The 112,913-nt window shown below is 71.5% G+C and carries 99 protein-coding genes, 3 tRNA genes and 1 pseudogene (1 of these 103 running past the window's edge); 53 read left to right on the top strand and 50 right to left on the bottom strand.

Features of this window, described 5'->3' with window-relative positions:
* A protein-coding gene (locus tag VM685_RS14535) for an SDR family oxidoreductase (protein WP_325460887.1) crosses the window boundary here: on the bottom strand, positions 1-289 show its 5' end (the start). It extends 473 nt beyond the left edge of the window; the window shows 289 of its 762 coding nt (coding positions 1-289); its start codon is at positions 287-289; its stop codon lies beyond the left edge, outside the window.
* A gap of 61 nt (positions 290-350) precedes the next feature.
* Between VM685_RS14535 and VM685_RS14530 the strand changes: the two genes are divergently transcribed.
* Together VM685_RS14530 and VM685_RS14525 are read left to right on the top strand one after the other, a co-directional pair.
* A complete protein-coding gene (locus tag VM685_RS14530; protein ID WP_325460886.1) occupies positions 351-1,742 on the top strand; it encodes a family 43 glycosylhydrolase in 1,392 nt (463 codons plus the stop codon).
* Between the two features lie 12 nt (positions 1,743-1,754).
* Positions 1,755-3,758, top strand: a complete 2,004-nt coding sequence (locus VM685_RS14525) for a TonB-dependent receptor (protein ID WP_325460885.1) — start codon at positions 1,755-1,757, stop codon at positions 3,756-3,758.
* Here VM685_RS14525 and VM685_RS14520 read toward each other — a convergent pair.
* The 3 genes from VM685_RS14520 to VM685_RS14510 all read right to left on the bottom strand — a co-directional run bounded on the left by VM685_RS14520 (position 3,755) and on the right by VM685_RS14510 (position 6,927).
* Positions 3,755-4,570, bottom strand: a complete 816-nt coding sequence (locus tag VM685_RS14520; protein ID WP_325460884.1) for an arylamine N-acetyltransferase family protein — start codon at positions 4,568-4,570, stop codon at positions 3,755-3,757. The two genes, VM685_RS14525 and VM685_RS14520, sit on opposite strands and share 4 nt — an antisense overlap.
* A 2-nt stretch (positions 4,571-4,572) precedes the next feature.
* Positions 4,573-5,784, bottom strand: coding sequence for an LLM class flavin-dependent oxidoreductase (locus VM685_RS14515; RefSeq protein ID WP_325460883.1), 1,212 nt, complete (start codon positions 5,782-5,784; stop codon positions 4,573-4,575).
* A 75-nt stretch (positions 5,785-5,859) separates the two neighbouring features.
* Complete coding sequence (locus VM685_RS14510; protein WP_414693399.1) at positions 5,860-6,927, bottom strand: DNA topoisomerase IB; 1,068 nt, start codon at positions 6,925-6,927, stop codon at positions 5,860-5,862.
* Between the two features lie 90 nt (positions 6,928-7,017).
* Between VM685_RS14510 and rlmJ the strand changes: the two genes are divergently transcribed.
* From rlmJ to VM685_RS14480, 6 genes are all read left to right on the top strand, one after another.
* Positions 7,018-7,845, top strand: a complete 828-nt coding sequence (gene rlmJ, locus VM685_RS14505) for a 23S rRNA (adenine(2030)-N(6))-methyltransferase RlmJ (protein WP_325460881.1) — start codon at positions 7,018-7,020, stop codon at positions 7,843-7,845.
* 70 nt (positions 7,846-7,915) lie between these two features.
* Entirely contained in the window at positions 7,916-8,428 is a 513-nt protein-coding gene (locus tag VM685_RS14500; RefSeq protein WP_325460880.1) for a hypothetical protein, read from the top strand.
* A 37-nt stretch (positions 8,429-8,465) separates the two neighbouring features.
* On the top strand, positions 8,466-9,026 hold the full coding sequence (locus tag VM685_RS14495; RefSeq protein WP_325460879.1) for a sugar transferase: 561 nt from the start codon (positions 8,466-8,468) through the stop codon (positions 9,024-9,026).
* Positions 9,027-9,096: 70 nt separating this feature from the next.
* Positions 9,097-11,241, top strand: coding sequence for an AsmA family protein (locus VM685_RS14490; RefSeq protein ID WP_325460878.1), 2,145 nt, complete (start codon positions 9,097-9,099; stop codon positions 11,239-11,241).
* 79 nt (positions 11,242-11,320) lie between these two features.
* Positions 11,321-11,830, top strand: a complete 510-nt coding sequence (locus VM685_RS14485) for a cytochrome c (RefSeq protein WP_325460877.1) — start codon at positions 11,321-11,323, stop codon at positions 11,828-11,830.
* A gap of 4 nt (positions 11,831-11,834) precedes the next feature.
* Entirely contained in the window at positions 11,835-12,515 is a 681-nt protein-coding gene (locus VM685_RS14480) for a cytochrome b/b6 domain-containing protein (protein ID WP_325460876.1), read from the top strand.
* Between the two features lie 6 nt (positions 12,516-12,521).
* Here the strand turns inward: VM685_RS14480 and VM685_RS14475 are convergent, their stop codons facing one another.
* A complete protein-coding gene (locus VM685_RS14475; RefSeq protein ID WP_325460875.1) occupies positions 12,522-12,854 on the bottom strand; it encodes a hypothetical protein in 333 nt (110 codons plus the stop codon).
* Positions 12,855-13,033: 179 nt separating this feature from the next.
* Here VM685_RS14475 and VM685_RS14470 point away from each other — a divergent pair, with 179 nt between their 5' ends.
* A complete protein-coding gene (locus tag VM685_RS14470) occupies positions 13,034-13,792 on the top strand; it encodes a hypothetical protein (protein ID WP_325460874.1) in 759 nt (252 codons plus the stop codon).
* A gap of 43 nt (positions 13,793-13,835) precedes the next feature.
* Positions 13,836-14,987 (top strand): L-lactate dehydrogenase, encoded by a 1,152-nt coding sequence (locus tag VM685_RS14465; RefSeq protein WP_325460873.1) that lies wholly within the window; start codon positions 13,836-13,838, stop codon positions 14,985-14,987.
* Here VM685_RS14465 and VM685_RS14460 read toward each other — a convergent pair.
* Positions 14,923-16,023, bottom strand: coding sequence for an acyltransferase (locus VM685_RS14460; RefSeq protein ID WP_325460872.1), 1,101 nt, complete (start codon positions 16,021-16,023; stop codon positions 14,923-14,925). The genes VM685_RS14465 and VM685_RS14460 overlap by 65 nt on opposite strands.
* Positions 16,024-16,137: 114 nt before the next feature.
* On the opposite strand from VM685_RS14460, the gene VM685_RS14455 reads away from it, so the two are divergent.
* The 3 genes from VM685_RS14455 to VM685_RS14445 all read left to right on the top strand — a co-directional run bounded on the left by VM685_RS14455 (position 16,138) and on the right by VM685_RS14445 (position 19,765).
* Positions 16,138-17,319: a glycosyltransferase gene (locus tag VM685_RS14455; protein WP_325460871.1), complete on the top strand. Its 1,182-nt coding sequence runs from the start codon at positions 16,138-16,140 to the stop codon at positions 17,317-17,319.
* 218 nt (positions 17,320-17,537) lie between these two features.
* A complete protein-coding gene (locus VM685_RS14450; protein WP_325460870.1) occupies positions 17,538-18,788 on the top strand; it encodes a glycosyltransferase family 2 protein in 1,251 nt (416 codons plus the stop codon).
* Positions 18,788-19,765 carry a glycosyltransferase family 2 protein gene (locus VM685_RS14445; RefSeq protein WP_325460869.1) on the top strand — a complete coding sequence of 326 codons (978 nt, stop codon included), beginning with the start codon at positions 18,788-18,790 and terminating at the stop codon, positions 19,763-19,765. The genes VM685_RS14450 and VM685_RS14445 overlap by 1 nt, the downstream gene beginning before the upstream one ends.
* Positions 19,766-19,769: 4 nt before the next feature.
* Here the strand turns inward: VM685_RS14445 and VM685_RS14440 are convergent, their stop codons facing one another.
* From VM685_RS14440 to VM685_RS14410, 7 genes are all read right to left on the bottom strand, one after another.
* Positions 19,770-21,299 (bottom strand): oligosaccharide flippase family protein, encoded by a 1,530-nt coding sequence (locus VM685_RS14440; RefSeq protein WP_325460868.1) that lies wholly within the window; start codon positions 21,297-21,299, stop codon positions 19,770-19,772.
* The gene (locus VM685_RS14435; protein WP_325460867.1) at positions 21,296-22,816 is read right to left on the bottom strand and encodes an O-antigen ligase; all 1,521 of its coding nucleotides are present in this window, start codon (positions 22,814-22,816) and stop codon (positions 21,296-21,298) included. Before VM685_RS14435 ends, VM685_RS14440 begins: the two co-directional genes overlap by 4 nt.
* Positions 22,813-23,769 carry a glycoside hydrolase family 16 protein gene (locus VM685_RS14430; protein ID WP_325460866.1) on the bottom strand — a complete coding sequence of 319 codons (957 nt, stop codon included), beginning with the start codon at positions 23,767-23,769 and terminating at the stop codon, positions 22,813-22,815. The genes VM685_RS14435 and VM685_RS14430 overlap by 4 nt, the downstream gene beginning before the upstream one ends.
* Positions 23,770-23,785: 16 nt before the next feature.
* Positions 23,786-25,993 carry a GumC family protein gene (locus tag VM685_RS14425; protein ID WP_325460865.1) on the bottom strand — a complete coding sequence of 736 codons (2,208 nt, stop codon included), beginning with the start codon at positions 25,991-25,993 and terminating at the stop codon, positions 23,786-23,788.
* 240 nt (positions 25,994-26,233) lie between these two features.
* Positions 26,234-26,914 carry a polysaccharide biosynthesis/export family protein gene (locus VM685_RS14420; protein ID WP_325460864.1) on the bottom strand — a complete coding sequence of 227 codons (681 nt, stop codon included), beginning with the start codon at positions 26,912-26,914 and terminating at the stop codon, positions 26,234-26,236.
* Between the two features lie 112 nt (positions 26,915-27,026).
* Complete coding sequence (locus VM685_RS14415) at positions 27,027-27,917, bottom strand: glycosyltransferase family A protein (protein ID WP_325460863.1); 891 nt, start codon at positions 27,915-27,917, stop codon at positions 27,027-27,029.
* 60 nt (positions 27,918-27,977) lie between these two features.
* Positions 27,978-30,680, bottom strand: a complete 2,703-nt coding sequence (locus VM685_RS14410; protein ID WP_325460862.1) for a family 16 glycosylhydrolase — start codon at positions 30,678-30,680, stop codon at positions 27,978-27,980.
* Positions 30,681-30,848: 168 nt separating this feature from the next.
* Between VM685_RS14410 and VM685_RS14405 the strand changes: the two genes are divergently transcribed.
* The 3 genes from VM685_RS14405 (at position 30,849) to VM685_RS14395 (ending at position 32,731) form a co-directional block, all read left to right on the top strand.
* The gene (locus VM685_RS14405; protein ID WP_325460861.1) at positions 30,849-31,040 is read left to right on the top strand and encodes a hypothetical protein; all 192 of its coding nucleotides are present in this window, start codon (positions 30,849-30,851) and stop codon (positions 31,038-31,040) included.
* 266 nt (positions 31,041-31,306) lie between these two features.
* Positions 31,307-31,984 (top strand): sugar transferase, encoded by a 678-nt coding sequence (locus VM685_RS14400; RefSeq protein ID WP_325460860.1) that lies wholly within the window; start codon positions 31,307-31,309, stop codon positions 31,982-31,984.
* A gap of 12 nt (positions 31,985-31,996) precedes the next feature.
* Positions 31,997-32,731, top strand: coding sequence for a phosphatase PAP2 family protein (locus VM685_RS14395; protein ID WP_325460859.1), 735 nt, complete (start codon positions 31,997-31,999; stop codon positions 32,729-32,731).
* Here VM685_RS14395 and VM685_RS14390 read toward each other — a convergent pair.
* Positions 32,728-33,372 carry an arylesterase gene (locus VM685_RS14390; protein WP_325460858.1) on the bottom strand — a complete coding sequence of 215 codons (645 nt, stop codon included), beginning with the start codon at positions 33,370-33,372 and terminating at the stop codon, positions 32,728-32,730. The genes VM685_RS14395 and VM685_RS14390 overlap by 4 nt on opposite strands.
* A gap of 56 nt (positions 33,373-33,428) precedes the next feature.
* Between VM685_RS14390 and VM685_RS14385 the strand changes: the two genes are divergently transcribed.
* On the top strand, positions 33,429-34,112 hold the full coding sequence (locus VM685_RS14385; RefSeq protein WP_325460857.1) for an ABC transporter ATP-binding protein: 684 nt from the start codon (positions 33,429-33,431) through the stop codon (positions 34,110-34,112).
* Positions 34,109-36,628: an ABC transporter permease gene (locus tag VM685_RS14380; RefSeq protein WP_325460856.1), complete on the top strand. Its 2,520-nt coding sequence runs from the start codon at positions 34,109-34,111 to the stop codon at positions 36,626-36,628. Before VM685_RS14385 ends, VM685_RS14380 begins: the two co-directional genes overlap by 4 nt.
* A 3-nt stretch (positions 36,629-36,631) precedes the next feature.
* Here the strand turns inward: VM685_RS14380 and VM685_RS14375 are convergent, their stop codons facing one another.
* Positions 36,632-37,909, bottom strand: a complete 1,278-nt coding sequence (locus VM685_RS14375) for an amidase (protein WP_325460855.1) — start codon at positions 37,907-37,909, stop codon at positions 36,632-36,634.
* A gap of 93 nt (positions 37,910-38,002) precedes the next feature.
* On the opposite strand from VM685_RS14375, the gene ppc reads away from it, so the two are divergent.
* Together ppc and VM685_RS14365 are read left to right on the top strand one after the other, a co-directional pair.
* Entirely contained in the window at positions 38,003-40,696 is a 2,694-nt protein-coding gene (ppc, locus tag VM685_RS14370; protein WP_325460854.1) for a phosphoenolpyruvate carboxylase, read from the top strand.
* Between the two features lie 34 nt (positions 40,697-40,730).
* Positions 40,731-42,140: a malonyl-CoA synthase gene (locus VM685_RS14365; RefSeq protein ID WP_325460853.1), complete on the top strand. Its 1,410-nt coding sequence runs from the start codon at positions 40,731-40,733 to the stop codon at positions 42,138-42,140.
* On the opposite strand, the gene VM685_RS14360 is transcribed toward VM685_RS14365, so the two are convergent.
* Positions 42,113-42,379, bottom strand: coding sequence for a hypothetical protein (locus VM685_RS14360; protein WP_325460852.1), 267 nt, complete (start codon positions 42,377-42,379; stop codon positions 42,113-42,115). The genes VM685_RS14365 and VM685_RS14360 overlap by 28 nt on opposite strands.
* A 69-nt stretch (positions 42,380-42,448) precedes the next feature.
* Entirely contained in the window at positions 42,449-43,216 is a 768-nt protein-coding gene (locus VM685_RS14355) for a Crp/Fnr family transcriptional regulator (RefSeq protein WP_325460851.1), read from the bottom strand.
* Between the two features lie 316 nt (positions 43,217-43,532).
* Between VM685_RS14355 and VM685_RS14350 the strand changes: the two genes are divergently transcribed.
* Positions 43,533-43,724, top strand: a complete 192-nt coding sequence (locus VM685_RS14350) for a hypothetical protein (protein ID WP_325460850.1) — start codon at positions 43,533-43,535, stop codon at positions 43,722-43,724.
* Here VM685_RS14350 and VM685_RS14345 read toward each other — a convergent pair.
* From VM685_RS14345 to VM685_RS14335, 3 genes are read right to left on the bottom strand one after another with little or no spacing between them, the layout of a single operon-like run.
* Positions 43,721-44,518 (bottom strand): substrate-binding domain-containing protein, encoded by a 798-nt coding sequence (locus VM685_RS14345; RefSeq protein ID WP_325460849.1) that lies wholly within the window; start codon positions 44,516-44,518, stop codon positions 43,721-43,723. The genes VM685_RS14350 and VM685_RS14345 overlap by 4 nt on opposite strands.
* Positions 44,515-45,483, bottom strand: a complete 969-nt coding sequence (locus tag VM685_RS14340; RefSeq protein ID WP_325460848.1) for a PQQ-dependent catabolism-associated beta-propeller protein — start codon at positions 45,481-45,483, stop codon at positions 44,515-44,517. The genes VM685_RS14345 and VM685_RS14340 overlap by 4 nt, the downstream gene beginning before the upstream one ends.
* Positions 45,480-47,288, bottom strand: coding sequence for a methanol/ethanol family PQQ-dependent dehydrogenase (locus tag VM685_RS14335; protein WP_325460847.1), 1,809 nt, complete (start codon positions 47,286-47,288; stop codon positions 45,480-45,482). Before VM685_RS14335 ends, VM685_RS14340 begins: the two co-directional genes overlap by 4 nt.
* A gap of 182 nt (positions 47,289-47,470) precedes the next feature.
* Here VM685_RS14335 and VM685_RS14330 point away from each other — a divergent pair, with 182 nt between their 5' ends.
* Positions 47,471-48,241, top strand: a complete 771-nt coding sequence (locus tag VM685_RS14330; RefSeq protein ID WP_325460846.1) for an SDR family NAD(P)-dependent oxidoreductase — start codon at positions 47,471-47,473, stop codon at positions 48,239-48,241.
* Positions 48,242-48,275: 34 nt separating this feature from the next.
* Complete coding sequence (locus VM685_RS14325) at positions 48,276-49,361, top strand: YeiH family protein (RefSeq protein ID WP_325460845.1); 1,086 nt, start codon at positions 48,276-48,278, stop codon at positions 49,359-49,361.
* On the opposite strand, the gene VM685_RS14320 is transcribed toward VM685_RS14325, so the two are convergent.
* Together VM685_RS14320 and VM685_RS14315 are read right to left on the bottom strand one after the other, a co-directional pair.
* Positions 49,358-50,347, bottom strand: coding sequence for a Tim44 domain-containing protein (locus VM685_RS14320; protein ID WP_325460844.1), 990 nt, complete (start codon positions 50,345-50,347; stop codon positions 49,358-49,360). The two genes, VM685_RS14325 and VM685_RS14320, sit on opposite strands and share 4 nt — an antisense overlap.
* Positions 50,348-50,427: 80 nt before the next feature.
* On the bottom strand, positions 50,428-51,288 hold the full coding sequence (locus tag VM685_RS14315) for a pirin family protein (RefSeq protein ID WP_325460843.1): 861 nt from the start codon (positions 51,286-51,288) through the stop codon (positions 50,428-50,430).
* Between the two features lie 83 nt (positions 51,289-51,371).
* Between VM685_RS14315 and VM685_RS14310 the strand changes: the two genes are divergently transcribed.
* Complete coding sequence (locus VM685_RS14310; protein WP_325460842.1) at positions 51,372-52,190, top strand: acyl-CoA thioesterase; 819 nt, start codon at positions 51,372-51,374, stop codon at positions 52,188-52,190.
* A gap of 19 nt (positions 52,191-52,209) precedes the next feature.
* Here VM685_RS14310 and VM685_RS14305 read toward each other — a convergent pair whose 3' ends face one another.
* From VM685_RS14305 to VM685_RS14295, 3 genes are all read right to left on the bottom strand, one after another.
* On the bottom strand, positions 52,210-52,644 hold the full coding sequence (locus VM685_RS14305; RefSeq protein ID WP_325460841.1) for a hypothetical protein: 435 nt from the start codon (positions 52,642-52,644) through the stop codon (positions 52,210-52,212).
* Between the two features lie 32 nt (positions 52,645-52,676).
* Positions 52,677-53,936, bottom strand: a complete 1,260-nt coding sequence (locus VM685_RS14300) for a cytochrome P450 (protein ID WP_325460840.1) — start codon at positions 53,934-53,936, stop codon at positions 52,677-52,679.
* Between the two features lie 67 nt (positions 53,937-54,003).
* A complete protein-coding gene (locus VM685_RS14295; protein ID WP_325460839.1) occupies positions 54,004-54,954 on the bottom strand; it encodes a methyltransferase in 951 nt (316 codons plus the stop codon).
* A 95-nt stretch (positions 54,955-55,049) separates the two neighbouring features.
* Between VM685_RS14295 and VM685_RS14290 the strand changes: the two genes are divergently transcribed.
* From VM685_RS14290 to VM685_RS14265, 6 genes are all read left to right on the top strand, one after another.
* A complete protein-coding gene (locus tag VM685_RS14290) occupies positions 55,050-55,814 on the top strand; it encodes a histidine phosphatase family protein (protein WP_325460838.1) in 765 nt (254 codons plus the stop codon).
* Entirely contained in the window at positions 55,811-56,698 is an 888-nt protein-coding gene (locus VM685_RS14285) for an NAD(P)H-hydrate dehydratase (protein ID WP_325460837.1), read from the top strand. The genes VM685_RS14290 and VM685_RS14285 overlap by 4 nt, the downstream gene beginning before the upstream one ends.
* An 87-nt stretch (positions 56,699-56,785) precedes the next feature.
* Complete coding sequence (locus VM685_RS14280) at positions 56,786-58,903, top strand: M13 family metallopeptidase (protein WP_325460836.1); 2,118 nt, start codon at positions 56,786-56,788, stop codon at positions 58,901-58,903.
* Between the two features lie 53 nt (positions 58,904-58,956).
* Positions 58,957-59,709 carry an RNA methyltransferase gene (locus VM685_RS14275; RefSeq protein WP_325460835.1) on the top strand — a complete coding sequence of 251 codons (753 nt, stop codon included), beginning with the start codon at positions 58,957-58,959 and terminating at the stop codon, positions 59,707-59,709.
* A gap of 147 nt (positions 59,710-59,856) precedes the next feature.
* Positions 59,857-62,178, top strand: a complete 2,322-nt coding sequence (locus VM685_RS14270) for an ATP-binding protein (RefSeq protein WP_325460834.1) — start codon at positions 59,857-59,859, stop codon at positions 62,176-62,178.
* A 42-nt stretch (positions 62,179-62,220) separates the two neighbouring features.
* On the top strand, positions 62,221-63,198 hold the full coding sequence (locus VM685_RS14265; protein ID WP_325460833.1) for an amidohydrolase family protein: 978 nt from the start codon (positions 62,221-62,223) through the stop codon (positions 63,196-63,198).
* Between the two features lie 71 nt (positions 63,199-63,269).
* Here the strand turns inward: VM685_RS14265 and VM685_RS14260 are convergent, their stop codons facing one another.
* Together VM685_RS14260 and VM685_RS14255 are read right to left on the bottom strand one after the other, a co-directional pair.
* Positions 63,270-64,079 (bottom strand): class III extradiol ring-cleavage dioxygenase, encoded by an 810-nt coding sequence (locus VM685_RS14260; protein ID WP_325460832.1) that lies wholly within the window; start codon positions 64,077-64,079, stop codon positions 63,270-63,272.
* A gap of 24 nt (positions 64,080-64,103) precedes the next feature.
* Positions 64,104-64,688, bottom strand: a complete 585-nt coding sequence (locus tag VM685_RS14255; protein WP_325460831.1) for an NAD(P)H-dependent oxidoreductase — start codon at positions 64,686-64,688, stop codon at positions 64,104-64,106.
* Between the two features lie 104 nt (positions 64,689-64,792).
* Here VM685_RS14255 and VM685_RS14250 point away from each other — a divergent pair, with 104 nt between their 5' ends.
* Entirely contained in the window at positions 64,793-65,743 is a 951-nt protein-coding gene (locus tag VM685_RS14250; RefSeq protein WP_325460830.1) for a LysR family transcriptional regulator, read from the top strand.
* On the opposite strand, the gene VM685_RS14245 is transcribed toward VM685_RS14250, so the two are convergent.
* Positions 65,740-67,005 carry a serine hydrolase domain-containing protein gene (locus tag VM685_RS14245; RefSeq protein WP_325460829.1) on the bottom strand — a complete coding sequence of 422 codons (1,266 nt, stop codon included), beginning with the start codon at positions 67,003-67,005 and terminating at the stop codon, positions 65,740-65,742. The genes VM685_RS14250 and VM685_RS14245 overlap by 4 nt on opposite strands.
* A gap of 163 nt (positions 67,006-67,168) precedes the next feature.
* Between VM685_RS14245 and VM685_RS14240 the strand changes: the two genes are divergently transcribed.
* A complete protein-coding gene (locus VM685_RS14240) occupies positions 67,169-68,302 on the top strand; it encodes a ferritin-like domain-containing protein (protein WP_325460828.1) in 1,134 nt (377 codons plus the stop codon).
* On the opposite strand, the gene VM685_RS14235 is transcribed toward VM685_RS14240, so the two are convergent.
* Both VM685_RS14235 and VM685_RS14230 read right to left on the bottom strand, forming a co-directional pair.
* Positions 68,303-68,830, bottom strand: coding sequence for a CinA family protein (locus tag VM685_RS14235; protein ID WP_325460827.1), 528 nt, complete (start codon positions 68,828-68,830; stop codon positions 68,303-68,305). It lies immediately after the preceding gene.
* Positions 68,831-68,836: 6 nt separating this feature from the next.
* On the bottom strand, positions 68,837-69,424 hold the full coding sequence (locus VM685_RS14230; RefSeq protein ID WP_325460826.1) for a hemerythrin domain-containing protein: 588 nt from the start codon (positions 69,422-69,424) through the stop codon (positions 68,837-68,839).
* 107 nt (positions 69,425-69,531) lie between these two features.
* On the opposite strand from VM685_RS14230, the gene VM685_RS14225 reads away from it, so the two are divergent.
* Positions 69,532-70,563, top strand: coding sequence for an FAD-dependent oxidoreductase (locus VM685_RS14225; protein ID WP_325460825.1), 1,032 nt, complete (start codon positions 69,532-69,534; stop codon positions 70,561-70,563).
* On the top strand, positions 70,560-71,729 hold the full coding sequence (locus VM685_RS14220; protein WP_325460824.1) for an acyl-CoA dehydrogenase family protein: 1,170 nt from the start codon (positions 70,560-70,562) through the stop codon (positions 71,727-71,729). Before VM685_RS14225 ends, VM685_RS14220 begins: the two co-directional genes overlap by 4 nt.
* Here the strand turns inward: VM685_RS14220 and VM685_RS14215 are convergent.
* Entirely contained in the window at positions 71,726-72,415 is a 690-nt protein-coding gene (locus tag VM685_RS14215; protein ID WP_325460823.1) for a TonB family protein, read from the bottom strand. The genes VM685_RS14220 and VM685_RS14215 overlap by 4 nt on opposite strands.
* 140 nt (positions 72,416-72,555) lie before the next feature.
* On the opposite strand from VM685_RS14215, the gene VM685_RS14210 reads away from it, so the two are divergent.
* A complete protein-coding gene (locus VM685_RS14210; protein ID WP_325460822.1) occupies positions 72,556-73,383 on the top strand; it encodes a transglycosylase SLT domain-containing protein in 828 nt (275 codons plus the stop codon).
* On the opposite strand, the gene VM685_RS14205 is transcribed toward VM685_RS14210, so the two are convergent.
* The gene (locus tag VM685_RS14205) at positions 73,380-74,582 is read right to left on the bottom strand and encodes a CoA transferase (protein ID WP_325460821.1); all 1,203 of its coding nucleotides are present in this window, start codon (positions 74,580-74,582) and stop codon (positions 73,380-73,382) included. The two genes, VM685_RS14210 and VM685_RS14205, sit on opposite strands and share 4 nt — an antisense overlap.
* Before the next feature lie 53 nt (positions 74,583-74,635).
* Positions 74,636-76,417: an ATP-binding protein gene (locus tag VM685_RS14200; RefSeq protein WP_325460820.1), complete on the bottom strand. Its 1,782-nt coding sequence runs from the start codon at positions 76,415-76,417 to the stop codon at positions 74,636-74,638.
* 166 nt (positions 76,418-76,583) lie between these two features.
* On the opposite strand from VM685_RS14200, the gene VM685_RS14195 reads away from it, so the two are divergent.
* Both VM685_RS14195 and VM685_RS14190 read left to right on the top strand, forming a co-directional pair.
* Positions 76,584-77,729 carry a DUF2336 domain-containing protein gene (locus VM685_RS14195; RefSeq protein WP_325460819.1) on the top strand — a complete coding sequence of 382 codons (1,146 nt, stop codon included), beginning with the start codon at positions 76,584-76,586 and terminating at the stop codon, positions 77,727-77,729.
* A 64-nt stretch (positions 77,730-77,793) separates the two neighbouring features.
* Entirely contained in the window at positions 77,794-78,576 is a 783-nt protein-coding gene (locus VM685_RS14190) for an NUDIX hydrolase (RefSeq protein ID WP_325460818.1), read from the top strand.
* A 7-nt stretch (positions 78,577-78,583) separates the two neighbouring features.
* On the opposite strand, the gene VM685_RS14185 is transcribed toward VM685_RS14190, so the two are convergent.
* From VM685_RS14185 to VM685_RS14175, 3 genes are all read right to left on the bottom strand, one after another.
* Positions 78,584-79,045, bottom strand: a complete 462-nt coding sequence (locus VM685_RS14185) for an Hpt domain-containing protein (protein WP_414693398.1) — start codon at positions 79,043-79,045, stop codon at positions 78,584-78,586.
* 104 nt (positions 79,046-79,149) lie between these two features.
* On the bottom strand, positions 79,150-79,932 hold the full coding sequence (locus VM685_RS14180) for an NAD kinase (RefSeq protein ID WP_325460816.1): 783 nt from the start codon (positions 79,930-79,932) through the stop codon (positions 79,150-79,152).
* Between the two features lie 42 nt (positions 79,933-79,974).
* Positions 79,975-81,099, bottom strand: coding sequence for a DUF2336 domain-containing protein (locus VM685_RS14175; protein WP_325460815.1), 1,125 nt, complete (start codon positions 81,097-81,099; stop codon positions 79,975-79,977).
* A gap of 114 nt (positions 81,100-81,213) precedes the next feature.
* Here VM685_RS14175 and glpK point away from each other — a divergent pair, with 114 nt between their 5' ends.
* The 4 genes from glpK (at position 81,214) to VM685_RS14155 (ending at position 88,195) form a co-directional block, all read left to right on the top strand.
* Positions 81,214-82,707, top strand: a complete 1,494-nt coding sequence (gene glpK, locus VM685_RS14170) for a glycerol kinase GlpK (protein WP_325460814.1) — start codon at positions 81,214-81,216, stop codon at positions 82,705-82,707.
* Positions 82,708-82,771: 64 nt separating this feature from the next.
* Positions 82,772-83,542 carry a class II aldolase/adducin family protein gene (locus VM685_RS14165; RefSeq protein WP_325460813.1) on the top strand — a complete coding sequence of 257 codons (771 nt, stop codon included), beginning with the start codon at positions 82,772-82,774 and terminating at the stop codon, positions 83,540-83,542.
* Between the two features lie 190 nt (positions 83,543-83,732).
* Positions 83,733-84,959 carry an efflux RND transporter periplasmic adaptor subunit gene (locus VM685_RS14160; RefSeq protein ID WP_325460812.1) on the top strand — a complete coding sequence of 409 codons (1,227 nt, stop codon included), beginning with the start codon at positions 83,733-83,735 and terminating at the stop codon, positions 84,957-84,959.
* Positions 84,959-88,195 carry an efflux RND transporter permease subunit gene (locus VM685_RS14155; RefSeq protein ID WP_325462030.1) on the top strand — a complete coding sequence of 1,079 codons (3,237 nt, stop codon included), beginning with the start codon at positions 84,959-84,961 and terminating at the stop codon, positions 88,193-88,195. The genes VM685_RS14160 and VM685_RS14155 overlap by 1 nt, the downstream gene beginning before the upstream one ends.
* Positions 88,196-88,437: 242 nt before the next feature.
* Here the strand turns inward: VM685_RS14155 and VM685_RS14150 are convergent, their stop codons facing one another.
* The 3 genes from VM685_RS14150 to VM685_RS14140 all read right to left on the bottom strand — a co-directional run bounded on the left by VM685_RS14150 (position 88,438) and on the right by VM685_RS14140 (position 90,264).
* The gene (locus tag VM685_RS14150; RefSeq protein WP_325460811.1) at positions 88,438-88,965 is read right to left on the bottom strand and encodes a cytochrome c family protein; all 528 of its coding nucleotides are present in this window, start codon (positions 88,963-88,965) and stop codon (positions 88,438-88,440) included.
* 68 nt (positions 88,966-89,033) lie between these two features.
* Complete coding sequence (locus VM685_RS14145) at positions 89,034-89,486, bottom strand: YaiI/YqxD family protein (RefSeq protein WP_325460810.1); 453 nt, start codon at positions 89,484-89,486, stop codon at positions 89,034-89,036.
* Between the two features lie 10 nt (positions 89,487-89,496).
* Positions 89,497-90,264, bottom strand: coding sequence for a glucose 1-dehydrogenase (locus VM685_RS14140; RefSeq protein ID WP_325460809.1), 768 nt, complete (start codon positions 90,262-90,264; stop codon positions 89,497-89,499).
* 110 nt (positions 90,265-90,374) lie between these two features.
* On the opposite strand from VM685_RS14140, the gene VM685_RS14135 reads away from it, so the two are divergent.
* The gene (locus VM685_RS14135; protein ID WP_325460808.1) at positions 90,375-92,885 is read left to right on the top strand and encodes a cation-translocating P-type ATPase; all 2,511 of its coding nucleotides are present in this window, start codon (positions 90,375-90,377) and stop codon (positions 92,883-92,885) included.
* 28 nt (positions 92,886-92,913) lie between these two features.
* Here the strand turns inward: VM685_RS14135 and VM685_RS14130 are convergent.
* Both VM685_RS14130 and VM685_RS21040 read right to left on the bottom strand, forming a co-directional pair.
* Positions 92,914-92,989: transfer RNA gene (locus VM685_RS14130), tRNA-Thr, on the bottom strand.
* A 1,297-nt stretch (positions 92,990-94,286) separates the two neighbouring features.
* Positions 94,287-94,529: pseudogene (locus VM685_RS21040) on the bottom strand (Arm DNA-binding domain-containing protein); the annotation flags it as partial.
* Between the two features lie 347 nt (positions 94,530-94,876).
* Here VM685_RS21040 and VM685_RS14125 point away from each other — a divergent pair.
* Both VM685_RS14125 and VM685_RS14120 read left to right on the top strand, forming a co-directional pair.
* Positions 94,877-95,284 carry a hypothetical protein gene (locus VM685_RS14125; protein ID WP_325460807.1) on the top strand — a complete coding sequence of 136 codons (408 nt, stop codon included), beginning with the start codon at positions 94,877-94,879 and terminating at the stop codon, positions 95,282-95,284.
* Positions 95,285-95,351: 67 nt separating this feature from the next.
* Entirely contained in the window at positions 95,352-96,755 is a 1,404-nt protein-coding gene (locus tag VM685_RS14120; protein ID WP_325460806.1) for an amidase, read from the top strand.
* Here the strand turns inward: VM685_RS14120 and VM685_RS14115 are convergent.
* From VM685_RS14115 to VM685_RS14100, 4 genes are read right to left on the bottom strand one after another with little or no spacing between them, the layout of a single operon-like run.
* The gene (locus tag VM685_RS14115; RefSeq protein ID WP_325460805.1) at positions 96,752-97,531 is read right to left on the bottom strand and encodes an ABC transporter permease; all 780 of its coding nucleotides are present in this window, start codon (positions 97,529-97,531) and stop codon (positions 96,752-96,754) included. The genes VM685_RS14120 and VM685_RS14115 overlap by 4 nt on opposite strands.
* Entirely contained in the window at positions 97,528-98,412 is an 885-nt protein-coding gene (locus VM685_RS14110) for an ABC transporter permease subunit (protein WP_325460804.1), read from the bottom strand. The genes VM685_RS14115 and VM685_RS14110 overlap by 4 nt, the downstream gene beginning before the upstream one ends.
* Positions 98,409-99,569: an ABC transporter ATP-binding protein gene (locus tag VM685_RS14105; RefSeq protein WP_325460803.1), complete on the bottom strand. Its 1,161-nt coding sequence runs from the start codon at positions 99,567-99,569 to the stop codon at positions 98,409-98,411. Before VM685_RS14105 ends, VM685_RS14110 begins: the two co-directional genes overlap by 4 nt.
* Positions 99,566-100,666 carry a polyamine ABC transporter substrate-binding protein gene (locus VM685_RS14100; RefSeq protein WP_325460802.1) on the bottom strand — a complete coding sequence of 367 codons (1,101 nt, stop codon included), beginning with the start codon at positions 100,664-100,666 and terminating at the stop codon, positions 99,566-99,568. The genes VM685_RS14105 and VM685_RS14100 overlap by 4 nt, the downstream gene beginning before the upstream one ends.
* 119 nt (positions 100,667-100,785) lie before the next feature.
* Between VM685_RS14100 and VM685_RS14095 the strand changes: the two genes are divergently transcribed.
* Complete coding sequence (locus VM685_RS14095; protein ID WP_325462029.1) at positions 100,786-101,103, top strand: DMT family protein; 318 nt, start codon at positions 100,786-100,788, stop codon at positions 101,101-101,103.
* Here VM685_RS14095 and VM685_RS14090 read toward each other — a convergent pair.
* Positions 101,100-102,281, bottom strand: coding sequence for a glycosyltransferase family 4 protein (locus VM685_RS14090; protein ID WP_325460801.1), 1,182 nt, complete (start codon positions 102,279-102,281; stop codon positions 101,100-101,102). The genes VM685_RS14095 and VM685_RS14090 overlap by 4 nt on opposite strands.
* An 89-nt stretch (positions 102,282-102,370) precedes the next feature.
* Here VM685_RS14090 and VM685_RS14085 point away from each other — a divergent pair, with 89 nt between their 5' ends.
* From VM685_RS14085 to VM685_RS14070, 4 genes are all read left to right on the top strand, one after another.
* Complete coding sequence (locus tag VM685_RS14085) at positions 102,371-103,036, top strand: class I SAM-dependent methyltransferase (RefSeq protein WP_325460800.1); 666 nt, start codon at positions 102,371-102,373, stop codon at positions 103,034-103,036.
* Positions 103,033-104,097: a tetratricopeptide repeat protein gene (locus tag VM685_RS14080; RefSeq protein WP_325460799.1), complete on the top strand. Its 1,065-nt coding sequence runs from the start codon at positions 103,033-103,035 to the stop codon at positions 104,095-104,097. Before VM685_RS14085 ends, VM685_RS14080 begins: the two co-directional genes overlap by 4 nt.
* Before the next feature lie 59 nt (positions 104,098-104,156).
* Positions 104,157-104,528, top strand: coding sequence for a hypothetical protein (locus VM685_RS14075; protein WP_325460798.1), 372 nt, complete (start codon positions 104,157-104,159; stop codon positions 104,526-104,528).
* A gap of 215 nt (positions 104,529-104,743) precedes the next feature.
* Positions 104,744-105,535, top strand: a complete 792-nt coding sequence (locus VM685_RS14070) for a hypothetical protein (protein ID WP_325460797.1) — start codon at positions 104,744-104,746, stop codon at positions 105,533-105,535.
* Between the two features lie 130 nt (positions 105,536-105,665).
* Here the strand turns inward: VM685_RS14070 and VM685_RS14065 are convergent, their stop codons facing one another.
* Together VM685_RS14065 and VM685_RS14060 are read right to left on the bottom strand one after the other, a co-directional pair.
* Positions 105,666-106,445 (bottom strand): hypothetical protein, encoded by a 780-nt coding sequence (locus VM685_RS14065; RefSeq protein ID WP_325460796.1) that lies wholly within the window; start codon positions 106,443-106,445, stop codon positions 105,666-105,668.
* A gap of 771 nt (positions 106,446-107,216) precedes the next feature.
* Complete coding sequence (locus tag VM685_RS14060; RefSeq protein ID WP_325460795.1) at positions 107,217-108,191, bottom strand: hypothetical protein; 975 nt, start codon at positions 108,189-108,191, stop codon at positions 107,217-107,219.
* A 544-nt stretch (positions 108,192-108,735) separates the two neighbouring features.
* Between VM685_RS14060 and metG the strand changes: the two genes are divergently transcribed.
* Positions 108,736-110,547, top strand: coding sequence for a methionine--tRNA ligase (gene metG / locus VM685_RS14055; protein WP_325460794.1), 1,812 nt, complete (start codon positions 108,736-108,738; stop codon positions 110,545-110,547).
* A gap of 154 nt (positions 110,548-110,701) precedes the next feature.
* Here the strand turns inward: metG and VM685_RS14050 are convergent, their stop codons facing one another.
* Together VM685_RS14050 and rlmB are read right to left on the bottom strand one after the other, a co-directional pair.
* Positions 110,702-111,436 carry a TerC family protein gene (locus VM685_RS14050; protein WP_325460793.1) on the bottom strand — a complete coding sequence of 245 codons (735 nt, stop codon included), beginning with the start codon at positions 111,434-111,436 and terminating at the stop codon, positions 110,702-110,704.
* A 39-nt stretch (positions 111,437-111,475) separates the two neighbouring features.
* A complete protein-coding gene (gene rlmB, locus VM685_RS14045) occupies positions 111,476-112,273 on the bottom strand; it encodes a 23S rRNA (guanosine(2251)-2'-O)-methyltransferase RlmB (RefSeq protein WP_414693376.1) in 798 nt (265 codons plus the stop codon).
* Between the two features lie 133 nt (positions 112,274-112,406).
* Here rlmB and VM685_RS14040 point away from each other — a divergent pair.
* The 3 genes from VM685_RS14040 to VM685_RS14030 form a co-directional block, all read left to right on the top strand.
* Positions 112,407-112,492 (top strand) — tRNA-Tyr (locus VM685_RS14040).
* 47 nt (positions 112,493-112,539) lie between these two features.
* Positions 112,540-112,613: transfer RNA gene (locus VM685_RS14035), tRNA-Gly, on the top strand.
* 39 nt (positions 112,614-112,652) lie between these two features.
* Positions 112,653-112,913 (top strand): GTP-binding protein (locus VM685_RS14030; protein WP_325458072.1); only part of this gene is annotated, 261 nt, incomplete at its 3' end.

Raw genomic sequence — 112,913 nt, 5'->3', positions numbered from 1 at the left:
GCGGCGCGCCGGTTCCTGCGTTGTTGAACAGCAGGTCGAGCCGACCGAAGCGGGCGCGGGTGGCCTGGAAGAGGCGTTCGACCGAGGCGGGGTCGGCGACGTCGGCGGCGACGGGCATCGCCCAGTCGGCGGCTTCGCCGGCCTGGGCCACGGTCTCGTCCAGCGCCTCGGCGCGGCGGCCGGCGAGGGACACGGACCAGCCCTCGCGCAGGAGGGCGAGCGCGACCGCCCGGCCGATGCCGGAGCCCGCGCCCGTGACGATGGCGACCTTGCCGCTGCCTGAGGCCATGCGCCTCGATAGCGGCGATCCGGGGCGACGGCTAGAGAAGCGGGTGACGAGGAGTGACGGCGTGGCGTTCCAGATCGAGGTGAGCGAACCGGAGGGCGAGGGCGGGGCCCGCATCCTGCAGGTGCGCCGCGACGGCGGGCCGCCGCGCGAGTACGAGCTCGCCGGGGCCACCCAGACCGCCTACCAGGACCTCTTCGCCCGCTTCGCCGCCGACTACGGCTGCCGCATGCCGCTGAGCCGCCGGCCGGTGGCCGCGGCGCCCGCCGATCCGCGCCTCCAGCCCCTGCTGACCGAGAACCTGACGCCGGACATCCTCTACGGCTACGGCGACCCCTCGGTGCTGCGGGACGGCGACCGCTGGTGGCTGACGGTGACGTCCAACGACGCGCCGCAGAGCTTCCCGATCCTGTCCTCCCGCGATCTCGTCGCCTGGGAGCCGGCCGGCTTCGTCTTCCCCGCGGGCGCCAAGCCCGCGTGGGCCATGGACGGGCCGGGCAGCGACTTCTGGGCGCCCGAGACGCACCGGATCGGCGACGAGTACTGGCTCTGCTTCACGGCCCGCGAGCACGGCGGTCAGCTCGCCATCGGCCTGGCGAAGGCGGCCGCGCCGGGCGGGCCGTACGCGCCGCCCGAGCGCCCGCTGCTCTCCGGCGACGTCATCGACGCCCACATCCTCCCCGATCCGGAAGGCCCGATCCTCTACTGGAAGGAGGACAGCAACGGGCACTGGCCGGGGCCGCTCGGCCAGCTGCTCTATGAACGGGAGGACCTTCTCCCCAAGCTGCTGCCGGACGCCGAGGACCAGGTGACCGGCGAGATCGCCCGGGCCCTGCACGTCTGGGCGGAGACGCTGGGGCCGATGGAGCGGTTCTGTCTGCGCCAGCTCCTTATCGAGGCGGTGACCGAGGACTTCGCCGCCTTCCGCACCCGGCTGAAGGCGCTGCGGGAGGAGATCGGCCCGCTGGCCGACGTGGTGCTGGAGGCGCTGACGACGACCGTCTACGCCCAGCGCCTGGCGCCGGACGGCTCGGGCCTGGCGGGCGAGCGCGTGGCGGTGCTGTGCAACGACCTGCCGTGGGAGGCGCACCTCATCGAGGGCATGTGGATCACCCGGGCCGGCGGCCGCTTCTGGATGTTCTACTCGGGCAACGACTTCTCCACCGCCCAGTACGGGATCGGGGTGGCGGTGGCGGACAGCCCGTTCGGGCCGTTCCGCAAGCAGCCGGAGCCCTTCCTGCGCTCCACCGCAGACTGGTGGGGCCCCGGCCACGCCGCGGTGGGCGTGGGGCCGGAGGGGGAGCCCCGGCTCTTCCTGCACGCCTTCCGGCCGGGCGAGATGGGCTACAAGGTGTTCCGGGCGCTGCTCACCGCCCCGATCGCCTTCGAGGACGGGACGGTGCGGCTGGTCGATCGGCCCATTCGCGGGGTTGCCGGGGGGATTACGGGCCGCTAGCCCTAGCGCCCCATGGCTGACCTCCCCCCACCCCCGCCCGCCAACGTCGAAGTCGTCGTCGTCTATCCGCCGAGACTGGCCCCGCTCGGGGGCGAGGCCGCCTTCAGCGCGGTGCGGATCGGGCCGGAGATCCTCCAGACCACGCCACGACTCGACGAGGCCCTGAAGCGGGTCCCCGGCGTCTCGCTGTTCCGCCGGACGGGCAGCGCGGCGGCCAATCCGACGACCCAGGGCCTGTCCCTGCGCGCCATCGCGCCCTCGGGCGCCGGCCGGGCGCTGGTGACCCTGGACGGCGCGCCGCAGAACGATCCGTTCGGCGGCTGGGTGATCTGGAGCGCCCTGCCGCCCGAGGGGCTGGACGGCGCCACCGTCGTGCGCGGCGCGGGCGCCGGGCCCTACGGCGCAGGCGCGCTGACCGGGGTCGTGGCCCTGCAGGAGCGCGGCGCCACCGGCGGCCTGGGCGCCCTCGACGTCTCCGCGGGCGAGCGCGAGAGCTACCGCGCCGCCATCTCCGGCGGCGGGGAGGGCGTGCTCGTCACCGCCAGCGCCGAGACCACCAACGGCTACACCCCCGTGCGCGGCGCGAGGACCGGCGCCGCGGACCGGCCGCTCGACATGGAGAACGGCTCCTTCGCCTTCCGCGTGCAGCGGGAGATCGCCGGCGTGCAGGCCGCCGCCCGGCTCGGCGTCTTCGAGGAGCATCGCGGCTCGGGCCTCGTGGGGACGCGGGCCATCGCCTCCGGCGGCTCCGCGGCGTTCACCTTCGCCCAGGCTCCGGCCGAGGGCGTCGGCGGCTGGCGGCTGCAGGCCTGGGTCCGCACCAGCGACCTCAAGAACAGCTCGGCGGCGGTGGCCGCCGGCCGGACCGGCACGACCCCGGCCAACGACCAGTACGCCACGCCGGCCACGGGCTACGGCCTCAACGCCGCCCTGCAGGGGCTGTGGGGCGACGTCGCCTGGGAGGCCGGCGCCGACGTGCGGATGACCGAGGGCGAGGCCCGCGAGCGCTTCCGCTTCATGAACGGGGCCTTCACCCGCGGCCGCCTGGCCGGGGGCGAGACCCTGGTGGGCGGGGCCTATCTGGAGGGCGCGCTGGACCGCGAGGCCTGGCTGGTCACCGGCGGCGTCCGGGTGGACGGCTGGAAATCCTCCAACGGGGTCCGCCGCGAGTGGGACCTGGCGACCAACGCCGTGCTGCTGCACCAGACCTCGGATGGCGCCTCGGGCACGACGCCGACGGCCCGGCTCGGGCTGCGCTATGAGGCGGCGCCGGGTCTCTTCGTGCGCGGCGCGGCCTATGCCGGCTTCCGGCCGCCCACGCTGAACGAGCTGCACCGGCCGTTCCGGGTCGGCAACGACATCACCGAGGCCAACCCCAACCTCGAGCCGGAGACCCTGCAGGGCGCCGAGCTCGGCCTGGGCGGCGAGGGCGCGGTGAACTGGGGCCTGACCGGCTTCTACAACCGCCTGAAGGACCCGATCACCAACGTCACCATCGGCTTCGGGCCCGGCAACTTCCCGACCGCCGGCTTCGTGCCGGCCGGCGGGGTGCTGCGCCAGCGGCAGAACGCGGGCGAGATCGAGGCGTGGGGGATCGAGGGCGACGCCTTCGGCGGCCTCTCGCAGGCGCTCGCCTGGCGGGCGGCCTTCTCGGCGACCAAGGCCGAGGTGGACGGCGGATCCGCGGTCCCGCAGCTCACCGGCAAGCGGCCCGCCCAGACGCCCAAGCTGACGGTCACCGCCGGCCTCGACTGGAGCCCGATGGCGCGGCTGAACCTCACCGGCGACGTCCGCTACGAGAGCATGCGCTGGGAGGACGACCTCAACACCCGCAAGCTGGGCGCCGGCGTCCAGCTCGACCTGCGCGCCGCCTGGCGCATGGACGCGCGCAGCGAGGTCTACGTCGCCGCCGAGAACCTGCTCGACGAGGAGCTGGAGGTGGGCGAGACGGCCGACGGGGTGGAGAGCTTCTCGGCCCCGCGCACCGTCCGCATCGGCTTTGCCTACAGGCGCTAGACGGGCTCTTCGGCGCCGAACAGCGCCTCGTGCCGCGCGCAGATGCGCGGCCACAGCGTGGCGGCCTCGGGCAGGTCGAGGTCGAAGTCGCGGGCCAGCACCGCCACGTACTCGTCGGCCGAGCCGATCAGCCGCTGCTCCACCTGGCCCGGCCGGACATGGCGCAGGGTGCGGCCGCGAAGCTGCAGTAGGCCGTCGGGCCGCCAGCGCTGGGCCACGGCGTTGAGCACGAAGTTGGACTCCGGCGCGGTCTGCAGCCAGTCGCAGCGGGCGGCCAGCACCTCCGGCGCGGCGGGCTCCAGGGTGAAGTCGAAGGATTTAGCGCCGCCGTGCTCGTGGTTGTGGAAGCGCCACCAGGCGTCGTCGAGCGCCTCCAGCCGGAACTCGAAGCCTTCGGTGGAGAAGCCGCCGGGCTCGAGCGGGAAGGGCTCCAGGGTCCCGTCGCCGAAGCCCACGTCGGCGATCCACGGCCGGTCGAGGTCCACCCGCAGGACGAGGTGGTTGCCCACCTGCACGTCGCCCAGCACGTCACGCATCACCGCGCCGGCGAGGCGGGTGACGCGGAAGCCGATCGCCTCCAGCGCCAGGCCGAAGAGGCCGTTCATCTCGTAGCACCAGCCGCCGCGGCGGCGGCCGACGATCTTCTCGAAAGCCGCGTGCGGATCCGGCGTCAGCGGCCGGCCGAGCTGGACGTCCAGGCTCTCGTAGGGGATCGCCATGAGGTGCGCCCGGTGCAGGGCGGCCAGCGTCGCGAGGTCCGGCCGCGCCTCGCCCGTGAAGCCGATGCGGTCGAAATAGGCCTTCAGGTCCACGGCTACTCCTTGGGAGCCGCCCCGCCGCCGGTGATCAGCTCCACGATCTCGGGCCGGATGTTCTCGGCGCCCTTCTCCATCATGTGCTGGACGATACGGGCGCCGACGGCGTTACGCACCTCCTGCGTGAATTCCGCCTTGTTCTCGCCAACCCAGGCCATGGAGGCCTCGCGGTTGACGTTGAGCTGCTGGAACTCCGGCATGACGTAGCGCGCGACCAATTCGTAGGAGCGCTTCTTCGCCTCCCAGGGCGCCCAGTTGTGGTCCATGAACAGGAAGGCGCCGAAGCCGCCGCTCTCCTCCACCAGCTGGCGGATGCGCCGGGCCGCGTCGTCGGGCGTGCCGATGACGGCCAGGCCCGTGTCGATCATCGCCTGCACGGGGTCGTCCCCCTCGGGCACGATCGGCAGGTTGGCGATCTCCCGGAAGTAGTAGATCCACTTGTCGAGGCCGAAGCGGACGTCCGCCATGGCCTGTTCGCGCGTCTCGGCCACATGCATCGGGCCCACCAGGCGCCAGGCGTTGCGGTCCATGGTCTGGCCGTGCTCGGCGGCCTGGTCCGTGGCGATCGCCCAGTTGGAGGCGAGCGCATTGAAGCCCGCCGTCGAGGTGGCGCCCAGCGAGAGCAGCCCCAGCCCGTGCCGGCCCGCCGCCCGCGCCCCGGTGGGCGAGACCTGGCTGGCCACCGCCATCTCCACGGAGGGCCGCGAGTAGGGGGTCATCTGCAGGCGGGCGTTCCTGAGCTCGAACCAGTCCGACTGGTGGGTGACCTCCTCGCCGCGCATCAGGCGCACCAGCACGTCCAGCGCCTCGTCCATGCGGTCGCGCTGCTTCTGGACCGGGATGCCCATCATGAAGGCGTCGGAGACGAGCGCGCCGGGGCCGACGCCGAACATCACCCGGCCGCGGGTCATGTGGTCGAGCTGGTTGATCCGGTCGGCGAGCATCATCGGGTGGTGGTAGGGCAGGGAGGCCACGCCGGTGCCCAGCCGGATGTGCTTCGTGCGTTCGGCCGCGGCGGCGATGAACACCTCCGGGCTGGCGATCAGTTCGTAGCCGGCCGAGTGGTGCTCGCCGATCCAGGCCTCGTCGTAGGCCAGCCGGTCCAGGTGCTCGACCAGCTCCAGGTCGCGCTGGAGGGCGAGGGTGGGGTTCTCGTCGACGGGGTGGAATGGCGCGATGAACGCGCCGAAACGCAGGCGTTGCGGCAGCACGGCTTCTGTCCTCCCAGGACGCGGTTGCCCCCCGCGCCAGTTGGCTGGACGATACCGGCGTTCCGTCAGGGAAGACTAGCCGCGGGCCTGCTCGCGGATCTCCTCCTTCACCTCGTCGCGGGCGGCTTCCAGGAAGCGCAGCACCTCCAGCTCGAAGGCCCGCTCGTCCCTGGCCGGCTTCAGCGGCAGGGCGCCCTTCTCATAGGACTCCAGAACGACCGGATGGATGTAGGCGCTGCGGCACACCGCGGCGGTGTTGCCGAGCACGCCCGCCACCGCCTTCACGCAGGTGTTGATGTTGCGCTTGCACTCCGCGGCGGTGGCGCACTGCGGCTGCAGGATCAGCGCGCGGGCCGCCGACAGGGTGCCGGCCCAGGTGCGGAAGTCCTTGGCCGAGAAGTCCTCGCCCAGGGCCTCGCGCAGGTAGGCGTTGACGTCGGCGGACTCCACCACCTTCTGCTCGCCGCTCTCGTCGATGTACTGGAAGAGCCGCTGGCCAGGCAGGTCCTGGCAGGCCTTCACCACGCGCGCCAGACGCCGGTCGCTGAAGCCGGTCCTGTGCACCTTGCCGCTCTTGCCGCGGAACTCGAAGACCGCGGTGCTGGCGCCGATCTTGGCGTGCCGGTCGCGAAGGGTGGTCAGGCCGAAGCTCTTGTTCTGCTTGGCGTATTCCTCGTTGCCCACGCGGATGAGGGTCATCTCCATGACCCGGATCACCGCCGCCAGCACCTTCTCCCGGGGCAGGCCGCGCAGGGAGAGGTCGGCGTCGACCTTCCTGCGCAGCTTCGGCAGCGCGCGGCCGAAGGCGATGACGCGGTCGTACTTGTGGCTGTCGCGCACCTCGCGCCAGCGGTCGTGATAGCGGTACTGCTTGCGGCCCTTCTGGTCGCGGCCCACCGCCTGGATGTGGCCGTGGGGCCTGGGGCAGATCCAGACGTCGGTCCAGGCCGGCGGGATGGCCAGCTTGCGGATGCGGTCCAGCGTCCTCTCGTCGGTCACCGGCGAGCCGTCGGCCTTGCGGTAGTTGAAGCCGCTTCCCGCCTTGCGGCGGGTGATCCCCGGATCGCTGTCGCTGACGTAGACGAGGCCCGCGGCCTCCACGTCCTCAAGCACCGGCGCCGATGGCGCGAGGTCGTCGGGCATGTCCCTGGCCATCTGTTCCGCACACTCCTCCGGCCCGGCCGCAACGTGGTATGCGCGAGGCCGGTTCCTGCCGAGAGCCCCGGAGCGCCCTTGAACTACCGCCACGCCTTCCACGCCGGGAACTTCGCCGACCTGGTGAAGCACGCCGCCCTGCTGCAGCTCCTGCGGCGGCTGGACGACGAGCCCGCGCCGCTGACGGTGATCGACACCCATGCGGGCCGCGGCCTCTACGACCTGGCCGGCGCCGAGGCGAGGAAGTCGGGCGAGGCCGAGGCCGGGATCGTCGGGCTGATGGCGGCGAAGGACGCGCCGGGCGCCTTCGTCCCCCTGACCGGGGAGGTAGCGCGGCTGAACGGGGCAGGGGCCGTCCGCCGCTATCCGGGCTCCCCCTGGCTGATCGCCGAGGCGCTGCGGCCCAAGGACGACTACCTGGCCTGCGAACTGCGGCCCGACGAGCACGGCGCGCTGAAGGCCCTGATGAAGGGGCGAGCCCATCTCCGCACGCTCTGCGCCGACGGATTCGCGGCGGCGGTGGAGAACACGCCGGCGACGGGCCGGGTGCTCGTCCTGATCGACCCGCCGTTCGAGCGGGCCGACGACTACGCCCGCATCGTCGAGACCCTGCGCGGGGTGCGCCGGCGCAACCGCGCGGCCCTGGCGCTGGTCTGGCTGCCGCTCAAGGACCTGGAGACCTTCGACGCCTTCCTGCGCGACCTGGAGGACGGCGTGCGCGCGCCGCTGCTGGTCGCCGAGACGCGCATGCGGCCGCTCACCGATCCCATGAAGATGAACGGCTGCGCCCTCGTCCTGATGGGCGCGCCGGCGGACCTGGCGCCCGACCTGGAGGCGATCTGCGGCTGGACCGCCAAGACCCTGGGCGACGGCGGGTCGGCGCGGGTCTACACGCTATCGTCATAGCAATTTCGCACTTGCGAGAGTGCGGGTCGTGTTATGCTGCGTCGCACAATCCTGACGCAGGAGGCGACCCATGTCCGACACGCGTGAGCTTTCCCCCCAACCCCTGGCGCCGGCCTTCATCGGCCTGGCTTCGCCGCTGTGGGGCTACTTCGCCGGCATGGCGGCCGGCGGCGTCGCCTTCTGGTGGATGACCCGCTGGACCCAGCCGCAGAACCTCGAGGCGCTGTTCGCCCGCCGGTTCGCCGGCCTCTCCCCCGAACTCGCCCCGGCGGTCGCCGACGGCGCCGACCCGCAGGCCGCTCCCGATCCCGAGACGGCGGTCGCGATGATGGCCCTCGAGCCGGTGATCGCCGCGGTCGAGGCGGCGGAAGAGCCGTTCGTCGAACTCGCCGCCGAGACCGAGCGGGCGCTCGAATCAGCGGTGGAAGCCGCGCCCGAACCGGCGCCGGCCGCGCCGGAGCCCGCGAGCTTCGCGCCCGCGGCGGACGCCTTGCCGGAGCCGGAACCCGCGCCCGTGGCCTCGGCTGCGCCGCGGAAATCCAGGCCCGCCGCGCCGCCGCCCGCCGAGCCGCCGGCGGAGTGACTTGGCGGCCGGCGCCCGGGCGTCCTAGAACGCCCGGGTGAAGCGGCTGCTGGATATCGCGGGGGCGCTGGCGGGGCTGGTGGTGCTCTGGCCGGTGCTGCTCGCCGTGGCGCTGGCCGTAAGGCTCGACAGCCCGGGGCCGGCGCTGCACTGGTCGCGACGGGTCGGGCGCGGCAACCGCATCTTCGCCATGCCCAAGTTCCGCACCATGCGCACCGACACGCCGGACGTGGCCACCCACCTGCTGGCCGATCCCGACCAGTGGATCACGCCGCTCGGCCGCTTCCTGCGCCGCACGAGCCTCGACGAGTTGCCGCAGCTCTGGAGCGTGCTCACCGGCGACATGAGCCTCGTGGGGCCCAGGCCCGCCCTGTTCAACCAGGACGACCTCGTGGCGCTCCGGACCGAGGCCGGCGTCCACCGCCTGCGGCCCGGTCTGACGGGGTGGGCGCAGATCAACGGGCGCGACGAGTTGCCCATTCCGGAGAAGGTGCGGCTCGACCGGGAATACCTGGAGCGCCGGTCGCTGGCTTTCGACCTGCGGATCCTCGCAGGCACGGCGCTCGCCGCCTTCTCGGGACGAGGGGTGAGCCACTAGGCTTTCCGGGGGAACTGGAACGTGTCCCCTGCGCGTTTCCACACCTGGGCCGTCCCCAGGAGCCAGTCCCTTGAGCAACGAAGCCTTCCAGAATCCGGAGCCGGGTCCGCGCCGGAAGCCCGGCAAGGCGCCCCGCACGGGCGAGGCCGGCGCCCGCCGGCCGCTGCAGCGCGCCGGGACCTGGACGCGCGAGCACCTTGAGGCCGCGCGCGAGCGGCTCGCCCGCACGCGCCTGAAGAAGCCGAGCCGCAAGGCGCTCTACATCTCGGGCGGCGTGGTCGCGACCCTGGCGCTCGCCATCGCCATCCTGATCGCCGTCTGGGACTGGAACTGGTTCCGCGGGCCGATCGCCCGCTACGCCTCGGCGAAGATGCACCGCGAGGTGACCATCGCCGGGGACCTCAACGTCCATCTCTGGTCCCGGCAGCCCAGCGCCACGGTGGACGGCATCCGCATCGCCAATCCCGCCTGGGCGCCCGACCGCGGCAACATGGCGGAGATCGAGCGCCTGGCGGTGAAGATCCGCCTCCTGCCGCTCTTCAAGGGGGACGTCGACCTGCGGCTCCTGCGCTTCGACCGGCCGAACGTGCGGCTCTATCGCGACGGTCAGGGACGGGCGACCTGGGACTTCTCGGACGGCCGGGAGAAGGGCGCGCCCATGCGGCTGCCGCCGATCCGCACCTTCATCATCAACGACGGCAAGCTGCGCTACAACGACGTGCAGCGGAAGCTCACCTTCACCGGCGCCATCAACGCCACCGAGCGGATGGGCGCCGACAACCGCGGCTTCGAGATGCGCGGGAACGGCTCCCTGAACCGCAATCCGTTCATGATGCGTGTCACCGGCGGGCCGCTGCTGAACATCGACAAGGACGTGCCCTATCCGTTCGACGCCTACATCCGGGCGGGCGAGACGGTGGTCACCGCGCGGGGCGCGGTGCCGGAGCCGTTCGACCTCGGCCGGTTCCACATGAACACCACGGCCCGCGGGCCGGACCTCGCCGACCTCTACGGCCTGACGGGCATCGCGCTCCCCAACACCCCGCCCTATACGCTGCGCGGCCGGCTCTCGCGCGACGACCGGGTGTTCCGGATCGACGGCCTGAACGGCCGGGTGGGGGACTCCGACCTCGCCGGCGACGTGTCCGTGGACGCCGGGCGGGAGCGGCCGTTCCTGAAGGCCGACCTCACCACCCGCAGCCTCGACTTCGACGACCTCGGCGCCCTGTTCGGCGGCTCGCCCTCGACGGCGCCGGGCGAGACGGCCTCGGCCGACCAGAAGGCGGTGGCGCAGAACCTCAACGCCCAGCAGCGGATCTTCCCGGACTCGACCCTGGCGGTGGAGCGGATCCGGGCCATCGACGCCGACGCGAGCTGGAAGATCGCCTCCATCCGCGACGCGCCGGTTCACCTGCAGGCGGCTTCCGTGAAGGTGAAGCTGGACAACGGCCTGCTTCGCGCCGAGCCCCTGCGCCTCGACCTGCCGCAGGGCCAGGTCACCGGTTTCGTGCAGCTCAACGCCCGCAAGGCGACGCCGGTGACCAATCTCGACCTGCGGCTCTCCAACGCCCGGATCGAACAGCTCGTCCCGATCCGCAACCCCGGCGGGCCCCTGCCGCTCACCGGCTCCCTGGTCGGCCGCGCGCGCCTGACCGGGGAGGGGAACAGTGTCCACAAGGCGTTCGCCAACGCCGACGGCGAGGTGATGGTGGTCGTCCCGAACGGCGAGATCCGCGAGGCCTTCGCCGAGCTCCTGGGCGTCAACGTGGTCAAGGGCCTGGGCCTGCTCATGAAGAAGGACCAGGACAAGGTGCCGGTGCGCTGCGGCGTCGCCCACTTCCAGGCCGCCGACGGGGTGCTGCGGGCCAATCGTATCGTCTTCGACACCGACCCGGTGCTCGTCACCGGCTCCGGCACGGTGAACCTCGACACCGAGCGCATGGCGTTCCGCATGCAGGGCAAGCCGAAGGAGTTCCGCCTGGTGCGCCTGATGCTGCCGGTGACGGCGCAGGGGCCGATCCGCGCGCCCAAGCTCGGCGTCGAGCCCGGCAAGGCCATCGCCCAGGGCGGCGTCGCCGTGGCGATCGGCAGCCTGCTCTCGCCGCTGGCGGCCATCCTGCCGTTCGTGGACCCGGGCCTCGCCAAGGACGCCAACTGCGCGGGCCTGCTGGCCGGAGCCTCGGCGGAAGGGGCGCCGGTGAAGTCGGCCCGCTGAGCCGTTGACGGCCCTGCCGCCGGCCCTGCAATCTCCGCGGCGCCGCCAGTCGGGCGCGCGACAGGGAAGGTGACGTCGAATGAGCGGCAGGATCGGTAGGGGCGCGGGCATTGCGCTGGCGCTGGCCATCGGAACGGCGGTGGCGGCCGGCGGGGCGCTCGCCCACGACACCAAGGGCGAGAAGGCGACGACGCCCGGCGCCCGGGCGGCCCTGATGCGTCACGACAACTTCGAAAAGCTCGGCGCCAACTTCAAGCGGCTGAACGACGAGCTGCGCAAGGGTTCGCCCGACAAGGCCGTGCTGACCCAGACGGCGACGGCGGTGAAGACCTATTCCGGCCAGCTGCCCACCTGGTTCCCCCGCGGCTCGGGGCAGGAGGCCCGTCCGAAAAGCGAGGCCAAGGCGAATATCTGGACCGACGCGGCCGGGTTCACGGCGGCGTCGTCGAACCTGCAGGTGCAGGCCTCCAAGCTGCAGCAGGCCGCCACGGCCGGCGACATCGACGCCCTGAAGGCCCAGGTCCGGGCCACCGGCGGGGCCTGCAAGGCGTGCCACGACAAGTACCGCGTCGAGAAGAAGGACAGCTGAGGCCATGCGGGAGCGCGTCGCCCCGGCCGAGATCCGGGCGCGCCTGTGGGACGCGCCTGTGCGGATCGTCCACTGGGCGCTCGTGCTGCTGATCGGGTTCTCGTGGGGCGCGGCCGAGTTCGACCAGATGCTGCTGCACCGGATCAGCGGCTATGTGATCCTGGGGCTGCTGGTCTTCCGGATCCTCTGGGGCTTCTGGGGCTCGCGCACGGCGCTGTTCGCCAGCTTCGTGAAGGGGCCGGGCCGCACGCTCGCCTATCTGAAGACCCTGCCGAACCGCTCGCCGACCGACGTGCCGGGCCACAACCCGCTGGGCGCCTGGAGCGTGCTGGCGATCCTGGGCGTGCTGGCCTTTCAGGTGACCACCGGCCTCTTCGCGGTGGACATCGACGCCTTCGAGGCCGGCCCGCTGTCCGATCGGGTCAGCTTCGAGACCGGCCGGCAGATCGCCGAGCTGCACGAGGCGAGCTTCACCGTCCTGCAGGTGCTCGTGGTCCTGCACGTGGCCGCCGTGCTGTTCTATCTGGTCTGGAAGCGTTCGAACCTGATCGGTCCGATGGTCACCGGCCGGCGGCGCTTCGCCGCCGACCCCGGCCTCACCTTCGCGCCCTGGTGGCGCGTGCTGGCGACGGCCGTCGTGGCCGCCGCCTTCGCGTGGTTCGTCTCGAAGGGCCTGAGGCTCTAGAGAGCCTCAGCCCATGTCCGCGGCTTCGCGCAGGGACTTCAGCCAGGCGTCCTCGCGCGCCTTCTCGGCCTCGCGCAGCCTGGTCTCGGCGTCGCGAACGGCGGCGTCGTGCTTGCGCCACTCGGCGACCGCGCCCTCGCGGGCGGCGCGGGCGGCCTCCAGCGTCGGATAGCGGGCCAGGATGGCGCGCACCGAGTAGTTCACCGGCGGCCCCACGGTCTCGCGATCCGGATAGAAGCCGGTGATCGAGTCGGCGCTCTCGTTCTCGATGTGGAAGATGTCCGCCCAGCCGGCGTGATGGCGCATCAGAGCCCAGGGCCGTTCCATCCGCTCGCTCACCGCATTCTCCTCAAAGGTCCGTGTTCCGAATCCGCGCTGCCGCGGTTTGGCCGCAAGCTACAGCGCGGCGCCGACTGCTCCAACGCCGGGAGAGGCATTTTGGCTCTTCCGTTCCGCAACGATCACATGCGATGGCGGGAGCATTCCTTGATCCATTTCACACGCGCGAGATTTCCGGTTTGTCCAAGATCGTGATCGGCCGCCAGTTCTGCGGCCCGCCCAACTCCGGCAACGGCGGCTATGTCTGCGGCGTCCTGGCAAAGGACCTCGAGGGGCCCGCCCGCGCCGTCCTGCGTGCGCCCGTGCCGCTCGATGTCGACCTCGACCTGGCGCCGGCCGACGGCGGCGTGGCGCTGACGGGCGCGGAAGGCGCCCTGATCGGCCGGGGCGATCCCGCCCCCGACGCGGAGCTTCCCGCGCCGCCGGAGCCCATCGATCTGGAGGCCGCCCGCGCCGCCGGCGCCCGCCACATCGGCCTGCAGCAGCGCTTCCATCCGATCTGCTTCACCTGCGGCCCCGAGCGCGCCGAGGGCGATGGCCTGCGCGTGCTGGCGGGCCAGGTAGAGGGCCGGGAGGCTGGCGTGGTCGCTGACGCCTGGACGCCGCACGCGGCGTTCGCGGGGCCGGACGGGGTGATCCCGACCGAGGTCGTCTGGGCGGCGCTGGACTGCCCCGGCTACTTCGCCTGGGTGGAGAAGGAGGGCCGGCACGGCGCGCTCCTGGGCACCATGACCGGCGAGGTGCTGCGCCACCCGAAGGCGGGCGAGCCCTGCGTGATCATGGCCTGGCCGCTGGCCCGCGAGGGCCGCAAGGAGACCGCCGGCGTGGCGCTGTTCAGCGCCGACGGCGAGCTGATGGCCCGCGCCCACCAGGTGTGGATCGTCATGGGGCCAAGGCCCGATCCCGCGGCCCAGGCGAAGGAATCAGCTTCCGCCTGAGCCCGCGCCGCTGCACCTTGCGGCCGAACCGCGGGGAGGGACGATGCGCGCAGCTTCGGTGTCGGACTATCGGGAGCTCGCCCGGCGCAGGCTGCCGAAGATCTTCTTCGAGTACATCGACGGCGGCTCCTACGCCGAGGAGACGCTGCGCCGGAACGTGGCCGACCTGGAGGCCATCGCGCTGCGCCAGCGGGTGATGCGCGACATGTCCGAGCTGGACATGACGGTCGAGACCCTGGGCCAGAAGCTCTCCATGCCCATCGGCCTCGCGCCCGTGGGCATGGCCGGCATGTACGGCCGGCGCGGCGAGGCCCAGGCCGCGCGGGCGGCGGCCGCCGCGGGCGTGCCCTTCACACTCTCCACCGTGGGCGTCTGCTCCGTGGAGGAGGTGGCCCAGACCGGCACGCCGCCCTGGTTCCAGCTCTACATGCTCAAGGACCGCGGCTACATGCGCGAACTGCTGGGCCGGGCGAAGGACCAGGGCTGCCCGGTGCTGGTGTTCACCGTCGACCTGCCGATCCCCGGCGCCCGCTACCGCGACGTCCGCTCCGGCTTCACCGGCTCCACGCCCATGCAGGCCGCCCTGAACCAGGCCTGGGACGGGATCACCCATCCGGCGTGGACGTGGGACGTCTTCGTGCACGGCCGGCCGCACACCCTGGGCTCGGTGGCCGGCGCCCTGCAGGGCGGTCGCCGGGTCACCGACTTCCTGGCCTGGCTGGCGCGCAACTTCGACCGGTCGGTGACCTGGAAGGACCTCGACTGGGTGCGCGAGACCTGGGACGGGCCGATCGTCATCAAGGGCGTGCTGGACGCCGAGGACGCCCGCGAGGCGGTGAAGGCCGGGGCCGACGGCCTGGTGGTCTCCAACCACGGCGGGCGGCAGCTCGACGGGGTGCGCTCCTCGATCACCGCCCTGCCCAGGATCGTCGACGCGGTCGGCGGCGACCTGGAGGTCTACATGGACGGCGGGGTGCGCTCGGGCCTGGACGTGCTGAAGGCCCTGGCGCTGGGGGCCAAGGCCTGCTTCGTCGGCCGCGCCTGGGCCTATGCGCTCGGCGCGGGCGGGGAGCCGGCGATCGCGAAGATGCTGGCGACCCTGCGCTCCGAGCTGGCGGTGGCGATGATCCTCACCGGCTGCCGCTCGGTGCGGGAGGCGGGACCGTGGCTGCTGGACGGGACGGACCGGCCTTAGCCCGGCCGCCGAGCCCGGTCTTGAACAGCCGCATCAGCGGCTTCTCGACCAGCTGGTAGGTGACCAGGCCCGCGACCACGCCGGCGATCAGGCCCGCGGCGAGGATCAGGGCGGGGGAGGCGAGCCCCACGGCCTCCAGGATGCGGATGGTCGCCGAGATGGCGAGGCCGTGCACCAGGTAGAGGGAGTAGGAGGCGTCGCCCAGCGCCTGCAGCGGCCGCCAGTTCGGGACTTCCCCCTGCCGCTCGATGGCCACGGCGCCGGCGACCAGCAGGAAGGCCGGGACGCCCCAGATCAGCGGCCGGGCGCGTTCCACGTCGATCTCTGAGAAGCCGGCCCCGGCGAAGCCCAGCAGGCCCAGGATCACCAGCGCCCAGCCGGTCCGCACGCCGGGCAGGCGCCCGTCGCTCCAGGCCTTGCCGAGCCAGACGCCGGCCCCGAACTCCAGCAGCAGCGGATTGGTGTAGGTCGCCCAGAGCGGGTTGGCCGTGTCGCCCAGCGGACGGACCGCCACCAGGGCCACGAGGGCGGCGGTGACCAGCCAGGGCCGGATCTTCGTCGGCGCCAGCAGGCCGGCGGCGAACAGGACGTAGAAGAACATCTCGTAGTTCAGCGTCCAGCCGGGGATCACCAGCGGCGCGATGAGGCCGGTGTGGTCCTGGTAGGGCACGAAGAACAGCGACTTCAGGACCGCCGCGGCGCTCACCTGCATGGCCGGGAAGACCCAGGGCGCGGCCAGCGCCACGCCGGCCACCAGTAAGGTCAGGCCCCAGTAGAGCGGCACGATCCGCTGCACGCGCTTGATCATGAACTGGGCCGGCGAGGGCGGGCGGCGGCAGGTGACCACCCACATGATGAAGCCGGAGATCACGAAGAACACGTCCACCCCGGCCGCGCCGAGGCCGAAGGCGCCGCCGGCCCGCTCGGCCGCGTGGAAGACCAGCACGCCGAAGGCGGCGAAGCCCCGCAGGTACTGGATCGATCGCACCTCGGCCGGCGCCTGCCGGGCTTCGGTCTGCGGCGTGAGTTCGACCAAGGACACCCCCCGTGTCGTGGCCCGGCGCTGGCGCACGGGCGGTGAAGCTGTGCGTCCAAACGGCTCGTGGTGCGTTTGGCTCCCGACGTTGCGCTCAAGCTCGGAGGGGCTTTCGTGAAGCTGGCCTATTTCGTCCACGACCTCGCCGATCCGGCCGTCACCCGGCGGGTGCGGATGCTGCGGGCCGGAGGCGCGGAGCCGGTGGTGCTGGGCTTCCGGCGCACCGAGATCGCGCCGGCCGAGGTGGGCGGGGCGCCGGCCGTGGACCTGGGCCGCACCTATGACGCGCGCCTGGGCCAGCGGGCCAAGGCCACGGCGCTGGCGGCGCTGGGCGCCGGGCGCTGGCGGAGCCTGCTGGCCGGGGCAGAGGTGGTGATGGGCCGCACCCTGGAAGCCCTGGCCGTGGCCGAGGCCGCCCGCACGCTCTGCGGCCTGAAGGCGCCCCTGGTCTACGAGTGCCTGGACATCCACCGGCTGATGCTGGGCGAGGGCGCCAAGAGCCGGGCCATGCGGGCCGTCGAGCGGGCCCTGATGCGGCGCGCCCGGCTGCTGGTGGTGAGCTCGCCGGCCTTCCTCGCCAACTACTTCGCGCCGATGCAGGGGGTCGGCCACAGCCTGCCCATCGCGACCCTGCTGGTGGAGAACAAGCCGCTGGAGCTGGGCGCCGGCCACGCCGCCCGCCGGCCGATGCGCGCCCCGGGCCGTCCCTGGCGGATCGGCTGGATGGGCGCCATCCGCTGCCGCAGGAGCCTGGACATACTGACCGCGCTGGCGGCGCGCCGGCCCGACCTCCTGGAGGTGCGGATCCATGGGCGGCCGGCCTACACCGAGTTCGCCGACTTCGACGCCCAGGTGGCGCAGGCGCCCGGCGTCGCGTTCCTGGGGCCCTACGCCGCCGAGGACCTGCCGCGGCTCTACGGCGACGTCCATTTCAGCTGGGCAATCGACTACATGGAGGAGGGCCTGAACTCCGCCTGGCTGCTCCCCAACCGCATCTACGAGAGCGGCCGATATGGCGCCGTGCCGATAGCCCTGGCCGACGTGCAGACCGGCCGCTGGCTGGCCGAGCGGGGCTTCGGCGTACGGCTCTCCGACCCCGACGAGCTGGAGGGGTTCCTGGAGCGGCTGACGCCCGAGACCTATGCGCGCCTGCGCGCCGAGCTGGACGCGGTTCCGGCGGAGGCCTTCGTCGCCGACGAGCACGACTGCCGGCGGCTTGTCGACGCCCTCGCGGGCCGTCGGGGGCCCGCCGCCCAGTCTTCGGCGGAGCCGCCCAAGGCGAAGCTCGTCGCCTGAGCCCTTACGGCGAAGCTTATACAGTGCAGTTTCGCGCTCTACAGCAGAGCCTGCGCGCTCTTCTGAATTGTGGCCGAAACTGGACTGTCAGGCAGCCGACGGAAATCGTCGTTCGACCGGCGTTTCAGGCGGAACGTAATCCCTCATTCACTGTTTTAGGCCCGTCGCGAGGAGAGCTTTGCAGCGCGACGCTGGTCAGACGAGTGCGGGTTCCGAATATGCTTCCCAAGGCCACCCCAGAGCAGAGGCCGCTGTCCGACGACACCGGACCGGAGGACCTTGACCGTGCGCCAGCCGAGGCGCGGTCCTTCGCGCCCACCGAACGCCGTATCCGCGGCCTCGAGTCTCTCGACGCCTATCTCCCCTCGGCCTGGGATCGCATCGACGAGCATGAGGTGATCCGGCTCGCCGGGTCGGCCGAGGCCGCTCGCCCCGAGATCTCCGCCGACGAGGCGGCCGCCCGCCGGGCGCTGATCGTCATCCCCTGCCTCAACGAGGAGGCGGTGATCCGGCAGGTGATCCAGCAGGTGCTCTCCGACGAGGGCCTGGTCGATCCGCTGGTGCTGGTGGCGGACGGCGGCTCCACCGACCGCAGCCGCCAGATCGTGGCCGAGATCGCCGCCGTCGACCCGCGCGTGCGTCTGCTCGCCAATCCCGCCCGGCTGCAGAGCGCGGGCATGAACCTGGCGGCCCGGGTGATGGGCGGCGACCGGCCCTGGCTGGTGCGCGTGGACGCCCACGCCGACTATCCGAAGAACTACGCCTCCACCCTGATCGCCGAGGCCCGCCGCACGGGCGCCGACTCGGTGGTGGTCTCCATGGACACCCGCGGCGAGGGCTTCTTCCAGCGCGCCGTGGCGGTGGCCCAGAACTCGGTGCTCGGCACCGGCGGCTCCGCCCACCGGCTGGCCAGCGAAGGCCAGTGGGTCGATCATGGCCACCACGCCCTGTTCAGCCTCGACGCCTATCAGGCCGTCGGCGGCTACGACGAGAGCTTCAGCCACAACGAGGACGCCGAGCTCGACCTGCGGCTGGCCGGCCACGGCGGCCGCATCTGGCTCACCGACAAGGTGCGCATCGGCTACTACCCGCGTAGCACGCCGGGCGCGCTCTGGAAGCAGTACTTCAGCTACGGCAAGGGCCGGGCCCGCACGGTGCTGAAGCACTACACGCCGCTGAAGATCCGCCAGACGCTGCCGCTGGCCGTGGCGCCGGCGGTGGCGTCGGCCGCGCTCGCGCCCTTCTTCTGGGCCTTCGCCATCCCGGCCGTGATGTGGATGCTGGCGGCCCTGTCGTTCGGCGTGCTGCTGGGCGTGAGGAAGCGCGAGGCCGCGGCCTTCCTGTCGGGCCCGGCGGCGATGATCATGCACCTGGCCTGGTCCGCCGGGTTCTGGGCCCAGCTCGCCACCTGGCGCAGTGACCGCAGCTCTCCGGGCCGGCCGGAGCTGGCGCAGGTCGAGGCCGCCTGATGCCCGGCCACCGGCCGACCGTCTCCGTCGTCACCGCCAACTACAACGGCGCGCGCTACCTCGCCGAGGCGGTGCGCTCGGTGCTGGGCCAGACGCTCGCCTCCCTCGAGCTGATCGTCGTCGACGACCGCTCCACGGACGACAGCCTGCAGGTGATCGAGGCCGCCGCCGAGGGGGATCCGCGCGTGCGGGTCTTCGTCCAGCCGCAGAACGGCGGCCCCGGCGCGGCGCGCAACCGGGCGCTGGCGGAAGCCCGCGGCGCCTGGATCGCGGTGTTCGATTCCGACGACCTCATGGCCCCCGACCGGCTGGAGCGCATGGTCGCCCGCGCCGAGGCGGACGGCGCCGACATGGTCGTGGACAATCTCACCGTCTTCCAGGACGGCTCGGCAGAGCCCGGGCGGCCGTTCCTGGCCGGCAAGGCCTGGGGCGAGCCCCGCTGGATCGGGCTCGCCGACTACATCGACTCTGCGCGCATGTATTCGAAGCGCCCGGGCCTGGGTTACCTGAAGCCGCTGTTCCGGGCCGAGGCGCTCAGGACCACCCGCTACCGCGAGGAGCTGCGGATCGGCGAGGACTACGACCTCGTCCTGCGGCTGCTGGCCCAGGGCCGGACCCTGCGGCTGGAGCCAGCGGCCCTCTACCGCTACCGCAAGCACGGATCCTCGATCTCCCACGTGATGCGCCGCGACCACCTGGTGCAGATGCTGGCCGCCGACGCCTCGCTGGAAGGGGTGATGATGGGCCAGCCCAAGGAGGTCCGCCGGGCCTTCGCCGCGCGCCGCCGTTCGCTGCACGCGGCGCTCGCCTACGACCATGTGATCGAGCGGCTGAAGGCGCGCGACCTGGTCGGCGGTCTCGCGGCCAGCCTTGCGTCGCCGGACATCTGGCCGCTGCTCACCATGCCGGTGGCCGCCCGCCTGAAGCGTCTCGCGGCGCGGCTCTCGTCCGCCCAGCCGGCCGCCGCGGCGGCCTGACGCCTCAGGCGATCGCCGGATCCACGGGCGCGTCGGCCAGGGCCTGGGCGGCGCCGAAGGCCCGCAGGTCCGCCATCAGCCGCCGGCGCGCGCCCAGCCAGATCACCGCGGCGTAGGTCACTGCGCCCAGGGCGATCATCCCCGCCAGCTCCAGCCCCGGGGGCGCGCTCGACAGCGCGGCGCGCGCGCCCAGCACCGCCGCGGCCATGGCCGCGCAGCCGAGCGCGGCCGGCACGAACGCGGCGGCGAGGCGTCCGTGGGACATCTTCAGCTCGCGGGCCAGCACGTGAAGGTAGACCGCGCAGACCACGGCCATCGCGCCGGCGGCGGCGGCCGAGACCGGCTCGAGGCCGAAGCGCACCACCGCGGCCACGGTGGCGATGGTGACCACGCCCAGCAGGATGGAGAGCTTCAGCCTGAGCGCCGTGCGCCCAAGACCCATGAAGGTCGTGGCGACGATCGAGCAGACGCAGAAGAAGAAGCCGGCGGCGGCCAGGAAGCGCAGCGGGGCGATGGCCTCCAGCCATTTGTCGCCCAGCACCAGCGTCACCGCCAGGTCGGCGACGAGAGCCAGGCCCACGAACAGCGGGGCCAGCGCGAAGGCGCCCAGCCGCAGGGCGGCGGCGGCCAGGTCCTGCATGGCCTCGCGCGAGGCGCCGTGCGCTGTGCGGGCCACGGCGGTGAAGATGTAGAGGTAGAACGGCCCGGAGATCAGCATGTCGGGCGCCCGGACGATCTGGTAGGCCATGGCGTAATACCCAAGGGCGGTCGCCCCGAGGACGCCGCCGACGATCAGGCTGTCCAGGTTGCGCGAGACGAAGTCGGCGAGGATCGCGCCGATGGTGTGGGCGCCGAAGGTCAGCAGCTTGCGGGCCTCCTGGAAGCGGTAGTGCAGGCGGATCGGCGCGCCGGCCCGCGACGACACCCAGGCGAGCTTGCAGATCCACAGCACCAGCTGCTGGGCGACGAGCGCCCAGGCGCCCCAGCCGGCGAGCGCGGCGGCCAGGGCCGTCAGCGCGCTGGCGACGGTGGAGATCAGGTCGCCGGCCGCGAAGATCGCGAACCTGCCCTCGCGGATGATCCGGCCGTTGGCGACGGTTGTCAGGCTGTTGATCAGCAGGATCGGCGACAGCGCCACGATCAGCAGCGGCAGGCGCGGCTGGTCCATCAGCGCGCCCATCGGCCAGGCGGCGGCGGCGCAGGCCAGGGCGAGCGTCAGGCCAATGGCCGCCGAGAGCCAGAAGACGGTGGATTCCTGGTCGCGGCTCACCTCCCGCTGGCGGCCGAGCGCATAGCCCATGCCGCCGTCCGACAGGACGTTGGCCAGCAGGATGAACGGCATGGCCAGCGCCACCAGCCCGTATTCCGCAGGCCCGATCAGCCGCGCCAGGATCGGCAGCATGGCGAACTGCAGGCCGAGCCTGAGCGCGCTGGCGCCGGTCAGGGCCAGCGCGCCGAAGGAGGTGCGATGGAGGCGGAAGGCCCGCTTGCGCCCGGGCTCGGGCAGGGGGGCGGCCCCGTCGGCGATGCTCATCGACCGGCGTCGGGGTCGGAGCGGAGGAGGCGCAGCGAGCCGGTCGCCGGCGACCAGCGGGGGTTGGCCCAGCCGGCCGGCACGTCCTCCACCGGCCAGACCTGGACGATGCGCGGCTGCGCCGGCCGGTAGACGGTCCGCACCGTCCGCGGGGAGTCGACGCGGCCGAAGGCGGCGCCGAGCGCGCCGAACGCCAGGACCGTGGAGAAGTAGAAGGGCGAAATGCCGATGGTCTCGATGGGCGTGCGGGCGAGCTGGTAGAGCAGGACGCCCACCCAGAAGACCAGCGCGAGGTTCGGCCGCACCACGAAGCGGCGGACCAGGGCCACCACGCCCACCAGCAGGGTGAGCCCCACCACGATCAGGCCCACCCAGCCGAGGGTCACGAGGATCTCGACGAAGGTGTTGTGGAAGGTGAAGCCGCCGCGGCTGTCGATGCCGAAGTAGCGCCACAGGCCCTCGGCGTCCGGATTGCCCTGCAGCCAGAAGGCGTAGAAGCCCCGGCCCAGCATCGGCTTTTCCTGGATCAGGTCCGCCGCGCGGTACCAGAGGTAGGTCCGGCCCGTGAGCGTGGGGTCCTTGTCGAACACCTGCGCGCCCCACTCGATCATGGCCTGGGCGAGCCAGCGGTAGGAAAGGCCCACCGCCACCAGCACGATCGCCACCATGGAGGTCAGCCAGGCGCGCACCGCCTTGCCCACCTTCAGGAGCGGCAGGAGGGCCAGCATGCCGCCGACGCCCATGGCGAGGCCCAGCAGCGCCCCGGCCGAGCGGGCCGCGGTCACCGCATGGAAGCCGGCCGCCAGGGTGACGAGGCCCACGCCGACCCACAGCCAGCTCCGGCTGCGGATCGCCATCAGGGTCATGCCGATGGCCACCAGCACGCCGGTGGAGGCGATGTCGGCCAGCAGGTTCTTGCTCTCGGTGAGGCCGGAGAAGGCGTTGCCGCCGGCGCCGACGCCCACGGCCACGGTCCCGCCGCTGACCAGGGAAAAGACGATGTAGGTCAGGAAGGCCAGGCCCATGGCGCGCAGCACCGCCTCCTGGTTCCTGGCCGAGGAGATCAGCAGCCCGGCCAGCACGGTGATCCCCAGCTCGATGGCGAACTTCAGCGTCTCCTTCGGCGCTTCGGACCAGACGGTGGAAAAGACCGCGAAGGCCGGCACGACGAACAGGAAGGCGCGGGCGATCAGCACCCGCTCCAGCTTCTTGCGCCGCGCCACCAGATAGAGCGGGACCGCCGCGGCGACCGCCGCCGCGCCCACCGTGCCCAGATTGGCGATGAACAGCAGGGCGACGAACAGGATGAAGGTGAAGACCGCGTCGAGGTCCACCTTGATCCCCGCCAGGCTGACCACGGCGCCTTCCGCCGCGCCGGGTTCGATCACCCGGGCGACCGGCTGCACGACGCGGGCCCTGCGCTGCTCGCGCCAGGAGACCGGATGCGGGGCGGGGATATCGCCGCCGCGGATGCGGCGCGGCCGTCCGGCCTGACGGTAGCTGTCCCAGGTGGTCATGGCGCGAACCTGTAGGCGCGGATGTAGTCGATCTGCATCCGGGCGGGGAAAGGCGTGCTGGCGTCGGGCTGGCCGGCCCAGTCGCCGCCGAGCGCGATGTTGGCCAGCATGTACATGGGCTTGTGCATGTCGGCGGGCGTCGGCATGCGCTTCACCTCGCGGCCGTCCACGAACCAGACGACGTTCTCCCGCGTCCAGCTGACGGCGTAGGTGTGGAAGTCGTCGGGGCTGACGGCCACCTCCGTCCCCTCGGCCTTCACCGCGTTGGAGTGCAGCGTCACATAGACCTTCGACGGGTCGCCGATGCTCTCCATCACGTCGATCTCGGGCGGCCAGGAAAGGTCCTTCGGCAGCAGCCAGAAAGCCGGCCACACGCCCTTGCCGCGGGGCAGCTTGGCCCGCATCTCGAAGTAGCCGTAGGTCTGGCTGAAGGTGGGCTCGGTCGTGATCAGCCCGGAGGTGTAGCGGAAGCCGCCCAGCCGTTCGGCGAGCGGGGCAGGGACCTTCTCGGCGCGGATCTCGAGCACGCCGCCGCGGACCGCGAACGGGTTGAGCCCCAGCGGCCGGTCGGCCTCGCCGCGGCGGGCGCGGCGGCCCTCGTGGCCCGGACGCTCGTCATCCCCGTGGCGGCCGCGGTGGCCCCGCATGTCCGGGTCGACGTAGAGCTGCAGCTCCTTGTTCCACTTCAGGGTGCGCAGGTTGAAGTCGTCGTCGTTGTCGTCGCGCCCGTCGCGGAAGGTCGTGCGCCAGACGCCCTGACCGTTCCGCCAGGGGCGGAAGGTGTCGAACTCGTCGGCGAAGGCCAGCTTCAGCGCCCGGCCGTCGGGCGCCTTGGCCAGGGGCGCGGTCGCCGCCTCGGCCCGGGGACCGCCGGGGAGGCAGGCGGCGAGGCTCACGGCCAGGACGGCCGTGGCCAGCGCCGCGCGCGGGGAGGCTTTGATCACGTCGGACATCGGTCTCCCGCGGGCCTCAGGCCGCGGCGATGTAGTAGTTCTTGAAATAGCCGTAGTAGTCGCTCGAGTCGCCGTAGCCGTAGCGGGCCTGGCCCTTGACGTTGACCTTGGTGAGCAGCGCCCCGGCCACGTTCGCCCCGCACTCCTGCAGGATGTCCACCGCCGACTGGGCCGCGCGCAGCGGGGTCTTGTTCCACTGCACGAGGTAGAGCACCCGGTCGGCCTTGGCGGCCAGGATGCGGGCGTCGGCGACGCCGAGGATCGGCGGGGCGTCCAGGATCACGTAGTCGAACTGGTTGGCCAGCTCGCGCAGGACGTCGTCCGTGTCCGGGTTCGAGAACAGGTCGTAGGGCACGCTCTTGCCGGCCGCCGGCAGGATGAAGAGGTTGGTCTTCGGGTCATGCACCAGGGCCTCGGAGAGCGGGACCTTGTCCTGCACCACCTCGACCAGGCCGACGTCGCGCGGGCCGATCAGCTTGGTCACGCCCCGCTGGCGCAGGTCGCAGTCCACCAGGGCCACCCGGCTGCCGGACAGGGCGAGCGTGCGGGCCAGGCAGAAGGACGTCAGGCTCTTGCCCTCCCGCGGCACCGCCGAGGTGATGGCGATCAGCTTGGAGTCGTCCTGCTGGGCGCTGATCATCAGGAAGGCGCGCAGGTTGCGGAAGGCCTCGGCGAAGCCGGAGAACGGGTGGCTGACCAGGTACTCGGCCGGCGCGGCTTCCGGGCCGCGCAGGCCCTTCGGCTTCACCGAGCGGAAGTCCGGCAGGACGCCCGCGAAGGGCACGCCCAGCTCCCGCTCCACGTCGAGGCGCGAGCGCAGGTGCTTGTCCCAGAATTCGGCCACCAGCACCGCAATGCCGGCCGCGATCAGGCCCGCCAGCACGGCCAGGGCCGCGCCCAGCTTCATGTTCGGCGAGGACGGCGCGGTCGGCGTCGCGGCCTTGGAGTTGATGACGCCGTCGGCCTGCTGGAGGCTGCCTTCGGCCGCCACTTCCTTGGCGCGGTTCAGATAGGCCTCGTAGATCGCCTTGGCGGCGTCGGCTTTCTGCTGCAGGCCCACGAGGCCGACCATCGCCTGGTTGTTCTGGGCGATCCCCCCCTGGGCGGCGCCGCGGCTGCCCATCAGCGAGGCCTGGCGGCCAGCCGCGGCCTGGGCCTCGGCGCGCAGGCTGGAGAGGATGCGGTTGATCTCGATCTGGATCTGGCCGCGGATGTCGTTGAGCTGCGCCTGGGTCCGCTTCACCTCCGGGTACTGGTCGGTGAAGTCGGTCTTCAGCTGCGCGAGCTTGACGGAGAGCTCGGCCTCGCGCTTGCGCATCTCGCGGATGGTCTCCGAGCCCAGGGCCGCGCCGACGTCGGCGCCGCCGCTGCCGTTGCGCAGCTGGGTCTGGGCCGCGGCGAGGCGAGCGTACTTCTCGGCGGTCTCGGCGCGGGCGATGGCCAGCTGCTGGTTGAGGGTGGAGACTTCCTGCTCGGCCATGGTCGAGCCCTGGGCGCTCATCAGGCCGTTCTCGTTCTTGTAGCGCTGGACATTGGCCTCGGCGACCTCGGCGTCGCGGCGCATCTTCTCGAGGCTCATGCCGAGCTCGCGGTTGGCGCGGGTGACCCGCGCCAGCTTCTCGTCGAGCTGCCGCTTCAGATACTGGTCCATGTAGGTGTTGGCGAGTAGCGAGGACTTCTGCGGGGAGGTCGAGCTGACACCCACCATCACCACATAGGTAAGGCCCGCGCGGCGGACCCAGGTGCGGTCCTGCAGGGTCTTGGTGACCCGCGCGATCAGACGCTCGTCAGGATTGGCGATCGGCGGCTTGGCCGGCTTGAGGCCGAACATGCCCGGCGCCATCGAGGGGTTGAACTCGGGGTCGTTGTAGAGCTTGAGGCGGCGGACCACGTCCTCCGCGAGCGCCCGGGACCGCAGGATCTCCACCTGGGTGTCGACGGCGCTGGTGTCCGGCGGCAGGCCGGTGGCCTGCTGCGCCTGGGCGAGGTTGGTCTGCTTGGGATCGATCACCACCGACCCGACCGCGGTGTAGGTGGGCGTCTGCATGGCGAAGGCGGCCAGCACGACGATGAACACGGCGGCGGCCACGCCCAGCCCGAGCTTGGCCCGTTGCAGCAGGATGCCGAAGAGCTGGCGCAGGTGCATGCGCTCTGGCTCGATCGGCCTGAAGGGCGCCGACGGATGGGCCGGCAACTCGTGCGAGATCGGGATCAGATTGTTCATGGGCGACCTGCGTTACCACTTGCGGCAGGGCGGGACGCCGGGCGGCCGAACGGCTCCGGTACGTTGATCGCGTGACTGGACCGACGGCCCAGCTCCATCACGCGTTCCCGAGACGAGGACCCCAAAGGCCCCACCCTGAACTTCGGAAAATCTAGCGTTGCCAATAACCCCGACCTCTTCGCGGGGTTCCGCGCGATGGCGCGCGCCTGCTTGGCGGTCAGGCGCGCGCCCATGCCCTGGTCACCAGGGCGCGAGCAGCATGCCCAGGAGGCCGAAGCCGCCCTGGAAGTTCTGCATGAAGTTCTTGGCCCCGGAGGTGTCCACGACGACGATGTCGTTGCCGTAGACCAGGGGGTCCTCGGCCTTGCCGGAACGGATGGCGGCCAGGTTGTAGACCGCGCTCTGCCGCTTGCCGCCGATCGTGCGGAAGATGGCCACGCGCTTGACGTTGGCGAGCTTCGGGTCGGGCCCGCGGGCGAGCGAGATCGCCTGCATCAGGGTGGTGGGCCCGGCCAGCGGGTACTGCCCCGGCTGCTGCACCGCCCCGTCGACCGTCACCTTCTGGCTCTGGGCCTCCTTGACGGTGACGATGACCTGCGGGTCCTTCATGTAGCTCTTCTTGAGCAGGCCCGCGATGTCGTTGGACAGCTCCGCGGGCGTGCGTCCGCCGGCCTGCACCGCGCCGATCAGCGGCAGCAGGATCTTGCCCCCGGAGTCCACGGCGACCGTGCGTTTCAGCTCCTCGATGCCGAAGACGTTGATCTCCAGCTCGTCCTGGGCGCCGATCCGGTAGTCGGCGGCGTCGGGGCGGAGCAGGGCGCCCGCATCGGGCGGCGGCAGGTTCGCGGCCAGCGCCGGGGCGGAAGCGCCGGCGCACGCGATGAACGCCGCGGCGGCGAGCGAGGGCAGACGCCTACGCATGAATGTCTCTCCAGAAAAAATCGCGACCAGACGATTGCGGTCGGGCGAGAACGCACTTCCGCGAGCCGACAACACCCGCAGGCCCCGGGATGTTCCGTACGGCGAAGCTCGTTCAGTAGAGCTGCAGCTCCTTGAGGCCCGCCAGCCGGGCCACGACGCCCGCATGCAGTGAGCCGCGCACCAGCCATTTCGAGCGCCTGGCCGGCGAAAGGGCCGAGGCCGCCGCGCCGGCCAGGCAGACGCCGCCCTTGGCTCCGGCCACGCCGATCTGCGCCAGCCGCGCGGGCCCGCGGAACCGGCTCTCCAGCCGCGCGCCGTGCGTCTGTCCGGTGCGGAAGCTGCGCTTGAGCAGCCACTTCAGCGACTGGCGGCCCGGCGGCACGGGCTCGTAGGCCAGGGCGTCGGGCGCGAAGCCGATCATCCCGTCGGAGTCGGTCAGCCGGTAGAAGAAGTCGTCGTCCTCGCCGCCCTGACGGCCGCGCGCCAGATCGAAGCGCAGGCCCCGGCTGCGCACCGCGTCCATGCGGATCAGCACGTTTCCGGCATAACCCTTGAGGATCCGCCCGCCGGCCTCGACCGGGGCCGTGGAGTGGAAGTCTCCGGCCGCCAGCCAGCCGGGTGCGTCGGGTCCGTAGACCGCCTTCACCGGCCCCAGCACCGCGTCCCAGCCGCCGCGGGCGGCCTCCGCGAGCAGGGCGGCGAGCCAGCCGGGCGTGACCGTCTCGTCGTCGTCCAGGAAGGCCAGGAATTCGCCGCGCGCCGCGTCGAGGCAGGCGTTGCGGGCCAGCGAGATGTTCCGCGACGGGGCATGGACATAAGCCAGGTCGAGCCCGCTCGTCTCGGCGGCCGTGCGGATCCGCGCCTCCGCCTCCGGCGTCTCGTCGTTGTCGGCGACGATCACCCGCAGGGCGACGCCCGGCGGCAGGGTCAGCGCCCCGAGCGATGCGAGCGTCTCCGCCACCGCGATCCGCTTGTAGGTGCAGACGCCCACGTCCACGTTCATGGCTCTCTTCCCCAGACCTTCACCGTGGCGGAGAATGGACGCCGGCCCCGCGGGTTCCCCTCAGGCCCCGAAGATCCAGCCGGACGGCAGGGCCGAAAGCTGCACGCCGGCCAGGATCATCTGGTTTCCGCCGCCCATGTCGATGACCGCGTCGGCCCCGGACTGGACGAGGGTGTAGCGGGTCCCGGGCAGGAGCTGGACGCGGTCGCCCTCGGCGGCGTTGAAGTCGGCCACCCGGTCGATCCCGGCCTCGGCGAAGGTATGGAAGATGTCCGCGCCCGCGCCGCCGGTGAGGGTGTCGTTCCCGCGGTCGCCCGCCAGCCAGTCGTTGCCGCCCTGGCCGAACACCCGGTCGTCGCCCTGGCCGCCGCGGACGATGTCCGCGCCCGCGCCGCCGTCGGACCAGTCGTCGCCCATGTTGCCGTAGACGATGTCGTCGCCTTCGTCGCCGCTCAGCAGGTCGCCGTCCTTGCCGCCCACGACCCAGTCGGGACCTAGGCCGCCGGAGACGGTGTCAAAGCCCATGTTGCCGTGGACGTCGTCGAAGCCGTCGCCGCCGACGATGCGGTCGTCGCCGTCCTCGCCGCGGAGATAGTCCTCGCCGCTGGTGCCCGTGAGGGTGTCGTTCCCGGCGCCGGCCATCAGCGGCGCCCGGCCGGGCGCGGCCTGCAGCACGTCGTCGCCGGCGGTCGGCCCGGAACCGGGCGGGGTCGAGGCGCCCAGGATCCTGTAGAGCTGCTGGACCCCCGCGGCGTCGGCGACGATCAGCTCGCCCGAGGCGGTGACGCCGGTCAGGTCGCCCGCCACCTGGCGCGCCGGGCCGTACCAGCCGGGCACGTCGCCGCCATAGGCGTACTCGTCGTAGGCCCGGGCGAAGGTGCGGCCGTCAGCCGTGTCCCAGCTCGCCGCGAAGCCGCCCATGGCGGTCGCGGCGAAGCGCACGTCGCCCACGGCCGGACCGAGCTCCTGGCGGGTGAAGGTCCCCTTGGCCGGGTCGAACACCATGGCCCAGGCGGCGCGGCCGGCGCCGTCCGGCATGTAGTAGGCGAACGCCACCTTGCCGGTGGTGAGCCAGGTCCCCGTGGCGGTGAACTGGCTGACGGAGCCGGCCATCAGCGCCGTGGCGGGACCGATCGCCCCGTTCTGCGCCACCGCCCCGAACACCGCCCCGGCGTCTTCCCAGATCAGGAAGGTCTTCCCAGGCGGCGCAGCGGCGGGCCGCGAGGCGTAGACGGCGATGCCTGCGGAGGTGACCGGCGCGCCGTCGGCGAAGGTCGCGGGGGTGGCGGCCTGGCCGCTGGTGGGCCCGCCCGCCGCGCGCAACGTGCCCACCGGCGCCTCGGGCGTCTCGTGCACCACCTGGGTGGAGCCGTCGGCCAGGGCGTAGGCGCGGACGTAGTCCACCTTCAGCTGCGCCGGGAACATGGAGCCGTCCGGGTTCCCGCCCCAGCCGCCGACCGCCAGGTTCAGGATCATCGCCATGGGCTCGGTCCAGTTGGCCGGCGTGTTCCCCTGCAGGACGGCGACGCCGTCGTAGTAGAAGGTCACCGTCTGGGGCGTCCACAGCATGCCGTAGGTGTGGAAGCCGCCGGGCTCGAGCTTCAGGGCGTTGTCGTATTGGGTGTCGCTCCCGCCGAAGGCGCGGCGGTAGTCCACGTGCGGCGTGGCGGCCAGGCCTTCGAAGATGTCCGCCTCGATCTGCGGGATGAAGGGGTGGGTCATCATCCAGAAGGCGGGCCAGGTGCCCACCGCCGTCGGCATCTCGGCGCGCACTTCGAAGTAGCCGTACTTCTGCTCGAACATGCCGAGCGTGTTCAGCATCCCCGAGGAATAGTCCCGGTTCCAGGCGGCGTAGGCCTTGTCGTCGGGGATCGGCGCCGCGGTGATGGTGAGCACCCCGCCCGCGACCGAGAACGGGTTCATGTCGAGGTCGGCCTCGCCGCGGCCCTGGAAGCCCGGCTTGGCGTAGACCTGGGCCTCGCCGTTGGAGACCAGGGTGTAGGCCCACTGGTCCTTCAGGTTGCCGCCGAAGTCGCCGCGCCAGACGCCGGTCTCCAGCGACGGGTCCCAGAGCTGCAGGGTGTTGAAGTCGTCGGAGAAGGTGAGGGCGCCCAGCTTCGAGGTGTCCAGCGGCAGCAGGAACTGGCGGTCGGCGAAGCTCGCCGGCGTCTCGTCCCGGATGACCAGCCGCTCGCCGCCGCCGAGGTTCAGCACCACGTCGGCGCCCTGCTGGCTCATGGCTCCGCGGATCTGGGCGGCGCTCGTAAAGCCGTAGCCCTGCAGCTGGAGCTGCGAGTTGCCGTTCCAGTTGTAGATCACGTCCGAGCCTTCGCCGGCCCGGATCACGAAGGTGGTCTTCTGGGTCGCCGCGCCCACCAGCACGTCGTCGCCCCGCCCGCCGTAGACCCAGTGGGTGGCGTCGTCGACGGTGATCAGATTGCCGAGGTCGTTGCCGACCCCGTAGTTGAAGCCGCCGTTGACCGTGAGGTTCTCGACGTTCGCCGCCAGGTGGACCGAGGTCCAGGCGATCATGGTGTCGACGCCGCCGCCAGCCTGCTCCACGACCCGGTCCTTGGGGTCGGTGATCCAGTGCCGGTTGTCCAGGCTGTTGCCGACCAGGACGTCGCCGCCGCCTTCACCGGAAAGTGAGGAATGGCCGGCCGGCGCGTTGATCGTCTCGTTCCCCGCCGACGTGCCGGCCGTGCGCGCCTGTTCGGCCGCGCTCTCCGGCATCGCCTCTCCACGGGCGTTGTAATAGGTCACTCTCGGAAGCCTCCACCGTTCGTGGGGTTCACAACACGAAGCCGGGGCGAAGGTTCTGGCGCGCGCGCCGCTTCCCATACCGCTTGGCGAAAATGTGACAGCGGCCGCGGCAACCGCGCTCCGGCGCGGGTGTTCCCTGTCCAGGTTGGGATTGGAGGGTCAGGGGTCATGCCAGAGCCGCGTTCGTTCGCTTACTCGCTCAGCCAGGGCGAGCAGGGCTGGAGTTGGAGCGTCTATGACGAGGAGGGTGTCACCGTCGCGCGCGGCGCCGACGCCAGCCGGGCCGCCGCCCAGGCGGCCGTCGAGCGCACCCTCAAACGCCCTCCGGCGTACAGCACCGCCGGCCTTCCCGCCGCCTGACGGCGCAACCTTTCCGGGACTTCAGGTGCAGGGCGGCCCTCGGGCCGCCCTTTGTCGTATCGGCAAGACACCCATGCCCGCGGGACCCCTGCAGCCGGAACGGGTAGAAAAAGGCGCAAATACAACGCAAGCGTGAATTCGGCACAACAGTCGGTGACCCGACAAAATTCCTGAAGCTTGACCACGGAACCCTCCACCGTAGCCGTGGGTTCTTGGGCCTGTTCCTGGCGGGGACTGGCTTCGCCGGACAGCTTCCGAAGTTTCCGATGTCCGAATTTGTCTATGCAAACCAGGTCCTGGAAGGGACCAGGCCGCGCCTGCGCAGGGTTTCCCTTGATCAGCCGCTCACCGAAGCCATGAACGTCATGGTCGCGCTGCTGGCGCTGATCTTCCTCGCCCCGGTCATGATCGCCGTCGCGATGGCCATTTACGCCCAGGATGGCGGGCCGATACTGTTCGCCCATCGCCGGCTCGGCCGTAACGGCCGCCACTTCTACTGTCTGAAATTCCGCTCCATGGCCGTCGACGCCGAACGGCGGCTGCAGGAGTTGCTGGCCCAGGACCCCGCCGCCCGCGCGGAATGGGAGAAGGACCACAAGCTGCGCAACGACCCGCGGGTCACCAGGCTCGGCGAGTTCCTGCGCAAGACCAGCCTCGACGAGCTGCCGCAGCTCTTCAACGTCCTGCGCGGCGAGATGAGCCTCGTGGGGCCGCGCCCGATCGTCGACGCCGAGATCGCCAAGTACGGCCGCCGTTTCCAGAACTACTGCGCGGTGAAGCCCGGCATCACCGGCCTGTGGCAGGTCTCCGGCCGCAACGACACCAGCTACCGCACCCGCGTGGCCATGGACTGCGTCTACGCCGCCCGCCGCAACGTGTGGATGGACGCCGCCGTGCTCGCCATGACGGTGCCCGCCGTGCTCGCCCGCCGCGGATCCTACTGATAGCCTGACCGCATGGTCACCGAGCGCAACGAGGAGCGGGTCGACCCCAGGCGTCACCCGCTCCTTTCGCTTCTGAAGCGGATCGAAAGCCGCGTCCTGCTGATCCTGCTGGGCGCGGCCACGGCCTTGTGGGCCTTCCTCGAGCTCGCCGACGACGTGAGCGAGGGCGAGACCAACGCCTTCGACCGCCAGGTGCTCCTGGCGCTGCGCAACCCCGCAGACCTCAACGATCCGCTCGGCCCCCGCACGATGGAGGAGGCGATCCGGGACGTGACGGCGCTCGGCGGCTTCACCGTGCTGACGCTGGTGACGGTGGTCGGCGCCCTGACCTTCCTGTTCCACGGCCGTCGCCGCCACGCCCTGGTGCTGGTCGGCGCCGTGGCCCTGGCCCAGCTGTCCAGCGAGGTGGCCAAGGCCCTCTACGGCCGCCCGCGGCCGGACCTCGTGAGCCACGGCTCGTTCGTCTATTCGGGCAGCTTCCCGAGCGGCCACTCCATGCTCTCGGCCGCCACCTATCTGACGCTCGCCATGCTGATCTCCAGCCTGGAGCCGACGCGGGGCACGAAGCGGCTCGTCTATGTCCTGGCCGTGCTGCTGGTGATGGCGGTGGGGATCAGCCGGGTCTACCTGGGCGTCCACTGGCCCAGCGACGTGCTGGGCGGCTGGGCGTTCGGCGCGGCCTGGAGCCTGCTGGCCTGGCTCGTGCTGCTCAAGCTGGGCGCGAAGCCCACCCCGCCGAGGGACTAGGGCCGGGCGGCCATCGCCTTGGCGACCACCGGGGCCAGGCGGCGCGCGATCACCTGCACCCCCTGCGCATTGGGATGGATGCCGTCGCCCTGGTTCAGGGCGCGGATCCGCGCCACGCCGGCCAGCAGGTTGGGGTAGAGGGCCACGCCGTGCGCCCGCGCCAGGCCGGGGAAGACGGCGTTGAACTCGCGGGCGTAGTTGCGGCCGATCTCGGCCGGCGCCTCGATCCCGCAGAGCACCACGCCCTTGTTCCGCTGCTTCAGCCGCCGGACGATCCTGTCCAGGTTGGCCCGCACCACCTTCGGCGCCACCCCCTGCATGAGGTCGTTGGCGCCGAGCGCCACCACGCAGATGTCGGTGTCGGGCTGGACGCTGAAATCCACCCGCGCCGCGCCGCCCGCCGTGGTGTCGCCCGAGACGCCCGCGCCGCGCACGACGCTGTGCACGCCCAGCTTCAGGAGCGCGGCGTGGAGCTGGGCGGGCAGCGCCGCCCGGGCGGGCAGGCCGTAGCCGGCGGTGATGGAGTCGCCCAGGATCGTCACCACCTTGCCCTTGGCGGCGGACGCGGCGCCCGGCAGGAGGACGAGCCCCGTCGCTAGCAGGGTCCGGCGTGAAAGGCGGGCGGTGGATGTATCGGCCATGAGCCTGTCCTATCTAGGCGATGGTCTCGCCCGTCCAATGGTCTTGAGAGGTCTCGTTGCCCGATCCATCGGTTCCGCCGCTCCTCCTGGACGACGTCTCCCTCACGCTGCCGTCGGCGGCCGGGCCGGTCGAGATCCTCCGTGGCCTGAGTGTGCGCGTGGACGAGGGCGAGCGTGTGGCGCTCGTGGGGCCCTCCGGCTCGGGCAAGTCGTCGCTGATCGCGGTGGCGGCGGGGCTCGAGCGGCCCACCGGCGGGCGCGTGCAGCTGCTCGGCCGCAACCTCGCGCGCCTCGACGAGGACGGCCGCGCCCGGCTGAGGCGCGGCAAGGTCTCCCTGGTCTTCCAGGCCTTCCACCTGCTGCCGAACATGACGGCGGCCGAGAACGTCGCCGCGCCCCTGGAGATCGCCGGCCGGCCGGACGCCGCCGAGACCGCCCGCGTCTGGCTGGAGCGCGTCGGCCTGTCCGCGCGGGCGCGGCACTATCCGCACCAGCTTTCCGGCGGCGAGCAGCAGCGCGTGGCGCTGGCCCGGGCGCTGGCGCCCAGGCCCGCCCTGCTGTTCGCCGACGAGCCGACCGGCAACCTCGACGCCGCCAACGCCGCCCACGTGGCGCAGCTGATGTTCGACCTGGCCGCCGAGACCGGGGCGGCCCTGGTGCTGGTCACCCACGACGAGGCCCTGGCCGCCCGCGCCGACCGCACGGTGCGCCTGCGTGACGGCCGGGCGGAGGCGCCGTGATCCCGCTCGCCGCCCGCTTCGCCGCCCGGGAGCTGCGGGCCGGCGTCCGTGGCTTCCGGATCTTCCTGGCCTGCCTGGCGCTGGGCGTGGCCGCCATCGCAGCCGCCGGCTCCACCGCCGAGGCCTTCCGCCAGGGCCTCGCGACGGAAGCGCGGGACATCCTGGGCGGCGACCTGGCGATCTCGGCCCAGGGCCGGCGGTTCAGCCACGAGGAGCAGGTGGTGTTCGCCCGCGCCGGGCGGGTGGCCTACGCCGCCGCCAACCGGGCCATGGCCGAGGCGCCCTCGGGCGAGCGGCGGCTGGTGGAGCTGCGCGGGGTGAGCCCCGAATATCCGGTGGCGGGGCAGGTCAGCCTGACCGGCGCGGCGTCCGTGCGCGAGGCGACCGCCCGGCGGGGCGAGGCCTATGGCGCGGCCGTCGAAGCCGCGCTGCTGGAGCGGCTGGGCCTGAAGCTCGGCGACGGGTTCCTGGTCGGCAATGTGCCGATGGTCGCCACCGCCGTCCTGCTGGAGGAGCCCGACCGGCTCTCCCGCGGCTTCGCGCTCGGCCCCCGCGTGCTGACCAGCCTGGAGGCCGTGGAGGCGAGCGGCCTGCTGGCCCCCGGCCTGCCGTTCGGCGCCACGGCCCGCATCGTCCTGCCGCCCGGCGTCGATCCCGATCGCGCCGAGGGCGAGATCCGCAACCAGCTGCCGGGCAAGCGCCTGCGCATCCGCACCCGCGACGAGGCCGCCCAGGGGATCGGGCGGATGATCGACCAGCTGGAGTACTTCCTGGCCTTCATCGGCCTGGCCTCCCTGGTGGCCGGCGGCCTGGGCGTCTACGGCGCGGTGAACGCCTACCTGCAGGCCCGCAAGCCGGTGATCGCCACCCTGAAGGCGCTGGGCGCCGAGGGCGGCCTGGTCCGCGACGTCTACCTGATCCAGATCGCGGTGCTGGCCCTCTTGGGCGTGGCGATCGGCCTGGCGGTCGGGGCCGCAGCCCCGGTGATCCTCGGGCGGCTGGTGGAGGACGAGCTGCCGGTGCCGGCCCTGTTCGCCGTCTATCCCGGACCGCTCCTGAAGGCCGCCGGCTTCGGCCTGCTCTGCGCGGCGGCCTTCGCCCTGGCCCCGCTTGGCCGCGCCCGCACCACGCCGCCCGCCAGCCTGTTCCGCAGCGACCTGGCCGGACGCCTTTGCTTCGGGCCGGAGATCGTGGGCGCGCTCGTCGCGGCGGCGGGGCTGGCGGGCCTCGCCCTCGTCACCGCGCCGACCCTGCTGACCGCCGTGGCGATGATCGGCGGGGTGATCGTGGCCTTCGTCCTGCTCTGGCTGATGGGGGCCGGCGCCGCGCGGCTCGCGGGGCGCCTGAGGCTCGGCGCGCGCGGACCCCTGCGCATCGGCCTGGCCAACCTCGCCGGGCCGGGCTCGGCGGCCCGGACCGCAGCCCCGGCCATCGGCCTCGGCGTCGCCCTGCTGGCGGCGGTGGTGCTGATCCAGTCGAGCCTGCTGCGGCAGGTGTCGGAGGTGGCGCCGCGCTCCGCCCCGGCGCTGGTGTTCACCGAGATCCCGCATGCCCGCACCGCCGCCTTCGACGCCGAGGTGGCCCGCGCCTTCGGGACCCGGCTCACGCCCGACATCTACCTGCGCGCGCCGATGATCGACGGCCGCATCGTGCGAATCCGCGGCGAGCCGGTGGAGCGGACCCGCATCCGCCCGAACGCCCGCTGGGCCTACGACGCCCGCGTCACCCTTTCGGCCCTCGGCCCCGAGCCGCCGAACGCGGAGATCCGCCAGGGCCGCTGGTGGGCGGCCGCCTACGACGGCCCGCCGCTCGTGGCCATGAGCGAGGAGGTGGCGGCCGGCGGCGGGGTGCGGCTGGGCGACGTCATCACCATCCAGGTGCTCGGCCGCGAGATCGACGCCCGCGTGGCCGTCCTGCGGGAGGTGGAGTTCGGCGGCTTCGGCGCGACCTTCCCCCTGATCCTGACGCCCAACGCCATCGCGGGCGCCGAGCCCCGCCACGTGGCCATCGCCAAGGCGACGCGGGCCCAGGAGCGGGCGGTGACCCGGGCGCTCGGCCGGAATTTCGCCGAGGTGAACGTCATCTCGGTGCGCGAGCAGCTCGAGGCCGCCACCGCGCTCTTCGACCGGCTGGCGCTGGCGATCCGCGGCGCCGCCGGCGTCGCCGCGCTGGCGGGGCTGCTGGTGCTGGCCGGCGCCATCGCCGCGCGGGCCCGCGAGCGGACGCGGGAGGCGGCGACGCTCAAGGTGCTGGGCGCCTCGCGGGGCCAGATCCTGGCGGCCTACGTCCTGGAGTACGGCGCCGTCGGCCTGATCGCCGGGACCGCCGGGGTGGCCCTGGGCTACGCCGCGGCCTGGCCGGTGGTGACCAGGGTCTTCGAGACCGACTGGAGCGTCGACTGGGGCGGGGTGGCGGCCCTGCTCGGCGGCGCGGCGGCGGTCACCGGCGCCGGCGGCCTGCTTGCGGCCTTCCAGGCGCTCTCGAAGCGGCCGGCCCCGGCGCTGCGGGCGGAGTAGGGGCTACTCGAACCCGCTCAGGTCGGGGCTGCGCCCGTTCCAGCCGGACACCTTCTCGAACGCCGCGCCGATGGCCACCACGGTCGTCTCGTCCCTCGGCTGTCCCAGGATCTGCAGCCCGACAGGCAGCCCCTCGGCGGTGAGCCCGCACGGGACGCTGATCCCCGGCAGGTCCAGGTAGTTCGCCGCCCGGGTCAGGCGGCTGAGCGGGGAGGTGGTCTCGTCCACCTGGGCGATCGGCGGCGCCGGGATCGGGCAGGTGGGGCTGACCAGGGCGTGGAAGTCGGCGAGCCAGGCGTGGAACGCCATCTGGTCCTGGGCGCGGCGGGCGTGGGCTTCCGCCAGGTGCTGGTCGGTGAGTTCGCGCCCCGCCTCGAAGCGCCGCACGATCCAGGGGTCCATGACCGAGCCGTGCTGCTCGATGCGCTCATGCCAGATCCGCCAGCCTTCGCCGGCCATCAGCATGCCGTTGGGCCCGAACGACTGCTCCAGGGACTTGGCCGGCGAGACCATCTGCACGACCACACCGGCCTGCTTCAGCCGGTCCAGCGCCTCCACGTAGAGCCGCGCCACCTCCGGGTCGACTTCGCCAAGCTCGTCCAGCGGGATCGCCGCCACGCTCAGCCCCCGGGCCGGGAAGCGCAGGGCGGCCTCGGCGTCGAATGGCGATCGCACGGCGGCCGCGCCGTCGGGACCGGAGATGTCGGCCAGCATCCGGGCGGCCGTGGCCACGTCGCGGGCCAGGGTCCCCACCGTGTCGAGGGCCGGCGCCAGGGGATGCACCCCGCGCAGGCTGACGAGGCCGCGGCCGGGCTTCAGCCCCACCACGCCGCAGATCGCGGCCGGGATGCGCACCGAGCCGCCGGTGTCGGAGCCCAGCGCCCCGTCGCAGAGGCCCGCCGCCACCGCCACGGCCGAGCCGGAGGACGAGCCGCCCGGCGCCCGGTGGACCTTGGCGTCCCAGGGATTCCACGGTGCGCCTACCGCCCGGTTGGTGCCCCAGCCGCCATAGGCCAGCTCCACCGTGTGGGTCTTGCCCACCGCGCTCCATCCCGCCTGCAGCAGGCGCTCTACCGCGCGGGCGTGGTCCGCGGGGGCGGGGTCCAGCGGCACCACCGCCCCGCCGCCGGTGGGCACGCCGGCCACGTCGAACAGGTCCTTGATGGCGAAGGTCGGGCCGTCGGAGTCCTCGCCCGTCAGCGGCGGATCGAACACGCGTACGAACGCCTTCAGCCGGCCGTCGTAGCGGCGGATCCGGGCTAGCGCTTCGTCGGGCGTCATGTGGGGCTCCTGGCGGACGTGCCCGGACTATCGCCGAGCGGGGCCGGGGAAACCAGATGACGGATCGCCGGCTTCGTGGCTTTCCTCTGGGGCATGAGCCAGTCACTGCCCGACCAACTCCGTTCGACCGTCCGCTTCCTCGGCCGGATCCTGGGGGACGTGATCCGCGCGGAGGACGGGGCGGCGGTGTTCAGCCAGATCGAGGAGATCCGCCAGGCCTCGGTCGCCTTCCACCGGGAGGGCACGCCGGAGGCCGCCAGGGTCATGGCCGAGCGGCTGGGCGGGCTCTCGCTGCCGGACACGGTGCGCTTCGCCCACTCCTTCGCCGTCTTCCTGCAGATCACCAACATCGCCGAGGACCAGATCCAGCGTCGCCGCGGGCGGGCCGGGGACGCCCGGCCGGACACCCTGGCCGGCGCGCTCCGCAGTCTGAAGACCGAAGGCGTGGGGACCGAGGCGGTGGCCGAGCTGCTGCGCGGGGCCCTGATCGCGCCGGTGATCACCGCCCACCCCAGCGAGGTGCGCCGCAAGAGCGTCCTGGACCGCCAGAGCGCCATCGCCCGCGACCTGGAGGCGTTCGACCACGCCCGCAGCGAGGCGGAGCGGGCGGCCATCGAGCGCGAGCTGCTGCGCGAGGTGTCGATCTTCTGGCGCACCCGGCTGCTGCGCAGCGTGCGCATCGCCGTGGCCGACGAGATCGAGAACGCGGTCTCCTATTTCGAACGCAGCTTCCTGGCCGAGCTGCCCCGGCTCTACGCCCACTGGGGCGAGGTGCTTGGGGACGCTGCGCTGCCCAGCTTCCTGCGGGTCGGCTCCTGGGTCGGCGGCGACCGCGACGGCAACCCCTACGTCACCGCGCAGGTGATGCGCCTGGCGCTCGCCCGCCAGTCGCGGGCGGCGCTGCGCATGTACCTCGACGCCATCCATGCGCTCGGCGCCGAGCTCTCCATGTCCGCCGACCTCGTGGACGTGACGCCGGAGCTGCAGGCCCTCGCCGACGCCTCGCACGACGAGTCCCCGCACCGGGCCGACGAGCCCTACCGCCGCGCGCTGACGGGGATCTACGCCCGGCTGGCGGCGGCCTATCCGGCCCTGACCGGCGAGGCGCCGCCGAGGCCCTCCACCAGGGCGGCCGAGCCCTACGCGGGACCCGACGCGCTGAAGGCCGATCTGCAGACCGTGTTGGACTCGCTCCTGCAGAAGCACGGCCCGGCCTTCGCCAGCGGACCGCTGCCGGACCTGATCCGCGCGGTGGACGTGTTCGGCTTCCACCTGGCGACGCTCGACCTGCGCCAGAACTCCTCGGTGCACGCCCGCGTGGTGGCCGAGCTGCTGAGGACCGCCGGCGTCTGCGACGACTACGAGGCCCTCGACGAGGCCGCCCGCTGCGCCCTGCTGACGAAGGAGCTCTCCCACGGCCGGCTGCTCGCCTCGCCCTTCGCCCCCTACGGCGACGAGACGAGCCGCGAGCTGGAGACGCTGGCCACCGCCGCCGAGATCAAGCGCCGCTACGGGCCGCAGACCATCCGCACCTACATCGTCTCGAACACCACCTCGGTGTCGGACCTCCTGGAGGTCTACCTGCTGCTCAAGGAGGTGGGGCTCTACACGCCGGGCGAGCCGCCGCGCGCCGAGGTGTTCGCCGAGCCGCTGTTCGAGACCATCGAGGACCTGCGCGCCGCGTCCAGGACCATGGCCCGCTACCTCGCCCTGCCGCTGGTGCGCGACCTCCTGGCCGCGCCGGGGATGCAGGAGGTGATGATCGGCTACTCCGACTCCAACAAGGACGGCAGCTACCTCACCTCCACCTGGGAGCTGCACAAGGCCTCGCGCGCTCTCTGCGCCGTGGTCGGCGGGGCCGGGCTCCGGCTGCAGCTGTTCCACGGCCGGGGCGGCGCGGTCGGCCGGGGCGGGGGCTCCAGCTTCGAAGCCCTGCTCGCCCAGCCGGCCGGCACGGTGAACGGCCGCATCCGCATCACCGAACAGGGCGAGGTGGTGGCCAACAAGTACGCTGACCCAGAGCTCGCCCGGCAGAGCCTGGAGACCCTCACCGCCGGCGTGGTGCTGACCTCGCTCCGCACCCATCGTTCCGCCGACCTCGCCGCCCCGCAGAGCAAGGCCATGGACGCGCTGGCCCGCGCCGCCATGGCGGCCTACCGCGGCCTGGTTTTCGAGACGCCGGGCTTCGTGGACTATTTCTACGGGGCCACGCCGATCAGCGAGATCGCCGACCTCAACATCGGCAGCCGGCCCACCTCGCGCCAGCCGACCCGCAGCATCCAGGGCCTGCGGGCCATCCCCTGGGTGTTCTCCTGGTCCCAGTCGCGGGCCATGCTGCCGGGCTGGTACGGCTTCGGCTCAGCCGTGGCCCAGGGCGGGGTGTCGATGGCGCAGCTGAAGGAGCTGAACGAGAGCTGGCCCTTCTTCCACTCCACCCTCGCCAACATGGAGATGGTGCTGGCCAAGTCGGACCTCGCCATCGCCGGCCGCTACGCCGGCCTCGTGGAGGACCGGGCGCTGGCGGAGCACGTGTTCGGCGAGATCCGCGCCGAGTGGGAGCGCACCCACGAGGCCCTGCTGGAGATCACCGGCCAGTCGCAGCTCCTGGAGAAGAACCCCGACCTCGCCGCCGTCATCCGCTCGCGGCTGCCGTACATCGATCCGCTCAATCACCTGCAGATCGAGCTGATCCGCCGACGCCGGCGCGGCGACGAAGACGAGGCCGTGCGGGACGGCATCCACCTGACCATCAACGGCGTCGCGGCAGGCCTCCGGAACACGGGCTAGCGGCGGCTTGCATACATCCGCTAACAAGGCGGGGATGTCCGAGAACCTCTACGACCTGCTGTCCGGCCGCTTCCCGGCTGACCGTGCGAAGCCCTGCTTCCTGCTGAGCGACGGCTCGGAGGTGAGCTACGGCGCCCTCGAGGAGGCCGCCGCGCGGGTCGCCGGCCGCCTCGTCGCTGAGGGCGTGCAGCCGGGCGACCGCGTGGCCATGCAGGTGGAGAAGAGCGTCGAGGCGGTGATGATCTACCTCGGCGTCCTGAAGGCCGGGGCGGTCTTCCTGCCGCTGAACGCGGCCTACACGCCCTCCGAGGTCGAGTACTTCCTGACCGACGCCGAGCCAGCCGTCTTCGTCACCGACGCCCCGGCCTGGGTGGCGGAGGCGCGGACCTTCGAGCCCCTGGCGCTGGCCGTGCCGCGAGCCGCATCGGACCTCGCCTCGATCATCTACACCAGCGGCACCACCGGCCGCTCCAAGGGCGCCATGCTGAGCCACGGGAACCTGGCGACCAACGCCCTGGCCCTGCACGCGGCCTGGGGCTTCACGCCCGACGACGTCCTGCTGCACGCCCTGCCGATCTTCCACGTCCACGGCCTGTTCGTCGCCATGCACTGCGCCTTCCTGTCCGGCGCGCCCATGGTCTGGCTGCCGAAGTTCGCCGACGCCGAGGTGCTGAAGGGGCTGGAGCGCTCGACGGTGATGATGGGGGTGCCCACCTTCTACACCCGCCTCCTGGCCAACCCCGGCTTCACCCGCGAGCTCGCGTCGCGGATCCGGGTGTTCATCTCCGGCTCGGCCCCGCTGCTGCCCACCACCTTCGCGGAGTTCGAGGACCGCACCGGCCAGCGCATCCTCGAGCGCTACGGCATGAGCGAGGCGGTGATCATCACCACCAACCCCCTGCACGGCGAGCGGATCGCGGGCTCCGTGGGCTATCCGCTGCCCGGCGTGGAGCTGCGCATCGGCGGGGGCGAGGAGACTGGGGTCATCCAGATCCGCGGCCCCAGCGTCTTCGGCGGCTACTGGCGGATGCCGGAGAAGACCGCCGAGGAGTTCACCGCCGACGGCTACTTCATCACCGGCGACGTGGGCCGGCAGGACCCCGACGGCCGCGTCTGGATCTCCGGCCGGGCCAAGGACCTGATCATCTCGGGCGGCTACAACGTCTATCCCAAGGAGATCGAGCTCATCATCGACGAGCTGCCAGGGGTGGTGGAGAGCGCCGTCATCGGCGTGCCGCACCCCGATTTCGGCGAGGGCGTCGTGGCGGTGGTGATGGGGCAGGGGGACGAGGTGGCGATGATCGCCGAGGCCCGCCTCCGGCTGGCCGCCTACAAGGCGCCCAAGCGGGTGGTGTTCGTCGACGATCTGCCGCGCAACGCCATGGGCAAGGTGCAGAAGAACCTGCTGCGGGAGCGCTACGCGGGACTGTTCGCCGGGTCCTGAGGCCGCTCGCCCGGCCGGCCGGGACCCTCGTCCTGGTCCTGCAGCGGGACCGCGGAGAGCTCGCCCCCCACGTCCTGCACCAGGACCTCCACCTCATAGCCCTGTCGGCGGGCCTGCTCGGCCAGGCGGTGGGCGGCGGCGAGCGCGCTGTCCCGGGACGCGTAGCGGTCGCGCCGCACGCCGGGCGCCAGCAACGTCCAGCGTCCGCCGTACCAGATCACCGCGAATTGCAGCGCCATACCGGCCGCGCCTCCCCGAAACACGGCCGAAGCAGGCCATGGCGGGGCGTGGCTTGGCAATCACTCTTGTTAAGACGCGGCCTGCCGGATCGTCGGCAGGGGCGGCGTGGCGGCCGGCCGGTAGTCGGAGATGCTCACCAGCAGCTCGCGCCGCAGCAGGATCGCGACGCCCGAACGCAGCTCGATCAGCTTCTCGCGCCGGAGCTGCTGCAGCGTGCGGTTCACGTGGACGATCGAGAGCCCGAGCACGTCGGCCATGATCTCCTGGGTGAGCGGCAGCGGGAAGCGCTGGCTGTCGCCCAGTCCGGAAAGCTGCAGGCGATGCTGCAGCTCGAGAAGGAAGTGGGCGACCCGCTCGTAGGCGGTCTGTCGTCCCAGGCGCACCACATGATCGAGCAGCAGGGCGTCGTCAGTGTGCTGGGCGCGAACGATGAACTGCGCCAGCCCCGGCGCCCGGCCGGACAGCGCCGCCTCCACCAGGGGCTCCGCATCGACCGTCTCCAGGGCCGTCAGGGCCACGACGCTGCCGAGCGCCGGCGCGGCCGGCCGACGGCTCAGCCCGATGGGCTCGCCGGGCAGGACGAAGCTGAAGATCTGGCGCCGCCCGTCGGGAAGCACCCGCTGCCGGCTGGCCCAGCCGGAGACCACGAGGCGCGCCCGGGCGCCGGACAAGCCTTCGGTGATGAGCTCCTCGCCGGGCGCATGACGTTCCCTTCGCTCGCCGAGCTGACGGACAAGGTCCTGCTCCGCTTCCGAGAGGCTGGCCACCACCCCCAGCCGCCGAAGCACTGGATCGAGCGGCCTTGGCGCGATGTGAGGTCTGAACCGGCCCGTCATCCGGTGTCCCCTTGAGCTGGATTTTGGCCCTGCGCAGGCCGCAGGGGCCCGCGATGGGGGAACCCCCATGCGCGATAATGGTTCCGCTGCAGAATGCAACTCACGCGATAGTGCGCAAGGAAATTCTCGCGAAATCGGAGGAAAATAGGCCATATACCGAAAGTCGGATAGCCGACTTACAGCCGAAGCAGGTCTTTCATCAGCAATACTGAAGTTCTGCCCAGGCAACGGATCGTAAAGATCGCGGCGCTGCTGAAGGAACGATGCCGGTTTTCCCTCGTTGTGCCGGTCCAGTATTTTGGAGCCAGCACATCAAATGAGGGATCACGCCAGCTTCGGCTATCGCATCAACAAGGGCGAGGACGGGTGGACCTGGACCACGTTCGATCTCGCCGGCCGAATCGCCGTGCAGGGCCACGCGCCCACCAAGGCCGTGGCCGCGGCCTGCGTGATCCGGGCGCTTGCGCGCGCCGCGATCCCGGCCGCGGATGTCGCCCGCGCCGCCTAGAGCGCCGGCTCGGCGACCACCGGCACGCCATAGTCCGCAAGCAGGGCCTTCACCTCGCCCGTGCGGCGGACCAGCACCTCGTCCAGCCGGTCGCGGAGTTCGAGGTCGTCCTTCCGCACCCCCATCGAGATGTCGAACACCATCGGCCACTGCGGCCCGTCGAGCCAGGGCCGCACGGGCGTGACGCGCAGCGGATGTTCGGCGCGCTTGGCGAAATAGCCGGCCAGGGGGCCCCAGACCACCGCCACGTCCACGTCGCCCCGGCTCACCGCATCGACGATCTCCGCCGGCGGGTTGGGCTTCGCATAGTCGCCATAGAGCATGTAGCCGCGGACGTTGTCGGTGATCCCGCGCCGCGCGAGGGCGTGGGTGGGCGGGGTGTTGGAGCTGTCGTCGCCGATCATCTGCACGCCGATCCGCAGGGTGCGCAGCTGCGGGTCGTCCAGCGAGGCGATCGTCAGGTCGCGGTCGGCGCGGGTCACGAAGACATAGGTTGAGCGGTAGTAGGGCTGGGTGGTGGCCAGCATCTCCACCTGGGTGGCGACGCCCGGCCAGACGTCGCACTGGCGCTCCTTCAGCGTGTTGCGCACATAGCCGCGCCGCTGGGCCCACCAGGTGTATTCCACCGTCATGCCCAGGTCCTTCGCCACCAGCTCGGCCAGGCGGTTCTCGAAGCCTTCGCCGCGGGCGTTGGAGAAGGGCAGGTTGTTGGGGTCGGCGCAGACCCGCAGCACCTTCGGCTTCGGCGAGCAGCCGGCCAGGGCGGCGGCCAGGAGCAGGAGCGCCAGCCTCATGGCGCCGCCACCACGCCCCACGGGCGTCCCCCCAGCTTCAGGCGCTTGAAGGTCCGGCCGCTCTTCAGGTCGACGATCGACAGGTCGCCGGACAGGCCGCTGGCGGCATAGAGCCGGGTCTCGTCCGGCGACAGCGCCACGCCCCAGTTGCGGAAGCCGGTCTTGAAGCGGCGCGTGACCTCGAAGGTCCTGGCGTCCACCTCGGCGGCCTCGTTGCCCCGGCCGAGCGCCACATAGACCCGGTCGGCGGCGCGGGTCATGGCCAGCCCCACCGCCTGGATGGCGGGCGGCGCCTCCTTGGTGCGGAAGTCGATGGTCTTCACCGGCCGCCGCGTGGCCATGTCGAACACCGCCACCGTCGCGCGGACCTCCGAACTCACCCACAGGCGCGCGCCGTCGGGCGTGAACAGGGCGTCGCGCGGGCGGGTGCCCACCAGCACGCTGTCCTTCAGTTCGCCGGTGGCCGCGTCGATGAAGTGGACCAGGCTCAGCACCTCGGAGGTGCAGATCACCCAGCGACCGTCGGGGCTGACGGCCATCCCCTCCGGCTCGGCGCCGACCTCGGTCTCGCGCAGGATCCTGCCGCTCGCCACGTCGAGGAAGCTCACCTTGGCGTCGTCCTCGTTGGCCACGTAGAGCGTGCGCCCGTCCGGGCTGACCGCGAACCGCTCGGGGTCGGGGCCGGAATTCAGGTAGCGGGTGACCTTGCGGGTGGCGGTGTCCACCACGGCGATGCGGTTGTCGTTGCTCACCGCCACATAGAGGGTCCGCCCGTCCGGCGAGAGGCCCAGGCCCCGCGGCCGGTTCCCCACCGGGATCTTGCCCACCTCGGCGGCGGTGCGGCCGTCGATCACGTGGATGACGTTCGACTGCTCGTTCGAGACATAGGCGGTGTGCAGCCCGGCGGCCTGCGGGCCGCAGGCGGAGAGGAGCGCCGCCGCGACCGCGGCGATCCAGGCCCTCATGCCTTGGGCAGGGCGAAGACGTAGAGCACGCCGCCGGCGGTCGTCTTGTCCTTCAGGTCGGCCATGGTGCCCACGTAGCCCAGGGCCGCCGTCGGATCGCGCGGGTCGAGGTCGCCCGAGACGATCGCCCCGGCCCAGCCGCCGACGCCCGCCAGGATCGCCACATACTGCCGCCCGTCCGGCCCGCGGTAGGTGACCGGCTGGCCGATGATCCCCGACGCCGTCTTGAACTGCCAGAGGAGCTGGCCCGTGCGCGCATGGATGGCTTTGAACCAGCCGTCCATGGTGCCGTAGAAGACCACGTCGCCAGCCGTGGCGAGCGCGCCCGACCAGAGGGGGAAGTCCTCCTTGATCGTCCAGACCGCGGCGCGGCGCACGGGATCCCAGGCGGTGAAGACGCCGCGGTGGCCGCCCGGCCCGGCCTTCATCCGCACCTCGGCGCCGACGTAGGGCGTGCCGGAGATGTAGTTGGCCTGCAGGTTCTCCCAATCCATGCAGACGTTGGCGTGCGGGATGTAGACGAGCCCCGTCCGCGGCGAGAAGGCCGAGGGGTTCCAGTCCTTGGCGCCGGAGGCGGTGGGGCAGATGTCGCGCACCACCTTGCCCATGCGCGGCGTCTTCTCGGCGTTTACCTTCAGCCGGCCGGTCTTCAGGTCCACGCCGAAGCTGGAGTTCACATAGGCGAAGGGGTCGGCCGACAGGACTTCGCCCGTGGCGCGGTCCAGCAGGTAGAAGTAGCCGTTGCGCTCGGGCCGCGCGACGACCTTGCGCATCGTCCCGTTCACCGGGACCTCCAGCAGGATGTTCTCGTTGATCCCGTCGTAGTCGTGCACGTCGTGCGGCGAGAACTGGTAGAACCAGCGCGCCTGGCCGGTGTCCGGGTCGCGGGCGAAGATGCCGCTCGTCCACTTGTTGTCGCCCGGCCGCTGCTCGGCGTTCCACGGCCCCGGGTTGGCGGTGCCGTAGTAGATCAGGTCGAGCTCGGGATCGTAGGAGATCCAGCCCCACACCGTGCCGCCGCCGATCTTCCAGGCGTCCGGCGGCCAGGTCGTCATGCCCAGGTCCTTGCCCCGGTCCATGGCGTAGAACGGCTTGAACTCCGGCCCGATCAGCACGTCCCTGTCGGGGCCGGTGTGGAAGGCCTTCCAGGCGACCTTGCCGGTGCCGGCGTCGAGCGCGGTGATCCAGCCGCGCACCCCGAACTCGCCGCCGGAGTTGCCGACCAGGACCTTACCCTTCACCACCAGCGGGGCCATGGTGATGGTCTCGCCGCGGTTGATGTCGCCCAGCTTGGTGCGCCAGGCCTCCTTGCCGTCGGCGGCGTTCACCGCGACCGTGTAGCCGTCCAGGGTGTTGATGATCACCTTGCCGTCCCAGTAGACGGCGCCGCGGTTGACCACGTCGCAGCAGGCGACCCCCTGGCTGGAGGGCGCGGGCTTGGGCGAGTACTTCCACTTCACCGGCGCGCCGGGCTTGGTGAGGTCGAGCGCGTAGAGGTCGTTGGGGTAGGGGGTGACGATGTACATCGTGTTCCCCACCACGATGGGCGCGGCCTCGTGGCCCTTGTTCACCCCCGTCGAGAAGCTGAAGGCGACCTGCAGGCGGCCCACGTTGGCGGGCGTGATCTCCGAGAGGCTGGAGAAGCGGGTGGAGGCGTAGTCCTTCGCCGGCATGCTCCACTGGCCGTCGTCGGCCGGCAGCATGGCGGTGGCGCCGGTGGAGCCCGCCGGGACCGGGACCAGCTTCGGCGGCGGCAGGCCCGCCTCGCGCTTCCGCTCGCACGCCGCCAGCGCGGCCAGCGCCATGGCCGTCACCGCCGCGCAGACGCGACCGCGGCTCAGAACGGACGTCCGGTCTCCCGCCATACCCTCGTTCCACCCCTGCACACCCTTGCCGTTCCAACGCTCAAGCCGGCGTTTGGGATCAATCTGGCGGCGGCGCGCCGGCTGGGGCAGGGTCGCGGCCCAGTGGAAGAAGGGGAGAGACCATGGACCTTGGGCTGAAGGGCAAGACCGCCGTCGTCACCGGCGCCTCGCGCGGCATCGGCCGCAGCATCGCCGAGCTGTTCGCCGACGAAGGCGTGAACGTCGCCATCTGCGCGCGCAACGCCGACCAGGTGGCGGCCGCCGTCGAGGACCTGAAGGGCCGCGGCGTGCAGGCCTGGGGCCAGGCGGTGGACATCGCCGACGGTCCGGCGCTGAAGGCGTTCGTCGCCGGCGCGGGCGAGCGGCTCGGCGGCATCGACGTCCTGGTTTCGAACGCCAGCGCCCTGGTGAACGGCGGCTCCGAGGACGACTGGCGGGCCATGTTCGAGATCGACGTCCTCGGGGCGGTGAGAAGCTTCGAGGCCGCGGCCCCGTTCCTCGAGGCGGCCGCCGCGGCCAGGGGCGACGCCGCGTTCGTGATGATCTCGTCCGTCTCCGCCGCCGAGACCCAGGGCGGTTCGGCCTACGGCCCGATGAAGGCGGCGCTGATCCACTACGCCAAGGGCCTGGCGCGGCAGTATGCGGCCCGGAAGGTGCGGGCCAATGTCGTCTCGCCGGGCACGGTGCTGTTCGAGGGCGGGGTGTGGGGCGACGTCCGCGACCAGTCCCCCGGCTTCTTCGAGCAGATGATCAAGCGCAACCCGATGGGCCGCATGGCGACGCCCGAGGAGATCGCCGCGGCGACCGTGTTCCTGGCCAGCCCACGTTCGGGCTTCACCACCGGCTCCAACCTGCTGGTGGACGGCGCCATCTCGTCGCGGGTGAACTTCTAGCCCCGCGCCCCCGAAGCAGGGCAGGTTCCGCCGCATGGCCAGGGATATCGACACCGACGCCGCCGCCGCGCACGAGGTGTTCCAGTCCTATGCGGGCATGGAGGGCCTGCCCGAGGCGCCGCCAAGGCCCAGGCTGAGCGCGCGCGCCTTCGCGGCTTCGGTCTATCCGGGGGTGCTGGTGGCGGTGACCATCGCGCTCGCCGCCTCGTGGCTGTCGCAGCACTACCAGGCGCCGGTGATGCTGTTCGCCCTGCTGTTCGGCATGACCTTCCACTTCCTGCACCAGGAAGGCCGCTGCGTGGCCGGCATCGAGTTCGCCTCCAAGGCCGTGCTGCGCGTCGGCGTCGCCCTGCTGGGCGCGCGGATCACGCTCGAGCAGATCCTCGGCCTCGGCTGGGCGCCCATCGCCATGGTGGTGGCCGGCGTCGGCAGCACCCTGTTCGTCGGGCTCCTGCTGGCGAGGATGCTCGGCCTCAGCCGCGGGTTCGGCCTGCTCTCCGGCGGCTCGGTGGGGGTCTGCGGCGCCTCGGCGGCGCTGGCCATCGCCTCGGTCCTGCCGAAGACCCGCGAGAGCGAGCGCGACGTGATCCTGGCGGTGGTGGTGGTCACCACGCTGTCGACCATCGCCATGGTGCTCTACCCGATGCTGGTGGCCCTGCTGGGGCTCGACGACCAGCACGCCGGCCTGTTCCTCGGCGGCACCATCCATGACGTGGCCCAGGTGGTGGGCGCCGGCTACATGATCTCGCCCCAGGCGGGCGACGTGGCGACCTACGTCAAGCTGCTGCGGGTGGCCATGCTGCTGCCGGTGGTGCTGGCGGTGGCGGTGATCATGGCCCGCGGCCGGGGCGGGCCCGCCGCGCCGCGCGCCCCGGTTCCGCTGTTCCTGGTGGGCTTCGCAGGCCTGGTGGCGCTGAACAGCCTGGGCGTCCTGCCGACCGCGGCCACGGCCGCGGCCTCGGAGATCTCCCGCTGGTGCCTGGTGGCGGCCATCGCCGCCCTGGGGATGAAGACCTCGTTCAAGGCCCTCATCGACGCCGGCTGGCGCCCTGTCGCGGTGATGGTGGCCGAGACCGCCTGGATCGGCGGTCTCGTCCTGGCCGTGGTGCTGCTGACCTAGGCTTCCTGGATCGCCGAGAGCTTCCAGGGGCTCGTGCGGTCGCGGACGAACGTCCACAGCTCGGTGGTCTCGGTCGGGCGCTCGGCGTCGCCGGACACGACCGCGCCGCTGGTGCGGTCGCGCATCACGTCGCGGCTCTCGTAGCGCAGGGCGGCGGTGACGTATTCGCGATCGCCCTCGCGCCAGGCCTCGGCCACGTCGGCCTCCAGCAGGCGCACGTCGCTGACCTCGTTGCGGCGGCCCTGGGTGGCGTTCTGGCTGAGCTCCTCGGAGAGGTAGCTCATCACCTCCGGTGTGGTGACCTCGCGCAGCCGGCCGTAGTCCTCGCGGCCGAAGGCGTCCTGCACCTCGCCCAGCAGGCGCTCGAAGTCCTTGCGGTCTTCGGCGGTGACGGCCAGGTCGATGCTCGGCCCGGCGCTCGCCGGGGTGGCCGGGGTGTACATGGTCCCGCCGAACGGGCGGGCGCCGGAGCGGGCCTCGGGGGCCTCGAAGCGCGAGGTCGCGCCCGGCCAGCCGGCGGCGCCGGCCGCGGCCGGCTGCTGGCGGCGGCGGAACAGCTTCATCAGCAGCCACACGCCCAGGCCGATCAGCGCCACCTGGAACAGGATCGCGGCGAAGCCGGCCATGCCGGCGCCGAAGCCGTTGCCCATCATCGCGCCGATCAGGCCGCCGAGCAGGAGGCCGCCCAGCAGGCCGCCGCCGAGGCCGCCCAGGAAGCCGCCGCGGCGCGGGGCCTGCGCCGGCGCGCCGGCCGCCGCCGGCCGCGCGCCGGGCTGCTGCGCCGTGGGCTGGCGGGGCGTCATCGAGCGCTCGATCGGGGCGGTCTGGGTGGGCGCCGTCTGGGTCCGCGGCGGCGGCGTGTAGGTGCGCGCGCCGCGGCTGCCGAAGCTGCCGCCGCGCCGCGCGTCGGCCGGGGCGGCCACCAGCAGGGACATCGCGAGCGCGACGCCGAAGGCGGCGGCGAACCTGGACCGGACAGTACTCATCTGAAGAATCTCCCTTTCCCCCTGATGTATGGGCCCGCGGGCCCCGCCGATAGGGCAGGGGGTTCCTAAATCGGACCGGCTCAGGCGCTCACCTGGTCGAACAGGCCGGCGTTGTAGTCGCGGATGGCGTCCATGATCTCCTCGCGGGTGTTCATGACGAACGGTCCGTGGGCCACGACCGGTTCCCCGATCGGCTCGGCATGGCCGAACAGCAGGACGGCGTCGTCGGTGGCGGCGATCTCCACCGTGTCTCCGGCGAGGTCCAGCTCGGCGAGGTGCCAGGGCGCCACCGCCTTGCCGTTCACGTTCACGTGGCCGCGGACCACGTAGAGGAAGACGTTGCGGCCGCCGAGCGAGCCGAAGCCCACCTTGCCGCCCGCCTTCAGCTCCAGGGTCGTCATGAAGACGCCGGTGTGGGAGGGGACCGGGCCGGTCTGGCCGCCCCAGGTCCCGGAGATCAGGTTGACGACCGCGCGGCCCTGGTCGGCGGTCAGGGCCGGGATCTGGTCCCGCTGCAGGCCGACGTAGCGGGGCCTGGTCATCTTCAGCCGCGAGGGCAGGTTGACCCACAGCTGCAGGATCTCCAGCGGCCCGCCGTCGCGCTTGAAGTCCTCCGGCGAGACCTCGGCGTGGATCAGGCCCGAGCCCGCGGTCATCCACTGCACGCCGCCCGCCTTGATCACGCTCTCGTGGCCGGCGGAATCGCGGTGCGCCAGCTCGCCCTCGAGGATGAAGGTCACGGTCTCGAAGCCGCGGTGCGGGTGGGGACCGAACGGTAGGCCCTGGTTGCCCGGCGGATAGACCTGCGGCCCGTGGTGGTTGAGGAACAGGAAGGGGTCCACCTGCGCCACCTGCGGCCCCGGCACGGGACGCCTGGTCTGCAGGTCGCCGATGTCGTCGCGGTGGGCGGCGTGCTGGGCGGTGACGGTCTTGGCGGGCATCGGGGCTCCTTCGTGGGGCTCAACGCATATAGGCCCATTCCGCCCCTTGCGAAGCTCGCCGGATGGTTCGAAGAACGGCGGCGATGGACCCCTCCTTCTTCGACCTGCGCGCCACCCACAACCCGCACCGCTGGTACATGCCGCTGTCGCCGGCGGTCTGCGTCGGCCCGCCCGACGGCATGTTCATGTTCGGCGGCGTGGGCCTCGCCTCGGCGGTCAGCGCCATGGAGCGCACCACCGGCCGGCCGGTGATCTGGGCCACGGCCCAGTATCTGTCCTACGCCCGGCCGCCCAGCGTGGTGGACCTCGACGTCTGGGTGCCCGCCCAGGGCAAGTACAACAGCCAGGCCCGCGTCGTCGGCCACGTGGACGACAAGGAGATCTTCACGGTCAACGCGGCCCTGGGCTCGCGGCCCAGCGACCTCTCCGAGCAGTGGCTGCAGATGCCCGACGCACCCCGGCCGGAGGACTGCGAGCCGGCCGAGCACTGGCGCGGCTCCGCGCTCGGCCTGCACAGCCGGATGGAGGTGCGGGTGGTGAAGGGGCGCTACGGCGCCGACCGCGACGGCAAGCCGGAGGCCGACGGCCGCTCGATGATCTGGATCCGCCCGCGCGAGCGCTTCCCCATCGACGCCCCCATGCTGGCGGTGATGGCCGACATGCTGCCCTCCGGCATCGGCAGCGCGCTCGGCCGGAACGCCGGCGGCAACAGCCTGGACAACACCCTGCGCGTCCGCCGGATCGTGCCCACCGAGTGGGTGCTCTGCGACATCCGCATCCACGGCGTCCACGGCGGCTTCGGCCACGGCGCCATGTACCTGTTCGCCCAGGACGGCGAGCTGATGGCCACCGCCAGCCAGAGCCTGATCGTCCGCGTGCGGGAGACCGGGACGGACCGCTAGGGGCGCGCCTCCGATCCGCTCAGAACGGCTCGGCGACCACCCCCGGCCGCTCGTTGTCCCAGATCATCGAGACGATCTTCCAGGCGCCGGTCCCGTCCCTGAAGAGCTGGATGGAGTTGATCCCCCGCCGCTCGGGCGTCGCGTCGTCGGGCGACGTGCGCGCCTCGTAGAGGCTCCAGACGTGGGCCATGTTGCCCAGCACGTCGATGCGCCGGGCGATCTCCACCTCGAAGAACGGGTTGGCCATGAAGAACGGCGTGACGTCGGCCCGGTACTCGGCCGGGCCCATGGCCTTGATCCACGGCCGGCCCTCGGCGTCGACGCCGGTGCGCATCTGGCGGGAGTCCTCGCGGAACACCGCGAGCTGGCGGCTCCAGTCCCGGGGCCCGGCGGGCCCCGAGATCATGGCGTACATCTCGTCGACGACGGCCCCGATGGCTGTCTTCTCGTCCATGGCGGCGTTGTCGCCGCCCGGAGCGACCGAGTCTAGTTCCGGGCCGGGATGACCACGGGCAGGTGCTCGTAGCCCTTCACGAAGGTGGAGTAGACCCGCTTGGGCTCGCCCACGACCTCGATGGTCGGGAAGCGCTTCATGATCTCTTCCCAGATGATCTTCAGCTGCAGCTCGGCCAGCCGGTTGCCCACGCAGCGGTGGATGCCGAAGCCGAACGACAGGTGGTTGCGCACCCGCGGACGGTCGATGATGTAGTCGTTCGGCCGCTCGATGACCTCGTCGTCGCGGTTGCCCGAGACGTACCACATGACGACCTTGTCGCCCTTCCTGATGGTCTTGCCGCCGATCTCGTGATCGGCGAGCGCGCGGCGGCGCATGTGGGCCAGCGGCGTCTGCCAGCGGATGGTCTCGGAGACCATCGACGGGATCAGCTCCGGGTCGGCCTTCAGCTTGCGGTACTCGTCCGGGTTCCGGTTTAGGGCCAGGATCGAGCCCGAGATGGTGTTGCGGGTGGTGTCGTTTCCGCCCACCGTCAGCAGCACGATGTTCCCGAAGTACTCGCGCGGCTCCATGTTCCGGGTCGCCTCGCCGTGCGCCAGCATGGAGACTAGGTCCCCGGTCGGCTCGGCGTTGACCCGCTCGTTCCACAGCGCCGTGAAATAGGCGTGGTACTCGACGAAGATCTGCATCTTCTGTTCGATCGTCTCGACGAGCCCGCCCGGCATGGGGATCGCGGTGACCACGTCGGACCAGTAGATCAGCTTGCGCCGGTCCTCCTGCGGCATCCCGAAGAGCGTCGCCAGCGTCATGCCGGTGAGCTCCTTGGAGACCTTGTCGACCCAGTCGAACTCCTCGCCGATCGGCAGGTTGTCGAGGATCATGCCGGCCCGCTCGCGGATCAGCGGCTCCAGCCGCTGCAGGTTGAGCGGTGACACGGCCGGCGACACGGTCTTGCGCTGCACGTCGTGCTTGGGCGGGTCCATGGCGATGAACATCGGCAGCGGGCCGTCGCCCTGCGTCTGCTCGGCGATGGTGATGCCGCCCTCGGACGAGAACACCTGGTGGTTCGTGTCCACCGCCATGATGTCGTTGTACTTGGTGATCGACCAGTAGGGGCCGTGCTCGCTCTCGGCGGTGTAGTGCACGGGGTCCTCGGCGCGGAGGCGCTCGAACATCGGCCAGTGGGCGTCGGCGGCGAACAGCGCCGGCTGAGCCGGGTCCAGGCTCTCGAGTGGGGCCGAATAGACCTCGTCGCGCGCCGCCTGCAGGCTCAGGAGATTGCCGTCCGCCATGATCTGTTCCTCCGCTTTGCCGCCTTGCTAGCGTGAAGGTGACGCGGGCGTCAACTTTCGGCAGGCGTCAGCGCGGTTTCGTGATCACGCAGCCGACGACGGCGATCCGCTCGACGTCGGCGTAAGGGGCGGTGTCCAGCTCCTCGCCGAACACGTCCGGATCGAGCTCGCGGTAGGCGAGGGCGCAGCCGGCCTCCTGGGCGGTCCTGCGCAGTTCCTCCTGCAGCCGGTCCCGGCCGCCCATCAGGATGGCGCTGCCGGTGTAGAGCAGGAACCGCCCGCCCGGCGCGAGCTTGGGGATCGCCGTCCTCGCCCACTCGAGCGAGATCTCGCCGCCGTGCAGGTCGCCGCCGTCGCGGTAGGTGCGGCCCGCCGGGTCGACGATGTAGGGCGGGTTGGCGAGGATCAGGTCCGTCCCCGCCGGCGCGCCCTCCAGGCCCTCCGCCTCGCGGACGGCCAGCGGGATCCCGGCGTGCGCGGCGTTCAGCCGGGCGAAGCGCAGGGCGCGGCAGTTCACGTCGGTGAGCAGGGCCTCCTGCGGCCGGCAGCGGGCGGCGGCGGTGAGCGCGCCCACGCCGGCACCGCCGCCGATGTCCGCCAGGCGGCCGATCGTTGCGCCCTCGGCGATCTCCGCGGCCACGAAGTCGGCGAAGCGGTAGCTGTCCGGCCCGAGGAAGACGGAATCCTCGTCGTCGGTGGGGAAGGCCGAGTGGAGGAACAGCAGGCCGTGCACCCGCGAGACCCGCACCGTGCTCCGCCACAGCGCGCCGTCGCGGGCCAGCACGCCCGCCGCCGCCAGCGCCTCGAACAGGTCGTCCGGCAGCACGCCCTCCCGGAAGGGCCGGCTCCAGCCCAGCACGTCGCGCACCGACCGCGCCTCCTGCAGGCCGGGGCGCCGCACCACGCGCTGGTGGGTGAGGGGCGTGGGCGTGACGAAGTCGTAGCCCGTCTCCTCCAGCCGCCGGAGCAGCGCGAGCAGGGCGTCGTCGGCGGAGGTGGCGGCGGTGGAGTCGGGCATGCCGATGAAAAGCCGCCGCCACGGTTCCGGTTCACGGCATCCGATCCGGCACGGTGGCGTTTCAAGCCGGGGACCACCATTGGGAAGGAGCAGGCGTGGCGTCACGTTGGCCCGAGCGGCTGTGGATTGTGCGGCACGGCGAGAGCGCCGGCAATGTGGCCCGCAACCTGGCCGAGGCGGCCGGGCACGGGCGTATCGACATCGCCGACCGCGACGTGGACGTGCCGCTCTCGGCGCTCGGCGAGGGCCAGGCCTGCGCCCTTGGCCGCTGGTTCTCGGACATGCCCGAGCACGAGCGGCCGGAGGTGGTGCTGAGCTCGCCCTATGTCCGGGCGCTGCGCACCGCCGACATCGTCCGCGACTGCGGCGGCTTCTCGCCGGAGGCGCACCGCCCGACGCCCGACGAGCGGCTGCGGGAAAAGGAGTTCGGCATCCTGGACCGTCTCACCCGCCACGGGATTGGCGAGCTGCATCCGGACCAGGCGGAGTTCCGTCGCCTGCTGGGCAAGTTCTATCACCGGCCGCCCGGGGGAGAGAGCTGGTGCGACGTGATCCTGCGGCTGCGCAGCGCGCTCGACACGCTGTCCCTGCACCACGCCGACCGGCGGGTCCTGATCGTCACCCACCAGGTGGTGGTGCTGTGCCTGCGTTACCTGCTGGAGTGCCTGACCGAGCAGGAGATCCTGGAGATCGACCGGGCCCACGACGTGGCCAACTGCTCGGTGACCGAATACCGGCTCGACCGCAGCTGCGGTCCCAACGGCGAGCTCAAGCTGTTCCGCTACAATTTCACCGCGCCGCTGGAGCAGGAAGGGGCGCCGGTGACCACCGAACCCGACGCGCCGGTCGCCGCGCGATGAGCGGCGCGGAGCTGGTCACCCCGGAGCTGCTGGCCCGCTGGCGGCCGCCCGTGGTCGCCGAGGAGAGCGACAAGGAGAGCCGCGGCCGGGTCCTGGTCCTGGCCGGCGGGGCCCAGGTGGCGGGCGCGACCCTGCTGACCGCCGTGGCCGCCATGCGGGCGGGCGCGGGCAAGCTGCAGATCGCCGCGCCGCGCAGCCTCGCCCAGGGGCTGGCGCTGGCCATGCCCGAGGCCCGGGTGATCGCCGCGCCGGAGACTGCTGAAGGAGAGCTCGCGCCGGAGGCGGCGGAGATCCTCGAAGGCGCGCTGGGCCGCAGCCAGGCCGCCGTCATCGGGCCGGGCATGGTCGAGGACGGCGCCGCCGGGGAGCTGGCCCTGCGTCTGGTGGAGGCGGGCGGCCCGCCGATGGTGGTCGACGCCGCCGCCATGCAGGGCCTCGTCGACGATCCCGGCCGGGCCCGCGCCCGCCACGGCGAACTGGTGCTGACCCCGCACGTGGGCGAGATGGCCGGGCTGCTGGGCTGTTCGAAGGACGAGGTGGCCGCCGACGCCCTGGCGCTCACCCGCCGCGCCGCCGCCCGGTGGAAGGCGGTGGTGGTCCTCAAGGCGGCGACCACCCTGATCGTCAGCCCCGACGGCAAGGCCTGGCGCCATGTGGGCGGCCACGTGGGCCTGGCGACCTCCGGCTCGGGCGACGTGCTGGCCGGGATCATCGCCGGCCTGATCGCCCGCGGCGCCCCGCCAGCCCAGGCCGCGGTCTGGGGCGTGGCGGCGCACGGCCGCGCCGGCGGGCGGCTGGAGGCGCGGATCGCCCGGCTGGGCTTCCTGGCCCGCGAACTGCTGGACGAAGTGGCCCCGGCCATCGCCGAGCTCGGCGGCGCATGACAAAGCCGTAAGCATCGCGGCGGCGGAAATCCGGTGTAGGAAGCGCCCAAACACGCGGGCCCGGCCCGCCAGGGAGCTCCACGTCACATGATCCTTCGTAAATCCTGGCTCGTCGCGGCCTCCGCCGCGGCCCTGCTCGGCGCCTGCGCCACGCCCGCCGAACCGCCGCCGCCGCCCGTCGCCGAGGCGCCCGCCGCGCCGGCCCCGGCCAAGCCCCGCCCGCAGTACGGGACCTTCGGCTTCGACACCGCCGGCATGGACCGCGCCGCCGCGCCCGGTGACGACTTCTTCGCCTACGCCAACGGCGGCTGGGTCAAGGCCACCGAGATCCCCGCCGACCGCTCGAACCTGACCAGTTTCGCGGTGATCGCCGAGCGCGCCGCCCAGCGGACCCGCGCGATCATCGATGAGGCCGCCGCCGCCAACGCTCCGGCCGGGACCGACGCCCGCAAGATCGGCGACTACTACGCGAGCTTCATGGACGAGGCCGCCATCGAGGCCGCCGGCGCCGCGCCGCTGAAGCCGGAGCTCGACCGCATCGCCGCGATCCGCAGCCGCACCGACCTGTCGCGGGAACTGGGCGCCTCGGTCCGCGCCGACGTGGACGCGCTGAACGCCACCGACTTCTACACCGACCGGTTCCTCGGCCTCTGGGTCGCCGAGGACCTCAACGACACCACCGTCTACCGGCCCTATCTGATGCAGGGCGGCCTGGGCCTGCCGGACCGCGAATACTACCTGGGCTCCAGCGCCCGGTTCACCGAGATCCGCGCCAAGTACAAGGCCCACATCGCCCAGATGCTGCGGCTGGCCGGCTACGCCGATGCCGACGCCCGCGCCGCGCGCGTGGTCGCGCTCGAGACCGCCATCGCCCGGTCCCACTGGACCGTGGACCAGACCGCCGACGTGCTGAAGGCCAACACCGTCTGGACCCGCGCCGAGCTGGCCCGCAAGGCGCCCGGCCTCGACTGGGACGCCTTCCTCACCGCCGCCGGCCTCTCCGACCAGCCGCGCTTCGGCGCCTGGCAGGACAGCGCCATCGCCGGCATGTCGAAGCTGGTCGCCAGCCAGCCGATCCAGGCCTGGCGCGACTACCTGGCCTTCCACGCCGTGGAGCGCGGCGCGCCCTTCCTGTCCAAGCCCTTCGCCGACGAGCATTTCGCCTTCAACGGCCAGACGCTCTCGGGCACGCCCCAGCAGCGCGAGCGCTGGAAGCGGGCGGTGGACAACACCTCCGGCGCGCTCGGCGAGGCGGTGGGCAAGCTCTACGTCGCCCGCCACTTCACGCCCGACCAGAAGGCCCAGGTGGAGGAGATGGCGAAGAACGTGCTGACCGCGTTCGGCCAGCGCATCGACCGCATCGACTGGATGACCCCGCAGACCAAGGCGGAGGCGAAGAAGAAGCTCGCCAACTTCCGGGTCTACGTGGGCTATCCCAACAAGTGGCGCGACTATTCCGCCCTGGAGATCCGCCGCGGCGACGCCTACGGCAACCAGGCGCGCGCCGAGCTCTTCGAGTACCGCCGCAACCTCGCCAAGCTGGGCCAGCCGGTGGACCGCGAGGAGTGGTTCATGACGCCCCAGACGGTGAACGCCCTGTTCGCCCCGTCGCAGAACTCGATCATCTTCCCGGCCGGGATCCTTGAGCCCACCTTCTTCGACCCCAACGCCGACCCGGCGGTGAACTACGGCGCCATCGGCGGCGTGATGGGCCACGAGGTGAGCCACGGCTTCGACGACCTGGGCGCCCAGTTCGACGCCGACGGCAACCTTCGCAACTGGTGGACGCCGGCCGACATGGCCCAGTTCAAGGCCCGCACCAAGATGCTGGCCGACCAGTACAGCGCCTACCAGGTCTTCCCGGACCTCAACCTCAACGGCCAGCAGGTGCTGGGCGAGAACATCGCCGACGTGGCGGGCCTGGCCACCGCCTACGACGCCTGGAAGATCTCGCTGGGCGGCCGGGAGCCTGCGGTGATCGACGGCTTCTCCGGCGACCAGCGCTTCTTCCTCGGCTGGGCGCAGAACTACCGGTCGAAGTACCGCGAGGCCGCCCTGCGCCGCGCGGTGGTCACCGGCGTCCACTCGCCGGGCATGTACCGGGCGCTCACCGTCCGCAACCTCGACCCCTGGTATCCGGCCTTCGACGTGAAGCCCGGCCAGACGCTGTACCTGAAGCCCGACCAGCGGGTGCGCATCTGGTAGCTCCGGTTCCGATCGCCGACCCGGACGACCCGCGCATCGAGCCCTACCGGGCGGTGCGCGAGCGCGACCTGGTCGGCCGCTCGGGGCTGTTCGTCGCCGAGGGGCGGGTGGTGCTGGAGAAGCTGGTGCAGGCCGGCCGCCACCCGCTCGTCTCGGTGCTGGTGGCCGAGCAGCGCCTGGAGGGCCTGCGGGGACTGCTCGCCCCCCTCCCGGCGGAGACGCCGGTCTACGCGGCGGCGCAGGAGGTGATGGACGCCATCGTGGGCTTCCCGATCCACCGCGGGATCCTGGCGCTCGGCCGGCGCGCCGAGCCCGCGCCCGAGGCGCTCCTGGCGGGCCTGCCCGACAAGGCCCTGGTGGTGGCGCTCTCGGCCGTGGCCAACCACGACAACATGGGCGGCGTCTTCCGCAACGCCGCCGCCTTCGGCGCCGACGCCGTGCTGCTGGACGCCGACTGCTGCGACCCGCTGTACCGCAAGGCCATCCGCGTCTCGGTGGGCGCGGCGCTGACCATGCCGTTCGCCCGCCTGCCCGCCGGGGCGGATCTCGTGGGCGTGCTGCAGGCCCACGGCGTCGAGGTGCTGGCCCTGTCGCCCCAGGGCGCCGAGGAGCTGGACGAGGTGGTCCCCGCCGCCCGCACGGCCGCGCTGTTCGGAGCGGAGGGGCCGGGGCTCGCCGCGGGCGTGCTGGCCCGGACCCGCACCGTCCGAATCGCCATGGCGGGCGGTTTCGACTCGCTCAACGTCGCCACGACCAGCGGCATCGTCCTGCACCGCCTGGCTGCGGCCGGACGCCACGTCACCTGAGCAAGGGGTGTTTAACCACCCGCCGCCTAAGGTGCCGGCCGAGGTGGGGCTAAGTAGATGACACGCGTGAGGACGCGGAAGGCTGCGACCGCAGCCCAGCCGCCCGGCACGGAGCAATCCGGCCCGGTCTTCGACCGCGCCGTACGATTGGCCGAAGCCCTGCTGCCCGGCGCCCGGGCCCAGATCGCCCTGTTCAGCGGTGACGGCGCCGCCGCCTGGCGCAGCCACGACCCCAAGCGGGTTCTCCCGTGCGACGCCCCGGCGGCGCGCTCGGTGGCCGAGGGCGGCGAGCTCCTGTGGATCGATGGCGGCTGTCCCGATCATCGCCTGGAGGCCTGCGGCATGGGCTTCTACGTGGGCGCGCCGATCCGGCTGGCCGACGGCGCCGTCCCCGGCGTCCTGTGCGTCCGCGGCGACGGTCCGCGGCCCTATGACGCCGAAACGGCGGCGCGCCTCCAGGACCTGGCCGATTTCGTCGCCGACGAGTGGACCCGGATCAGCGCCCAGCAGGCCCGCGAGGCCTCCCTGCGGGAGCGCGACGCCGCCCGCCGCACCCTGGCGGCGGTGGTCAGCGTCGCCGCCATCCCGCTGGTCATCACCGACTGCGACATGAAGCTGATCGGCGCCAGCGCCCGCTGGCTCGAGCGCCGCGCCCTCCAGATCGGCGACGCGCGCGGCCGCTCCCTCTACGAGCTGGCGCCCGAGGTCTTCGGGCCGTTCCGCGCGGCCTTCGACCGCTGCCTCACCGGCGAGACCGTCAACGTCGACCGCGTGCAGATCCCCCGCGCCGACGGCGGCGTGGAATGGGTGCAGGCGGTGGTGGCCCCCTGGCGCCAGGGCGACGGCGCGGTCGGCGGGCTGATCATCACCTCCCACGACGTCACCCAGATGGTCGAGGCCCTGGAGCGCACGGAGCGCTCCGAGGAGCGGCTCCGGCTCGCCCTGGAGATCGCCGACGTCCACGTCTGGGAAATGGACTTCGTCCGCCACACGCTCGTGAAGGCCGGGGCCGAGGACACCTTCTTCACCCGGCCCAAGACCTACGACGACATGGCCCAGGACATCTGGGCCGCCGTCGATCCCCGTGACCGCGAGGAAACCCGGAAGGCCTGGGAGCGGCACGTCGCCGAGGGCGTGCCGTATCGCCCCGAGCACCGCGTGGCCCGCGACGACGGCCGCGAGGTCTGGGTCGCCGGCACCGCCCGCATGATCTCCGACGAGAACGGTCGCCCGCTGCGGCTGCTCGGCGCTTTCCAGAACATCACCGAACGCAAGGCCCAGGAGCGGGCGCTGGTCCAGGCGAAGGAGGAGGCGGAGGCCGCCAACCACGCCAAGAGCGCCTTCCTGGCCACCATGAGCCACGAGATCCGCACGCCCCTGAACGGCGTGCTCGGCATGGCCCAGGCCATGGCCATGGGCGAGCTGTCGCCCGAGCAGCGCGAGCGGCTGGAGGTCATCCGCCAGTCCGGGGAGGGGCTGCTGGCCATCCTCAACGACGTGCTGGACCTCTCCAAGATCGAGGCCGGCAAGCTGGAGCTGGAGCAGGCCGAGTTCGACATGGCCGAACTCGCCCGGGGCGCGCACGCCACCTTCAAGGCGGTGGCCGAGGCCAAGGGGCTGGCCTTCAAGCTGAACATCGAGCCCGCCGCCCGCGGCGCCTGGCTGGGCGACTCCGTCCGCGTGCGCCAGATCCTTTACAACCTGGTCTCCAACGCCCTGAAGTTCACCGACCAGGGCGGCGTGACCGTCACCGTGGGTCGCCGAAACGACGCCCTGCGGCTGACCGTGAAGGACACCGGCATCGGCATCGCGCCCGACAAGCTCGCCCACCTGTTCCAGAAGTTCGAGCAGGCCGACGCCTCCACCACCCGCCGCTACGGCGGCACGGGCCTGGGCCTCGCCATCTGCCGCGACCTCGCCGAGCTGATGGGCGGCAAGATCACGGCCCGGAGCACGCCGGGCGAGGGGGCGACCTTCACCGTCTGCCTGCCGCTCCCGAAGGTGGCGGGCAAGGCGCCGGCCCCGGCCCCGGCCGCCTCGTCGGCCGAGGTGGAGATGCGCCCGCTGCGGGTGCTGGCCGCCGAGGACAACGCCACCAACCAGCTCGTCCTGAAGACCCTGCTCGGCCAGGTGGGCGTCGAGCCCGTCCTGGTCCGCACCGGTCGCGAGGCGGTCGACGCTTGGGCGCGCGAGCCCTGGGACCTGATCCTGATGGACGTGCAGATGCCGGAGATGGACGGCCCCAGCGCCACCGCCATCATCCGCACGCGCGAGGCCCTGGAGGGCCGCCGCCGGACGCCGATCGTGGCGCTCACCGCCAACACCATGCGCCACCACATCACCGAGTACGCGGCCGCCGGCATGGACGGCTTCATCGCCAAGCCGATCTCCGCGGCCAAGCTGTTCGAGGCGCTCGAGGCGGCGGTGGAATCGGCGGACGCCGCGGGCGGGACGCAGCAGGTCGCCTGACGCGCGGAGCCGCGCTAGGCTCCGCCCATGCCGCAGCACCCCATGACCGAAGAGGTCCTCGAGCCGGACCTGCCGATCTGCGATCCGCACCATCACCTGTGGGACTTCCCGAACGGGCGCTACCTGCTGCCCGAGCTCCTGGCGGACATCGGCCAGGGCCACCGGGTGGAGAGCACGGTCTTCGTCGAATGCGGGGCCTTCTACTCGGCCGTGAAGCCGCAGCCGTTCCGGTTCGTCGGCGAGACCGAGTTCGTGGCCGGCGTGGCGGCCATGGCCGAGTCCGGCCGCTACGGCCCGGTGCGGGCCTGCGCCGGCATCGTCGGGCGCGCGGACCTGGCCCAGGGCGCCTCGGTCACCGAGGTGCTGGCCGAGCATGTGCGGGCGGGCGGCGGGCGCTTCCGTGGCATCCGCCACGCCGGCGCCTGGGACGCCAGTCCCGAGATCCGCGTCAGCCACACCGAGCCCCCGCCGGGCCTCTACGGCCTGCCGGCCTTCCGGGAGGGCTTCGCGCAGTTGGCCGAGCACGGCCTGTCGTTCGAGGCCTGGCAGTACCACACCCAGATCGCCGACGTGGCGGCGCTGGCGGACGCCTTCCCCGAAACCCCGATCATGCTGGACCACGTGGGCGGCCCGCTCGGCATCGGGCCCTACGCCGGCCGGCGCGACGAGGTGTTCGCCGCCTGGGCGGCCGACATCGCGGACCTGGCGCGGCGGCCGAACGTCTGGGTGAAGCTGGGCGGATTGGGCATGGCCACCCTGGGCTTCGGCTTCCAGAAGCGGGAGGTCCTGCCGTCGTCGGCGGAACTGGCCGAAGCCTGGCGGCCCTACGTCGAGACCTGCCTCGAGGCGTTCGGGACCGGGCGGGGGATGTTCGAGAGCAACTTCCCGGTGGACAGCGTCTCGTGCGGCTACGGCGTGCTGTGGAACGCGCTGAAGCGGATCGCCGCCGGCTGCAGCGCCGGCGAGAAAGCCCAGCTTTTCCGGGACAATGCGGTGAGGTTCTACCGGCTGGATCTCTGATCCGGCGACGCGAAAGATCCTCCCGGCGGCGGGTGTGCGACGCCGCCGGGAGGATGCCGCCGACGAGCAGGTCAGCGGCCCGGGGAGGGCGCCCCGAAGCGGAAGGCGGAGACGACCACGTCCATCACCTGGTCGCGGAAGGCGGTCTCGCCGGGTTCGCCCGGCGCCGCGCCGGCGGCGACGAACAGCGGGGCGAGGTGCTCCTCGCGCGGGTGGGCCTCACGGGCGTGGGGACCCTGGTCCCAGTGGGCGAGCGCGGCCTCCCGGCCGGCCGGATCGGCCACCGCCTCGGCCAGCCAGGCGTCGAAGGCCGCGGACTTGGCCGTGAACGCCGGCGTGAAGCCGCGCATGTTGTGCCAGCTCATCCCCGATCCCACGATCAGCACGCCCTCGTCCCTGAGCGGCGCGAGCGCCCGGCCGGCGGCGAGGTGCGCCTCAGGGGCGAGGTCGGCCCGCAGCGAGAGCTGCACCACCGGGATGTCCGCCTCCGGGGTGACCAGCTTCAGCGGCACGAAGACGCCGTGGTCGTAGCCGCGGTCCGGATCCTCGGCGGTCGGGAAGCCCGCCCCGCCGAGCAGTTCCCGCACCCGCCTGGCCAGCGCCGGCGAGCCCGGCGCGTCGAAGGCCAGCCGGTAGGTGTGCTCCGGGAAGCCGTAGTAGTCGAAGATGAGCGGCGGGCGCTCGCCCGTCTGGACGGTGAAGGCGTCGGCCTCCCAATGCCCGGACACCACCAGGATCGCCTTCGGCCGCTCGGGGAGGGTGGCGACGAGGCCCTTCAGCCAGCCGGCCGTGCGGTCCCAGGTGTCGGCGGGACCGCGCGTCCAGTCCATGAAGAAGCAGGGACCGGCGCCGTGCGGGATGAAGACGGTGGGCAGGGTCATCGGGAGGCCTCCGCGCGGCGACGCTCAGGCCGCCTGGCGCGCGTCGGCCGCCGCGGTGTTGCGCTCGATGTGCGCCGCGAAGGCCTGGACGAGGCCGCGCAGGAACTCCGCGGTGGTCTCGTTGGTCAGCTCGCCCTGCTCGTCGAACAGCGACAGGGTGTTTCCGATGTAGGCCTCGGGCTGGCCGAGCACCGGCATGTTGAAGAAGCTGATCGCCTGGCGCAGGTGGTGGTTGGCGCCGAAGCCGCCGAGCGCGCCGGCCGAGGTGGAGACCACCAGCGCGGGCTTGTCGGTCCACACGGCCTTGCCCCAGGGACGCGAGCCCACGTCGATGGCGTTCTTCAGGAAGCCGGGGAAGGAGCGGTTGTACTCCGGCGTCACGAACAGCACCGCGTCGGCGCCGGCCACTTCGCCCCGGAAGCGGGTCCAGGCGGCGGGCGGGGCGTCGGTCTCCAGGTCCTGGTCGTAGTGCGGCAGGTCGCCGATCTCCACGAAGCGGAAGTCCAGGCCGGCCGGCGCGAAGCCGGCGATGGCCTTGGCGATCTTGCGGCTGGACGAGTCCTTGCGGAGGCTGCCGACGATGACGGCGACGGTGCGGGATTGGGTCATGTCTGGTCCTCGTTGAATGTCGTGGGACCGAAATGGGCGCGGGTCCTGGCGTTGATAATCGGAGCCGGCGGCATAAGTTTCGTGCCGAAAGGGAAACAATCGCCATGGACCGCTTCGACGAGATCAGCGCCTTCACCGCCGTCGCGGACGCCCGCAGCTTCACCCAGGGGGCGAAGCGGCTGGGGGTCTCGTCGGCCCAGGTGTCGAAGCTGGTGGCGCGCCTGGAGAACCGGCTCGGCGCGCGGCTCCTGAACCGCACGACGCGCGACGTCTCGCTCACCGACACCGGCCGCGCCTACCTGGAGCGCGCCCGCCAGCTGCTGGAGGACTTCGAGAGCCTCGAGACCTCGGTCCGCGACCAGACCGGGCCCAAGGGCCTGCTGCGGATCTCCGCGCCCGTGTCGTTCGGGGCCAGCCAGCTCACCCCGGCGCTGCTGGACTTCGCCCACGCCTATCCGGAGGTCTCGCTCGACGTCTCCTCGACGGACCGGATGGTCAACCTGGTGGAGGAGGGCTTCGACGTCGGCGTCCGCATCGGCGCCCTGACCGACTCTTCCCTCGTCGCCCGCAAGCTGGCCGCCGTGCGCCTGGTCACCTGCGCCGCGCCGCACTACCTCGCCCGCGCCGGCACGCCCCAGGCGCTGGAGGACCTCGCCGCCCACGAGGCGGTGCTCGACACCAACGCCCGCGACCCTACCGTCTGGCGCTTCCGGGCCAACGGCGAGCAGCACGACGTGCGCGTGCACGGTCGGCTCAGCTTCTCCGGCGCGGAGGGCTGCGTGGCCGCCGCCCGCCTGGGCTTCGGCATCATCCGCACGCCAGCCTTCGCCGCGGCCGAGGACCTGCGGGCGGGCCGGCTCGTGCCCGTGCTCTGCAACTTCGAGCCCGAGGTGATCCACGTGCACGCGGTCTATCCGCACGCCCGGCACCTGGCGGCCAAGGTGCGGGTGTTCGTGGACTTCCTGGCGAAGCGCTACGCGGGCGAGCCGGAGTGGCACCAGGGCTGGGGCTCGCGCCACCCGCCCAGCCCGGAGATCGCCCGCGAGATGGCCTAGTCGCCCTTGGGGCCCAGGTAGCCCTTGCCGTAGACCGCCTCGCGGAAGTCGGTGTGCAGGGTCCCGTCGAACGGCAGCTTCTGGGTGAAGAAGACGGCGGTCAGCTTGTTGGCCGGGTCGACCCAGAAGAGGGTGGAGGCCGCCCCGTCCCAGAAGAACTCGCCCACCGCGCCGCGGTTGTCCTTCGGGTCGGTCGGCTGGACGGTGCGCACGGCGAAGTCGAAGCCGAAGCCGACCTTGCCCTTGTTGGGCAGCCACATCCGCTCGGTGACGCTGGGGTCGAGGTGGTCGGTGGCCATCAGGCGCACGGTGGAGGGCTTCAGGATCCGCGCGCCGTCCAGCTCGCCGCCGTTCACCAGCATCCGGGCGAAGCGCATGTAGTCGTCCAGCGAGGAGACCAGGCCCGCGCCGCCCATGGTCAGCTTGCGCGGCGCGAAGTTGCGGGCTCGGGCCTGTTCGTCCGGCTGGCGGGCGAGCTTGCCGTCGGCGCCGGCCGTGTAGGTGGCGGCGAAGCGCGGCAGGACCTCCTGCGGCTGGGTCCAGCCGGTATCCTTCATCCGCAGAGGCTCGAAGATGCGGCTCTCCACATAGGTCTCGAACGGCATGCCGGAGAGCTTCTCCACCAGCAGGGCCTGGACATCGACAGCGGCCGAATAGCTCCACTGGGCCCCCGGATCGAACAGCAGCGGGACCTGGCCCAGCCGCCGGCCCATCTCCGGCAGGTCGTGGGTTAGCGCCAGGGGCTCCAGCCTGCGGTACTCGTCGTCGGCCGGCGTCCGGCCCGAGCCGTAGGAGAGGCCGGCGGTGTGCCGCATCAGGTCCCGGACGGTCATCGGCCGCTTCGGCGCGCGGTAGACCGGCTTGCCCGCCCCGTCCTGGCCTCCGTAGACCCTGACGTTGGCGAACTCCGGCAGGTGGTCGGCCACCGGATCGTCCAGCCGGAAGCGGCCCTGTTCCCAGAGCTGCATCAGGGCGACGCCGGTCACCGGCTTGGTCATCGACCAGATCTGCACCAGGGTGTCGCGGCGCATGGGCCGCTGCCTCTCGCGGTCTGCAAAGCCGGCGGTCCCGAAGTAGCGCTCGCGGCCGTCCTGCCAGACCAGGGCCGAGACCCCGGCGGTCCGGCCGCTCTCCACCATCTGCGTCAGCGCCGCGTCGATGCGCGCCTTGTCGATGCGCACCGGCGCCGGCGCCTGGGCCCAGGCCGCCCCCGCCAAGCCAAGCCACAGCGCCGCGAGCAGCGCCCCCATCCTGCCGACCATCAGCCTCCCCCCTTGTGTCCATGGCGTGTTAGCGGTCACACCGCCGCGGCACTCTGGAAAGCCGTAAAGCCGCTTTCAAGCCTCCCGGCGCGGCTTTGCGAAGGAGATCGTTGTTCACCTAAGCAATCGGTGGTTTCCTCTCGGGAAAAGAGGAGGACAGCGCATGGCCGCCGACGGGAACATCACCAAGGACATCCTCTACGACGCCGTGGCGCCGGACGACTTCGAGTCCATGCTGGAGCTGGACCGCTACGGCGCTCGCTCCACCGCCTTCGACAAGATCATCTCGGCGACCCACGACCACTTCTGGGATCCGCTCGACCCCAAGTACATCGACTTCTCCGAGCCCTGGGACATGGAGAACGAGGCGCTCCTGCCCGACGACCAGGTGATGAGCCTGGGCATCCCCTACGTCCTCGAGCACCTGGAGAAGACCGGCCAGAAGGCGAAGTTCATCAACGAGATGGCGCTCTGGCAGTTCTCCTCGATCCTGCACGGCGAGCAGGGCGCGCTGAACCTGTCGGCCAGCCTCTGCCATGTGCTGAAGGACCAGGGGGCGCAGGAGTACGCGGCCAACCAGACCCGCGAGGAGGCCCGCCACGTCACGGCCTTCGCCCGCTACATCAAGGCGCGCTGGGGCCGGCCGCGGCCGTGCGGGGCCATGCTGCAGCAGCTCCTGGTGGAGATCATCGCCGCGCCGGAGGTCTACAAGAAGATCATCGGCATGCAGATGCTGGTGGAGGGCCTGGCGATGGGCGCCTTCGCCACCGGCTTCAAGTACAACCGCGACCCGCTGGCCCGGAAGCTCTTCCAGCTCGTCATGACCGACGAGGCCTTCCACCACAAGTTCGGGAAGATCTGGGCCGACCGCACGATCCCGCGGATGACGCAGGAGGAGCGGGACATCGTCGAGGACTGGGCCGCCCATTGCTTCCAGGCCCTGCTCTTCAATCTCGGAAATCCGCAGCAGCAGGCGCAGGTCTACCGCGACTTCGGCCTCGACCCCGACCGTGTGCTCGTCGAGTTCCGCCAGATCGTCCAGAACGACGACGCGCGGCGCGAGCGGCTGAAGACCCAGTCGAACATCTTCCGCGTCCTGATCAAGACCCTGCTGAACGCGGGCCTGATCACCGACCGCACCAAGGCCTTCTACGGCACCTATGTCGACATGGACGAGCTGAAGGGCGAGGGCGACAAGATGGTCGGCGACGACATCGCCGAGGAGGGCATCAAGTACCTCCAGGAGATCAACTTCAAGGACCGCTCGGCCAAGCCCGTCAGCATCGCGGCGGAATAGTCAGGCCGCATCCGCCTCGGCCTCGCCGTCGAGCTGGTCGCGGATCATGCGCAGGGCCGTGTCGAGGGCGCGCAGGCGCACCTCGGCGCGGCCCACGTCGCCGTAGCGCATCTCCTTGTGGACCGTGGGCCCGCCCTTCCGCGCCGAGGCGAAGTGGACGAGGCCCGCCGGCTGGCCGGGCGCGCCCTCGGCGTAGCCGGTGATCGAGACGGCGATGTCGGCGTGGGAGTTGGCGATGGCGCCCTCGGCCATCGCCCGCGCCGCCCGCTCCGACACCGCGCCGTCGGACTGCAGGATATCCATCGGCACCCCCAGCATCTCGTGCTTGGCCTCGTCGGTGTAGGTGACGAAGCCGCGCTCGAAGGCGTGCGACTTGCCCGGGATGTCGGTGAGCAGCGACGCCAGCAGACCGCCGGTGCAGGACTCGGCGGCCGCCAGCTTCAGGTCGCGGTCGCAGGCTTCGCCGAGGACGGACTGGGCGAGTTCGTCCACCTCGGTGGGCACTGCGGGGTCGAGGGCCTCGGCCATCCGGGCCTAGTGGGTGGCGCGGCTACCCGTGCCGCCCATTTCCGTCATCAGCTCTTCCTTGCGGGCGAGCAGGCGTTCGCCGACGGCCTTGGTGTCCATCCCCTTCTTCTGGACTTCGGGGAAGTACTCCTTCTCCTCCTCCTCGACGTGATGCTCGATCATCTCCTTCAGGACGGTGACCTTGGCGTCGTAGTACTCGTCGGAGGGCTGCATGCCTTCGAGCTGGGCGATCAGGTCCTTGGCGGACATGTGCTCGACCACGGCCTCGTTGACGGTGTCCTGCTCCTTCACGAACTCGCGGGACTCCGGATAGAAGATCTCTTCCTCGATCTGAGTGTGGACCTTCAGCTCGAGCGCGATCTGCTGGAAGATCTCCTGCTTGGCGGCGTCGTCTTCCTTGACCTTCTCGTACTGCTTGAACAGCCGCTCCACCTCGCGGTGGTCGCGCTTCAGGACGGCGACGGCGTCGTTGCCGCGGGCGACCGGCGCCGTGCTCTTCTTGGCGGCGGACTTCTTCGCCGTGGAGCTCTTGCTCGAGGCGGACTTGCTGCGCGCGGACTTGCCGCCGCTGCTCGACGTACCGGTGGTGGCCATGAGGATCCCTCTCCTTGGGGCTCGGATGAGCCTGCCATGTTCCTGAACCCGCCGGATGGGCGCCGGTTCCGCTTGATTTTCGCAGGCGCAGCCGCTCGTTAGGCCCGATGAGCCGGGGCGCGAAAGTAACGGTGGCGGGGGCGGGCGCCCTGGGCCTGAGTTCGGCGCTCGCGCTGGCTGACGCCGGCTGCGACGTCACCGTCTGGGATCCGGCGCCGGAGACCAACGCCTCGGCGGTGGCCGGGGGCATGATCGCCCCGGCGTTCGAGGCGGCGCTGGATACGGAGGCCGCGCCGGCGTTCGACCTACTGATGGCGGCCCGCAACCTGTGGCCGGCGCTGGAAGCGCGCTCGGGCGTGGTTCTCGATCGCTCGGGCGCCCTCGGCGTCGGTCCGCCGGCTTGGCTCGCCGCCCTGCAGGCCGGCTTCGTGCGGCTGGGGCTGCACATGACCGAGCTTCCCAGGCCGACCCTGGAGGACCTGGCGCCCGGCCTGTCGCCGGCCTTCGCCGACGGCCTGATGACCCGTGAGGACTGGCGGCTCGAGCCGGGCCAGGCGATGGCCGCCCTGCGGGGGGCCGCGACGGCGGCGGGCGTGGCGTTCCGCGCGCGGCGGGCCGCCGACGCCGGCGAGGGGGACTGGCTGGTCGTGGCGACGGGCGCCGACCCGGGGCTGGCGAGCGTCGCGCCCGAGCTGGCGTGGCTGACGCCGATCAAGGGCCATATCCTGCGGCTGGCGGGGGCGCCGCAGGGGCGGTGCACGGTGCGCGCACCGGACATTTACGCCGTGCCCGGCGACGGCGGGCTCGCGCTGGGCGCGACCATGGAGGTGGGGGTCTCCGACCCGAACCCCGATCCGGCCCAGGCGGAACGGCTCTTGAGCGCCGGGGTCGGGCTCTTCCCCGCCCTGGGCGGCGTGCGGCCGCAGGTGTTCGCCGGCGTGCGGGCGGCGACGCCGGACGGCCTGCCGATGGTCGGCCCTTCCCAGGCGGAGCGGGTGATCCTGGCGACCGGCGCGCGGCGCAACGGCTGGCTGCTGGCGCCGCTGGTGGCCCAGGTGGTGGCGGCTTGCGTGACGGGGCGTGACCCTGGCCCCTATGCCGCCCGGCTGCATCCGGCGAGGTTCGGGGGAGGCGCATGACCGGTTTCTGGTTCACCGACGAGCAGGAGGCGATCCGCGAGAGCGTGCTGCGCCTCTGCGCCCGCTTCGACGCGGACTACTGGCGGCGCACCGATGAGACCGGCGAGTTTCCCGAGGCCTTCGTCGCCGCCATGGCCGAGGCCGGCTGGCTGGGCGCGGCCATGCCCCAGGAACTCGGCGGCTCGGGCCTGGGCCTCACCGAGGCGGCCATCGCCATGCAGGCAGTGACCGAGAGCGGCGCGGGCTTCACCGGCGCCAGCGCCCTGCACCTCAACATCTTCGGGCCCATGCCGCTCGCGAAGTTCGGCAGCGAGGAGCAGAAGAAGCGGCTGATCCCGCGGCTGATCTCCGGCGAGGACAAGCTCTGCATCGGCATCACCGAGCCGGACGCGGGCCTCGACACCACCAGCCTGACCACCCGCGCCGAGCGCACGAACGACGGCTGGGTGATCTCGGGGCGCAAGGTGTGGACCACCTCCGCGCAGCGGGCGAACAAGATCCTGATCGTCGCCCGCACCACGCCGCGCGATCAGGTCGCGAAGTCCACGCAAGGGATCAGCCTGTTCTACGCCGACTTCGACCGGTCGAAGATCCAGGCCACGCCGATCCCGAAGATGGGCCGCAAGGCGGTGGAGTCGAACTCGGTCTTCATCGACGGCCTGCACGTCCCCGCCGACGCCCTGGTGGGCGAGGAGGGGCGGGGCTTCTACTACCTGCTGGAAGGGCTGAACCCCGAGCGCGTGCTGTTCGGGGCGGAGGCGGTGGGCCTCGGCCGCGCGGCGCTGAAGCGGGCCGCCCAGTACGCCAGGGAGCGCGTGGTGTTCGGCCGGCCCATCGGCCAGAACCAGGGCGTCGCCCATCCGCTGGCGAAGGCCTGGGCGGAGCTGGAGGCGGCCAACCTCATGGCCTTCAAGGCCGCCGCGCTCTACGACGCCGGCCGCGAATGCGGGGCCGAGGCCAACGCCGCCAAGTACCTGGGCGGCGAGGCGGGCTTCCGCGCGTGCGAGGCCGCGGTCCTCGCCCACGGGGGCATGGGCTATGCGAAGGAGTTCGACGTGGAGCGCTACTTCCGCGAGTCCATGATCGCCCGCCTCGCCCCGATCAGCCGCGAGATGGTGTTCAACTTCCTCGCCGAGCGGGTGCTGGGGCTGCCGCGCAGCTACTAGGTGTCGTTCGGCAGCCGGAAGGCGATCGGGATCACCACCCGGGCGCCGTCCACCACCTGGCCGTCGACCGTCTGCGGGCTCATCCGGAAGAAGCGGGCGAGCTTCAGCGCCGCCTCCCCGAAGCCGGCGTCGGCGGGCGTCTCCGAGACCACCGCGCAGCCGGTCAGCGCGCCCTTGGCCGTCACCGAACAGCCGATCGAGGCGCGGCCTTCCAGCCCGAGCCGCTGGGCCCGCTCCGGATAGTAGCGCGCCAGCTCCTCGGCTCCCGGCTTCTTCACCCAGTTGGGCGAGCGGATCACTGGGGCGGCCTTGGGCGGGTCGACGCGCGGCGGATCGAGGCTCGCGACCGGTCCGGGATCTGCGGGCGCGGCATCCGGAATCTCGGTGATCAGCGGCGGCGTGGTAGCCGGGCCCTGGACCGGCGGGGTCTGGTGGACGCGGATCGGCGGCTTCTCGACGGGGTCCGTCGGCGGCGGCGGCGGCTTGGGCGGCGTCCAGGTTTCGACCCGAATGGGTGGGGTTTCGTCGATCACCTGCGGCTCCGGCGCGGTAAATTTCATGTACGCAACATATGCCCCCACCACCACGTGGACTCCGATCGAAATCCCGATGGCGGCGGTCAGGTGCTTGGGCCGTCCGGCGCCTCGGGAATCGAAGGTGAGCGGGACGAACTGGCGGGCGATCACGGCGTGTCCTCCTGATTTGCTGCAACATTGCAACAATGTTGCAAAGCGGAGAAGAAACCCCATGCCGGGCGGCGTCAAGCCGGCCGTTCGCCGGCTATGGTTAGCGCCGCATTAACCATACCGGCGCAGGACTCAGGTCCATGGCGATCCAGGGAATCCGAGGGGCGGTCGAGACGGCGATCCAGCGCGCCTCCCAGGCGACCGGCGTCGACTTCTCGTTCCTGATGCGGACCGCCAACCGCGAGAGCGGCTTCAATCCGCACGCCAAGGCCTCCAGCTCGTCCGCGGCCGGCCTCTTCCAGTTCGTCGAGCAGACCTGGCTGCAGACGCTGAAGAGCCACGGCTCGAAGTACGGCTACGCCCGCTACGCGGAGCTGATCAGCAGGGGCGCGGACGGCAAGTTCCGCGTCGAAGGCTCCGAGGCCCGCCGCGCGGTCATGGACCTGCGCCTCGACCCCCACGCCGCCTCGCTGATGGCGGGCGAACTCGCCTCCGACCACGCCGCCTACCTGAAAGGCCGGGTGGGGCGCGCCCCGACCGCCGGGGAGCTCTACGCCGCCCACTTCCTGGGACCCCAGGGTTCGGCCAAGCTGATCGAGGCCATGCAGTCGCGTCCCGAGGCCAAGGCCGCACACCTCTTCCCGGACGCCGCCCGGGCCAACAAGGCGATCTTCTACCGGGAGGGCCGCGCCGCCTCGGTGGCCGAGGTCTACGCCAACCTGACCAAGACCGGCGGCGCCGGCCAGGCGACCGAGCCCCGCGAGGCCGCGCCCGAGCCCGACGGCGGCTTCATCCAGTACGCCTCGGCCCGCCGCGCCGACCGCATCCAGCAGCAGGACGCCCTGGTCGCCCTGATCCTGCGCGGCTCCCAGCCCGCCGACCAGCTCGGCGTCGGGACCCGGCTGACGGGCTCGATCTTCACCAGCGAGATGCTGCGCCTGCTCTCCGACGCCCGCGACGACAGCTAGCTGGCTTCCGCCGCGCCGCTGGCCAGCAGGGCTTCGATCTCCGCCTCCCCGTAGCCGACCTCGGACAGAACCTGCCGGGTATGCTGCCCCAGCCCCGGGCTCGGCGGCCGCGGGCCGGTCTCGACGCCCGGGAACACCGCCGGCGCCGCCGGCTGCGGATAGGTCCCGCCTTCGCCGTCTTCCACCTGCAGGATCGCGCCGGCGGCGGCCACCTGCGGGTCGGCCACCACCTCGGCCGGGGTCTGCACCGGCGCCCAGACGAGATCGGCCTCGTCCAGCCGCCGGGCGATCTCGGCCATCGGCAGGGCGGCGAAGGCCTTGTCGAACTCGGCGGTGATCTCGACCGTGTTCTCCCGGCGCAGGCGGCCCGTGGCGGCCCGCGGGTCGTCGATCAGGTCCGGCCGCCCGGCGACGTTGCAGAAGGTCTCCCAGCCGCCCGAGGCGCCGCGCGGGTTGTGCACGAACCAGTGGCCGTCGGCGCTGCGGAACACATTGGCCAGCGGGTTCATCGGCTGGCTGCGCGGCTTCAGCGACGCCAGCCGGCCGAACTTCATCTGGATCGCCAGGTCCGAGCTCAGCGCATAGACGCCGGTGGCCAGCAGCGAGGTCTGCACCAGCCGCCCCTTGCCGGTCCGCTCCCGCTCGTAGAGCGCCGCCAGGATCGCCGAGACGGTGGCCAGCGAGGTGGTGTGGTCGCCCACGCCGGTGCGCAGCATGAAGGGCTCCGAGCCCTTCGGCGGGATCATGTTGGCCACGCCCGCGCGGGCCCAGAAGGCGGTGACGTCGAAGCCCGGCTTGTGCGCGTCGGGGCCCTCCAGCCCGTAGCCGGTGATCACCGCGTAGACGAGGCGCGGGTTCAGAGCCAGCAGGGCCTTGTCGTCCAGCCCGTGCTTGCGCAGCGAGGCCGGCCGCACATTGGTCAGGAAGACGTCGGCCTGGGCGGCGAGCTTCGCCAGCGCCTCGCGGCCCTCGGGTCTGGCGATGTCGAGCACGATCCCGCGCTTGCCGCGGTTGTCGAGGTCGAAGACCGGGTTGCCGGAGAGCTGGCTCTTCACGTCGGCGAGCGTGTGGCGCATGGCGTCGCCGCCCGGCCGCTCCACCTTGATCACGTCGGCGCCCCAGTCGCACAGGATGCCGGCGGCGCCGGGGCCTGCGATGTAGGCGGAGAAATCGATGACCTTCAGGCCGTCCAGCAGCACGCGTCGTCCCCAGCTCTTGTCTTGCTTGGGGCCACTCTAGAGCAGGTCTCGGCTTACGCTACGACTCGGTCGTTGGCGGCGGGCTCTGAGGCCAGGGCCTCGGCGATCGCGCGGGCCACGGCCGGCACGGTGACCGGCTTGCGAAGCAGGGCGTCGGCGCCGGCTGCCAGGCAGTCGCGGGCCTCGTCGGGATCGCCGCCGATCAGGGCGACGATCGGCGTCAGGGCCGCCTGGCCGTCCATGGCCCGGAGCGCGCCGATCGTCTCGTGGCCGTCGAGGCCCGGCATCCGGGCGTCGATCATCATCAGGTCCAGGTCGCAGACCCGGGCGAGCTCGATGGCCCGCTGCCCGCTGGCGGCGTGGACCACCTGGTGGCCGAGCTGTTCCAGGTGGGCGCGCAGCATGGCCGCGTTCAGCGCCTCGTCCTCGGCCAGCAGCACGCGCAGCCGGCGGCGCTCGGCCTTCGCAGGACCCGCCTCGAGCGGCGGGCCGGCGCTGGCGTGGCGGTCGAACGGCAGCTCCAGGGTGAAGCAGCTGCCGACGCCGAGCGCGCTGTGGGCCCGCAGGTCGCCGCCCATCAGGCGGGCCAGCTGGCGGGCCAGGGTCAGGCCGAGGCCCGCCCCCGTGGTGCCGGCGCTCGTGCGGGCGACCCGCTGGAAGGGCTCGAAGGCCACCGCCAGTTCGTCGTCGGTGAGCCCGGGGCCGGTGTCGACGATCTCCACCGCCAGGCGGCCGGCCTCGTTGAGCGCCACCCGGACCTCGACCCGGCCGCGGACGGTGAACTTCACGGCGTTGCCGATCAGGCCGGCCAGCACCTGGCGGCTGCGCACCGGGTCGGCCACGGCCGCGCCCGACGTGGCCGCCAGCTCGGGGGCCACATGGACCCGCAGCTCCAGCCCCTTGGCGGCGGCCTGCGGGCGGGCGAGCAGGGCGAGATCGCGGACCAGGCCCACCACGTCCACCGGCTGCGGCCGCACGGTCAGGCGGCCGGCCTCGGCGGTCTCGGCGTCCAGCGTGGTCTCCAGCACTGACAGCAGGTCGTTGGCGGCGTCCAGCGCGGCGGAGAGCTGGGCGCGGGACGGCGCGGCGCGCCCGCCGCGGCCGGACGCCGCCGCCAGCACGTGGGCCACGCCGGTCAGGCCGTTGCGGATCTCGTCGCCCAGGGTGGCCACGAGGTCGGACTTGGAGCGGGCGAGCCTTCGGGCCGCCTCGGCCTGTTCGGCGCGCTCGGCCATCAGCACCTCGCGCTCGGCGGCGAGCGCGAACTGGCGGCGCAGGATGCGGTTGACCACGAGGCCGAGCGCCAGCGCCAGCGCCACGGCGCCCCAGCTGATCTGCGCCAGCTCGCGGCTTTCGGTGCGGCTGAACAGGCCGATCAGCGGGCCGGCGAGGGCGGCCGGGGCCACGATCAGCAGGCTGGGCAGCCAGGGGGCGGTGAACACCACGCAGACCACCGCCGCGCCGAGGGCGGCGAGCAGCAGCGACTCGCGGAACGGCCCCGCGCCCTGCGCGAAGGCGGCGATCTGGGCGATGGCCGCGGCCCAGATCAGGCCGCCCATCAGCTGGACGCGGGCGCGGCGGCGCGGATCTGCCGCCTGCGGCTGCTTCAGCCAGTTCACCACCGCGTAGAAGGCGCCCCAGCCGATCGCGAAGATCACGAAGCTGACGCTCATCCAGGCCGCGTTCGGCGCGTGGCTGCCCGCCCAGACATAGGCCGGCAGGCAGATCCCGAAGGCGGCCAGCGCATAGGGCAGCAGCGCCGTCTGGGCCTGCAGCGCCTGCTCTCCGACGGAAAGCCCGCCGCGGGGCGGCTCGATGGCGGATGGCTGGCGCAAGCGACGGGTCTCCCTTTCGCGCGGACTGTGCGTCCAACGCGGTTGGCGGCCCGTTACGGGAGAAAGTTAATCAACAGATTCGCTCGGCAACCCGGCGTTAAGCATGCCCGTGGCAGGCTCGACTCGTGGGACTAAAACGGTCCTACGACGGGGACCAGAAGGGGCCATGGCGACGACGCGCGCAGCGTTGACGGACGAGGACATCCGTACGCTGGTCAAAGGCGCGACGCCCGACGAGCGGGCGGCTGCGGCGCACAAGCTGTGCCGCAACATCGACCGTCTGCCGCTCACCGAAGACGACCGCGCGCTGGCCGCCGAGATCCTGCGGATCATGGCCGGCGACGCCGCCGAGCTGGTCCGCCGGGCGCTCGCCGTCACCCTCAAGGAATCCCCCCTCGTCCCCCGCGACGTGGCCCTGAAGCTGGCCCGCGACGTGGAGACCGTCGCCCTGCCGATGCTCAGCTTCTCGCCGGCCTTCACCGACGAGGACCTTTCCGACATCGTCCGCCTGGGCGGGCCGGTGCGCCAGCTGGCCATCGCCAAGCGCCCGAAGCTGTCGCGCAAGGTCACCGACGCCATCTCCGAGCACGGCGGCGAGCGGGCCGTCGCCACCGCCTGCGCCAACGACAACGCCGACTTCGCCGAGCGCTCCCTGCAACGGGTGATCGACCGCTTCGAGAAGTCCGAGAAGGTGCTGGCCGCCGTGGCTTATCGCCAGGTGCTGCCGCTGTCGGTCACCGAACGGCTGATCACCCTGGTGGGCGAGCAGATCCGCGACCACCTGGTCAGCCACCACGCGCTGTCGCCGCAGACCGCGCTCGAGATCGCCATGGGCTCGACCGAGCGGGCGACCATCGACCTGGTCGACCAGGCCGGCCGCGCGGCGGACGTGAAGTCCTTCGTCGCCCACCTGAACCGCAGCCAGAACCTGACGCCCTCGCTCCTGCTGCGCGGGCTCGCCCAGGGGCACATGACCTTCTTCGAGTGGGGCGTGGCGGAGCTGGCGGGCGTGCCGCACCACCGCACCTGGCTGATGATCCACGACGCCGGGCCGCTGGGCCTGCGCGCCATCTACGAGCGGGCCGGGCTGCCGGCGCGCCTGTTCCCGGCCTTCCGGGCGGCGGTGGACACCTTCCATTCCATGGAGTTCGACGGCGGCGCCCGCGACCGCGAACGCTTCCAGGAGCGGATGATGCAGCGCTTCCTGACCCAGCCGCAGGCGGCCGCCCGCGAGGACGTGGACTACCTGATCGACAAGATGGACCGCCTGTCGCGCACCACCCGCGCCGAGGCCATGCAGGAAAGCGCCTAGGCGCCGCGCCGGGTGACGTAGGGGACGTCTTGCGGCCCGATGGGCCAGCGCCCAAGCTGGCGGCATGTCGCAAGCCGCCGCCGCCGATATCAAGCCCGCCGCCACCATCCTCCTGCTGCGCGACGACCCGTCTTTCGAGGTGCTGATGGTCAAGCGGCACCACCAGATCGACTTCGCCTCCGGCGCGCTCGTCTTTCCGGGCGGCAAGACCCACGGCGGCGACCACGACCCGGCCTGGGCCGATCACGTGGTTGGCTGGAACGACTTCGACGCCGACCAGCGCGCCCTGCGGATCGCCGCGATCCGCGAAGTGTTCGAGGAGGCCGGCATCCTGCTGGCCCACCGGCGGAACGGCGAGCCGATCGGCGGCGAGGCGTGCCCGATGGACGTCCGCGAGGCGGTGGACCAGGGGCGCACGCCCTTCCTCGACGTGGTCACCGGCATCGACGCGCGGCTGGACCTCGGCGCGCTCACCGTCTTCGCCCGCTGGATCACCCCGGCCATCGTGCCGAAGCGGTTCGACACCTGGTTCTATGCGGTGAAGGCCCCGGACGACCAGCTCGCCGCCTGTGACGGCCGCGAGACTGTGGACGCCGAATGGATCGCGCCGGCCGAGGCCCTGCGGCTGGCGGAAACGGGCGAGCGCAAGGTGATCTTCCCCACGCGCATGAACCTGCAGCTCCTGGCGGAGGCTGGCAGCGCCGACGACGCCGTGGCCCGCGCGCAGGCCCGGACCCTGGTCACGGTCGAGCCCGTGGTGCAGAGCCGCGAGGCCGGCCGCGTGCTCGTCCTGCCGCCCGACGCCGGCTACGGCGTGGTCGAGGAGCCGCTCGAGAAGGTGATGTGACGGGCGCTCAGGCGCCGGTGGCGGCGACCTGGGCCTCCAGCTCCTTCACCAGGATCGCGCCCACCGGGTGGTCGTCTTCCTTGATGTCGTCGCGGACGGCGGCCTTGATCGCGTCGATGTGCGCGTCGACCAGCGGCATGGGCGCGCCCACGCGCTTCTCCTTGTCGTCGATCAGCCGGCACAGCGAGGCGGCGATGCGGGTGATGATCGGGAAGCCGTAGGTGGCGCCCAGGCCCTTGAGGTCGTGGGCTCGCAGGTAGAGGGATTCCATCGTCGCGCTGGTGGCCCCCGTGGCGCGGACCTCCTGGCGGGCGTTGTCGAGCTTGGTGATCTCGTCGGCCAGCCACTGGGCGAAGTTGCCCGACAGGCTCTTCAGGGCGGCCTCGGCCTTGGCGATCGCCGCAGGATCGATGGCGCCGAGCCGGCCCCCGCCGACCTTGGCCCGAAGGGTGTTCGGGACCTGGATCATCTGACCGCTGTTCTGTTGGCTCACGACGAGAAGCCTCCTGTCACTCGGAGATCACGGTACGCTGAACCCGTTAACAAAGGGATGCCTATGCAACCCTCTGTTGTCTAAGCGGAAAATTGCTCCGCCAGCACGCGCTCCTCGAGGCTGCGGCCGGCGTCGAAGAGCATGGTCATGCCCACGTCCCGGTCCTCGGCCACGTGCACCTCGGTGACGTCGCGGACCTCGAAGTTGTCGGCCACCGCGCTCACCGGCCGCTTGTCGGCCTCCAGCACCTCGAAGGTCACCCGGGCGGTGTGGGAGAGCAGGGCCCCGCGCCAGCGGCGCGGCCGGAAGGCGCTGATCGGGGTGAGCGCCAGCACCCGGGCGTCGAGCGGGATGATCGGCCCGTGGGCGGAGAGGTTGTAGGCGGTGGACCCGGCCGGCGTGGCGACCAGCGCCCCATCGCAGGAGAGCTCGGCCAAGCGGACCTTGCCGTCCACCGAGATCCGCAGCTTGGCGGTCTGGCGCGTCTGCCGCAGCAGGGAGACCTCGTTGATCGCCAGCGCCTTGTGCATGACGCCGTCCACGCCTACGGCGGTCATCCGCAGCGGGTGGATGAGGGCCCGCTCGGCGGCGTTGATCCGCTCCAGCAGGTCGTCCTCGCTGTACTCGTTCATCAGGAAGCCGACGGAGCCGCGGTTCATGCCGTAGATCGGCTTGCCGCTCTCCATGTGCCGGTGGAGCGTCTCCAGCATGAAGCCGTCGCCGCCGAGCGCGACGACGACCTGGGCCTCCATCTCGGGCGTATCGCCGTAGCGTCTCGCCAGCCGCGCCCGGGCCTCGATGGCCTCGGGCCGGTCGCTGGCCACGAAGGCGAGGCGGGTCACCATGGGATGCGCGTTGAACATCGCCGGGCAAAAGCGGCCAAGGGCGGCCGCTTGTCAAACGCCTCAGGAGGCGACGCGGGCGGCCTGGCGGAAGGCGACGGCGGCGGCCTGGGGCGGGGAGGGGGCGAAGGCGCTGGCGGCGCGCTGGGCGCCTTCCGCCCCGCCGCCGGGGCGCCCGCCGTTGAGCTGGCGGACCATGGTCAGGATGGTCGGGAAGACGCTGCGGTCGATGCCCACCGAGGCGCAGGCCAGCGCCAGCAGCTCCGGACGGTCGGAATCCAGCGCCTGACGGATGTGGCGCCCCTCGAAGCGGCCGAGCACGGAGAGCGCCGTCGCGAACAGCGACAGCCGGCCCTCCCGCAGCGCCCGGACCAGATAGCCGGGCCTGAGCTGGCCGGCCGTGTGCAGCTTGTCGATCAGCCTGCGCTCCATCTCCTCGCGCTCGCCCTCGCGGGCGACGATCACCAGCCCCTCGGCGTCCAGGGGCGCGCCGGCGTGCGCCTCGCGCAGGGAATCGGCGATCGCCTGGTCGAGGGCCGCGCCGTCCAGGCGGAAGCGCTCGGAGAGCGAGTGGCGCAGCGACTGGCCCACCCAGACGTAGAGCTGCATGGCCAGGTCGGCGGTCAGCCGCGGGTGGCGCGACAGCGGCGTGCGCAGGGCGGCGACCTTGCGGGCGGCGGCCACGAGCTGGCGCATGTCCTCGTCGTTGAGGTCGGCGGTGGCGTTGTTGGCGAGCGCCGTCAGCACGGCGGGCTCCGCCTGGCGCAGGATGGCGGCCACGACCACGCCGCTGAGCTGCGGACGACGGGCGACCTCGATCTGGTGCTCGATGGTGGCCTCGACCAGCAGGCGGACGAGGTCGTGGTCCTTCAGGACCGGGCTCTGGGCGATGACCGGACGGGCGATCTCGATCTCGTCGAGGGCCAGGACATTGACCAGGGCGGGCGGCGCCCAGTCGGCGGTGGCCAGCCGCTCGGCCAGCCGGCGGCGGATGTCGCGCTCGGCCTCGACGACGAGGCTCATGAAGATGGATGACAGGAGGCCCTGGACGGCCGGCGCGGCCACGGCGTCCGGCGCGCCGCCGGCGGCGCACAGCTCCACCACGCCCAGCAGAAGGCGTTCGCGGTCGCCTGGCGCGCGACTCCTGGCGAGCTCCAGCAGCCTTTGGCTGCTCTGGGCGGTACCCAAGCCCAATCCCCCAATGCCCCAAGGCCCATTCTGGACCTCGACGCTGAATCTGCTCAGTCGGTGTGAAATTATGTTTAAAGGGCCACTGACCATGATCCTCGGAGGACGCGCGCGATGGCCGAACCGCTGATCCTGGCGCTCGACCAGGGCACCACCAGCACCCGGGCCATCCTGTTCGACCGCAAGGGCCAGGCGCTCGCCGAGGCGGGCCGCCCGCTGCAGCAGCACTATCCGGCCGACGGCTGGGTGGAGCACGACGCCGAGGAGATCTTCCGGGCCTGCGTCGACGTGCTGGCCGAGGCGGTGAAGAAGGCCGCCCGCTCGATGGACGAGGTGGCCGCCATCGGCATCACCAACCAGCGCGAGACGGTGGTGGTCTGGGAGAAGGCCACGGGCAGGCCGATCCACAAGGCGATCGTCTGGCAGGACCGCCGCACCGCCGACCTCTGCGAGCGGCTGCGCGAGGCCGGCCGCGAACCGGAGGTCACCGAGGTCACCGGCCTGCTGCTCGACCCCTATTTCTCCGGGACCAAGATCCACTGGCTGCTCGACAGGGTGGACGGCGCCCGCGCCCGCGCCGAGGCCGGCGAACTCCTGGCGGGCACGATCGACGCCTGGGTGATCTGGAAGCTCACCGGCGGCCGGGTCCACGCCACCGACGCCACCAACGCCTCGCGGACCCTGCTCTACGACATCCGCAGGGGCGATTGGTCGCGGGCCATGGGCGAGATGCTGGAGGTGCCGCTGGCCCTCCTGCCGGAGGTCCGCGACTGCGCCGGCGACTTCGGCGAGACCGAGGCCGGGCTCTTCGGCCGCGCCATCCCCATCCGCGGCGTGGCCGGCGACCAGCAGGCGGCGCTGATGGGGCAGGGGTGCATCCGCCCCGGCGAGATGAAGGCCACCTACGGCACCGGCTGCTTCATGCTGATCAACACCGGCGAGGCCGCGCCGGTCTCGCGGGCCCGGCTGCTGACCACCGTCGCCGCGCGTGTCGGCGGCAGGACGACCTATGCCCTGGAGGGCGCGATCTTCATCGCCGGGGCGGCCGTCCAGTGGCTGAACGAGGGCCTGCGCGTGCCGGGCGGTCCGCAGGCGGCCGAGCCGCTCGCGGCGACCGCGCGCGAGGACCACGGGGTGGTGCTGGTGCCGGCCTTCACCGGCCTGGGCGCGCCCTGGTGGGACGCGGGGGCCCGCGGCGCGATCTTCGGCCTGACCCGCGATTCCGGCCTGCCCGAGATCGCCCATGCGACGCTCGACGCCAGCGCCCTGCAGACCCGCGACCTCATCGAGGCCATGCGCGCCGACGCGCCCGAGGCCTTCCACGGCAAGGTCGAGCTGCGGATCGACGGGGGCATGTCGCGCAGCCTCTATTTCAGCCAGCGGCTGGCCGACCTGACCGGCGTCAGCGTCTGCCGCGCCACCTACCAGGAGACCACGGCGCTCGGCGCGGCCCTGTTCGCAGGTCTCGGCGCCGGGATCTACGGCTCCCTGGAGGAGGCGGCGTCGGCCCGGCCGCAGACCGAGGGCTTCTCGCCGGCCATAGACGTTCATCGCCGCGAGGCGGCCTACGCCCGCTGGCTCGACGCGGTGACCCGCGTCAGGAGCTAACTTGACGCCGTTCACCAGCCGGAAGACTCTGGGCGCAACGACTTAAGGAATTGGGAGACTGGCCATGGCCGACGGATCGGTTGCCGGCGTGACTTCGCTGCGGGGCAAGGTGAGCGCGGAGGAGTGGCAGGCCCGGGTGGACCTGGCCGCCCTCTACCGGCTGGTGGCGCTGCACGGGTGGGACGACCTGATCTACACCCACATCTCGGCCCGCATCCCGGGGCCCGAGCACCACTTCCTGATCAACCCCTACGGCCTGCTGTTCGAGGAGATCACCGCCTCGTCGCTGGTGAAGATCGACCTGGACGGGAACATCCTCCAGGACACCCCCTATTTCATCAATCCGGCGGGCTTCACCATCCACTCGGCGATCCACGCGGCCCGCGAGGACGCCCACTATGTGATGCACCTGCACTCCGACGACGGCGTGGCCGTGGCCGCCCAGTCCGAGGGCCTGCTGCCGCTGTCGCAGCACGCGCTGATCGTGATGCCGAGCCTGGCCTACCACGACTATGAGGGCATCGCGCTCAACCTCGACGAACGCGAGCGGCTCGTGGCCGACATCGGCGACAAGACCCTGATGCTGCTGCGCAACCACGGCACCCTGTCGGTGGGCGACACCGCCGCCAACTGCTGGATCGGCATGTACTACCTGGAGCGGGCCTGCACGATGCAGGTGAGGGCCATGGCCGGCGGCCGCGAGAAGGTGCTGCTCGCGCCGGAGGCCTCCCAGGCCGAGGTGAGGAGCCAGGTGTCCCGCGGAATCGGCGGCGGCCTCGCCTGGCCGGGCTGTCTGCGCAAGCTGGACCGCGAGCTTCCCGGCTACGACGCCTAGTCTTTTCCAAGCATCCGGTTAGCAACGGGCGCCGTAGATACGGGCGCCCGTTCGCGTTTTCGGGCCCTGTTTCAGGCGCGAAACGCGGAGCCATCCTTCTGTCACTGGACGCGGTGTATTCGGACCGCCTAAGAGCCGCAAAAAGTTCACACTCACGCCCCGGAACGAGTGGGCGACGGAGCGCATCGGTTTGTTCAGACGCCACTTTTTCCTCGTCGCGGCGATCGCGGTGCTTGCGGTCATGGTCGTGGTCGGCGGGCTGAAGATGTTCGGCCTGAAGGCCGGCGCGGGCGGCCCCGGCGGCGGCCCGGGCGGCCCGCCCGCCGCCATGGCCAAGGGCGGTCCCGGCGGTCCCGGAGGCCCCGGCGGGGGGCGTGGCGGCTTCGGCGGTCCGACCGAGGTCTCCATCGCCGTCGTCCAGCCGCGCAGCTTCGCCGACACCATCGAGGTGCTGGGCGTGGCCAAGGGCCGCCAGTCGGTGACGCTCACCGCCGCGGCCACCCAGCTGGTGGAGCGCGTGCGGTTCTCCGACGGGCAGTCGGTGCCGAAGGGCGCGGTCCTCGTGGAGCTCCGCTCCACCGAGCAGGACGCCGGCGTCTCCCAGGCGCAGGCGCGGCTGGTGCAGGCGCAGCGCGCCTATGAGCGCTACCGCCAGCTCGGCCAGCAGGGCTTCGCCTCCAAGGCGGCCATCGACGAGTACGAGGCGGCCTACCGCACCGCCCAGGCGGACCTCGCCGCCGCCCGGGCCCGCGAAGCCGACCGAGTGATCCGCGCGCCGTTCGCCGGCGTCGTCGGCCTGTCCGATATCGCCCCCGGGGCGCTGGTGAACCCGGGCGCGCCGATCGTGACCCTGGACGACGTCTCGGCCATGCGCGTCGACTTCCAGGTGCCCGAGCGCTACCTCGCCCAGCTCTCCGAGGGCCAGGCCATCCTGGCCACCGTGGACGCCTATCCCGGCGAGACCATCACCGGCCGCATCGCCCGCCTCGACACCCGCGTCGACGAGCGCACCCGCGCCATCACCGCCCGCGCCGAGTTCCCGAACCCGGGCCGGCGGCTGAAGCCCGGGATGATGGTCCGCGTCGGCATTTCCCGGGGCGACCGCCAGAACCTGAGCGCGCCGGAATCGGCGATCTCCGTGCAGGGCGACGCCGCCTTCGTCTACGTCGTCCGCCAGGCGGGCGAGCGCACCGTCGCCGAGCAGCGGCCGATCCTGACCGGCGTCCGCCAGCAGGGCTTCGTGGAGATCCGCGAGGGCGTGCGGCCGGGCGAGCGGATCGTCGCGGACGGCCTCAACAAGATCCAGCCCGGGCAGCCCGTCCGCGTCGCGCGCGCGGCCGGCCCGCCCGGACAGCCCGGCGCCCGGCCCACGGGCGCGAACGGAGCGCAGGCCCAGGGCCTGCGGTCGCCCGCATGATGCTCTCCGACATCTCGGTCCGGCGTCCCGTCTTCGCGGCGGTGGCGGCGATCATCCTCTGCGTCGTGGGCCTGGCCTCTTTCAGCGCGCTCACCGTGCGCGAGCTGCCCAGCGTCGACCCGCCGGTGGTCTCGGTGTTCACCAACTACCGGGGCGCCTCGGCCGAGGTGATCGAGGAGCGGATCACCGAGCTGATCGAGCGGCAGATCGCCGGCATCGAGGGCATCGACCGGATCAATTCGGCCTCCCGCGACGGCTCCTCGCGGATCAACATCTCCTTCAAGCTCGACCGCGACCTCGACGCCGCGGCCAACGACGTGCGCGACGCAGTCAGCCGGGTCTCGGCCGCCCTGCCGGAGCAGGCCGACCCGCCGCAGATCCAGAAGGCGAACGCCGACGCCTCGCCGATCATGTTCCTGAGCTTCACGTCCACGACGCTCAACCGGCTGCAGCTCTCCGACTACGCCCAGCGCTATCTGGTGGAGCGCTTCTCCACCGTGCCCGGCGTCGCCAACGTCGGCGTCGGCGGCGCGCAGTTCTACTCCATGCGCATCTGGCTCGATCCCGACGCCATGGCCGCCCGCGGCGTGACGGTCGAGGACGTCGAGAGCGCGCTGAACTCCCAGAACCTCGAGCTGCCGGCCGGTTCGCTGGAGGCCCCGGCCAAGGACTTCACCATCCGCGTGGCCCGCGGCTACGCCACGCCCGAACAGTTCGCCCGGCTTCCCATCGTCCCGGCCCGCGCCGTCAGCCAGACGCAGGCCTCCGCCGCGGCCGGCGGCAGCGCCTCGGTGGCCGGCGCGCCGCAGGGCGTCACCCGCGACGTCACCAGCGCCTCGGCCAGCCAGGCCTACATCACCCGCCTGGGCGACATCGCGCGGGTGGAGGAGGGGCCGGACGAGCACCGCCGCAGCTTCCGCTCCAACGGCCGCGACCAGGTCGGCATCGCAATCTTCCGCCAGAGCCTGGCCAACGACCTGGAGATCTCCGAGGGGGTCCACGAGACCATCGCCGAGATCAAGTCCGGCCTGCCCAAGGGCACCGACCTGCAGGTCGCGGTGGACTACACCGAGTTCACGCGGCACGCGATCGAGGAGGTCTGGATCACCATGGCCATCTCGCTGGCCTGCGTGGCGCTGGTGAACTTCCTCTTCCTGGGCACCTGGCGCGCGGCGATCATCCCGACCCTGGTGGCGCCGATCTGCCTGCTGTCCACCTTCATCGTCCTGGCCCCGCTCGGCTTCTCGATCAACCTGCTGACCCTGCTGGCCCTGGTGCTGGCCATCGGCCTCGTCGTCGACGACGCCATCGTGGTGGTGGAGAACATCCAGCGCCGCATCGACGAGGGCGAGCCGCCCATCGTCGCGGCCCAGCGCGGCGCGCGGCAGGTGTTCTTCGCCGTCGTCGCCACCACCATCGTGCTGATCTCGGTGTTCGCGCCGCTGATGTTCATGCCCGGCTTCACCGGCCGGCTGTTCGTCGAGCTGGCGGTAGCCGTCGCCGGGGCGGTGGCCTTCTCGGCCCTGCTGGCCCTGTCGCTCTCGCCGATGCTGGCCTCCAAGCTCCTGCGCCCGGCCAAGGGCGAGGGCTTCATCGCCCGCAAGGTCGACGGCGCCATGAACGCGCTGAAGTCCTCCTACAACACCTCGCTGGACGGCCTGCTCGGCCGCCGGGCGGCGTCGGTCAGCGCCTCCGCCCTGGTGCTGGTGCTGGGCCTGGCCGCCGTCGCCGTGTTCAGCGTCCTGCCCAAGGAGCTGACGCCGGAGGAGGACCGCCGGCGCGCCCAGGTGATGCTCATCGGCCCGGAAGGCGCCGGTTACGACTACACCAAGGCCGCCGCCACCCGCGTCGAGCAGATCCTGATGCGCTACGTGAACGACGGCACGCTCGACCGCTACGTCATGTCCATGCCGCGCTTCGGCGGCGCCAGCAGCTTCAACAGCGCCGGCGGCAACACCATGCTGTCCGACAAGACCGAGATGACCACCCAGGAGTTCGCCGCCCGGCTCAACCGCGAGCTCTCCGGCATCACCTCGGTGCGCGCCATCGTCTCCCCGGAAGGCGGCCTGCAGCGCGGCGGCCCGGGCGGCGGTGGAGGCGGCTCCAGCGTCCAGATGATCGTCACGGGCAACGACTACCCCGAGATCGCCCGCGCCATGCGCCCGATCCTGCTGGCCGCCGAGCAGAACCCCGGCCTCGCCAGGCCCAGGCTCGACTACGAGCCGACCAGCCCGCGCGTGGTCGTCGACATCGACCGCGACAAGGCCGCCGCCCTCGGCGTCTCCGCCCAGGCCGTGGGCCGGGCGCTGGAGACCATGTTCGGCTCGCGGCGGGTGACCACCTACATCAAGAACGGCCAGGAGTACGACGTCCTCCTGCAGACCGACCGCACCAACCGCCAGACCGAGGACGACCTCAAGCGGCTCTACGTCCGCACGACCTCGGGCGAGACCGTGCCCCTGTCCTCCCTGGTCACCACCCGGGTGCGCGGCGACACCCCCGACCGCTCGCGGGTGGACCGCTTGCGCTCGATCACGCTGACGGCCCAGCTGAACCCCGGCTACTCCATGGGCGAGGCGATCCAGTTCCTGGAGCAGGAGGCGGCCAAGCAGCCCGGCGGGCTCGGCGTGAAGTGGGGCGGCGGCGCGCGCGACTACCTGGAATCCTCCGGCGCGGTGGGCCTCGCCTTCGGCATGGCCCTGCTGCTGGTCTTCCTGGTGCTCGCGGCCCAGTTCGAGAGCTGGATCCACCCCAGCGTGATCATGCTGACGGTGCCCGTGGCGGCGCTGGGCGGGCTGTTCGGCCTGCTGGTCGCCGACTCCTCGATCAACACCTACAGCCAGATCGGCTTGATCATCCTGGTCGGCATCGCCGCCAAGAACGGCATCCTGATCGTCGAGTTCGCCAACCAGCTGCGCGACGAGGGCCTGTCGATCCGCGAGGCGGTGATCGAGAGCGCGTCCCTGCGCCTGCGGCCGATCATCATGACCTCGATCTCGGCGGCGGCCGGCGCCATCCCGCTGATCCTGTGGGGCGGCGCGGGCGGCGAGGCGCGCAAGACCATCGGCGTGACCATCTTCTTCGGGGCCATCTTCGCCACCATGGTCACGCTCTTCGTGGTGCCGGTGTTCTACAACATGCTGGCCCGCTACACGAAGTCGCCGCAGGCCACCGCCCGCCGCATCGAGGCCTTCGAGGAGGCCGAGAAGGCCCGGGTCGCCAACGCCGCCGAATAGGCCGCTCGGCGTTCCCCAAGAAAAAGGCCTTCCCCCTCGCGAGGGAAGGCCAGGATGCGGGACGCGCCTTCAGGCTCCGCGGGGGACGTCGCCTTGCGCGCTCCGCGCCGGCGCTTGGGGTCCCGACGGCGCGGAGAGATGTCGACCGGACAGCAGGCTCGACAGGCGCGAGGATGCGCCTGTCCCAGACTCGCGTCAAGGTTGTCTTTGGCTCGGGATCGCCTGACGGAGGAGCGGCCGGCCTACTGCGGCTTGTAGCCCGTCTCGACCATCAGGTAGGCGATCAGGTCGCGGCGGTCCTCCGCCTCCTTGAGGCCCGCGAAGGTCATCTTGTTGCCCGGCAGGTAGTTCCTCGGGTCGGCCAGCCACTGGTCCAGGTGCTCGGCGTCCCAGACGAAGTTCGCCTGCTTCAGGGCGTCGGAATAGTTGTAGCCCTCCACCGACGCGGCCTTGCGGCCGAACACCCCGTGCAGGTTCGGCCCGGTCATGTTGGCCCCACCCGGGGCGATGGTGTGGCAGGAGCGGCAGAGCGCGAACTTCGCCTCGCCCTCGTCGAGGTCGGCTTCGTTGTAGGGGGCGGGGTAGGCGGCGAGCAGGGCCTTCGCCTCCGCCTCGCTGCGTTCGGCGGGCGCCGTGGCGGCGGACGTCCCGGCCTGGGTGGCGGCGGTCGCCTGGCTGTTCTCGGCGTCCTGGCCGGTCTGCGACTGGCCACAGGCGGCGAGCGCGGCCGCCAGGGCCGCAACGGCGAACATCGAACCCACTTTGCGCATGGACATCTCCTCGGGACGAAAGGCGCGGCAAGCTAGCGCACGGCAAGGCCGATGCAAGCCGCCCCCGCTCAACGCCGCTTGCGCCGTTCCCGGTTCACCGCCTCGTCCAGCGCCTGCAGGAAACGTGAGCGCGCCTGGCGGTCGAACGGCTTCGGCCCGCCGGTCATCTCGCCCAGGCTGCGCAGGTGCTCGCCGATCGAGCGCTGGGCCAGCGCCTGGCCGATGGAATCGGCCGTGAACACCCGCCCGTTCGGCGCGATCGCGGCGCCGCCGGCCTTCAGCACCCGGTCGGCGAGGGGAATGTCGTTGGTGACCACGATGTCGCCCGGCTCCGTGCGCTCGGCGATCCAGTCGTCGGCCACGTCCGGCCCGGCGTCGACGATCATCCGCTCGATCCGCGGCGAGGCCGGGATCTGGATGAAGCTGTTGGAGACGACGGTGGTGGTCAGGCCGTAGCGGTCGGCCACCTTGTAGACCTCGTCCTTCACCGGACAGGCGTCGGCGTCGATGAAGATGCGCATGGGCCGCGGGTTAGCGGGCGGTGTAGCCCCCGTCCACCACCAGCTCCGTGCCGGTGACGAACTTCGACTCGTCCGAGCCCAGGTAGACGCAGGCCCAGGCGATGTCGTCCGGCTCGCCCATGTGGCCCAGCGGATGGAGCGCGGCGGTGGCCTCGCGGGCCGCCGCCTCGTCGGCCTGGCCCTCCAGGAACCCCTCGACCATCGGCGTCAAGATGAAGCCCGGATGCACCGAGTTCACGCGGATGCGGTCGGGCGCATAGATCAGGGCGTCGGTCTTGCTCATCAGCCGCACGGCGCCCTTGGAGGCGTGGTAGGGCGGCACGTCCGCGGCGCTGATCAGGCCGTAGATCGACGACAGGTTGATGATCGAGCCTGCGCCCGCCCGCTTCAGGTGCGGGATGGCGTGCTTGGTGCAGAAGAACACGCCCTTGACGTTGATCGCCTGGACGAAGTCCCACTCGGCCTCGGTGAGCTCGTGGGTCGGCTTGTTGGCGCCGGCCACCCCGGCGTTGTTCACCAGGATGTCCAGCCGTCCGAAGTGGGCCGCGGCCGCGTCGATGGCGGCCTTCACCTCGGCCTCCCGGCTGACGTCGCAGCGCCAGAAGCGGACCTTCAGCCCCCGCGCCGCGAGTTCGTCCACGAGCGCCTGCCCGCGCCCTTCGTCGAGGTCGAAGGCGGCGACCGCCGCGCCTTCCTCGGCCATGCGGATGACCGTCGCCCGGCCGATCCCCACCGCGCCGCCGGTGACCACGGCGACCTTGCCCTGCAAACGGTTCATCTGGCGTCCTCCCTGCCGACGCCCCCCGACCCTGCGCGCTCGAGTTTGACCGCGCCTTGTCCAGGATCAAGGGGCGCGGCCGCGAAAGGCGCTGTAGGGTCCCGCCACGCATGGCTTCCGCGAGTCCCAGACCCACGTCCGCCTCGAGCGGCCTGACGGAGGCGGAGGCCGCCCGCCGGCTGGCCGCGGTGGGCCCCAACGAGCTGCCGCGGGCGAAGGGGCGGGGGCCCCTGCGCATCCTCGCCGAGACGCTGCGCGAGCCGATGTTCTTCCTGCTGCTCGGCGCGGCGGCGCTCTACCTGGTCCTCGGCGACCTCGGGGAGGGGCTGTTCCTGGCGGCCGGCGCGGCCGCGTCCATCGGCCTCGTCATCCTGCAGGAGGCGCGCAGCGAGCGGGCCCTGGCGGCCCTGCGCGAGCTTTCCCAGCCGCAGGCCCGGGTGATCCGCGACGGGGCCGAGCGGCGCATCCCCGCGCGCGAGCTCGTGCCCGACGACATCCTGCTGATCGGCGAGGGCGAGCGCCTGCCGGTCGACGGCCTGCTGGTGGGCGGCGAGGTCCTCAGCGTCGACGAATCCACCCTGACCGGCGAGTCCGCCCCGGTCTCCAAGCGCCTGGCCGGCGCCGGCGAGGCGTTCGGCGAGCCCGAGCCCGGCGCCGACGCCACGCCGCACCTGTTCGCCGCGACCCTGGTGGTGGGCGGCCAGGGCGTGGTGCGCGTCGCCCGCACCGGCCCCGCCTCCGCCATCGGGCGGATCGGCCGCTCCCTGGCCGACATCCCGCAGGAGGCGACGCCGCTGCAGAAGACCGCCGGCCGGCTGGCCGCGATCCTTGGCGTCTTCGCGCTCGCCTTCTGCGTCGTCGTGGCGGCGGCCTACGGCGTGCTCCGCGCCGACTGGGTGGGGGGCGTGCTGGCCGGGATCACCGTGGCCATCGCCCTGATCCCGGAAGAGTTTCCGATGGTGCTCGCCGTCTTCCTGGCGCTCGGCGCCTGGCGGCTGGCGACCCACAAGGTGCTGGTCCGGCGCAGCGCCGTCATCGAGACGCTCGGCGGGGCCACGGTGCTGTGCGTCGACAAGACCGGCACCCTTACCGAGAACCGGATGCAGGTGGCGCGCCTGTGGACCCCGGCGGGCGAGCAGGCGGTGGAGGGCGATCAGAGCCCGGACGGGGCCGGAGCCGACCTCCTGACCCTCGCGGCGCTCGCCTCCGCCGTCCGCCCGGTGGACCCCATGGACCGCGCCGTGCGCCGCCTCGCCGAGGGGCTGCCGGGCGAGCCCGAGCGCACCTGGCCGCTGCGCGCGGAGCTGATGGCCGTGACCCAGGTCTGGCGCGGCGAGGGCGAGGAGCGCCTGGCCGCCGCCAAGGGCGCCCCGGAAGCGGTGTTCGCGCTCTGCTGCCTGCCGCCGGAGGAGGCCGCGCGGCTGCAGGCGGTCATCGGCCGCTTCGCCGAGGCGGGGCTGCGGGTGCTGGGCGTGGCCTCGGCCCGCACGCCGGGCGCCTTCCCCGACGACCCGCGGCAGGCGCCCTTCGCCTTCGCAGGGCTCGTCGGCTTCCTGGATCCGCTCAGGCCCGAGGTCCCGGCCGCGCTCCGCGAGGCGACCGACGCGGGGATCAAGGTGGTGATGATCACCGGCGACCATCCGGCCACCGCCCTGGCCATCGCCCGCTCGGCGGGGCTCGACGTGTCGGGCGGCGTGCTGGTCGGCGCGGAGCTGGCGGCCCTGCCGTTCGACGAGCTCTGCGACCGTCTCCGGAGCGTCCGCGTCTTCGCCCGCGTCGCGCCGGAGCTGAAGCTGCGCATCGTCGACGCCCTGAAGGCCGACGGCGAGGTCGTGGCCATGACCGGCGACGGGGTCAACGACGCGCCGGCGCTGGAGGCGGCCCACATCGGCATCGCCATGGGGCGCAAGGGGACCGACGTGGCCCGGGAGGCCGCGGACCTCGTCCTGCTGGACGACAGCTTCGCCTCCATCGTGGGTGGCGTGCGGCTGGGCCGGCGGATCTTCGCCAACCTGCGCCGGGCGCTCACCTACATCACCGCCATCCACGTGCCGATCGCCGGCCTGGCCCTGGGGCCCATCCTCCTCGGCCTGCCGCCGATGCTGTTCCCCATGCACGTGGTGCTGCTGGAGCTCGCCATCGACCCCACCTGCGCCCTCGTCTTCGAGGCCGAGCCCAGCGAGGAGGGCGCCATGAACCGGCCGCCGCGCCGGCGCAGCGAGGCCCTGTTCGGCCCGAGCCAGGTGGCGCTGGCGCTGATCCAGGGACTGACGGTGCTGGCCGGCGTCCTGGCGCTCTATGTGCTGGCCCTGCGGAGCTATCCCGAGGCGGAAGCCCGCGCCGCGGCCTTCGTCGCCCTGGTGATGGGCAACCTGGTCCTGGCGCTGGCCGACTCTAGCGGCGGCGGCCGGCTCCTCGACCGCCATCGGGTCGCCTACTGGGGGATCGCCGCGGCGGTCACCGCCCTGCTGGCCCTGATCCTCGCCCTCCCGCCGGTCGCCAAGGTGTTCAGCATCGCCCCGCCGCCGCCGGCGCTGCTCGGCGTCGCCCTGGCGGTGGCGATCGCCTGCGGCGGCTGGCCCGCGGTGCTCAGCCGTCTGCGGCGCAGACTGGGGCGCTGAGGGATGGCGCCGGATGCGGGGCGGGGGATGGTGCCGGATGCAGGACTCGAACCCGCGACCTTCGGTTTACAAAACCGCTGCTCTACCAGCTGAGCTAATCCGGCATTCCGAACAGATACAATGGCTTGCCATATCTGACCGGCTGGCCGCAATCGAACGGGGCGCACATGGGCGCCGCTGAGCGGCCGAAGCAGACGGATTGCACGACGAGTCGGCGTGGGCAAGCGGATCGGTGAGGGGTGCAGCCTATTGTGCGGCGGCAACCATGCTGGGCGACGTTCTGCCTTTGTGTGGCGTGCTCCGTCGATCGGCGCCTGCACCAAAGCGGAGGTGCTGCTTCATCTATTGTTCCGAAGTTGCGGCTTCGCTGGAAGCCCAAGAATGAGATTAAGCTCGTCAACAATTACATGAAGCTGTACCGGCGCGGGCCCGCCGGTCTGCAGGCTCCCACCTACGCAGCGTCTGTGCACCGTCGGTGCGGTTGATCAACAACTCAGCGACCCAACCAAGGTGCGGGTCATAGCTGCTGAGGGGTACGTGATGTTCCCGACTACTCGGGATCCGAACAAGAACGACAATCTTCCAGCCTATCGAACCCGGGAATCCGGTGACTCTGACCGTCAACAGCTCACCAGATGGGAGGGGTGCCGCGAGCCTGTTTAATGTCCACAATCCGGGTGGTCCGAATGGGGAATTAGGAATATCTAAGATTATCTACAACTCTGCGAATGGAAACATGCGAGATACCTATCAGGCAGTCTTAGGTTCGCGCATCCGACGGACGGAGATCAAGTGTGTGGATAAATTACTGTGCAAGTTAAAGTAGTTGCTGTCGCACTTGCAGTGGCTGGATGCCAGGTGCAGAATAGCCGGACTAGCGAAGAGGTCCCCGCCGCCACTGTCGCAACGGCAGATGTTAACCTGCTTCGTCCAGACGAACTCGCTGAGCTCAAACTTAGAGGTGAGCAAGGTGATCCCGAGGCGGCGTACAGAGTTGCTCTCCACTACGACGCCGACCCTCGGACGGTTGCTCAGCAGGAGATTTGGCTACGTCGAGCGGCGGCCCAAAATCATGTGGGCGCGCTCCAGCAACTCGCGGCATTTCTCTACGTGAGGGGCGACAAGGGTGGGTGCGAAGAGGCTGCGAGTGTCGTCGCGTCGCTCGACAAAAGCGTGACTGACCCAGCGAAGCGCGCCGCCTTAGGGGTGGATCGAATGGTCCGGAGTGTTCCGCAAAGTCGTGATGTCTGCCTTCGAAACTCGAAATAGCCTGGCCGGGATCGGTTAATTCAGGTGGCGCACAACCTCTCGGCATGAGCCGCGTGAACAATGGCCGGCGCGGCCTCCATGATCCTCGTTCGCACCGGCCCAAAAACAGAATAATGTTGATGTTTGCCTTGCCTAGAAGTTTGGCCAAATGAGATCCGCACCTTCCTGCACTTGGAGGCGGACCTTCGCTGCGGTCGTGCGGGCGTCTGACAGGCGAAAGGCTGAGCTATAGGCGCCGAGCGTCAGCCGCGGTTGATGGCCATCCGCGGTCCGATAGCGGTAGACCCAAACCTTCCTCCCCGTGTCGGTGACCCGCAGGCACAAGCCGGGCGTGGACGCGTCCCAAAGCTCCAGCCGCGGACCCCGCTCTGCCCGAGCAGCCCGAACCGGCCTTGTCCGTCAGCTTTACCGTCGCATGGGGCACAGAAAGTCGTTACTGGAGGGGGGTGCCTGAAACAGTGGGAAACACAATTCCCCTCGGTGATCGCCCCATCGACAGACCATCTGAGCGGTGATGAGACTGTCCGAAACCAGCACCCAAGCGGTTTACAAAACCGCTGCTCTACCAGCTGAGCTAATCCGGCGCCGTGTCGGGCCGGGATGCCACGTGCGAGCCCGCGCGCGCAACTCCTAAGCCGGCCGTATCGCGTTCGCCGAACCGGCATTGCCAAGCTCGGCCGGGCGGGGGAACCTCCGCGTCCGGAGCACCGATGGAGGGGCGGATGCGGGGTCTGAGACACGGGGCGGCGGTGCTGGCGCTGGCGGCGTGCGGGTGCGCGGCGGTGGCGCCGAGGCCGGCCGCGAGCGGCGACCCGCCGCCGATCGTCCGGCTGGAGGTGGACCCGTTCCCGGAATTCCCCGACCCCCGGTGTCTGAGCCCCATGCGCCTGCGCAACGAGACGGCCGGCTTCCGGCGCGTCTCGGTGACCTACCGCATGGATTACAAGGGCGTGGGCCCCGGCTGCGAGGTGGAGTGGAGTGCGCCGCCGGAGACCGTGGAGCTCGCCGGCGCCGGCAATCCCGGCCACTGGGGCCGCCTCGGCTGCTCCGTCTACGTGCCCACCGGCTCCTTCTGCCGCGAGGAGCGGAAGTGGACGGTCCTCTCGGCGCGCACCCTGCCGGCGCCCTGATCGGCTTGGCGCCGACGCCCCGTCTGTGATTGCCTGCTTCCCAACCAGAAAGGACGGGAGGATGGCGATGAACTTCGAAGACTATCGCAGGCACGACGCCGTGGCCTTGGCCGGGCTGGTGGCCCGGGGCGAGGCGAGCGCCGCCGAGCTGCTGGAGGCCGCCGTCGCCCGCGCCGCCGAGGTCGACCCGAAGATCAACGCCGTCACCACCGACCTTTCCGACTGGGCGCGGGCCCAGCCGCCGGCGGAAGGACCGTTGGCGGGCGTCCCCTTCCTGCTCAAGGACCTCGGCGCGACCCTGGCCGGCACGGTCACCAGCGGCGGCTCGCGCCTGTTCGCGCGCGACACCGCCGCCGCCGACAGCGCGCTGGTGAGGCTCTACCGCGAGGCCGGGCTCGCCATCGTCGGCAAGACCAACACCCCGGAGTTCGGCCTGTGGCCCTTCACCGAGGGCGAGCACCTGGGCGTCTGCCGCAATCCCTGGGACCTGACCCGCACGCCCGGCGGCTCCTCCGGCGGGGCGGCGGCGGCCGTGGCGGCGGGCATCGTTCCGGCGGCCCACGCCAGCGACGGCGGCGGCTCGATCCGCACGCCCGCGTCGTGCTGCGGCCTGTTCGGGATGAAGCCGTCGCGCGGCCGGGTCTCCTTCGCGCCGATCGGGGAGGGCTGGGCGGGCGCCTCGATCCAGCACGCCGTCACCCGATCGGTGCGCGACAGCGCCGTGCTGCTCGACGTCGCCTGCGCGCCCCAGCCCGGCGACCCCTACTTCCTGGCCCCGCCCGAGCGGCCGTTCGCGGAGGCCGCGGCCCGCGACCCGGGCCGCCTGCGCATCGCCTTCACCACCGCGGCCCTGCAGTCGCAGGCGCTGGACCCCGAGTGCGCCCAGGCGGTGCGCGACACCGCGAAGCTCCTGGAGGACCTCGGTCACGACGTGGAGGAGGCGAGCGTCCCCGGCGACTTCGCCGCCATGCAGGCGGCCGCGGGCCTCGTCATCGCCGCCAGCGTCGCGGCCACCCTCGACGCAGAGGCCGAGCGCCGCGGCCGCCCCGTCGCCGAGGGGGAGGTGGAGGCGCTCACCTTCATGACCTACCGCCGCGGCCAGGCCGTCACCGCCTCGGCCTACGCCCGGGCCATCGCCACCCTGCACGCCTTCGGCCGCCAGATGGCCCCGCTGTTCGAGGCCCACGACGTCCTGCTGCTCTCGACGCTGGGGAGCCCGCCCATCCCCATCGGCCATGTCCTCGAGGACGTGAGCCTGATCGGTGAGCGGCTGTTCGCCTTCATGCCCAACACCCAGGCCTTCAACAACACCGGCCAGCCGGCCATGACCGTGCCGCTCGCCTGGAGCGCGTCGGGCTTGCCGATCGGGATGCAGTTCGTGGGCCGCATGGGCGAGGAGGCGACCCTGTTCGGCCTGGCCGGCCAGCTCGAGCGGGCGCGGCCCTGGTTCGACCGCGTCCCGGACCTCTAGACCCGCCGGCGCTGCACCAGCCAGGCGGCGATCACGCCCGTGGCCACCACGCCCACCAGCAGGGTGGAGATGGCGTTGATCTCCGGGTTCACGCCCAGCCGCACCTGGCTGTAGAGCCGGATCGGAAGCGTCGTGGCGCCGGGCCCGGAGGTGAAGCTGGCGATCACCAGGTCGTCGAGCGAGAGGGTGAAGGCCAGCATCCAGGCCGCCGCCACCGAGGGCGCGATGTTCGGCAGCGTGACCTTCACGAAGGCCTCCGCTGGCGTGCAGCCGAGGTCCTGGGCGGCCTCCTCCAGGCTGCGGTCGAAGCCCTGCAGCCGGGCCTGGATGACCACGGTGGCGTAGCAGAGGGTGACGGTCGCGTGGCTCAGCGTCACGGTCCAGAAGCCGCGCGGCAGGCCGAAGCTCACGAACAGCAGCAGCAGCGACAGGCCCAGGATCACCTCGGGCATCACCAGCGGGGCGTAGATCATGCCGGCGAACGGCAGCCGCCCGCGGAACCGCCCGCCGCGCACCAGGGCCACCGCCGCCAGCAAGCCCAACCCCGTCGCGAGCGTCGCCGAGATCAGCCCCACCCTGAGCGTCACCCACACCGCGTCCAGCATCTGTTCGTCCCGGAACAGGGCCGCGTACCAGCGCGTGGAGAAGCCGCCCCACACCGTCACCAGCCGGCTGGCGTTGAACGAATAGAGCACCAGGAGCGCGATCGGCGCGTAGAGGAAGGCCAGCCCCAGGCCTACGGCGGCGATGTTGAAGGGGGAGGGGCCGCGCCTCATCGCAGCACCTTCGCCTGGCTGCGCTGGAAGGCGAGGATCGGGACCACCAGGGTGGCCAGCAGCACGATGGCCACGGCCGAGGCGGCCGGCCAGTCGCGGTTGGCGAAGAACTCGGTCCAGATGGTCCGACCGAGCATCAGGGTCTCCGACCCGCCGAGCAGGTCCGGGATCACGAACTCGCCGACCATCGGGATGAAGCAGAGCAGGCCGCCCGCCGCGACGCCGGGCAGCGAGAGGGGGACGGTCACCTGCCAGAACGCCTGGGCGGGCGTGGCGCCGAGGTCCTGGGCCGCCTCGATCAGGGCCGCGTCCTGCTTCTCCAGCACCGCATAGAGCGGCAGGACCATGAACGGCAGGTAGGCGTAGACCAGGCCGATCACCACGGCCGCCTCGGTGTTCAGCAGGTTGAGCGCCGGCAGGCCCACCGCGCCCAGGGCGGCGTTCAGCAGGCCGGCGGGCTTCAGGATCGCGATCCAGGCGTAGATGCGGATCAGGAAGCTGGTCCAGAACGGCAGGATCACCGCCATGACCAGCGCGCTGCGCGCCGCCGGCGGGAAGCGGGCGATGCCGTAGGCGATGGGATAGCCGATGACGAGCAGGATGGCCGTGGCGATGGCCGCGAACTTCAGGCTGGAGAGATAGGCCGCCACATAGAGCCGGTCCTGCGTCAGGCGGGCGTAGGTCTCCACGTCGAGGCCGCGCAGGAAGGCGTCGACGCCGGCCGCGCCGGCCGACCAGTCGATCCGCGGCGTGTACGGCGGGATCGCCAGCGCCGTGTCGGAGAGCGACAGCTTGGCCACCAGAACGAACGGGAAGGCGAAGAAGACGGCCAGCCACAGGTAGGGCAGGGCCGCCGCGAGGCCGGGGCGGGGCCGCCTCACGCCGTGAGCACCATGGCCGCGTCGGGCGCGAAGCTCAGCCAGACCGGGGCGCCCACCGCCAGCGGCCGGGTCGAGGCGCGCGCGGTGTTGGCCAGCGCCACCCGCACCGTCCGGCCGGGCGCCGTCGCCACCATGACGATGGTCCAGTCGCCGAGGTAGCCCACCTCGCGGATCTCCCCCGCCAGCAAGTTGGGGCCCCGCGGCGGCTGGTCCTGGTGCAGGACGAGCTTCTCGGGCCGCACGGCGATCCACACCGTCTGCCCGTGCGCGAAGCCCTGGGTGCTGTCGGCCACGAGGTCGGCGGCCGGCGAGACGACCGAGACCGACTGGCCGGTCGAGGCCGTCACCTGGCCCTCGAACAGGTTCACGTCGCCGATGAACTCGGCCACGTAGCGGTTGGCCGGCGCCTCGTAGACCTCCGCCGGGCGGCCCACCTGCACGATCCGGCCCTCGCCCATCACCGCGATCCGGTCGGCGACCACCATGGCCTCCTCCTGGTCGTGGGTGACGATCAGGAAGGTCATCCGCAGCTCGTGCTGCAGGCGCATCAGCTCGAACTGGGTCTCGTCGCGCAGCTTCTTGTCGAGCGCCGCCAGCGGCTCGTCGAGCAGCAGGATGCGCGGCCTGGGCGCGATGGCGCGGGCCAGCGCCACCCGCTGCTTCTGCCCGCCGGAGAGCTGGTCGGGCCGCCGCCGGCCCAGCCCCTCGAGCCGGACCAGCGCCAGCATCTCCTCCACCCGCTCGGCGATCTCGCGCCTGGGCAGGCGCTGCTGCCGCAGGCCGAAGGCCACGTTCTGCGCCACGGTGAGGTGCGGGAAGAGGGCGTAGGACTGGAACATCATGTTTGTCGGCCGAGCGTGCGGCGGCAGGCCGGTGATGTCCTCGCCGCGCAGCAGGATGCGGCCGGCGTCCGGCGTCTCGAGCCCGGCCAGCAGGCGCATCAGCGTGGTCTTGCCGCAGCCCGAGGGGCCCAGCAGGGCGAAGAACTCCCACTCGTGGATGTCGAGGCTCACGTCCTCGACCGCCGCCTGGTCGCCGAACCGCTTGCTGACGCCCTCGAAGCGGACCAGCGGCGCCACGTCCGGGTCCTCCCACGGCGCGAACGCCGAGCGCACCCCGCCGATGACGGGCCGACCGCCCGTGGGCCTGCCGCTCACTGGCCGGTCAGCACCCGCGTCCACTGCCGGTTCACCTCCCTGAGCAGGGCCTGGTCCTTGGTGGTGGTGACGAAGAGCCGCGCCGCGACCTCGGCCGGCGGATAGACGCCGGGATCCTCGCGCACCGCGGCGTCCATGAGCGGCGTCGCCGCCGCATTGCCGTTGGCGTAGTGGGTGTAGTTCGACGCCCGCGCGATCACCGCCGGGCGCAGCATGAAGTCCAGGAAGCGGTAGGCCGCCGCGGCGTTCGGCGCGTCGGCGGGGATCGCGAAGACGTCGAACCACACCTGGGTGCCTTCCTTCGGGATGGCGTAGGCGATCTCGACGCCGTTCTTCGCCTCCTCGGCGCGGTCTGCGGCCTGCAGCACGTCGCCCGAGTAGCCGATGGCCACGCAGATGTCCCCGTTGGCGAGCGCGTCGATGTACTCCGAGGAGTGGAACTTGCGCACATAGGGCCGGGCCTTCATCAGCACCTCGGTGGCCGCCGCATAGTCGGCCGGATTGGTCGAGTTCGGATCCTTGCCGAGATAGTGCAGGGCGACCGCGTACATGTCCTCCGAGGCGTCGAGGAAGTAGACGCCGCAGTCCTTCAGCTTGGCCAGGTTCGCCGGCTCGAACACCGCCTTCCAGCTGTCCATGGCCACGCCGCGCTTGGCCACGGCCTGGGCGTTGTAGCCGATGCCGATCGTGCCCTGCATGTAGGGCACGGTGTAGGCTTGTCCCGGATCAAAGGGCTGCATGTGCTTCAGCGTCTCGGGCGACAGGTTGCCGAGGCCCGTCAGCCTTCCCTTGTCCAGCTTCTGCAGCGCGCCGGCCTGGATGTAGCGCGGCACGTTGTGGTTCGACGGGACCACCAGGTCGTAGCCGGTGTTCCCCTGCAGGACCTTGGTCTCCAGCACCTCGTTGGAATCGAAGGTGTCGTAGCGGACCTTGATCCCGCTCTCCTTGGTGAACTCGGCCAGCAGCTCGGGGTCGATGTAGTCCGACCAGTTGTAGATCCGCAGTTCGCCGCCCTGCGCCTTCCCGGCCCCGCCCTGGCCGCAGGCCGAAAGCGCCAGCGCCGCCAAAGCGGCCAGCGCCGCCCTCCATCCGCGCATCGTCGTTCCCCCTCGCTCGCGGCCAAGGTTATAGGCGGCGCAGCCGGCCCCTCAATCCCGAACGCAACCGGAGACCCCCGCCCGTGTCACCTGCCTGGACCCTGGTCGCTCCCGTCCTCATGCTGGTCGCCTCCAACGTCTTCATGACCTTCGCCTGGTACGGCCACCTGAAGGTCGACCGCGGGCCGCTCTGGGCCATCGTCCTGGTGAGCTGGGGGATCGCCTTCTTCGAATACTGGCTGGCGGTGCCGGCCAACCGCATCGGCCGCGCCGTCTACGAGCCCGCCGAGCTGAAGGCCATGCAGGAGGTGATCACCCTCGTGGTCTTCGCGGTCTTCTCGGTCCTCTACCTGGGCGAGAAGCTGACCCTGAACCACGGCGTCGGCTTCGCCTTCATCGCGCTGGGCGCCTGGTTCGTCTTCAAGGGCCCGCTCTAGAGGGCGAGCACCGCCGCCTTCAGCGCCTCCGCCGTCCGGGCCCAGGTGAGCTTCGACAGCGTCTCGGCCCCGCGCAGGCCGCGGCGGCGGGCGTCCTCGCGGTCGGCGTAGGCCTGCTCCAGCCGCGCCACCACCTCGTCCACGTCGCTCTCGCCCCAGCCGGAGACGCCCTCCACGCCCTCCTGCCCGGGCACGGCGGCCTGCCGCTCCAGCACATAGGTGTTCCCGTCCTCGATCAGGTCGAGATGCCCGGTGTTGGCCGAAAGGATGGTCGGCACGCCGCAGGCCATGCACTCCATGGCCACCAGGTTCGTCCCGCCCTCGCTGCGGTTGGGGAAGACCGCCACGTCCATCTCGCGCAGCAGCGGGGGCAGGGCGGCGTTGGGCACGGGCCCGAGGTCCATGAGCTGCCCCGCCGCCACGCCGGAGGCCTGCGCCCAGGCGGCGACGTCCACCCGGCCCTGGGCGTCGAACGCCACCGGCGCCGCCAGCCCGCTCACGTCCAGGCTGCGGGCCATCTGCGGCCAGGGACTGTGCCAGGCGGTGACCAGCAGCGCGTCCGGCCGCCGCTCGGCGAACCTGCGGAACGCCGCCAGCACGATGTCCTGCCCCTTGCGCCGCTCCAGCTTGCCGCCGCTGAACACCAGGAAGCGGTCGCCCAGCACCCCCAGCCGCGGCGCCGGATGGAACAGGGTGGGGTCGACCCCCTGCAGGATGGTGGTCACCCGCTCCACGCCATGCGCCCGCAGCACCCGCTCGTTCCACGCGCAGCCGGCGACCACCAGCGGATAGGCGCTCGCCCGGCGCACGACCTCCGGCGCGAGCCTCGCGCTGTCGAAGAAGCAGACCGCGACCATCGGCTGGCCGGTCAGCCGCACCCCGCCCGCCGCCGGGCCCATGACGAAGGCGTCGTCCACCGCCGTCAGCATGGGCGCCTCGACCCGCAGCCGCCCGTCCTTCGCCGCGAACGCCGCCTGGAAGGCCTGCGAATCCCGCAGGAACGGCTCGATCGCGCGGCGCCTCAGCGGGTCCACGGCGATCTGCCGCGGGTCGATGGGCAGGGAGCAGACCGGCCGCACGTCCGGGTCCCGGGCCCAGGCCAGCGCCAGGTTCAGCCCGTAGACCCCGAAGCCGAAGAAGCTCGAGATCCCCCAGTGGATGACGACCTGCCGCCGCACGCCCGCTCCGCTCCCCATGCCCGAGCCCTCGCCGACCCGGTCCTTGCCGCTAGCACAGTCCTTGGGTACTCGGCTCGGAAGGATCGCCGATGACCCGCGCCACCGACCCCAAGCTCGCCCCCAAGCTCACCAAGTACGCTCGGCTGGACGCCTTCCTGGAGCGGCTGCGCGGCGACGTCTACCCCGAGCCGCCCAGCCCCCTGCACAGCCAGATCACCGCGCAGATGTTCCAGCGCCTGCAGGCCCTGCATCCGCTCCCGCCCGGCGCCCGGGTGCTCGACGTGGGCTGCGGCCAGGGCGCGGCGCTGGAGCTGTTCCGCGACGCCGGCCTCGACGCCACCGGCATCAGCGTCGGCGAGGACGTGGCCGCCTGCCGGGCCAAGGGCCTGAACGCGGTGGAGATGGACTTCGGCTTCCTCGACTTCGCGGACGAAGCCTTCGACCTCGTCTGGTGCCGGCATGCGCTGGAGCACAGCCTGATGCCGTACTTCATGCTCGCCGAGCTGTTCCGCGTGCTGACGCCCGGCGGCGTCCTCTATGTGGAGGTCCCGGCCCCCGACACCGCCTGCCGCCACCAGGCCAACCCCAACCACTACAGCGTCCTGCCCAAGAGCATGTGGGCCGAGCTGATCCGCCGCGCCGGCTTCGCCGACCTCAAGGTCAACGACCTGGCGCTGACCACCGCCGCCGGCCCGGACGTCTACTGGGCCTTCGTCGCCCGGCGGCCCTCGGCCGCGCCTGCGGGCCCCGCATGACCAACCCCGAGGCGCGCTTCCGCGAGGCCGTCGCCCACCAACGGGCCGGCGAGCTCGACGCCGCCGAGGCCATCTACCGCGAGCTCCTGGCCGCCCATCCCACGCTCTTGATCGCCCACCACAACCTGATCGCCACCCTGCGCGCCCGTGGCGACTGGGCGGGCGCCGAGCAGGCGCTGCGCCGGGCCCGCGCCGTGGCCCCGCAGGACCCGGACATCGCCTACCACCTCGGCCTCTCCCTGCTGGCCTCGGGAAACTACGCCGAGGGCTGGCCGCTCTACGAGGCCCGCCGCAGCGTCGACCGCGACCGGGTGCATGCGCCGAAGCTGCCGTTCCGCGAGTGGCGCGGCGAGCCCGTGAAGTCCCTGCTGGTCTGGCCCGAGCAGGGCTTCGGCGACCAGATCATGTTCGCCCGCTACGTCCCGCTGCTGAAGGCCCGCGGCATCGCGGTCACCCTGGTCTGCCGCCCGGGCCTGGAGACCCTGCTGGCCCCGCTCGGCGTCACCGTCATCCCGGCCGAGGGCCAGGCCAAGCTGCCGGCCTGCGACGCCTGGGTGCTCCTGGGCTCCCTGCCGCTCCGCTTCGGCACGACGCTGGAGACCATCCCCGACGGCGTCTGGCTGAAGGGCCCGAAAGGCGGGCCCGAGGGCGGCGGGGAGGGGCCAGGCGGGCAGGGCATTGGCCTCGTCACCCGCGGCCGCCCCACTCACCCCAACGACGCGAACCGCTCCCTGCCCAAGCCCATCGAGGCCGACCTCTTCAACCTCCCCGGCGCCGTCAGCCTGCATCCGGAGGACACCGGCGCCGCGGACTTCGCCGAGACCGCCGGGATCGTGCGGCGCCTGGAGCGCGTGATCACCGTCGACACCGCCGTCGCCCACCTGGCCGGCGCCATGGGCAAGCCCGTCTGGATCCTGCTGCCCGCCACCGGAACCGACTGGCGCTGGCTCCGCGCCCGCCCCGACAGCCCCTGGTATCCGACGGCCACCCTCTTCCGCCAGCCGACCCCGGGCGACTGGTGGGCGGTGGTCGACGAGGTGCGGGGGCGGCTGGGGGCGTAAGGGGGCGCGGGCGAACGCCAAGGTTTGCCCCGCGCCCCAAGCTGGGTGAAGCTCCCGGCATGCACCCGTTCCCACCCGCCGCCGATCTGCAATTCCTGATCGGCCTGGAGGTCGGCCAGGTCTGCCTCGACCCCTGGTCGACCCAGGTCCGGTTCTCCGACGGAGGCCAGATCACCATCGAAGGCCCGTTCGAACACGTCGATGCGGCGGGGCAGACCCACAGCCATCAGGCGAGCGACGAGCAGGACGTGGGACCCGTCTTCCTCCGCGAGCTGATCCAGCAGCGCATCACGGCCCTGGACAGCGAACCGCGCTCCCTCACGCTCACCTTCGCCAACGGCGCCCTCCTGCGGATCAGCAGCGAGGAGGGGCCCTACGAAAGCGGCCAGATCCACCCGCCGTCAGGCGAAGGCGGCTTGGTCGTGTTCTAAAGGTCGGCATTGCGCCAAGAGCGGAACTTGGGGCCAATTCCAAAAGCGGACGTTCAACGGCTCTTGCGCGGCTTCCCTGGCCTGAGCCTCTACATGCTAAAGCGGAGCCTCGCCGCGCAGAGTTTCTAGGAATGCCACAGCTTCCCCGCACCCCCCCTTTCGGAACTTCTCTAGCCCGGCAAGTCGCGAAGCAGAACCTGACTAGGTTCAACAACGTGTTCTGGGTGGCCGAGCGAGCTCGTACCCACCTGAAGTCGGGCTTCTCCTCAATTCGCTTTCCGCGCCCGGGGCCCGGTGTCCACGGGGTCTACACTACGGCCGCCGAGTGGGAGAGTGCCTCAGACGAGTTCCGGGACTGGACGCGCCAGCATGTGCTGATCTCTGCGGCGTCTCTGCTCGAAGTCTACGTAAAGTCGATCACGACGACGGCGCTTCAGGCGAACCCGGATTTGCTCGACCGCTCGCTTACGGGCGTGGACGGATATGCGTTCGTCCTCGGCAAGGCCACGCCACCGGCGGGCTGGAATAAATCCATCGAAGCTGCCGTGGACGGCTTCACCAGCGGACTTTGGAAGCAGCGGTTTCGCCGGCTTGAGATGGTCTTCGGTCGGCTGCCAGCAAAACTAACTGCACTCGAACCCGACCTTCAAAAAATTCAGAACAAGCGAAACCGGATCGCGCATCAGTTCGGCGCAGACACCGCGCGATCGGTACCCTGGGATGCCGTGACACATGTGGTTGTCGGCGCCAAAGATTGTGAAAACGCCATACGAACCGTCTCTACATTCATTGCCGAAGCCGACACGAATGTGTTTGCCGCACTAGTCGGCGCTCATGAGGTACTTGCGATCTACCACGAGTGGGCGAGGAAGCATCCCGACCTAGGCCGTCACCGCGTTTTGCGGACTCGGGCCACGGCGTTCTGTGACCACATAGGCAGTTTGAATGGTCAGGGCCTTGGTAAGGAGTACGCCCAAGCGATCATTGATCACTACGACACACTGTAGTGTAAGAACCACCCTCAGGGAGAAGGCGCGCGCGTTCGCCCAAGCCACGGCATCGGCAGCGCCAGCACGGACGTGGGAAGCCGTGAACCGGCTCAGCGTTCCGGCTCTCGCTCGAAATCAGTGCGACTGGCTAAAAGCGAATGCGGGCCTGCCGATCTCTCTGAATTTGCGGCAGGCTTTTCTGGCGTTCGTGCTTGTAATCGAACTCCGAATCCATTGCCGCCACAAAACGCGAAGCGGAGAAGTGCCACCGGTTGGATAGCCCATTCTCCTCGACCATCCAGTCACCTGCGACCCAGTAGGGAAACGCGTGGAAGAGCAGAACCAGCGACACCGCCAAGACACGCTCCACGACGGAAGTCAGCGATTCGACGTCAGACGGCCGTTCCTTTCCGGCAGTGATGCCGGCCTCTGCCGCACTGATGGATTCCAAAATCTGCGAAGGCGTAAGGTGGACATAGCCCGAAGTCAGCGAGAACAGCCGCCCAACTTCCACTCGGAACGCGTCACGGTCCGCCTCCGGAAGGAGTTGGAGTTTCAGCGCGTTTTTGACGCTAATTTTTGCAGAGGCGAGTTCTTTGTCGAAACGCTCCAGCTTCTCTTGCACCGTCGCGGTGGTACCCTCTTGCTCCACAAACGCAAGCTTGATCGACGCTTCAAGAACGAATCGAAGCTCGCGCTTCGCTGCGTTCAATATACCTTCGCGGGGCAGGATGATCAGCGCCATTGCTGACTGAAGAAGGTCCTGAGCCAGGTAGCTGAACACGTGGGTGTCGCGAAATGAAGGGTCCCTCGCCCCTTGCATCACGATAAAACTGAGCGTGGAGAGATAGCTCAACACGACCGCTTCATTCGCTCGAATCGCGGTGGCCAGTTCGGGCTGAAGATCTTCAAGTGAAGTGCGCGGCATGCCGTATCCTGCCGAGTCAATCCAATGGTAAGCGCGGACTACCTGCGCGGCATCGCTCGCGGAAGGGTGGGCTGCAGTAGTGGATGATCATGCTCGCCAACGTCGCGAAGGTGGGCCGCGAACTGATGCAATGCCATCAGAGTGCGCGCCACGTCTCGACGCTCCACCTTGTCGCCCTCTGCCTTGCCTCTCTCCTGTTCGCGAAGTGCTCCAACCGGATCGGCACTGTCTGATCGTATGAGCCACGGCCAGTGGTCCCTCATGTACACTAGAAAGAGCAGCGCTTCTGGCGGAGTCACGGCAAAGGTTGCGAGGTAATCTACGCAAGCATGATAGATTACCCATTCTGACTCGGCCGGATTGAAGGCTATGGCTGCGCCAGCATCCCTGGCGCCGTGCTACATGAAATTGAATGATGCTTTGAGGTAACTCTCGAACTCTTCCGAGAACTCTCCAGCTAGCCCATTGAGAACCTCGGACTCCGCCGGGGCCTAGCCTGTGTGCGTCGCAAGACTCCAATGATCTCGGCAGCTGCGCTGGCCAAGACATGGACGGATGCGGGGTCCCATTCATTCGCCCAAAGCCAGATGGCCGTCGCGAGTTGGCTCGACGCCACGTCTGGTTTCGTCAGCTCGTATCCGGTTCGCGTAACGGTCTTCGTTGCGTCGCCCCGCGCCAATTCGCTGCCTCCAAGTGCCCGCGCTGCCCTTGTGCCGCGCTGGAGATCCGCCGAGATGACCGTGGCTGCAGTCGAGAAACCTACACGCTGTCTCAGGTGGATTGCTCCGGCCAGTCGCCGAAGAGGTCGTATTGGTCCTGTGCAACTTCATCCAGTTTCCCAAGCTGAGCCGCCAAGGCATCATCGCTCAGCGGTCTTGCTAGCCTCTGGCCGTTGAACTCTAGTACCCGCAATACCCGACAGTGCTTCGGATGGTCGGGCCGCCCCCGAAAGGCCCACTGAACCTTCATCGTGTCGATTACGTGCGTGCTAACCGCGCCTGCCGCGACTCGCTGCCAGAACTCTTCATCCTCGACTCGAAAATAACGCTCCCGCCCCTGCTGATCGCGTCCTTTCCAAGCACGCGCCCGGTCAGCTCGATCCCAGTTGGGTGAGGTCACATGAAGGACGACCGTGCCCACCAGCCACGGCGGTTGAACGTCTTCGAGCTTCGGCAGCAAGTCCGTTTGCAATCGGCCGAAGTCCTCCTTCCGGATCGGGAAGACTGGCGCTTCCGAAAAGCCGATTGCTCGGAGCCGCGGCGTGGCTTCGCACGCATCGTAGAATGCGTTCTTGGCAGCGTACGCATTCCGGAACCGAGTGCGAGGGACGCCTATATCCTCCAGCTCAGCTGTTGGCTTCTGAAGGAAAGACATGGTGGCTTCTACTATCACTAATTCTTCAAACTTCTTCTGCTGTTCGTGGTGCGCCTCGGCTGCCGTGATCGCCGCCTCTCCAGCTTCCCGCGCCGCCTTCCCCGCAACTTCGGCCCAGTAGGCGGGTTCATGACCTGTGAGCCCCTTGATGAAGCCCTTGCCGACGTCACTCTCCGTGAAGGCCCAGACAGCCCCCCACGCAAGGGCAATCACCCCCAGTCTTTGGAGAAACGTGCCTTCCTCGGGTGGCAGTACGAACAGCTCGACTTGAAGCTCGGCCCCCAGCAGTTCAGCGGTGAACGCGCGGATAACCGCCTCGGTCTCGGAAGCTGTCCTGACGAATGTTGCGAGCGGGATTTCATGGCCCGGCACGTCGAAATGAATAGGGATGACTTCTATTGCGCCGCTCCCTGCTCGCCCGACTCATCGCGGACGCGACTTCAAGCTTGGCTACAGCTTCAGCGCGATGGGGCAGATGTCAATGTGATCAGCAAACGTTGTTTTCCAGCGCATACAGACGTTTGCGATTGCCACCGGCAAGCGCCAGAGGAGCAAACTGGCCCTACTCCTCGCGAGGAGCACTTCGGACGTGGGCTTCCGACCCGTCGCGGATGCGCGATGCTGTCGGAAGCTTGATCATGCGGAGAGCGCGAGACACCCTCACGGGGAATCAGAAACGACTCCCACGGTAAAGCTTGGCGTGACCGCCGGAAGCGGACGTTTCGAACTTCCGCTTTGAGTCATTAGCGGATGTTCCGCGGGAACCAGTCCCGCTCGCGCCCTGAGCCGGCGGCCCCAACATCCACCCCGCCCACCACCACCCCCACCTTGCCAAGCCGCGCTTCGCAGGCCATCTCGCGCGGCCTATAAGCCCGCGTCGGCCGCCGTCCGCGGCCGCAACCCTCCCGAAGGCGTCATGTCCCGCATCCTGATCACGTCCGCTCTGCCCTACATCAACGGGATCAAGCACCTGGGGACGCTGGCGGGCTCCATGCTGCCGGCCGACGTCTACGCCCGCTTCCAGCGGGCCCGCGGCCGCGAGACGCTCTACATCTGCGCCACCGACGAGCACGGCACGCCCACGGAGCTGGCCGCCGCCGAGCTCGGCCAGGACCCGGCCTCGTTCTGCGCCGAGCAGCACCGGGTGCAGCACGACCTCGGCCGCGCCTTCGGCCTGTCCTGGGACCACTTCGGCCGCTCGTCCTCGCCGCAGAACCACCGGCTGACCCAACGCTTCGCGCAGACGCTCTGGGAGGCCGGCTTCATCGAGGAGCGGGTGACCCAGCAGGTCTATTCCAACGCCGACAGGCGCTTCCTGCCGGACCGCTACGTGATCGGCACCTGCCCGCACTGCGGCTACGAGGCGGCGCGCGGCGACCAGTGCGAGAACTGCACCCGGGTGCTGGACCCGGCCGACCTGCTCAAGCCCCGCTCGGCGGTCTCGGGTTCCGAGGACATCGAGATCCGCGGCTCGAAGCACCTGTTCCTGCGCCAGAGCCTGTTCGCCGGCAAGCTGCGCCACTGGATCGAGAGCAAGCGGGCCTCCTGGCCCAACCTCGTCACCTCCATCGCGCTGAAGTGGCTGGACGAGGGCCTGCAGGACCGCGGCATCACCCGCGACCTGGAGTGGGGCGTGCCGGTCAACGCCTTCGAATGGGGCCCGAACCCGGAGGGCAAGACCCCGGACATCGAGGGCCTGGCGGGCAAGGTGTTCTACGTCTGGTTCGACGCGCCGATCGAGTACATCGCCGCCACCTGGGAGTGGGCCGAGGCGCGCGCCCAGGAGGCCGGCCGCGGGCCGGCGCAAGACGCCGAGTGGGAGCGCTGGTGGCGGGGCGAGGCGGCGGCCGACGTCACCTACGTGGAGTTCATGGGCAAGGACAACGTGCCCTTCCACACCGTGGGCTTCCCCTGCACCCTGATCGGGGTCAACGAGCGGCTGGCCGCCGACGGGACCTGGTCCACGGTGGAAGCGCGCCCCTGGAAGCTGGTCGACCAGCTCAAGGGCTTCAACTGGCTCGACTACTACGGCGGCAAGTTCTCCACCTCGCTGAAGCGCGGGGTGTTCATGGACCATGCGCTGGAGCTCCTGCCGGCCGACTACTGGCGCTGGTGGATCACCGCCAATACGCCGGAGACCTCCGACGCCACCTTCACCTGGGAGCAGTTCCAGGCGCAGGTGAACGCCGACCTGGCCGACGTGCTGGGCAACTTCGTCAACCGGATCCTGAAGTTCACCGAGAACCGCTTCGACGGCGTGGTGCCCGAGGGCGGCGAGCCGGGGCCGCTGGAGGCGAGGCTCGAGGACGAGGTGCTGGCCAAGCTGCGCGAGCTCACCGGCCACCTGGAGGACCGCGAGTTCCGCAAGGCGTCCACGGCGCTCCGCCAGCTCTGGGTGCTGGGCAACCAGTACCTCACCGAGGCCGCGCCCTGGACGGCGATCAAGACCGATCGCGACCGCGCCGCCGTGGCCGTGCGCTTCGGCCTGAACCTGGTGGCCCTGTTCGCGAAGGTGTCCGAGCCCTTCATCCCCTTCGCCGCCGAGAAGATCGCGCTGGCGGTAGGGGAGGGCTTCCCGGGCCAGTGGCCGGCGCTCGACGGCCTGGGCCTGCTGCGCACGCTCGAGCCCGGCCGCAAGGTCCAGGCGCCCGAGGTGCTGTTCCGCAAGGTCGAGGATGCCCAGGTCGCCGAATGGGTCGCCCGGTTCGGCGGGCCTGAGGCCGGCTGACGGATTAGGCCTCGTGATTCCTTGGAGCTGGCCGGGGGTCCGTGAGACCCTCGTGGCCGGTCTTTGCCAAGGTGAACCCCCGTCCAGCCGCACACCCGTCCAGCCGCGCCTGACCCCTCATCCATGTCGACGTGGATGAGGGTGGCCCGCGGGCCTAGTGCGCCCGTTGCTTGGCCTCTTCCTCGGGGCCGATGTCCAGCATGTCGGGCATGAAGCCGTTGTAGGCCTGGGTCTGGTTGAGGTCGACGACCACGGTCCGGTGGCCCTCCCACATCATGTGCAGGGCCACGTAGAGGACGATGATCAGGCCGACGTAGCCGATCCAGCGGTACTTGTGCAGCAGCCGGGCGATCCAGCTCGCCGCCACGCCCATCAGAGCGATGGACAGCAGCAGGCCGAACACCAGGATCGTCGGATGCTCCCGCGCCGCGCCGGCCACGGCCAGGACGTTGTCCAGCGACATGGAGACGTCGGCGATCAGGATCTGGATGAAGGCGTCCTTGAACGACTTCGGCTGGCGCTTGGCGACGGCGCCGGTGGGTTCGGTGGTCGGGTCGGCGTCCAGCACCGCCTCGGCGGCCGCCTCCTCGGGCTCGGCCTGGTGGCGCAGCTCGCGCCACATCTTCCAGCAGACCCAGAGCAGCAGCAGGCCGCCGGCGAACAGCAGGCCGACGATGCCCAGCAGCTGGGTGGTGATCAGCGCGAAGCCGATCCGCAGCACGACCGCGGCGATCAGGCCGTAGAGGATCGCCTTGCGCCGCTGGGCCGGGGGCAGGGCGCCCGCGGCCAGGCCCACGGCGACGGCGTTGTCGCCCGCGAGCACGAGGTCGATCATCAGGACCTGGAGGAGGGCGGACAGGCCGCCGGCGCTGAACAGCTCTTCGAACATCCGGCCTCAATGCGTCAGGCGGGCGCGGGCTGCAACTGTTCAGCCGCGCGGACGCGACGCCTCGTAGAGCGCCACCGCGGCGGCGGCGGAGACGTTGAGGCTCTCGAAGCCGCCCGGCATGGGGATCCGGGCGAGCGCGTCGCAGTGCTCGGCCACCAGCCGGCGCATGCCCTCGCCCTCGGAGCCCAGGACCAGCACGGTGGGCGTCCCGTCGAGGGCCTGGGCCAGGTCCTGCTCGGCCGCGCCGGTCAGGCCCACCGCCCGCCAGCCGAGCTCGGCCAGCTCCTCCAGCGCGCGGGACAGGTTGACCACCCGGGCGACCGGGATCTTCTCCAGGGCGCCGGCCGCGGCCTTGGCCAGTGCGCCGGTGAAGCGCGGGGCGTGGCGGTCCTGCAGGATCACGCCCGCCGCGCCGAACGCCGCGGCCGAGCGCAGGATGGCGCCGACGTTCTGCGGGTCGGTCACCTGGTCGAGCATCAGCAGGATCGCGCCGGGCTTCGCCTCGAGGTCGGCGAGGTCCGCCGGCTCCAGCGGCTCGGCGCGCAGGGCCACGCCCTGGTGCACCGCGCCCTGCGGCAGGTTCTGGGCGATGAACTGGTTGTCGGCGGTCTCGACGCCGGCGAGCCGGCCGAATCGCGCCTCGACCTGCCGGGCCCGTTCCGGCGTGACCAGCAGCCGCTGGGGCGCCCCGCGCGCCGGATTGGCCAGCGCCGCCTCCACCGCGTGCCACCCCCAGATCCAGTCTTCGGACGGCGCTTCAGACCGCCTCTGGAAGCGGTGCTGGGGCGGACGTTTTTTCCCTTTCCGGGCGTCGTTGCGTTCGGGGTGCGAGGCCACTATAAGACGCGCTCCAAATTGGGGCCCCGGACGGGAAGCCTGCTCCAGGACGTTGCGTTCGGCGCTCTTAAAGCTCCTCGCAGCCTTGGCGGAAGGCTTTTGTTCGTGGCTCTCAACGTGGCTCCGAGCGCGCGGGGGAATGTCCCGAGTGGCAAAGGGGGCGGACTGTAAATCCGCTGGCGTACGCCTTCGTAGGTTCGAGTCCTACTTCCCCCACCACGCGCTCGGTCCGAACGAGGAGAGTTTGGGCGACCCCGTCCACCTTGGCGGGTATAGCACAATGGTAGTGCAGCAGCCTTCCAAGCTGAGGATGCGGGTTCGATTCCCGCTACCCGCTCCAAGTTATCATTTCAGTTGAACAACGCCCGGCAGGACCCTGATGGCCAAAGAAAAGTTCGAACGCACGAAGCCGCACTGCAACATCGGCACGATTGGTCACGTTGACCACGGCAAGACGACGCTGACGGCGGCGATCACGATGACGCTGGCGAAGGCCGGTGGTGCGAAGGCGATGGCCTATGCGGACATCGACGCGGCGCCGGAAGAGAAGGCCCGTGGGATCACGATCAACACGGCGCACGTGGAATACGAGACGGCGAACCGTCACTACGCCCACGTCGACTGCCCCGGGCACGCCGAC

Origin of the sequence: Phenylobacterium sp. (assembly GCF_035539035.1) — a bacterium.
Lineage (GTDB): Bacteria > Pseudomonadota > Alphaproteobacteria > Caulobacterales > Caulobacteraceae > Phenylobacterium.
Note: the sequence above shows the minus strand (reverse complement) of the source record. Positions and strands in the feature narration are given on the sequence as shown.

What these genes read in the sequence shown, in the direction of transcription:
- VM685_RS14525 (WP_325460885.1), top strand. Translation starts at nt 1,755, where the DNA reads ATGGCTGACCTCCCCCCACCCCCGCCCGCCAACGTCGAAGTCGTCGTC.
- VM685_RS14510 (WP_414693399.1), bottom strand. Translation starts at nt 6,927, where the DNA reads ATGCCCGACGACCTCGCGCCATCGGCGCCGGTGCTTGAGGACGTGGAG.
- VM685_RS14500 (WP_325460880.1), top strand. Translation starts at nt 7,916, where the DNA reads ATGTCCGACACGCGTGAGCTTTCCCCCCAACCCCTGGCGCCGGCCTTC.
- VM685_RS14485 (WP_325460877.1), top strand. Translation starts at nt 11,321, where the DNA reads ATGAGCGGCAGGATCGGTAGGGGCGCGGGCATTGCGCTGGCGCTGGCC.
- VM685_RS14480 (WP_325460876.1), top strand. Translation starts at nt 11,835, where the DNA reads ATGCGGGAGCGCGTCGCCCCGGCCGAGATCCGGGCGCGCCTGTGGGAC.
- VM685_RS14465 (WP_325460873.1), top strand. Translation starts at nt 13,836, where the DNA reads ATGCGCGCAGCTTCGGTGTCGGACTATCGGGAGCTCGCCCGGCGCAGG.
- VM685_RS14450 (WP_325460870.1), top strand. Translation starts at nt 17,538, where the DNA reads ATGCTTCCCAAGGCCACCCCAGAGCAGAGGCCGCTGTCCGACGACACC.
- VM685_RS14445 (WP_325460869.1), top strand. Translation starts at nt 18,788, where the DNA reads ATGCCCGGCCACCGGCCGACCGTCTCCGTCGTCACCGCCAACTACAAC.
- VM685_RS14440 (WP_325460868.1), bottom strand. Translation starts at nt 21,299, where the DNA reads ATGAGCATCGCCGACGGGGCCGCCCCCCTGCCCGAGCCCGGGCGCAAG.
- VM685_RS14435 (WP_325460867.1), bottom strand. Translation starts at nt 22,816, where the DNA reads ATGACCACCTGGGACAGCTACCGTCAGGCCGGACGGCCGCGCCGCATC.
- VM685_RS14430 (WP_325460866.1), bottom strand. Translation starts at nt 23,769, where the DNA reads ATGTCCGACGTGATCAAAGCCTCCCCGCGCGCGGCGCTGGCCACGGCC.
- VM685_RS14425 (WP_325460865.1), bottom strand. Translation starts at nt 25,993, where the DNA reads ATGAACAATCTGATCCCGATCTCGCACGAGTTGCCGGCCCATCCGTCG.
- VM685_RS14420 (WP_325460864.1), bottom strand. Translation starts at nt 26,914, where the DNA reads ATGCGTAGGCGTCTGCCCTCGCTCGCCGCCGCGGCGTTCATCGCGTGC.
- VM685_RS14415 (WP_325460863.1), bottom strand. Translation starts at nt 27,917, where the DNA reads ATGAACGTGGACGTGGGCGTCTGCACCTACAAGCGGATCGCGGTGGCG.
- VM685_RS14405 (WP_325460861.1), top strand. Translation starts at nt 30,849, where the DNA reads ATGCCAGAGCCGCGTTCGTTCGCTTACTCGCTCAGCCAGGGCGAGCAG.
- VM685_RS14400 (WP_325460860.1), top strand. Translation starts at nt 31,307, where the DNA reads ATGTCCGAATTTGTCTATGCAAACCAGGTCCTGGAAGGGACCAGGCCG.
- VM685_RS14395 (WP_325460859.1), top strand. Translation starts at nt 31,997, where the DNA reads ATGGTCACCGAGCGCAACGAGGAGCGGGTCGACCCCAGGCGTCACCCG.
- VM685_RS14390 (WP_325460858.1), bottom strand. Translation starts at nt 33,372, where the DNA reads ATGGCCGATACATCCACCGCCCGCCTTTCACGCCGGACCCTGCTAGCG.
- VM685_RS14375 (WP_325460855.1), bottom strand. Translation starts at nt 37,909, where the DNA reads ATGACGCCCGACGAAGCGCTAGCCCGGATCCGCCGCTACGACGGCCGG.
- ppc (WP_325460854.1), top strand. Translation starts at nt 38,003, where the DNA reads ATGAGCCAGTCACTGCCCGACCAACTCCGTTCGACCGTCCGCTTCCTC.
- VM685_RS14365 (WP_325460853.1), top strand. Translation starts at nt 40,731, where the DNA reads ATGTCCGAGAACCTCTACGACCTGCTGTCCGGCCGCTTCCCGGCTGAC.
- VM685_RS14360 (WP_325460852.1), bottom strand. Translation starts at nt 42,379, where the DNA reads ATGGCGCTGCAATTCGCGGTGATCTGGTACGGCGGACGCTGGACGTTG.
- VM685_RS14355 (WP_325460851.1), bottom strand. Translation starts at nt 43,216, where the DNA reads ATGACGGGCCGGTTCAGACCTCACATCGCGCCAAGGCCGCTCGATCCA.
- VM685_RS14350 (WP_325460850.1), top strand. Translation starts at nt 43,533, where the DNA reads ATGAGGGATCACGCCAGCTTCGGCTATCGCATCAACAAGGGCGAGGAC.
- VM685_RS14345 (WP_325460849.1), bottom strand. Translation starts at nt 44,518, where the DNA reads ATGAGGCTGGCGCTCCTGCTCCTGGCCGCCGCCCTGGCCGGCTGCTCG.
- VM685_RS14340 (WP_325460848.1), bottom strand. Translation starts at nt 45,483, where the DNA reads ATGAGGGCCTGGATCGCCGCGGTCGCGGCGGCGCTCCTCTCCGCCTGC.
- VM685_RS14335 (WP_325460847.1), bottom strand. Translation starts at nt 47,288, where the DNA reads ATGGCGCTGGCCGCGCTGGCGGCGTGCGAGCGGAAGCGCGAGGCGGGC.
- VM685_RS14330 (WP_325460846.1), top strand. Translation starts at nt 47,471, where the DNA reads ATGGACCTTGGGCTGAAGGGCAAGACCGCCGTCGTCACCGGCGCCTCG.
- VM685_RS14325 (WP_325460845.1), top strand. Translation starts at nt 48,276, where the DNA reads ATGGCCAGGGATATCGACACCGACGCCGCCGCCGCGCACGAGGTGTTC.
- VM685_RS14320 (WP_325460844.1), bottom strand. Translation starts at nt 50,347, where the DNA reads ATGAGTACTGTCCGGTCCAGGTTCGCCGCCGCCTTCGGCGTCGCGCTC.
- VM685_RS14315 (WP_325460843.1), bottom strand. Translation starts at nt 51,288, where the DNA reads ATGCCCGCCAAGACCGTCACCGCCCAGCACGCCGCCCACCGCGACGAC.
- VM685_RS14310 (WP_325460842.1), top strand. Translation starts at nt 51,372, where the DNA reads ATGGACCCCTCCTTCTTCGACCTGCGCGCCACCCACAACCCGCACCGC.
- VM685_RS14305 (WP_325460841.1), bottom strand. Translation starts at nt 52,644, where the DNA reads ATGGACGAGAAGACAGCCATCGGGGCCGTCGTCGACGAGATGTACGCC.
- VM685_RS14300 (WP_325460840.1), bottom strand. Translation starts at nt 53,936, where the DNA reads ATGGCGGACGGCAATCTCCTGAGCCTGCAGGCGGCGCGCGACGAGGTC.
- VM685_RS14295 (WP_325460839.1), bottom strand. Translation starts at nt 54,954, where the DNA reads ATGCCCGACTCCACCGCCGCCACCTCCGCCGACGACGCCCTGCTCGCG.
- VM685_RS14285 (WP_325460837.1), top strand. Translation starts at nt 55,811, where the DNA reads ATGAGCGGCGCGGAGCTGGTCACCCCGGAGCTGCTGGCCCGCTGGCGG.
- VM685_RS14280 (WP_325460836.1), top strand. Translation starts at nt 56,786, where the DNA reads ATGATCCTTCGTAAATCCTGGCTCGTCGCGGCCTCCGCCGCGGCCCTG.
- VM685_RS14265 (WP_325460833.1), top strand. Translation starts at nt 62,221, where the DNA reads ATGACCGAAGAGGTCCTCGAGCCGGACCTGCCGATCTGCGATCCGCAC.
- VM685_RS14260 (WP_325460832.1), bottom strand. Translation starts at nt 64,079, where the DNA reads ATGACCCTGCCCACCGTCTTCATCCCGCACGGCGCCGGTCCCTGCTTC.
- VM685_RS14255 (WP_325460831.1), bottom strand. Translation starts at nt 64,688, where the DNA reads ATGACCCAATCCCGCACCGTCGCCGTCATCGTCGGCAGCCTCCGCAAG.
- VM685_RS14250 (WP_325460830.1), top strand. Translation starts at nt 64,793, where the DNA reads ATGGACCGCTTCGACGAGATCAGCGCCTTCACCGCCGTCGCGGACGCC.
- VM685_RS14245 (WP_325460829.1), bottom strand. Translation starts at nt 67,005, where the DNA reads ATGGTCGGCAGGATGGGGGCGCTGCTCGCGGCGCTGTGGCTTGGCTTG.
- VM685_RS14240 (WP_325460828.1), top strand. Translation starts at nt 67,169, where the DNA reads ATGGCCGCCGACGGGAACATCACCAAGGACATCCTCTACGACGCCGTG.
- VM685_RS14235 (WP_325460827.1), bottom strand. Translation starts at nt 68,830, where the DNA reads ATGGCCGAGGCCCTCGACCCCGCAGTGCCCACCGAGGTGGACGAACTC.
- VM685_RS14230 (WP_325460826.1), bottom strand. Translation starts at nt 69,424, where the DNA reads ATGGCCACCACCGGTACGTCGAGCAGCGGCGGCAAGTCCGCGCGCAGC.
- VM685_RS14225 (WP_325460825.1), top strand. Translation starts at nt 69,532, where the DNA reads ATGAGCCGGGGCGCGAAAGTAACGGTGGCGGGGGCGGGCGCCCTGGGC.
- VM685_RS14220 (WP_325460824.1), top strand. Translation starts at nt 70,560, where the DNA reads ATGACCGGTTTCTGGTTCACCGACGAGCAGGAGGCGATCCGCGAGAGC.
- VM685_RS14210 (WP_325460822.1), top strand. Translation starts at nt 72,556, where the DNA reads ATGGCGATCCAGGGAATCCGAGGGGCGGTCGAGACGGCGATCCAGCGC.
- VM685_RS14195 (WP_325460819.1), top strand. Translation starts at nt 76,584, where the DNA reads ATGGCGACGACGCGCGCAGCGTTGACGGACGAGGACATCCGTACGCTG.
- VM685_RS14190 (WP_325460818.1), top strand. Translation starts at nt 77,794, where the DNA reads ATGTCGCAAGCCGCCGCCGCCGATATCAAGCCCGCCGCCACCATCCTC.
- VM685_RS14185 (WP_414693398.1), bottom strand. Translation starts at nt 79,045, where the DNA reads ATGATCCAGGTCCCGAACACCCTTCGGGCCAAGGTCGGCGGGGGCCGG.
- VM685_RS14180 (WP_325460816.1), bottom strand. Translation starts at nt 79,932, where the DNA reads ATGTTCAACGCGCATCCCATGGTGACCCGCCTCGCCTTCGTGGCCAGC.
- glpK (WP_325460814.1), top strand. Translation starts at nt 81,214, where the DNA reads ATGGCCGAACCGCTGATCCTGGCGCTCGACCAGGGCACCACCAGCACC.
- VM685_RS14165 (WP_325460813.1), top strand. Translation starts at nt 82,772, where the DNA reads ATGGCCGACGGATCGGTTGCCGGCGTGACTTCGCTGCGGGGCAAGGTG.
- VM685_RS14155 (WP_325462030.1), top strand. Translation starts at nt 84,959, where the DNA reads ATGCTCTCCGACATCTCGGTCCGGCGTCCCGTCTTCGCGGCGGTGGCG.
- VM685_RS14150 (WP_325460811.1), bottom strand. Translation starts at nt 88,965, where the DNA reads ATGCGCAAAGTGGGTTCGATGTTCGCCGTTGCGGCCCTGGCGGCCGCG.
- VM685_RS14145 (WP_325460810.1), bottom strand. Translation starts at nt 89,486, where the DNA reads ATGCGCATCTTCATCGACGCCGACGCCTGTCCGGTGAAGGACGAGGTC.
- VM685_RS14140 (WP_325460809.1), bottom strand. Translation starts at nt 90,264, where the DNA reads ATGAACCGTTTGCAGGGCAAGGTCGCCGTGGTCACCGGCGGCGCGGTG.
- VM685_RS14135 (WP_325460808.1), top strand. Translation starts at nt 90,375, where the DNA reads ATGGCTTCCGCGAGTCCCAGACCCACGTCCGCCTCGAGCGGCCTGACG.
- VM685_RS14125 (WP_325460807.1), top strand. Translation starts at nt 94,877, where the DNA reads ATGCGGGGTCTGAGACACGGGGCGGCGGTGCTGGCGCTGGCGGCGTGC.
- VM685_RS14120 (WP_325460806.1), top strand. Translation starts at nt 95,352, where the DNA reads ATGAACTTCGAAGACTATCGCAGGCACGACGCCGTGGCCTTGGCCGGG.
- VM685_RS14115 (WP_325460805.1), bottom strand. Translation starts at nt 97,531, where the DNA reads ATGAGGCGCGGCCCCTCCCCCTTCAACATCGCCGCCGTAGGCCTGGGG.
- VM685_RS14100 (WP_325460802.1), bottom strand. Translation starts at nt 100,666, where the DNA reads ATGCGCGGATGGAGGGCGGCGCTGGCCGCTTTGGCGGCGCTGGCGCTT.
- VM685_RS14095 (WP_325462029.1), top strand. Translation starts at nt 100,786, where the DNA reads ATGCTGGTCGCCTCCAACGTCTTCATGACCTTCGCCTGGTACGGCCAC.
- VM685_RS14085 (WP_325460800.1), top strand. Translation starts at nt 102,371, where the DNA reads ATGACCCGCGCCACCGACCCCAAGCTCGCCCCCAAGCTCACCAAGTAC.
- VM685_RS14080 (WP_325460799.1), top strand. Translation starts at nt 103,033, where the DNA reads ATGACCAACCCCGAGGCGCGCTTCCGCGAGGCCGTCGCCCACCAACGG.
- VM685_RS14075 (WP_325460798.1), top strand. Translation starts at nt 104,157, where the DNA reads ATGCACCCGTTCCCACCCGCCGCCGATCTGCAATTCCTGATCGGCCTG.
- VM685_RS14065 (WP_325460796.1), bottom strand. Translation starts at nt 106,445, where the DNA reads ATGCCGCGCACTTCACTTGAAGATCTTCAGCCCGAACTGGCCACCGCG.
- metG (WP_325460794.1), top strand. Translation starts at nt 108,736, where the DNA reads ATGTCCCGCATCCTGATCACGTCCGCTCTGCCCTACATCAACGGGATC.
- VM685_RS14050 (WP_325460793.1), bottom strand. Translation starts at nt 111,436, where the DNA reads ATGTTCGAAGAGCTGTTCAGCGCCGGCGGCCTGTCCGCCCTCCTCCAG.